We start from the raw sequence: 106463 nt of genomic DNA, 5'->3' as shown, positions 1-106463 counted from the left end.
GAAATACAAAACGCCCGATGCGGTGCATCGAGCGTTTTAACCTGAAATAACTGTCAACCTATTTCAGGACTTGACACCGGTCGATGTCGCGCGTTACTCGCTACTCGGCTTGACGACGCTTGCCGACATCGCCAGCGCGCTCCCGCCTTCATCATGACCGTGCCCGTGGTCATGATCGTGATCATGACCATTGAGCCACACGACCAATGCCAACCCGACACCGATCAGCAAGATCTGGGGCAGGGCGTCGCGCGGCGATGTGCGCCGTTGCATCTGCGGCATGAGATCCGATACGGCAATGTAGATGAAGCTGCTCGCCGCAAGCGCCAGCAGATACGGGATCAGGCTTTGCAGACGATCCAGCATGAAGTAACCAAGCACGCCGCCCAGCAAGGCCGTCAGACTCGACGCCAGCGTCAGCACAAGCGCCTTGCGGCGCTTGAACCCCGCGTTCAGCAACACCATGAAGTCGCCCAGCTTGTGCGCGACTTCGTGGACCGTGATCGAGACCGTGGCCGCAACACCCAGACGCGGATCGGTCAGGAAAGCGGCGGCAATCACCACGCCGTCGGCGAAATTGTGGATCGCGCTGCCCACCAGAATCATCCAGCCGCCCTTGCCCGCTTCGTGCGCGTCGTGGCCATGCTCGTGATGATGTCCGTCGCCTTCGTGATGGTGGCTATGGCGCAGCAACGCCAGCTTTTCCAGCAGGAAGAACCCCAGCAGTCCGCCAAGCAACCAGCGCGTGATGACGTGCGCGTCGACGTGCGACTCCAGACTTTCCGGCAGCAAATGCAGCAACGCCGTGCCGAGCAGCACGCCTGCCGAGAAACTCACCATCTTGTCGATGAGCTTCGAGAGCAGACCCAGCGACAGCGACGCCGCCCCGAATAGACTCAGCACGCCGGAAGCCAGCGTGGCGATAACGATGAAAAGAAAGATGGCGTCGATGGTGATTCTCCCGCGGGCAAGGCGGCGATTTAACCAGCTTTTACCGTTACAGGCAAACCATTGGCACATCGAGGCGTGCGGGGCCTAAGCAGGCGTATCGGGATGCAAGCTGTCGACAATCGCGCCGTCGCCCCCCTCGACCTCAAGGGCCACACGCCGTCGGCACACCGACGGCGCTCCCCTCACCTCACCGCCATCAAGCAACGCCGTGCTTTCGGAACCAGTCCTGCTCCAGCTTCCAACCCTCTTTCGCGTCGGCCTCGACATAGCTCGCCCGATAATCCGCGAAGAACGCGTGACCCGAGTTCGGGAACACCTTCAGCTCAGAGCCCTTCGACGCAGCGTCGCCCTTGGCCAGCGCTTCGCGCGCCCGTTCGACGCTCGCGACCGGAATCCCTGTGTCCTTGCCGCCGTACAACCCCAGCAACGGACCATGCAGCCTGCCCGCGATATCGATCGGGTTCTGCGGGAAGTTCTCGCTCTTGTCGCCGACGATGCGTCCGTACCAGGCCACCGCCGCCTTCACGTTCGGGTTGTGCGCGTCATAGAGCCACGCGACACGTCCGCCCCAGCAGAAGCCGGTAATGCCGAGCCGCTTTTCGTCGCCGCCATTGGACACCGCCCACTTCAAGGTCGCGTCGATGTCGCTCATGACTTGCTTGTCCGGCGTCTTCGCTACGATTTGCGATTGAATCTCGGCAATCGTGCCCAACGATTGCGGGTCGCCCGCACGCGCGAACAACTCCGGCGCGACCGCCAGATAGCCGAGCTTCGCGAAGCGACGGCAGATATCGGCGATGTGCTGATGCACGCCGAAAATCTCCGAGACAACGATGATCGTCGGCAGATGCGTCTTACCCGCGGGCTTTGCGTAGTACACCGGCATCTGGATACCCGGCACTTCGAGCATGCGCTCGCCTGCGTCCAGTCCTTGCGTGTCGGTGGTGATCGTTTCGGCCGCCACCGGCAGCACCGCCAGTGCGAACGCCGAACCGACGGCGGTCTTCAAAAAATCGCGCCGGTTACGCGGCGCAACTTCGGGTACGAGACTATCCAGATCCGCTTGCGACATGTCGCACTCCAGGAGAAAGCGTCAAAAAGAAAATGGTCGGGAAGACTGCCGACCCGAGGCCGGACGTTCGGATATTACTAGAGAGGGAATTCGCTTGCACTCAGCACGCAGCATGAAAAAAGCCGCGCAAGCAAAGTGCCTGCGCGGCCGGGACGTCAGCGAAATGCTGTCAGAACGTCAGTGCAGCTTCACGCGTGGCACGGTCGAGCGACGCAGCCGATTGGCCACGGTATCGAGCATCATGCGCCAGACGCCATGCAGCGCGGCCACGTGCATCCGATAAAGCGACGTGTACATCACGCGGGCGAACAGCCCTTCGATGAACATGCTGCCGCCGATCAGTCCACCCATCAGGTTACCTACCGCGCTGAACTTGCCCAGCGAGACCAATGAGCCGAAATCGCGGTACGTGAACGTCGGCAAGCTCTGTCCCTTGAGACGTGCCTCAACGGCCTTCACGAGGAAACTCGCCTGCTGGTGCGCCGCTTGCGCACGCGGCGGCACGAAGCCGTGCTCCGGCCACTCGCAGCTGGCACAGTCGCCGAACGCGAAGATGTCCGGATCGGTCTTGCTTTGCAGCGTCGGCAGAACTTCGATCTGGTTCAGACGATTGACGTCCAGCCCCAGCGTGCCAAGCACAGGCGGTGCGGTAATACCCGCCGACCAGACCGTGATGTCCGCAGGCAGAATCTTGCCGCTGGTCAGGGCCACTTCGTTGGCACGCACCTCCGCCACCGAATCGCCACAAAGAATGTCAACGTCCAGCTTGGCGAGCAGCCCGGCTACCGCGCCCGACACACGTTCCGGCAGTGCCTTCAGAATGCGCGGACTCGATTCGATGATGGTGATGCGCACGTCCTTGCGCGGGTCGAGCTTCAGACCGTAGGAGCGCAACACTTCTGCGGTATTGCGCAACTCGGCCGACAGCTCCACGCCCGTCGCGCCCGCACCCACGATCACGAGATTGACCTTGGGACGCTGCGCGCCCGGTGGGGACAGCAACGCGCCACCGCTCTGGGTCTCGGTTGCAGCAGCCGGTACCGACGCCTCGGCAGCGCTCTGTGCGCGCACACACGCTGCCATCAACCGACGGCGGAAACGCTCGGCCTGTTCGACCGTATCGAGGGCAATGGTGTGTTCCCTGGCACCCGGAACACCGAAGAAATTAGTCGTGCTGCCGATGGCGAGCACAAGCGTGTCGTAGGGCAGCGTGCGCTCGGGCAGCAGATCGCCTTCGCCTTCGTCGTCCGCCGCCGGAACGGCCGCCAGACGGATGGTCTTGGCCGCACGATCCAGCCCGATCATCTCGCCCGTCGCGAACTCGAAGTGGTGCCAGTTCGCCTGCGCCACGTAAGAGAGCTGATGCGTTGCCGTGTCCATGACACCGGCCGCGACCTCATGCAGCAACGGTTTCCAGATGTGCGACAGGGAACGGTCGACCAGCGTTATTTGAACGTCCTTGCCACGCCCGTACTTGTCGCCCAACCGGGTGACGAGTTCGAGACCGCCGGCGCCTCCGCCGACCACAACGATACGATGCACACTCACAATAACTCCCCGTGCTTGGAAAACCGTCCGGCCGGTCAGCATTTGCCAGACCGGCGATAGCGATTACCATACCGCAGAGTGCGGACTTAGGGTATACCCGTCACCCTATTTCCGCTATTGCGTGACCTTGATCGTCATGACGGTCGAAGCGTGCTGCAACGCCGACCGCCCCACACACTTCGGGCATTCGCCCGGCACTATCAGTGCGCTTGTTCCCAGTTTTCGCCAACGCCGACTTCGGCCACCAACGGCACACGCAGCTTAGCTACGCCGCACATCAGTTCCGGCAGACGCTTGCGAACCTCCGCCAATTCATGGTCCGGCACTTCGAGCACGAGTTCGTCGTGCACCTGCATGATCTGACGCGTCTCTAAGCCGCTATCGTCCAGCCAGCGCTGCACGGCAATCATCGACAGCTTGATGAGGTCTGCCGCGGTGCCTTGCATCGGCGCATTGATAGCCGCGCGTTCGGCCGCCTGACGACGCGGGCCGTTGCCGCCGTTGATGTCCGGCAGCCAAAGGCGGCGGCCGAACACGGTCTCGACGTAACCTTTCGCCTTAGCGCTCTTGCGCGTCTCGTCCATGTAGCGCGCCACGCCCGGATAACGCATGAAGTAACGATCGATGTATTGCTTGGCCGCGTCGCGCTCGATGCCGAGGTTCGCGGCCAGCCCGAACGCGCTCATGCCGTAGATCAGACCGAAGTTGATGACCTTGGCATAGCGACGTTGCTCGGACGACACCTCCAGCGGCGTGACCGCGAAGATTTCCGCAGCGGTCGCCCGGTGAATATCCTCGCCGTTCGCAAACGCACGCAGCAGGCTTTCGTCGCCCGAGATATGCGCCATGATGCGCAATTCGATCTGCGAGTAGTCGGCCGAGACCAGTTGGCTGCCCGGAGGCGCGATGAAGGCTTCACGAATGCGACGCCCCTCGGCCGTGCGCACAGGAATGTTCTGCAAGTTCGGATCGTTCGACGCGAGACGGCCGGTGATCGCCACGGCCTGTGCGTAGTTCGTATGTACACGTCCCGTCGACGGATTGACCATCTTCGGCAGCTTGTCCGTGTACGTCGACTTGAGCTTGGCCAGCCCGCGATACTCCAGCAGCACCTTCGGCAGCGGGTAGTCCTCGGCGAGCTTCTGCAGCACTTCTTCATCGGTCGACGGCGCACCGCTGGCCGTCTTCTTGACGACCGGCAGTTGCAGTTGCGTGAAGAAGATGTCGCCGATCTGCTTGGGGGAATTCAGATTGAATTGCTGTCCGGCCAGCGCGTACGCCTCGGTTTCGAGCGTGACCAGCTTGCGTCCGATCTCGTCGCTTTGCGCCGCCAGACGCGCCGTGTCGACCAGCACGCCATTGCGCTCCATGCGTTGAAGCACGCGCGCCGTGGGCATTTCGATATCTCGATAGACGAATTCGAGCGTGGCTTCGCGGGCGACGTCGGGGTACAGCGCACGGTGCAGACGCAGCGTAATGTCGGCGTCCTCCGCTGCGTACTCCGTCGCACGTTCGACGCTCACGTCGTCGAAACCGATCTGCTTGGCGCCCTTGCCGCACACGTCTTCGTATTTGACCGTCGTCACGCCCAGATGGCGCGACGCGAGGCTGTCCATGTCGTGACTGCGATGCGATTCGAGCACGTACGATTCGAGCAGCGTGTCGTGCGCAATACCCCCCAAAATCACGCCGTAGTTTTCGAGCACATGCGCGTCGTACTTGAGGTTCTGTCCGACCTTCTTGTGATCGGGACTTTCGAGCCAGTGCTTCAGACGGGCCAGTACTTCGTCGCGCGGCAATTGCTCGACTTCCCCCGGCGCGCGATGCGCTACCGGGATGTAAGCCGCGCGGCCCGGTTCGCATGAGAACGACAGACCGACGAGTTGCGCCTGCATCGCATCGAGCGAGGTCGTCTCGGTATCGAACGCCGTCAACTCGGCCGCTTCGATGATCTTCAGCCACGCATCGAACTGCTCCCATGTGAGCACCGCTTCATACTGACGCTCGAGGGTGTCGGCCACCGGTGCCGGGGCTTCTTCACCGGCTTGCGATGCCACTGTGGCTTCCGCTTCGCGCAGCAATGTCTTGAAGCCGTGGCGCGAGAAGAAATCGCGCAGCACTTCGGCGTCTTCGGGCTGCGTTTGCAGACTCGCTTCGATGGAGGTGACCTGCGGCGCGAGATCGCAATCGAGCGCCACCGTCACGAGCTTGCGCCCCATCGGCAGCCAGTCGAGCGCACGTCGCAGATTCTCGCCGACGGCACCCTTCACCTCGGCAGCGTTGGCGACGAGGTTGTCGAGATCGCCGTATTGCGTGAGCCATTTGACGGCCGTCTTCGGTCCGCACTTCTCCACACCCGGCACGTTATCGACCGTGTCGCCCACCAGCGTCAGGTAATCGACGATGCGCGCAGGCGGCACGCCGAATTTTGCTTCAACGGCAGCCGCGTCGAGCGTTTCGTTCGTCATCGTGTTGACGAGAGTAACGCGGTCGTTCACGAGCTGCGCCAGATCCTTGTCGCCGGTCGAGACGACCACCCGCATACCCAGCTCGGCCGCCCGCTTTGCGAGCGTGCCGATGACGTCGTCGGCTTCCACGCCGTCGATCATCAACAGCGGCCAGCCCATCGCGCGCACAGCTTCGTGAATCGGTTCGATCTGCGCGCGCAGATCTTCGGGCATCGACGGGCGATTCGCCTTGTACTCGGGGTACCAATCATCGCGGAAGGTCTTGCCCTTTGCATCGAAAACGCAAGCGCTGTACTCTGCATGAACGTCTTTACGCATGCGGCGCAGCATATTGACGATGCCGTGCAGCGCGCCCGTAGGTTCGCCGCTTGGGCCGCGCAGATCCGGCAGGGCGTGATAGGCTCGATAGAGATAACTCGAACCATCGACCAATAAGAGCGTCTTACCTTCCAGACTTTGCTGTTCCGACATATGACCAAGAGAAGAAAAGAGATACCGAGTCTGCGCATGCTGGCAGACCATGAGCGCGCCACCGCCAAGAAGGCGCGCGCGTCGTGGCAGATGTTCACGATTATGGCAGAGTTCATCGAGGCGACCGAGTACCTGTCGGAGATCCGGCCGGCCGTCAGCATCTACGGCAGCGCCCGCATCAAGCCGAAATCGCCGTTCTACAAACTGACGATGACGATTGCCCGCAAATTCTCGGACAACGGCTTCGCTGTCATCTCCGGCGGCGGCCCCGGCATCATGGAAGCGGCCAACAAGGGCGCGCACGGTGGCGCGTCGCCGACCGTCGGTCTGAACATCGAACTCCCGCACGAACAGAAAGGCAATCAGTGGCAAGACATCTCGCTGCGCTTTCGCCACTTCTTTACCCGTAAGGTCACCTTCGTCAAGAATTCGGACGCCTTCGTGATCATGCCCGGCGGCTTCGGCACGCTCGACGAATTGTCCGAAGTGCTCACGCTGATCCAGACGCAGAAGTCGCGTCACGTGCCGGTGATTCTCGTAGGTTCGGAGTTCTGGAAAGGTCTGCTGGACTGGGTGCGCTCGTCGATGCTGCCGATGGGCCTCATCAGCGAAAAAGATCTCGATCTCGTGCAAGTGATCGACGACCCCGACGAGATCCTCAAAGCGGTCTTCGCGTTCTACGACGGGCACATCGAACCCGAGACGGAAACCAGCGAAAAGATGTTCTACCTGTAAGGGCCAAGCGCAACGTCATCCGCAATGCAAAACGGCGCCGCGAGATCATCGCGAGCGCCGTTTTTTTGTGGCGGACGCACGTCCGCCGGAGCGACGAATCAGCAGCCGCTTTCGCGCGGGGTCGTCTCGACTTCCAGGCCGAAGAACGGGCGCAGACGCGTGCCGAACACGTTGCCGAAGAACGCCGCCACCAGCCACAGCCAGCCGTGCAGGCTGCCGGAGATGATGCCGCTGAAGTACGCGCCGATGTTGCAGCCATACGCCAGGCGTGCGCCGTAGCCAAGCAGCAGACCGCCCACGATAGCCGCGATCAGGGAGCGCACGGGCACCTTCCATACTGGCGCGAACTTGCCCGCTAGCGAGGCGGCCACCAATGCGCCGAGGATGATGCCCAGATCCATGACGGTCGTCACGTCCTGCGAGACCGGCGCGTTAAGTACGTTGACCTGCTTGGCCCAGTACGGCCACGAGGCGACGTCGATACCCACGGCCATGAACGCTTTCGCGCCCCACAGTGCAAAGGCCGACGTCACGCCCCACGGGCGGCCCGCCAGGGCGAGGGTTGCATAATTGAGCAGCACGAGCGCGAGTGCGCCCCACACCAGCGGCCACGGACCGCGCAGCAGCGCGGGCTTGCCCTTGGCGCTGCGCGTCATCGGCACACCGACGATACGGCCATGACGGCGCTTCTCCGCCCAGAGCGTGAACGCACCGATGAGTGCAAACAGCGCGAGGTTCGCGATCAGCGCGGGCCACAGGCCCCACGTCTTCACGAGCGAGACGGGCTTGATGTGCGGCAGCGATTCCCACCACGGCAGATGCGCCGTCGCCACGACCGAGCCGACAATGAACGCCGCGAGCGTCACCAGCATGCGCGTATTGCCACCGCCCGCCGTGTACAGCGTGCCCGACGCGCAACCGCCGCCGAGCTGCATGCCGATACCAAAGATGAACGCACCGACCGCCACCGACACGCCGACCGGCGATACGAGACCGACGACCTTGTTGCCGAAGAGCGTGCCATCGGCCAGTGCCGGGAAAAACAACAAGACACCGACCGCGAGCATTACCATCTGCGCGCGCAACCCGGCACCACGACGATCCGAAATGAACACGCGCCAGGCCGACGTAAAGCCGAACGCCGCGTGGTACAGCGCGACGCCAAGCAACGCGCCGACACCCGCGAGCGCAGCCTGTTTCGGTCCGACCGTCGCTTGAAGATACGCAATGCCGACGACGATAAGCACCAGCGCAATCGTCAGCGGGCGAGCATTGTAGGAAGAAGGGGCGGGCAACGCCGTTTTGACGGCGGCCGAAGCGGAAGACGACATGACTTTCTGACTCCAGAATGCAGATGGGTGGCACCTGGCCACCCATTGAGACAATTTTCAAGAATGCCAGAACACGACATCGATGCGAACAACCGTTTTGTGATTTCTTTATAACCAAAAGAAATAATGCGCCAAATTGCGAATCATCCTAAATCTCACATTTTGGACAGAAGCTTTGTCATGAAACGTTCACTGGTGAGGGTAAAAAGCGCTGCGGGCAAGCAACCACGGTGCATTCGACGAGATTCCACAATGCGAAGTGGGGTACGTTTGATAGAATGGACATATTGGAACCCGCTGCGCCGGCCCGGCTTGCCTCTTACGTCGCAGATGCGTTCCCGCCCTCGGAGAATAATGATGAAAACGCGCTTTTCCCGTGCCCTGCCCCTGCTGATCGGTGCTGGCCTGCTGTTTGCCGGTCATGCCTACGCTCAGGAAGGCAAGGAAACCGCCGCACAAGCCGCCAAACGCGAAGCCGACGCCCGCGCCGCTGCCACCAGCGTCCAGAACGTCGACGTCAACCAAGAACGCAAGCCGAGCTACTACGTTAACGACCAGGGCACGACCGTGACCGAGTACCGCGATCGCGGCAAGCCCACGGAGATCGACGTCCACTCCCGTTTCGGCACCAATTACCAGTTGACCACGCCGCCCGACAACGCGCCGCGCGCACGTGACAACACGTCGCAAAACGACCGTCTGCCGTCCGTCGGCCTGAAGTTCTGACGTCTCTGGTAATCTGACCCTTTCACGCGTCAACGCCCGACATCGTCGGGTCAGGGCGCGCCAGATTCCTGTTTGTCTCAAACCAGCGGCCCGCTGCACGCGCACGGGCCGTTTGTCTGAGTCTCATCCACTCAACGCACGCATGGCCGTTTTTACTTCCGTCTCGCCCGAGCAGCTCAATCAGTGGCTGCAACGCTACGATTTGGGGAATGTTCTCGACTTCCGTGGCATTAGCTCGGGCATCGAGAACACCAACTACTTCCTGACGACCGAGCGCGGCGCGTTCGTGCTGACGCTGTTCGAGAAGCTCACGGCCACGCAGTTGCCGTTCTACCTGCAATTGATGGGCCATCTGGCGCATCACAGCGTGCCGGTGCCCGATCCGATTCCGGATCGCACGGGTGAGATTCTTGGCGAGCTGAACGGCAAGCCGGCCACCATCGTCACCAAGTTGTCGGGCCGCTCCGAACTGAGCCCGACCGCCGAGCACTGCGCCCATGTCGGCGCGATGCTCGCCCGCATGCATCTGGCCGGACGCGACTTCACGCTGGAACAGGCCAACCTGCGCAGCTTGCCGTGGTGGCGTGAAGCGGCCCCGGCCGTGCTGCCGTTCCTGAGCGATGCCGAGCGCACGCTGCTGGAAAGCGAGATGGTGCATCAGGAGGCGTTTTTCCGCTCAGGCGACTATCGCGCGATGCAGGCCGGGCCGTGCCACTGCGATCTGTTCCGCGATAACGTACTCTTCGACAAGGCTGAAGACGGCTCGCCCCGCCTCGGCGGCTTCTTCGACTTTTACTTTGCCGGCTGCGACAAGTGGTTGTTCGATCTGGCCGTGACGGTCAACGACTGGTGCTGCGACCTCGCCACCGGCGAGCTGGACGACGCCCGTGTGCATGCAATGCTGCGCGCGTACGAGACGGTACGCCCGCTGACCGACATCGAGGCGTCGCACTGGCGCGACATGCTGCGAGCGGGCGCGCTGCGATTCTGGCTCTCGCGCCTGTATGATTTTCACTTGCCGCGGGCGGCCGAAATGCTCAAGCCGCACGATCCGGTGCATTTCGAACGAATCCTGCGCAAACGCATCGAAGCCGTTTCCATTCCCTGGCTGTAACCCGACGCCCACTCGGAGTCTCTCGAACCCTATGCAATTGCTTGAAGTCCCGCCGAAGAGTGGTTATTTGTGGCTGCGCCAAGGCATCTGGCTGTTCCGCAAGAACCCGCTCGCCATCATGAGCCTGCTGTTTGCCTATATGTTCGGCACGTTGGTGATCTCCTTCGTGCCGATCATCGGCGGGCCCGTTTTGCTCGTCCTGGTGCCGGGCCTGTCGGTGGGCTTCATGGCCGCCTGCCGCGACATCATCAAGAACAAGCAGGTGCTGCCTCAGGTGCTGCTCGACGGTTTTCGCGGACACGGCAAGGACATCGCCCGCCGTCTGCTGGTACTAGGCGGGTATTACATGGCCGCAACCATCGCCGCCTACCTGATTTCGTCGCTGTTCAATGGCGGCGAACTGATCAACAACCTGCTGTTCGACGGCAACGTCAATCGCGACGAGATCATGAACGGCACTGCCGGATTGGTCGCCGCCATTGCCTTCGCCATCGCGTACATTCCGGTGGCGATGTTGTTCTGGTTCGCGCCGGTCCTCGTGGCGTGGCACGACATCACGCCCGTCAAGGCCATCTTCTTCAGTTGGACGGCCTGTACGCGCAACTTCCGCGCGTTCGTCGTCTACGCGCTGTGTGTGATGCTGCTCGCAGCGGCAGCATCGATGATTCTCACGATGATCATGGCGGTGCTGGGCGTCTTCCAATACGCCATTCTTCTGGTCTCGCCGCTGTCGCTGCTGTTCGCCGCCATCATCTACTGCTCGTTCTACGCCAGCTATCGCGGGTGCTTCGGCGTGCAGGAGATCGGGGCGCTCGATCCGAACGTTTCGCCGCCGGAGGCTTGAGTTCCTCATCGACCGACGTCGAGAAAAGCAAAGGGCACCCGAAGGTGCCCTTTTTTATTGGCGCGCCAACGATCACTCGATCGGCTGAAGCTTCGCCACGGCCAGCGCCAGCCATTTCTCGCCATGACGGCCGAACTTCACATGTGCGCGTGCTTCGTCGCCCGTGCCTTCCAGACCGATGATCTTGCCCTCGCCGAACTTGGTGTGGAACACGCCCTGCCCCAGTTTGAAGCCCGTCTCCGAAGCGCGCGAGCGGTCGGCCAATGCCTGCTCCGACTTCGTCGCCGCCCATTCGTCCTTCGGCGCGCTGACTTGCGGGCGTGAGAACCAGTCGCGCCCCCAGGCCGGCTCGCTCTGAGCGAGACGCGCCCCCGGCTGCGCACGCGGCGTGAGGAACTTCAGCACTTCTTCGGGGATTTCGTCGAAGAAGCGCGAGCGCACGTTGTAGCGCGTCTGGCCATGCAGCATACGGCTTTGCGTGAACGACAGGTACAGACGCTCCTTCGCTCGCGTGATCGCCACATACATCAGACGACGCTCTTCTTCGAGTCCATCGAGTTCGAGCGCACTGTTTTCATGCGGGAACAGCCCCTCTTCGAGGCCGGTGACGAACACCGCCGTGAACTCCAGCCCCTTGGCGGCGTGCACCGTCATCAGTTGCACCGCGTCCTGCCCGGCTTCGGCCTGGTTGTCGCCCGCTTCGAGCGACGCATGCGAGAGGAAGCCTGCCAGCGGAGTCATCTCCACCGGCGCATCGGCATCGACCACGCCATCGGCAGACGCCAGCACGTCAGGTGCACCCGGCAATGCGGGGCGCATCGCGATCAGACGCGCCGGTGCGTCCAGCCCGTAGCCCTCCTCGGCGATGAAGGCCGTGGCGGCATGCACCAGTTCCTGCAAGTTCTCGATGCGATCCTGCCCTTCCTTTTCGGTCTGGTAATGCGTAATCAGGCCGCTCGCGTCGACGACGTGCGTCACCACCTCCGGCAACGTGAGCCGCTCGGTGGCGTGGCGCATCTGTTCGATCATGCGCACGAACGCCAGCAGATTGGTCCCGGCCTTGCCCGTCATATAGGGCACAGCCGCGTACATCGAGCAGTTGTAGAGACGCGCCGCGTCGGCCAGTTGCTCCAGCGAGCGTGCGCCAATACCGCGCGTGGGGAAATTGACGACGCGGGCGAAGGCCGTGTCGTCGTTCGGATTTTCGATCAGACGGAGATACGCCAGCGCGTGCTTGACTTCCTGACGCTCGAAAAAGCGCAGGCCGCCATACACGCGGTAGGCAATGCCCGCACCGACCAGCGCATGTTCCATCACCCGCGACTGGGCGTTGCTGCGGTACAGAATGGCCACATCCTGTCGCGACAGGCCCTGCGCGACCAGCGCCTTGATTTCCTCGACGAGCCAGCTGGCCTCTTGCAGGTCGGTCGCCGCCTCATAGACGCGAATCGGCTCGCCGTGGCCCGCGTCGGTGCGCAGATTCTTGCCCAGACGCCGTGCATTGTTGGAAATCAGCGCGTTCGCGGCGTCGAGAATATTGCCGTGCGAGCGATAGTTCTGCTCCAGCTTGATCAGGTGACGAACGCGGAATTCACGCTCGAAGTCAGCCATATTGCCGACGTTGGCACCACGAAACGCGTAGATGCTCTGGTCATCATCACCCACGGCGAACACTGCAGCCTGGGTGCCTGCAAGCATCTTCAGCCACGCGTACTGAAGCTTGTTGGTGTCCTGGAACTCGTCGACGAGGATATGGCGGAAGCGCGACTGGTAATGCACGCGCAACGGCTCGTTGTGCTTGAGCAGCTCGAAGCAGCGCAGCAGCAGTTCGGCGAAATCGACCACGCCCTCGCGCTGGCATTGCTCCTGGTAGCTCGCGTACAGTTCGACGAACTTCTGGTTGAACGCGTCGTTGGCCTCGACCTCGTGCGGTCGCAAGCCCTGCTCTTTCGCGTTATTGATGAAATATTGGAGGTTTTTCGGCGGAAATTTCTCATCGTCGACATTCGCCGCCTTCATCATCCGCTTAATGGCGGAGAGCTGATCGGACTGGTCGAGGATCTGGAAGCTCTGCGGCAGCCCGGCGTCGCGAAAATGCGCGCGCAGCATGCGGTTGCACAGCCCGTGGAAGGTACCGATCCACATGGCGCGCGTGCTGATCGGCAGCATCGCGCCAAGCCGGGCCTGCATTTCCTTGGCGGCCTTGTTGGTAAAAGTCACCGCCAGAATGCCCGCCGGGCCGACGTGCCCCTGCTGGATCAGCCAGGCGATACGGGTCGTGAGCACGCGCGTCTTGCCGGAACCCGCGCCCGCGAGAATGAGGGCTGGCTCGTCGGGAAGCGTGACGGCGGCCAGTTGTTCGGGGTTCAGATTGGCGAGCAGATCGGGCATGTCGGGGAGGAATTTCGAGTGAAGCCCGATTATAAATCCTGCTACGGCGCGGAAACGCCACCGAATCTTTTATAATTCAAGGTTTCACGCATTACACGGTCCATCAATCCATGAGCGACAGCGACAATACGCTTGCCAAGAGCTTCGAGCCGCAGGACGTCGAAGCCCACTGGGGCCCCGAATGGGAACGCCGCGGCTATGCCCGCCCGACCCTTGACGACGCCCGCGAAGATTTCAGCATCCAGTTGCCGCCGCCGAACGTCACCGGCACGCTGCACATGGGGCACGCGTTCAACCAGACGATCATGGATGGTCTGACGCGCTACCACCGCATGAAGGGCGCGAACACCTTGTGGGTGCCGGGCACCGACCACGCGGGTATTGCCACGCAGATCGTCGTCGAACGTCAGCTCGACGCTCAGAAGGTCTCGCGCCATGACCTCGGCCGCGAGAAGTTCACGGAACGCGTCTGGGAGTGGAAGGAGCAGTCGGGCAGCACGATCACGCGCCAGGTGCGCCGTCTCGGGGCTTCCATCGATTGGAGCCGCGAGTACTTCACGATGGACGAGAAAATGTCCAGCGCTGTGCGCGATGTGTTCGTCGCGCTCTACGAGCAGGGGCTGATCTATCGCGGCAAGCGTCTCGTGAACTGGGAATCGACGCTGCTTACAGCCGTGTCCGATCTGGAAGTGGTCAGCGAGGAAGAAGAAGGCTCGCTGTGGCACATCCGCTACCCGCTCGCCGACGGCTCCGGCACGCTCACGGTCGCGACCACGCGTCCGGAAACGATGCTGGGCGACACCGCGCTGATGGTGCATCCGGAAGACGAGCGCTACAAGCATCTGATCGGCAAGTCGGCCAAGCTGCCGCTCACGGACCGTGAAATTCCGATCATCGCCGACGACTACGTCGACCTCGAATTCGGCACGGGCGTGGTGAAAGTCACCCCCGCACACGATTTCAACGACTACGCCGTCGGTCAGCGTCATAACCTGCCGCAGATCAACATCCTCACGCTCGACGCGAAGATCAACGAAAACGCCCCGGAAAAGTACCGGGGTCTGGATCGTTTCGACGCGCGCAAGCAGATCGTGGCCGACCTCGACGCGCTCGGCCTGCTCGAATCGGTCAAGCCGCACAAGCTGATGGTGCCGCGCAGCGACCGCACGGGCACGGTCATCGAGCCGATGCTCACGGACCAGTGGTTCGTCGCGATGAGCAAGCCGGCACCCGAAGGCACGTTCCACCCCGGCAAGTCGATCACTGAAACCGCGCTCGACGTCGTGCGCAGCGGTGAGATCAAGTTCGTGCCGGAGAACTGGACGACGACGTACAACCAGTGGCTCGAGAACATTCAGGACTGGTGTATTTCCCGTCAGCTCTGGTGGGGCCATCAGATTCCGGCCTGGTACGACGATGCCGGTAACGTGTTCGTCGCCCGCACTGAAGCCGAAGCCATCGAGAAGGCGCGTGCCGCCGGCTCCACCGGCGCGCTCAAGCGCGATGAAGACGTGCTCGACACGTGGTTCTCGTCGGCGCTGGTGCCGTTCTCGTCGTTGGGCTGGCCGCAGGAAACACCGGAACTGAAGCACTTCCTGCCGTCGTCGGTGCTCGTGACCGGCTTCGACATCATCTTCTTCTGGGTAGCGCGCATGGTCATGATGACCACGCACTTCACCGGTAAGGTGCCGTTCAAGACCGTGTACGTGCACGGCCTTGTGCGCGACGCCGAAGGTCAGAAGATGTCCAAGTCGAAGGGCAACACGCTCGATCCGATCGACATCGTCGACGGCGTGTCGCTCGACGCCCTGCTCGCCAAGCGCACCACGGGGCTGATGAACCCGAAGCAAGCCGCGACCATCGAGAAGAAGACCCGCAAGGAATTCCCGGAAGGCATCGCGCCGTTCGGCACCGACGCGCTGCGCTTCACGTTCGCATCCATGGCCACGCTTGGCCGCAACATCAACTTCGATCTGGCACGCTGCGAAGGCTATCGCAACTTCTGCAACAAGCTGTGGAACGCCACGCGCTTCGTGCTGATGAACTGCGAAGGTCAGGACTGCGGTCTCGCGCCGTGCGTGGGCGATTGCGGCCCGGACGGTCAGCTCGACTTCTCGCGCGCCGACCGCTGGATCGTCTCATTGCTCCAGCGCGTGGAAGCCGATGTCGCGAAGGGCTTTGCCGATTACCGCTTCGACAACATCGCCAGCGCAATCTACAAGTTCGTGTGGGACGAGTACTGCGACTGGTACGTCGAACTGGCCAAGTGGCAGATTCAGAACGGCACCCCGGCGCAACAGCGCGCCACGCGCCGCACGCTGCTGCGCGTGCTTGAAACGGTGCTGCGTCTGGCTCACCCGATCATTCCGTTCATCACCGAAGCCCTGTGGCAGAAAGTGGCCCCGCTTGCCGGTCGCTATCCGAGCGACAAGGCGCCAGGCGAAGCCAGTATCATGGTGCAGCCGTATCCTGTCGCCGGTGCGAGCAAGATCGACGAAAGCGACGAAGCCTGGATGCAGCAATTGAAGGCCGCTGTGGACGCCTGCCGTAACCTGCGCGGCGAGATGAACCTGTCGCCGGCGCAGCGCGTGCCGCTGCTGGTTGCGGGCGATGTGCCGTTCCTGACGTCGATTGCCCCGTATCTGCAAACGCTGGCGAAGCTTTCGGAAGTGCAGGTGCTGGCCGATGAAGCCACGCTCGACGCGCAGGCCGCCGGCGCGCCGCTCGCCGTGGTGGGTGCAAACAAGTTGGCGTTGAAGGTCGAAATCGACGTTGCGGCCGAGCGCGAGCGCCTCGGCAAGGAAGTGAAGCGTCTCGAAGGCGAGATCGCGAAATGCCACGGCAAGCTCTCCAACGAGAGTTTCGTGGCGCGCGCCCCTGCCAACGTCGTGGAACTTGAGAAGCAACGACTGGTCGACTTTGAAGCGGTACTCGGGAAATTGCAGGCACAGCTCGCCCGCCTGCCCGCCTGAGACGCGCAATATCCATCAGGGAGAAACTAATGAAAGCCATTGTGACCAAAGCCGTATTCCCCGTTGCGGGCCTCGGCACGCGGTTTCTGCCGGCGACCAAGGCGAGCCCCAAGGAAATGCTGCCGATCGTGGACAAGCCGCTGATTCAGTACGCCGTGGAAGAGGCGGCAGCGGCTGGCATCACCGAGATGATCTTCGTGACGGGTCGTAACAAGCGCGCCATCGAAGACCACTTCGATACGGCATTCGAACTGGAAGCCGAACTCGAAGCGAAGAACAAGCAGGCGCTGCTCGACGTCGTGCATTCGATCAAGCCGCCGCATATCGATTGCTTCTATGTGCGTCAGCCGAAGGCGCTGGGTCTGGGCCACGCCGTGCTGTGCGCCGAGAAGCTGGTGGGCGACGAGCCGTTCGCCGTCATCCTCGCCGACGACTTGCTCGACGGCCAGCCGCCGGTGCTCAAGCAGATGGTCGATCTGTACAACCAGTATCACAACTCGATCATCGGCGTAGAAGAGATCCCTATCGAGCAAAGCCGCTCGTACGGTATTGTCAAGGGCACGGACTGGGGCGAGAAGGCGATCGTCAAATTGACGGACATCGTCGAGAAGCCGGCGCCGGAAAATGCACCGTCGAATCTGGGTGTGGTCGGCCGTTACGTGCTGCGTCCGCGCATTTTCGACTGCATCCGCGAGATCGATCCGGGTTCGGGCGGTGAAATCCAGCTGACGGACGCCATCCAGAAACTCATGCAGGACGAAGTCGTGCTCGCGTATCGCTACGACGGCAAGCGCTTCGATTGCGGCAGCAAGCTCGGCTATCTGAAGGCGACGGTGGAATTCGCGCTGCGTCACCCGGAACTGAAGGATGCTTTCCGCAAATATCTGCAGGAAGACGTCCAACGTGATTTGACCTGAACGTCAGTCACCGGCACCCATAAAAAAACCGACGGCATGTCCGTCGGTTTTTTTGTGTCTGCTGTACCGCCAAGGCATTGGCATCGATGGAAATCGACGCTGACAACACCCTCCGGAAATCAGCGACGGCGCATCCAGAAGTGGAACGTCTTGCCGTCTTCGCGCGTATCGAGCAGTTCGTTGCCGGTTTGCTTGGCGAAGGCGCTGAAATCGCGCCCCGAGCCCGGATCGGTGGCGATGATATGCAGCACTTCGCCGCTTTGCATTTCCGCCAGCGCCTTCTTGGCACGCAGGATCGGCAGCGGGCAGTTCAGGCCGCTCGCGTCGACTTCTTTCTGGAATTCCATGCTCATGTCCCTCTCTTCGGTCTTGTTCGAATCTGTTGCGGGGTTTGCCCCGCAAATCGCGATTCTACCGTAGTCGTCGCCAAACGCTCCCGGCGACGCCCATTTCAGAGCGTCGGCCCATCAGCGCATCCGCACGTCATGCAGCAATCGACATCCGCGCCGATTCGACGTACTCGACCGGCAGATTGCGGCGTCGCAGCCATTCGGCGACTGCGTGCCCGGTCCCTGCGCGCCACGGACGCACCTGATGTGGCGCGACGAGCCGGAACTCGGCCAGTTCCTCTGAGAGCTGAATATCACCGTCACAGACCGCGTGATACGCGATGATCAACTCGTTCTTGCGCATGAATTCGTAGACACCGAGCAGCGAAATCGCGTCGGTTTCCAGATTAGTCTCTTCCTTGATTTCGCGGCGAATACCGTCTTCCGGGGTCTCGTCGCGCTCAAGAAAACCGGTGATGAGCGCGAACATGCCTTCGGTCCATGCCGCGTTACGTGCCAGCAGAATCTGGCCCCGGTATTCCACGAGCCCGGCCACGACCGGCAGCGGGTTGTCCCAGTGGACGAAACCACAGGCCGCGTCCGGACAGGCGCGGCGAATACGCCCGGCGACCTCTCGAGAATCGAGCGCAGAGGCACAGCGGGGACAAAAAATAAGTTCGTTCATGATCGTTCTTCAGCGGATCCGGACATATTAAATGAACTTATGACGCGCTGCATATTCGGCAAATTCCGAGACTCGCCCGGACCAAGCCCAGACGGGCCGGGGCGTATAATCGTCGAACGTCTTTCAATTTTCGATCACGGCCCCGTGACTGACACTCCACCGAACGTTCCGCCCGCGTCCGACACCCCACCTTCGTCGTCTGCTTCGTCCTCGCCTCCTGCCTCGTCGCCCACGTCGCGATCCGCCCGGCTGACCCAACGCGGCATGCGCCGCTCACGGCGCCTGTGGCACAACTACGGCGTATTCTGGCTCGGCGCAGTCCTCGTCGGTCTGGTGTCGGTGGCCTATGCCAAGCTGGTGGACTTCGGCTTCGAGCTATTTCAGCGCATGCTGACGCACGGCTTCTGGCTACCGTTGATCGTCACACCGCTGGGTGCCGCACTGGCGATATGGCTGACGCAGAAGTTCTTCCGGGGTTCCGAGGGCAGCGGCATTCCGCAAGTGATAGCAACGCTTCAGGACTCGCGTCTGTCGAAATCGCTGCTCACGCTGCGCATCATGTTCGGCAAGATCGCGATCTCGTTTCTCGGCATTCTGTGCGGTTTCACGATCGGTCGCGAGGGCCCGACGGTGCAGATCGGCGCATCGCTGATGTACGCCATGCGACGCGGGTATCGCCGCAGCAGCGTGCACATTGAGCGCCAACTGACGCTGGCCGGGGCGGCGGCGGGTCTGGCGGCAGCGTTCAACACGCCGCTCGCGGGCGTCGTGTTCGCCATCGAAGAGCTGAGCCGTAGCTTCGTCGCACGCAGCAGCGGCACACTCATTACCGCCATCATCTTCTCCGGCGTCGTGGCGCTCGGCCTGCAAGGCAACTATCTCTATTTCGGCCAGATCAAGGCGATCAGCGAATTCAACTGGGCGCTTATTCCTGTGCTCATTGTCGCCAGTGTGCTGACGGGCGTAGCCGGGGGGCTGTTCGGCTGGTTGATGCTCAACGTGCCGCGATGGATACCCGCGCAACTGGTCAATTTGCGCCGCGCACGCCCGGTCCACTTCGCCTTCCTGTGCGGTCTGGCGATTGCAGTGATCGGCATTGTCTCGGGCGGCACCACGTTCGGCAGCGGTTACGCCGAAGCGCGGGGTTTGCTGGAATCGCACGCGGCGCTCTCGCCGTTTTACGCCGTGCTGAAATTTGCCGCCTTGTGCGTGTCGTATCTGTCAGGCATTCCCGGCGGGATCTTCGCACCGTCGCTGGCGATTGGTGCCGGGCTGGGGAATGTGATGGCGCACGTGACGTCCGTGATACCGTTGCCCGCCATGGCTGCGCTGTGTATGGTCGGCTATCTGGCCGCGGTGACCCAATCGCCGATTACGTCGTTTGTGATCGTCATGGAGATGATCGACGGCCATCAGATGGTGATTCCGCTCATGGCCGTCGCACTCCTGTCGACGCAGGTCTCAAAGACCATCGCGCCATCGTTCTATCACACGCTGGCACACCGCTTCCTGACGCCCACCGTGCCTGCGCCGCGTCAGGCCTGATTACGCCTTGGCGCTCAGCGCGCGGATATCTGCGGCCAGACGTTCTACCGTCTCCACACGGGTATCCCACGCGCACATGAAGCGGCAGCCACCTGCACCGATGAACGTGTAGAAACGCCAGCCCTTTGCCCGTAGCGCTTCGATGACATGCGGCGGCAGTTCTGCGAACACGCCGTTGGCCTGCGTCTCGAACATGATCGATACGCCGGGAATGTCGCGGATGCGGCTCGCGAGCAACTGCGCCATCTCGTTCGCATGCCGTGCATGGCGCAGCCACGTGTCGTTCTCCAGCATGCCGAGCCACGGCGCGGAGATGAAACGCATCTTCGAGGCCAACTGCCCCGCCTGCTTCACGCGATAAGCAAAATCCTCTGCAAGAGAACGATTGAAGAACACGACGGCCTCGCCCACCGGCAGACCGTTCTTCGTGCCGCCGAAACACAGCACGTCCACCCCCGCACGCCAGGTCACATCACCCGGATGGCAGCCCAGCTTCGCCACCGCGTTGGCGAAGCGTGCGCCGTCCATGTGCACGCGCAGGTTCCGGCGCTTGGCGACCGCCGAGATCGCTTTGACCTCATCGACCGAGTAGACGGTACCCACCTCCGTCGCCTGCGTGAGCGTGACGACCTTGGGCTTCGGGAAGTGGATGTCCGAGCGCCGATTGATGACCGCCTCGACGGCGTCCGGCGTGAGCTTGCCGTTGTTCTCACGACCGCGCGCGGTGAGCAGCTTCGCGCCGTTGGAGAAGAACTCCGGGCCACCGCATTCGTCCGTCTCGACGTGCGCCAGTTCGTGACAAATGACGGAGTGATAGGACTGCGACAGCGACGCCAGCGCAAGCGAGTTGGCCGCCGTGCCGTTGAATACGAAGAAGACTTCGCAGTCCGTGTCGAAAAGTTGCCGGATGCCGTCGCACACGCGCTGCGTCCACGTATCGTCGCCGTAAGACACTTCATGACCGCTGGCATTCGCCTCGACCAGATAACGCATGGCCTCGGGGCAAATCCCGGCGTAGTTGTCGGACGCAAAGTGCTGCGGCGTTTGCGCAGTGTCGGTGGACGTGATCTCTGTATTCGAAACAGACGGCGGAACGGACGGGGCTTGCGACATGACGACCTCTTCAAAACGGCGGGAACGCCACACGACGCCCCCGCTTCAGACTGCCCGGTGACGGTCACCGGCTTACGTGATTTGCGACTTCAGATACTCGCGCTCACTCGGGGCGGGGATCCGACCAGAGCGTGCCTGCCGTGGACCAGTTCTCGGGCTTGATGTCGGTGATGATGATATCGACGGACCCCGGCGTGCAACCGATCGTCTCCACTGCGGCTTGCGTCACGGCTTTGACGAACGCGCGCTTTTGCTCGACGGTACGACCCTCGAACATCTCGACGTGAAACGTTGGCATTGCGATCTATCTCCTGATGTCGTTATTGGAACCGGCGGCGTGGCGCTACCGGACGTCTCCGATGCCCTGCCCGACCGCCACAGACAAAAAGTCCTTGCGTCCTCCATCGAGCGGTCAATCGCGAAACGAGGTGTCTATTCTATCGAGTTTGCGCAGCAGCGCAGGCCATTCCAGCACGCCCTCGATTGCGCCGCCATCTTCGAGCTGAATCGCCGTCTTGTCTTGCACCGCCGGGCTGGGAAAATTCGGCGCAGCACCGCCGGCCAGTGCCTGCAACTGGATCTCGCAGGCTTTGATGAGGGTCACCATCAGCACGAAGGCTTCCGCGACCGTACGACCGACGGTCAGCGTGCCGTGATTGCGTAGCAGCATTGCGGGATGCGCGCCGAGCGACGTCACCAGCCGCTCGCCTTCCGACGGCGAAAACGCCAGTCCTTCGTAATCGTGATACCCGATGCGCTCGTGAAAGCGCAGTGCGTGCTGCGAAATCGGCAGCAAGCCGTGCGGCTGAATCGACACCGCGATACCCGCCGTGTTGTGCAGATGCATGACGCAAACGGCATCCGCGCGCGCCGCGTGCACTGCACCGTGCAGCGCAAACCCGGTCACGTTGACGGGATGCTCGCTCTCGCCCACGATCTCGCCGTCCATCGTGATCTTCACGAGATTCGACGCCGTCACTTCGTCGAATGCCAGCCCGAACGGATTGATGAGGAAGTGCCCCGGCTCGCCCGGCACCATCGCGGAGATATGCGTGTAGATGAGATCGTCCCAACGGTTCAGCGCCACGAGACGATAGCAGGCGGCAAGATCGATGCGCACCTGACGCTCTTCGTCGCTCATGACAGTGGCGGCCTTTCGGCCCGCCTTCAAGGTAAAAGACATACGCTTCTCTGAGGAAAGTCCGAAGCATCGGACGAGGGCCTACAGGGGGTGTCGCATCAGGGCGCGCGTTCGAGCGAACGACGCCAGTCCCACACGAAGCCGATGGCGCCGAGCGCCAGCACCCCGCTGGCACACAGCAGTGCCGTCGTGAACCCACCGGTCGCCGCGACGAGCGGAGCGGCCACCAACGGCCCGACGATCTGCCCGATGCCATAGGATGCCGTCACCAGCCCGATCAGACCATTGGCATTGTCCCCACGCAAACGTCGGCACTCGCGCACCGCGTAGACCGTAATCGCCGTGAACGGCAGCCCCACCAGCACACTCCCCAGCGCGAAGCCCACGACGTTCGGCAGCACGATGCCGATGCCCACACCCAGCCCTTGCATGACGTAGCACACCGCAAGCAGCAGACGGTTATCCCACGAAAGCGGTGCGCGTGCTCCGATGATAGCCCCCGGAATCACCATCAGACCGAGCAGCGGGAAGAACAGGTCGGGCCACGGGGAGCCGGGCAACGCCTGACGTGCAATCACCGGCAGGAACGTCGCCGTGATGATGTAGCCGAAGCCAGCGAAGCTGTACAGGATCGTGACCGGGATCACGCTCTCGCCGCTGCCATGATTGATGGAAGGCGCGGTTGTGGCGGTTGTGGCGGTCGTGGATCTGGCAGCGTCGGCCGACTTTGTCGCACCGACGGCCACTGGCACATCAGCCACAAACGTCCGCCAGATGACGGCAAGCAACGCCAGCGCGAGCACGCCGCACAGCAACCAGCCGCCGCGCGCCGGCCAGCCGAGCGTATCGTTCAGGCTCGCGAGCAAGCCCGTCACCACAATGCCCGCGCCGGGTCCCGCAAAGATTACACCGCCCAGACTCGGCATGCGCAGTTCGGCCAGTTTGCGAAAGCCCCACCCTGCCGAGAACACCATCGCCCACGCGCTCATCACGCCTGCAAGTGTGCGCACAACAGCCCACACCGCGAACGATTCCATCAGCCCCATCGCCAACGTCAGCGCGACCGTGGCGGCAAGCGCGAAGCGAATGATCAGCGTCGGCGTGAAGTGCAGCCACATACACGACAACGCCCCGATGAAGTACCCCGCGTAGTTCAGCGACGCGAGCCAGCTGCCGTGCTGAATGTCGGTGAGATGCTCATGCAGCATGAGCGGCAGCATCGGCGTGAAAGCAAAACGGCCGATCCCCATCGCAATCGACAAGGCGAGCATGCACGACAGCGCAATGCGCCATGCCGCACGCTCCGGCGACGGCTGACGCAGCTTCGTAACGTTGTCGGAGTCGGCGAGAGTGGCTGGCATGGCGATGGCTGGCCCGCAGGCGAAATAAATTGGTGGAATCGTGGCAGAACCGCGCGCGCCGTTTCGCGTGGCGTCTCGTGGGTTCTGCGTGTCTCGTTTGACTCGATGATCTGCGTTTCCGATGTCTTGCGCACCCGATGTTGCTCGTTCTTATGCGGACAACGTGCGGAATACTTTACATGCAAACCATTACCGAAGGGGTGGGTTCCCCTGCGCGCGACAGGGCAATGTTGCGTGCGATCCGGTCAGAAATGCAAAACGCGCACCGAAGTGCGCGTTTTGCTCGGGTCAGGCTTGATGCGTGCCTGACCGAGGTCGGAGACGAATCCCCGCCATCAAAGTATTACAGCTTGCCGGCCACCCATGCCTGCACGCCAGCGAGCGCCTGCGGCAGTTGCGACGGGTCGGTACCACCGGCCTGCGCCATGTCCGGACGACCGCCGCCCTTGCCGCCGACCTGCTGTGCGACGAAGTTGACGAGTTCGCCCGCCTTGACCTTCGCCGTAGCGTCCGCCGTCACACCAGCGATCAGCGTGACCTTGCCGCCTTCGACGGCGGCCAGCACGATGGCCGCGCTCTTCAGCTTGTCCTTGAGCTTGTCCATCGTCTCGCGCAGCGTCTTGGCGTCGGCGCCTTCGAGTTGCGCGGCCAGCACCTTCAGACCATTCACGTCGACGGCCTTCTCGACCAGTTCATCGCCCTGGCTGGATGCGAGCTTCGACTTGAGCGCCGCCAGTTCCTTCTCCAGCGACTTGACCTGCTCCTGCACCTGCGCGATACGCGGGCTCAGCTCTGCGGGTTGCGTCTTGAGCGCGGCAGCCGCTTCGTTGATCTGGTCGTCGAGCTTCTGGACGAAACGCACCGAGTTATCGCCGGTGATCGCTTCCACGCGACGGATACCGGCGGCCACGCCACCTTCCATCACGATCTTGAACAGGCCGATATCGCCCGTGCGCGAAACGTGCGTACCGCCGCACAACTCGCGCGACGTCCCGATGTCGAACACGCGCACTTCGTCGCCGTACTTCTCGCCGAACAGCGCCATTGCGCCGCCCTTGACCGCGTCGTCGAACGACATCAGGGCAGCTTGCGTCGGCGCGTTCGCCAGCACTTCGGCGTTCACGATGTCCTCCACACGACGAATTTCGTCGGCCGTCATCGCAGCGTTATGTGCGAAGTCGAAACGGGTCTTGTCGGCGTCGACAAGCGAGCCCTTCTGCTGCACATGGCCGCCCAGCACTTCACGCAAGGCCTTGTGCATCAGGTGAGTCGCCGAGTGGTTGCGCACGGTGCGCGCGCGACGCACGGCATCGACCTGCGCCGTCACCGCTTCGCCGACCTTCAGTTCACCCGATTCCAGCGAACCGTAGTGACCGAACACGTCGGCCTGAATCTTCTGCGTGTCCGACACGCCGAAACGCGCAGCCCCGGCGACGATCAGACCCTGATCGCCCACCTGACCGCCCGACTCGGCGTAGAACGGCGTGGTGTCGAGCACCACGATGCCTTGCTGACCGGCGGTCATCTTGCCCACGCTGGTGCCGTCAACATACAGGGCCGTGACCTTCGCGCCTTCGAGTGCGAGCTTGTCGTAGCCTTCGAAGCGCGTCTTGTCGCCCGTGTATTCGAGCGCCGTCGCCATCTTGAACTTACCTGCGGCGCGCGCCTGCTCGCGTTGACGCGCCATCGCGGCGTCGAAGCCCGCTTCGTCCACCGTGATGCTGCGTTCGCGGCAAACGTCCGCCGTCAGATCGAGCGGGAAGCCGTAGGTGTCGTGCAGTTTGAATGCCAGTTCGCCGTCGAGCGTGGTCACACCCTTCTTGGCCAAATCGGCCAGCGCACCTTCGAGAATTTCCATGCCGTTCTCGATGGTCTCGCCGAAACGCTCTTCTTCCTGCTTGAGCACGTCGGTCACGCGTTGCTGCGCCTGTGCGAGTTCCGGATAGGCGACGCCCATTTCCGCGACCAGATCCGGTACGAGCTTGTAGAAGAACGGCTTCTTGCAGCCGAGCTTGTAACCGTGACGAATGGCGCGGCGGATGATACGACGCAGCACGTAGCCGCGGCCTTCGTTGCCCGGAATCACGCCGTCAACGATCAGGAACGAGCACGCGCGGATGTGATCGGCAATCACCTTGAGCGAGTTCGCGCTCAGATCGCTCACGCCCGTCTCACGGCCCGCGGCCTTGATCAGGTGCTGGAACAGGTCGATCTCGTAATTGCTGTGAACGTGTTGCAGCACGGCCGCGATACGTTCCAGCCCCATGCCAGTGTCAACGCACGGCTTGGGCAGCGGCGTCATATTGCCCTGCTCGCCGCGGTTGAACTGCATGAACACGAGGTTCCAGATTTCGATGTAGCGGTCGCCGTCTTCTTCCGGCGATCCCGGCGGGCCGCCCCACACGTCTTCACCGTGGTCGAAGAAGATTTCCGAGCACGGGCCGCACGGACCGGTATCGGCCATCTGCCAGAAGTTGTCCGAGGCGTAACGCGCGCCCTTGTTGTCGCCGATGCGGATGATGCGCTCGGCCGGCACGCCCACTTCCTTCGCCCAGATGTCGTAGGCCTCGTCGTCTTCCTTGTAGACGGTGACCCAGAGCTTTTCCTTCGGGAGCTTGTAGACAGTCGTCAGCAATTCCCACGCGTACTGAATCGCTTCGCGCTTGAAGTAATCGCCGAACGAGAAGTTGCCCAGCATTTCGAAGAACGTATGGTGACGGGCGGTGTAGCCCACGTTCTCGAGGTCGTTGTGCTTACCGCCGGCGCGCACGCTGCGCTGGGCCGTGGTCGCGCGCGTGTACGGGCGCGATTCGAGTCCGAGGAAGACGTCCTTGAACTGCACCATGCCGGAGTTCGTGAACAGCAGCGTGGGGTCATTGGACGGCACGAGGCTCGACGAGCGCACGATGGTGTGCCCCTTCGACTCGAAGAAGTTTAGGAATTTTTCCCGAATGTCTGCGACTTTCATAGGCTGCGTGGGAGCGTGGGGACCGGGCAGGCTAAGCCTGGCGGGGTATTTTGCAAACTTTTGATTATACGGGAAATCGACCTCTCCACAGCGTCCCGCCGCTAACCGCAGTGCGAAACGGCGCTGGTCAGCCACCGCGCACGCACCGTAGACTCTCACTCACAAGTTCCGCATTGCAAAACAACGTTCCGCAACACGTTCGGGCCAACGATAGTCAACGAATTGACGTCGCTCAAACCGGGCATCGGACGAACGAAGACAAATCGAAGCACAAGGAGATAGCGAACGATGGGCGCGCTGAGTCATATCCGGGTATTGGACCTTTCGCGTGTGCTGGCCGGTCCGTGGGCCACGCAGAATCTGGCCGATCTGGGAGCAGACGTGATCAAGGTGGAGCGTCCCGGTGTGGGCGACGACACCCGCAGTTGGGGCCCGCCCTACCAGCGCGACGCCGATGGCCACGACACGACTGAAGCCGCCTATTACCTGGCGGCCAACCGCAACAAGCGCTCGCTCACGCTCGACATCTCCCGTCCGGAAGGACAGGCCATCGTGAAGGCGCTGGCTGCGCAGAGCGACGTCGTCGTCGAGAACTACAAGGTCGGGCAACTGGCGAAGTACGGTCTCGATTACGCCTCACTCAAAGCGGTCAGGCCGGATCTTGTCTACTGCTCGGTCACGGGCTTCGGGCAGGATGGCCCGTACGCCTCGCGTGCGGGTTACGACTTCATCGTGCAGGGCATCGGGGGCTTCATGAGCATCACCGGCGAGCGCGACGCGCTGCCCGGCGGTGGCCCGCAAAAGGCCGGTGTAGCGATTGCCGATCTGATGACGGGCATGTACGCGAGTCTGGCGATTATGGCTGCCCTCACCCACCGCGACCGCACCGGCGTGGGTCAGTACATCGACATGGCGCTGCTCGACACACAGGTCGCCATGCTCGCGAACATGAACACCAACTATCTGGCCAGCGACAAAGCGCCGGTGCGCTGGGGTAACGCGCATCCGAACATCGTGCCGTATCAGACTTTCCAGACGAGCGATGACGGCTGGATCATCGTCGCTGTCGGCAACGACGGACAATTCCGCAAGTTCGTGGAAGCCGGTGGCGAGTCAGCGCTGGCCGACGATGAGCGCTTCGCCACCAACCCGTCGCGGGTCCGTCACCGCGAGACGCTGGTGCCGCTGCTCGCGCAAATGGTGCGCAAGTTCGGCAAGGACGTCTGGATCGACAAGCTCGAAGCGTCCGGTGTGCCGTGTGGTCCGATCAATACGCTGCCCGAAGTCTTCGCGCACCCGCAGGTCAAGGCGCGCGGCATGGAAGTCGCGTTGCCGCATGCCTCGGGGGGTGTGTCGCGACTGGTCGCGAGTCCCATGAAGATGAGCGAAACACCGCCGCTCGCGCGCACCGCCCCGCCAACGCTCGGCCAGCATAGCGACGAGATCCTGCGCGAGCGGCTCGGCTTTGACGACGTGAAGATCGCCAGCCTGCGTACCGATGGCGTGGTGTGAGGCCGTTTTCAGCACCCACGACAAGGACCAATCCCAAACTTCAGTCAATTTAGCCGCCGTTACCTGCGTTGTGACTACCCTATACAGTGCCTGCCCCCGCACGCCATGATGGTCTCCGAGCGCGCGCTTCCAACGACGAAGTCTGCCTCGTGACGTCGGCATCGCGGGGAAGGCGAGAGTCATTGGCGAGTCATGGGAGAGCAAGATGTTCAGACGCATGTTGGCAGAAGGATTGGGAACGTTCTGGCTGGTTTTCGGCGGATGTGGCAGTGCCGTGCTGGCCGCGGCATTTCCCGAGTTGGGGATTGGTTTCACAGGTGTCGCGCTCGCGTTCGGCCTGAGCGTGCTGACGATGGCCTACGCCGTGGGGCACATCTCGGGCGGGCACTTCAATCCCGCCGTCACGATCGGGCAGTTCGCGGGCGGCTTGTTTCCCCGCAAGGACGTTGCGCCCTATGTTGTTGCGCAGGTTATCGGAGGCATCCTGGGGGCAGCGGTGCTGTATCTCGTTGCCAGCGGCCTGACGGGATTCTCTGCGCAAGCATCAGGCTTCGCATCGAATGGCTACGGCGCGCATTCACCTGGCGGTTACTCGCTATTCGCTGGTCTGGTGATCGAGTTCGTCCTCACGGCGATCTTCGTCGTCATCATCAACACCATCGTTTCTCGCCCCGCCTTGAGTACCGTCGCGCCGATCGCTATAGGGCTGACGCTGACGTTGATCCATCTGATCTCGATCCCGGTGACGAACACTTCGGTGAATCCGGCGCGAAGCACCGCCGTTGCGCTGTTCCAGGGCGGATGGGCCATCGAACAATTGTGGATGTTCTGGCTGGTGCCGATAGCGGGTGGCATCGCGGGCGGGCTGATCGCGCGTGTGTTGCGTTCGACGACATCGTCTGAGGCCACGCCGAGTGATGCGCCATCGGAACAGTGTGCCTGATGCAAAAGGGGCCTGTCGCGAATCTCATCGCGACAGGCCCCGTGTTCCGGCGCTACCCACGTTCCACGCCGAGACCCTGACGGACGTCACACGGTCATCGTAGACGTCCCTATTCTTTCCCTCGCACCACGAATCACTCGTACTGCTTGCCCTCGGCCAGCAGTTCAGGCGTACCGATCACCGCGTTCAGACCGTCGAAATCGAGCATCTGTTCGCGCCATGCCGCCGTCGTACCGTGCGCGTGCAGGTTGGCGTAATAGCCCTGCAACGTATGCGCCACCGCGCGCGCCGTACCACCGGGGAAGATGACGATGCGAAAGCCGATATCCGCGAGTGCCTGCGCGCTTTGCACGGGCGTCTTGCCGCCTTCGACCATGTTCGCCAGCAATGGCACGCGATGGGCAAAGCGCTCGCATGCGGCTGTCATCTGCTCGGTCGTACGCAGTGCTTCGATGAAGAGCGCGTCGGCCCCGGCTTCGAGATATAGCTCCGCGCGGTCCAGTGCGGCGTCGAGTCCTTCGACGGCAATCGCATCGGTGCGCGCGAGGATCAGCGTCTCGGCGTCGTGCCGTGCATCGACGGCCGCCCGCACCTTGCCCGCCATTTCCTGAGCAGGCACCACGCCCTTGCCATCGAGATGGCCGCAACGTTTCGGAAACGTCTGATCCTCCAGTTGGATCATGGCCGCACCCGCACGCTCGAAGCCACGCACGGTGCGTTTGACGTTGAGCGCGTTACCGAAGCCGGTATCGGCATCGACGATCACTGGCACCGACACGCGCTCGGCGATCCGCGCGACCGCGTCTTCGACTTCCGGGAACGTGGTCAGACCGATGTCGGAGCGGCCAAGCCGCGTATAGGCAATCGATGCCCCCGAGAGATACAAGGCGTCGAAACCGGACTGTGCGGCGATGAGGGCCGACAATGCGTCGTAGACGCCGGGCGCCAGCAGCACGCCTTGCGAGAGGCGCTGCCGGAGCGAACGTTGGACAGACGACAAAGCCGTCATGAGGAAATCTCCTGAGTGTTCGTGATGGCGGCGAGTGAGCCAATCACCGTATTCGCCGCGATGTAGCCACCCGCGACAGCCGAGAGCAGCCCGTTGCCGGACAGATAGCCCCATACAGCATTGCCCGACACGCCACGCGCGGCACCGCCAGCGGCGAGCATGTTGGGCATCGGCGATCCATCGGGACGCAGCACTCGGCAGGCGGCGTCGATATCGAGTCCGCCCTGCGTGTGGAACAGCGCGCCCGTGACCCGGATTGCGTAGTACGGCGCGACGAGCGAGCGCGTGAACCGGCGGCCATCGGTGGCGTTGACGCCCGGCGCGACGCCGTCCAGCGTTTCGCGCAGTGCCGCCACGTCGCAGCCGATGACACCGGCAAGCGCGTCGATGTCGGCACAGGTCTTGAGCGCACCGGCGGCTTCGGCTTCCTGAAAGTCGGGAAACGTACGCGCCAGCGCGAGCGTCTGCGCGTCGAACACATTCCAGGCAATGCCATCCGTTTGTGCGAGCACGTGCACAGCCGCTTCCGAGTAGCCGTGCGTTTCGTCATGAAAACGTTGACCTTCCCGGTTGATCTGCACCCCGCCATCCATGATGACGGCCCACGAGATCAGCATGCCGTGCGGACTCGCCCACGAGCCGTGTCCCTGATAGCCGCCCAGATCGGCCGTTGCCACGCCCAGCGCCCTGCCCCAGAGCAAGGCGCTGCCGTCGTTGCCTTCATGCCCGCCGTACACGGCGTGTGCCATCTCGGGCAGCAGTTCGGTGCGCAACCCGGCATTGCCGCCGAAGCCGTTGCAGGCGAGCAGCAGCATGTCGCACCCAAGGTACTCCATCGCGCCGTCCGGGCGCACGCAGCCGACCGCCTGCACCTTGCCCGACGCATCCACCCACAGCTCGCGCACCAGCGTCTTCGTCATGACGTGGGCGTCCGTCGCCTGCACGGCGCGCTCAAGCGCAGCCATTAACGCCGTACCGGTCCGCTCCGGCAGGCTGTGCATGCGCCGCACGCTGTGTCCGGGGTAAAGGAAGCCATCGAGAATGTCGAACGTCAGCCCGTGGCGCGCAAGCGCATCCATCGCCGGACCGGACGCCTCCGAATACGCCCGCACCAGATGCGCCGCCGCTGTGCTCTGCGTCTTCGCCATGATGTCGGCGGCGAACTGCTTCGCGCTGTCGTCGATGCCAACCGCGCGCTGCACCGCGCTGCCCGCCGCCGGAATGAACCCCGACGACAAGGCGGTCGAGCCGCTGGGAATGGCGTCACGTTCAAGCAGGACACAGTCGATGCCAGCGTCTTGCAGCACCAGCGCGGCGGTCAGGCCGCACGCGCCCGCCCCCACGATCACCACGCGGATCTGCGGCAGATCGTCCACCGGCGGCAGGCCCTGACGAACGACCGGTGTCGTAGGACCGCTCATGACGCGATGCGGCCCGCAAAGGCCTCGCAGGTCACGATCTCGCCAACGGTGCGAAGGTCCGCCAGCGCGGCGTCGTGCGCCGCGACCGTGGGTGCCGCACATCCGTCGGAGAGCACCAGCACACGGTAGTCGCGCATGTGCGCATCGCGCGCCGTACTCGCCACGCCACCGTTGGTCACGATGCCGCACACTGCCACCGCCTCGATACCTGCACGTCGCAGCACCCAGTCCAGTTGCGTGTTGAAGAAGGCGGAGTAAGCCACCTTCCAGACCGACACGTCGACGTGCTTCGCCAGCGACGCCACTGTGGCATGACCATCCGTTCCCGCGACGAAATCGCCACGGCGCAGGAACGGCCGCAATTGCTTCAGATGCGGTGAAATCATCGGCTCGCCGCTCGCGTCCGGCCACAACGTGAACTGGCTTGCCGCGACAAAACCGCCAGCGGCTTTGAGCGATTGCGCGATGGGCGCGACGCGCGCGGGCAATGCCTGCGCTTCGGGGGTTGCGGCACCACCCCGGTCGTACGCACCGCCGGGCGTGATGAAGTCGTTTTGCAGATCGACGATGACGAGTGCCGTGCGCGCCGGGTCGAGCAAAGAGGTTTGACTCATGTCATGACTCCTGTCGAGGGCATCAGGCGTCGCGCGTGATGAGCAGGTTGCCCAGCGCATCGACGCGCCCGGAGAATCCCGGTTCGAGCCAGATCGTCGTGTCTGACTGTTCGAGGATTGCCGGACCGGCGACGCTCGCATCCACCGGCAGATCGAGACGCGCATACCGCACGGCATCCCACCACTGTCCGGCGTGATACACGCGCTGGCTGCCGAGCGGCTCGGGCATCGCGTTCGCCTGCGGTGCGAGCACCGCCAGATCGAACTTCGGACGCACACCGATGCGCGCGTAACGCAGGTTCATGATGCGCACCGGAATGCCGTCGAGCGCGCGGCCGAAGGCGTCGCGATAGGCGGTCTCGAAGGCTGCGGCAATGCCGTCCCGATCCAGTCGTTCGCGCGCCACCGGCACACGCACTGTGTGGCTCTGCCCCACATAGAGCATGTCGAGTTCGATGATTTCACGCACCGATTCGAAGCGCACACCGGCCGAATCCAGACGCGCCTGGCACGCTTGCGCCAGCCCATCCACACGCTCGGCGAGATCGTCCGTATCGAGCGCGGCGAGCGGCTGATTGAGTGTCTGCACGCTGTCGTGACGCATGTCCGCGATCACGCACCCGAGCGCAGACGTCACACCCGGATAACGCGGCACGATGCCGGTGGTCGTACCGACTTCGCGCATCATCGCGCAGACGTGAAGCGCGCCCCCGCCACCGAACGGCATGTAAGCGAACTGACGCGGATCGTGCCCGCGTTCGATGGACACCAGACGAATTGCGCCCGCCATCTTGGCGTTGGCCACCGTCAGAATCGCTTCTGCCGCGGCATAAGCATCGAGGCCCAGCGGCTTGGCCACGTGCGCATCAATGGCGTGCAAGGCGAGGTTGCCGTCGAGCTTGGCGAGCAATCCGCCACCCAGCGGACGATCCGCCGCAATCCGGCCGAGCAGCACGTTGGCATCGGTCACGGTCGGGCGTGTATTGCCGCGCCCGTAGCACGCCGGTCCCGGCACGCTGCCTGCCGACTCCGGACCGACCTGCAACAGCCCGCCCGCGTCGACTGAGGCAATCGAGCCGCCGCCCGCGCCGATGGTCTCGATCTGGATCATCGGCGAGCGCACCACCATCCCGAATTCGATCGACGTCTGCGCCGCGAGCGAGGCCTCACCGTTCGCGACCAGCGAGACGTCGAACGACGTGCCGCCCATGTCCCCCGTCACCACGTTAGCGAAGCCCGCCGAACGCGCAATGGCCGCACACGCGATCACACCTGCTGCCGGACCGGAGAGCGCCGTACGCACAGGCACGTCGCACGCGGTCTGGCGCGACATGATGCCGCCGTTGCTTTGCACGACGAGCAACTCTCCGCCAAAGCCACGCGCCTTCAGGTCGCTCTCGAGGCGCGTCAGATAGCTGCCCACCACGGGTTGCAGCGAAGCGTTCAGCGTGGCCGTCGAGCAGCGCTCGAACTCGCGAATTTCCGGCAGCACTTCGGTGGCCGCCGTCACGTTGCTGTTCGGCCAGAGCGCCCGCACCGCCGCGACCGCGCGTTGTTCATTGACGGGATTGGCGTAGGCGTTGACGAAGAAGACACACACGGCGTCGCAGCCCGCTTCGAGCAAGGCGCGTGCCGCTGCTTCGACCTGCGCGATGTCGACATCGGTGTGCACAGTGCCATCTGCCAGCACGCGCTCGTCGACTTCAAGGCGCAGATTGCGCGGCACGATCGGTGTGAAGTTGCCACGCAGCCCCCAAGTGGCGGGACGGTCGCGGCGGCGCATTTCCAGCACGTCGCGAAAGCCCGTTGTGGTGATGATCCCGGTGCGCGCCACCTTGCGCTCGAGCAGCGCGTTCGTGCCGACGGTCGTGCCGTGAACGATGGTCGCGATGGCCGCAGCCCCGCGCCCTTGTGTGTCGACACGCTCGATCCCGTTCATAAAGCCGCGCGCTTCTTCGCCGCGTGTGGAGGGCACCTTGACGATGCGCGCCACACCGGCGGCTTCGTCGAGGACGAACAAGTCGGTGAAAGTGCCGCCAACGTCGACCCCGACAATCGTTGCTGCTTCGCTCATGCTTGTTGCTCCTTCTCGGTCACGCCGCGCTCACCGCTCACGGTGGCTTGTGTCGTCACGTAGCCCATCTCACGGTCGTGCGCACGGGCCGCTTCGTCGCGCTGCGCCGGCACCCCATATCCCCCACCGCCCGGCGTCTCCAGTCGTACCCGCTCACCCTTCTTCAGCTTGATGCCGAGCATCTTCGAGGCCATTGGCGGCGTGTGCCATTGCCCTTCATTCTGGTAACGAAAGACGTTCGGCACCGATGCCGCACCGCCCGCAATCCCTTGCGGCGCAGAACGGCCGCGCTCGCCGAACACGAACGCTTCCGCGCTGTCTTCGAGTAACTCGATTTCGTAGATGGCACCCAGACCGCCGCGATGCGCGCCGTCGCCCGCCGAATCGGGGCGCAGCGCCCACTGCGTAAAGCGCACCGGATAGGCTGCTTCGAGAATCTCGACCGGCGGAATCGTCGCCGTCGAGATCGGCGCGTTACCGTGCGAAAGCCCATCGCCGTCGATATGCCCGCCGTGACCACCGCCGAAGAAGCTGAACATCACCCAGCGCTGGCCACGTCGCGCTTCGTCGGTGCGATACCCGGCAATCGACAACGCGTTGATCGTGCCGTACGCCTGCCCCATCGCGCGCTCGGGCGCAGCCTTCGCCATCGCGCAGAAGATCACGTCGATCATGCGCAGAATGGTCTCGGTGTAACCGCCGACCGGACGCGGACGTTGCGCCGAAATCAACAGCCCCTCGGGCAGTTCGAAGCGCACCGCGTCGAGCACACCGGCGTTGGCCGGGACATCCGGGAACAGGTGCTTGAGCGCGACATAGCAAGCCGCGATGGCCGTGGCGCGCGAAATATTGACCGGTCCCATGCACGCGGGGGACGTGCCGGTGAAATCGAGCGTGAGCAGGTCGCCTTCGACGCGCATGCGCAGCGCAATCGTGAGTGGCTCGTCGCGCACACCGTCGTTATCCAGCGTGTCCTGATAGATGTACTCGCCATGGGGCAGCGCCGCCACGTGGGTGCGCATCAGCTTGACGGCACGCTCGCGCAACTGGCCGAGCGCGTCCTGCACTGTGCCGTCGCCGTACTCGTCGAGCAGGTCCGACAGACGGCGTGCGCCGAGTTCGAGCGCGGCCAGTTGACCGTTCAGATCGCCCCACAAGCTGTCGGGCAGACGCGTGTTGGCCTTGAGGATCGCGAGCACGTCGAGATCGAGTTCGCCGCGTCGCACGATGCGCACCGGCGGGATCTGCACGGCCTCCTGCCAGCATTCGGTCGCGGCCGGGTTGTAGTTGCCAGGCACCGCTCCGCCCACGTCGTGCCAGTGCGCGGCCGAGGCAAGGAAACAGTACAGCTTGCCGTTACGGAACACCGGACGCACGAGCTTGAAATCGTTGGCGTGCGTGCCGCCTTCGTATGGGTCGTTGAACAGCCACACGTCGCCCTCGACCATGCCGCCGCGCTCGGAAGCTGCGCGGGCGGCCGCCTGCACCGCGAACGCCATCGCGCCGACAAACACGGGCAGGCCCGACTTGCCTTGCACAAGGGTCGCGCCCGTGGTGGCGTCGTAGATGCCGTGGCAGGCGTCGTGCGCCTCGGCAATGATCGGGTTGAAGGCGCTACGGTAGAGCGTCGCGTCCATTTCGTCGGCGATCTGCTCCAGCCGGCCTTTCAGGACCGCCAGCGTGACGGGATCTAGCATGAAGAAACTCCGTGAGATGTCGATGGGGATGCCGTACTGCGCTGCTTGAGCAAATTGAGCAGGCCACCGGCGTCGACCATGTCGAGGAGGAACCCCGGTACGGTCTCGCAGGTCAGCCGACTGCCATCGGCCAGTTCGACGTAACCGTCGCGCGGCGCGAGCGTGAGGGCTTCGCCCTCGGCAATGCGCTGTGCATCGGCACAGGTCAGCAGCAGCAGCCCCACGTTGAAGGCATTGCGAAAATAGAGGCCGTTGAACGACGGCGCGATCACCGCGCGCACGCCGAGATGCACGAGCGCGGCAGCCGCCTGTTCGCGCGACGACCCGATGCCGAAGTTGGGGCCGGCGACGAGGACGTCGCCCGGGCGGACATCGGCCGCGAACTCGGGACGCACGCGATGCAGGCAATGGCGGGCGATTTCGTCGATGCCGAACTTCATGTAGGCACCGGGTGCGAGCGCGTCGGTGTCGATGTCGGCACCGACGCGCCACGCTCGGCCGGAAGAAGACGTTGGCATTGTCATGTCAGAAGTGATGAAGTCGAGGAATCGTCGATGAGTCGGTCGGGCGCTCAGGCGAGCAGTCCGCGCGGGTCGGCGATACGCCCGGTAAGTGCGGCCGCAGCCACGGCGTATGGCGAACCGAGGTAGACCTGCGCCGTCTCTGCCCCCATGCGTCCGCGGAAATTGCGTGCGGTGCTCGACAGCACCGTGGCCCCTTCGGGGATCGAGCCGCCGTAGCCCGCACATGCGCCGCAGGTGTTGGCGAGGACTTGCGCACCAGCCTCGACCAGCGCGTCCATCACGCCCTCACGCGCGGCCTGCGCCTGATCACGCGCCGAGGCCGGGGCCACGACGAAGCGCATACCGTCGGCGACGCGGCGTCCCTTGAGCACACGCGCCGCTGCGCGCAGGTCTTCGAGCTTCGCACCGGTGCATGCGCCGAGATAGGCGACGTCCACCCTCACATCGGCAAATTCGTCGATGGCGCGCGTGTTGGCCGGGCTGTGCGGTGCGGCGACCTGCGGGGCGAGCATGCTCGCGTCGAAGGTGTGCACTTCGGCATGTGCACCGGCATCGCTCTGCCAGCGGTCGATGTCGATGGGGTCGGTCACGCCCACCGCGCGCAGATAGTCGACGGTCGTGGTGTCCGGTGCGATCAGGCCGACTTGCGAGCCGAGTTCGGCGCTCATGTTCGAGAGCGTCATGCGCTCCTGCATCGACAGGGCGCGCACGGCTTCGCCGCAGAATTCGATGGCCTGATAACGTCCGCCGTTCATGCCGAAGCGACCGATCATGTGCAGCATCATGTCCTTGGCGGTCACACCGTCGGCAAGCTTGCCGTCCCAGCGCATCTGAATCGTGTCGGGCACCTTCACCCAGATTTCACCGGACACCGCCACGCCCAGCATTTCCGTGCTGCCGATGCCGAACATGTACGCGCCAAACGCACCGCCCGTGGGCGAATGCGAATCGCCGCCGACGCAGAACATGCCCGGGCGCAGATGACCGTGTTCGGGTACAACCACGTGACAGATGCCGACGGAGTCGTAGACATTGGGCAGTTGTTGCGCACTCGCCCAGTCGCGGGCGATGCGCACGATACGGCGCGATTCGTCGTCGGTTTCCGGCACGTAGTGATCGATCACGAGCACGACTTTGGACTTGTCCCACAGTTGCGCGCCGAGCGATTCGAGCATCGGCTGCAAGCGGCGGGGACCGCTGGAATCGTGAAACATGGCGAGGTCGACGCCGCAGGTGACGATCTCGCCCACGGCGACTTCGTCACGGCCACACGCCGATGCCAGCAGCTTTTGCGTCAGAGTTTGAGGCACAGTCATTCCCTTACATTCCGAGGTAGGCCCGGCGCAAATCGCTGCTGGCGAGCAATTCTGCGCAGGTGCCGCGATGGCGGATCGCACCGTTTTCGAGGACATAGCCGCGCTGACCGGTCTCCAGCGACTGCCCGACGTTCTGCTCCACCAGCAGGATCGACAGGCCTTCGCGTTGCAGACGCGAGATCAGCGAAAACAGCTCTTCCACCATGAGCGGCGAGAGACCGAGCGACGGCTCATCGAGGATCAACAGACGGGGTTCGGCCATCAGACCGCGTCCGATCGCGAGCATCTGCTGCTCGCCACCGGACATCGTCCCCGCCGCCTGATCGATGCGCTCGCGAAGTCGCGGAAACAGATCGAGCATGCGCTCAAGCCTTTGCTCGCGCGACGCACGCCCACGGGCGAACGCGCCCAGTGCCAGGTTTTCCCGCACGCTAAGGTTCGGGAAAATGCGACGCCCTTCCGGCACTTGAATCAGCCCGGCTTTGACGACATCGCGGTAATGGCGGCCGGTGAGATCGTGACCGTCGAAGCGCACGCGTCCCGACCACACTGGATTGATGCCGGAGAGCGTGTTGTTCAGCGTGGACTTGCCCGCGCCGTTGCTGCCGAGGAGCACCACGATCTCCCCCGCGCCGACCGTCAGATCGACGCCACGCAGCACTTCCACGCGGCCATAGCCGGTATGCAAGCCCTCGACTTCGAGAAGATGGCTCATTGCACGCCTCCCATCGTCATCGGCGCGCCCGACTGTGCGGCGAGCCGCGCGGCGGTGCCGTGCCCCAGATAGGCTTCGATCACAGCCGGGTCGGACGTCACTTCGCGCGGCGTGCCTGCCGCGATCAACTTACCCTGCGCCAGCACCCACACGTGTTCGGCCAGACTCATGACGGCGCGCATCACGTGCTCGATCATCAGCACCGTTACACCGCTGTCCGCGATCTCGCGTACGACCGGAATGACTTCGTCGATCTCGCTCGGATTCAGGCCCGCGAGCACTTCGTCGAGCAATAGCAGACGAGGTCGGGTCGCGAGCGCACGGGCCAGTTCGAGACGCTTGCGCCCGCACACGGTCAGGTCGGCCGCAGGCTTGTCGAGCTGCGCTTGCAGATTGGTGCGTAGCGCGACTTCCTCCGCCTCGCGCAACGCGGCACGACGGTCGCGCTGGTGCAGATGCGCGCCGACGGCGATGTTCTCGCGCACCGTCTGCGCGCCGAACGGCTGCACGATCTGGAACGTGCGCGTCAGCCCCTGACGCGCCGTTTCGTACGGTGCCTGACCAGTGATGTCGCGTCCCTGAAATTCGACGCGACCGGCTGTGGGCGTGAGAAAGCCGGAGAGCAGACCGAAGAGCGTGGTCTTGCCTGCGCCGTTCGGGCCCACGAGCGCCGTGAGCGTACCGGCCTTTACGTCGAGATGGACGTCCTGCACGGCCTTGAGACCGCCAAACGTGATGGACAGGCCATCGGCCCTCAACAAAACTTCAGACACGGGCCTTCTCCTCGCGCGACGTCGTCGGCTGCGCACCATGCGCGGTACGGGTCTTCCAGTCCATGCCCAGCATGCGGCGCACCGACGCCCCTGCGCCCGTGATGCCACGCGGCAGGAACATGACAATCAGAATCAGCACGGCACCATAGATCACCATCGACAGGCCGGGCAGCTCGCCGAACAGATTGCGGGTGAGCTCGCCCAGCGTGTAAAGCACGGCTGCACCGAACACCGGGCCCCACAGCGTGCCCATGCCGCCCACGATGACGCCGACGAGCGCCTCGACCGAAATCGTCGAACCGAAGGCGATGCCAGCATCGATGTACTGAAACATCTGCACGTAGCACATACCCGCCGCACTCATGAACGCGCCCGAGAGCGCAATCGCAACGAGCTTCACACGCAGCGGATTCACGCCGACGGCGCGCGCCGCGTTCTCGTTGTCGCGCACCGCCTGCAACCACGCACCAAAGCGCGAATAACGCAGCCAGGCGGTGACCAGCAATGCCGCCATCACGAACACGAGCAGCAGCGCTGCGTAGCCGCGCGGCGAGGCGAACTGAAGATTGCCCAGACTCTGGCGAAGCGGCACCATCAGACCGACGCCCGCGCCGGTGAACGGCAGCGATACCGCCAGAATGCGGAACACCTCGGCGAACGCCAGTGTCACGAGCGCGAAGTACGAACCCTTCAGTCCGTAGCGGAACGTCACAGCACCGAGCAACACGGCGACCACAGTGCCCGCAGCAATCGCGAACGGCACGGCGAGCCACGGGTTCCAGCCCCATTGCAATTGCGCGATCGCCTGCGCGTAGGCACCCACGCCGAAGAACAGCGCGTGGCCGAACGACAACTGCCCGCCGAACCCGCCGAGAATGTTCCACGACTGCGAAAGCAGCACGGTGTAGAGCGTCATCATCAGGAACGAGAGCCACACACCGGACTGGAGCGTGAACAGCAACGCGGTCATCACAACACCGAACAACACGATCATCCGAAGATCTTTCATTTTTTTCTCCCGCCGTCTTCCGTCAGGCGCGCGCGCCGAAGAGCCCTTGCGGGCGCAGCAGCACGACGACGATAAAGATGGCGAAGATGCCCATCTGGCCGAGCGAATCGCCCAGCCACAGGCCACCCAGCGATTCGACCACGCCGATGAGCAGACCGCCCAAGAGCGCGCCGACGAAACTTCCCATGCCCCCGAGCACGACGATCGTGAACGCCACCAGTACGAAACCGCCGCCGACCTGCGGATTGACGTAATACGTTGGCAACAGGAAGCACGCGGCAGCGCCTACACAGGCCATGCCGATGCCGAACGAGAGCGCGTACACGCGCTCCACATCGATGCCCATGAGCTTCGCGCCGTGCTTCTCCTTCGCGACCGCGCGAATCGCGCGTCCCAGATCTGTCGAGCGCATGATCCAAAAGAGCACGGCGGCAGCAGCCAGCGCCCCGCCGAACGCGATCAGCTTGGGCAGCGCGAGCATGACGGGACCGATGTCGACGGTGGCCAGCGTGTACGGCGTATCGATCGTGTGCGTGTCCGACTTGAACACGACCAGTGCGAGGTTCTCGAGCACAATGGCCAGTCCCAGCGTGACGAGCAGAATGTTCTCGTCCTTGCCGTGACTCGCGCGTTCGATCACCACGCGTTGCAGTGCGTAGCCGAGCGCAAACATGCCCAGCGTGACGAACGGCAGCGCGACGTACGGGTCGATGCCGAGCTTCTCGCGAAGCAGCCAGACGGCGTAGAGCGCCACCATCAACGCCGCGCCGTGCGCGAAGTTGATGATGTGCAGCACGCCGTAGACCAGCGTCAGGCCGAGCGCGATCAGCGCGTAGACCGCGCCCGTCGTGAGCCCGTTGAGCACGGCTGAGAGCAGAATGACCGGATCTAGCATTGCGTCAGGCCTTGAGCGGGAAGACCGGTGCGACCTGGCGATAGCTATCCGGCAGAATCACCTTGATGTCGCCGCCCGAGACCTGCGTGAGCAGCGGCTGCGCGCCCGTGTTCTGACCGTTTACGAACTTAGTCGGTCCGTACGGCATGATGTGATCCTTGAACGTACTCGACGCGAGCGCTGCGGTGATGGCTGCGCGGTCGACCGATTTGGCGCGCTCGATGGCGTCGGCCAGCAGCATCATGGCCGTGTAAGTCATGAACACTTCATAGCTGAAGTAAGCGCCCTTCGCTTCCACGCGCTTCTTGAGCGACGCCACGCGCGGGTCTTTCGGGTTGAACCAGTGATTGCAGTCGATGATGCCGTCGGCGATATCCGGGAACTCTTTCAGGAATTTGTAGCTCGACGCCGCGCCGCCCAGCACCGAGTAGATCGCTTTCGGGCGCACCTTCTGCTGCTTCATCGCGCGCAGCAGCAGCGCGTATTCGTTGTAGTAATTCGCCGGAATCACGATATCCGGATTGACCGAGCGCATGCGCAGCACGATGTTGTTGAAGTCGCGCGTGGGGTTCGCGTGCTTGATGACTTCCTTAATTTCGAAGCCTCGTGCGGGCAATTCCTTTTGCAGTAGTGCCGCCGTGCCAGTGCCGAAAAGCGACTCCTCGTGCACGATCATGACGGTCTTCGCAGGCTTGCCTGCGGCGTTGTTCAGTGCGGCGAGGTCATCGACGGCGCGCAGCGAGCACATGCGGTAGCCGGGACCGAAGCGGAACGTATTGCTCAGGCCGCGCTCGACGATCTGGTCGGCCACACCGACGTCCACCACATGCGGCAGGCCATACTTCGCAGCGGTTTGCGTCGTTGCCAGACAGATGGCCGAGGCGTAGGCACCGAGGATCGCCGACACGCCGGCTTCGTTCATCTTTTCAACTTCGGCCGAACCGGCTTCGGGGCGCGATTGTGCGTCGCCGAGCATGGCTTCGATGGGTGCGCCGCCGAGCGACTTAATGCCGCCTGCTGCGTTGATGTCGTCGATGGCGAGCAGCGCGCCCAGACGGCATTGCTGTCCCGAATAGGCCAGCGCACCGGTGACGGGGTGAAGCACGCCGATCTTGACCGGCTTGCCTGCAGCACGCGCGAGCCACGGGGTGCTGGTGGAGGCAGCGGCGAGCGCGGCCATGGCGGTGGACTGGCGCAGGAACGTGCGACGCGAACTCATGAAAGATTCTCCGGACGTGTTCAGTGGAATTGGGCGGACAGTTCTTCGCTGACCCAGACCTTGGCGTCGATGTCGCCGACGCGAGAGAGTTGAAGCTGGTACTGGTAGCGATCTGGGCGATATAGGCCTTGCAGCAGTTGCACCGGACGGTCGGCAACGTCGCGCACGAGACGCGTGACCGCGAGCAGTGCGGAGCCGACGGCAATGTCGAGATGGCGCGCCACGACGGCATCTGCCAGGCGCGCGGAAATGGTTTGCGTCGCCCCACCCAGCTCGACGCCCGCCTCTTCGAGCAGCATCAGCAGCGGTTTGCGTTCGAGTTCTTCGCGACGGATTTGCGCGATGTCCTGCGGCACGTGCGTGGTGATGTACGACAGTGGCCCGGCTTGCGTGCTGCGCACACGAATGCTCTTGTAGACGGGGGCACCGGGCGCGAGCGTCAATGCATCGGCGACCGCGTCGCTCGCGCCGACGACCGACGATTCGAGCACAGCGACACTCGTGCGCAGGCCCATGTTGACAATGTTTTCGAGCAAGCCTGTGAGGTGTGCCTTTTCCCGGGAAATGCCGGGGGTTTTGCCACCACCGGTGCGCTGACCGGCATGCAGCGGCCACGTGCCGAGCCCCGGGCGACGCACGACGAGGCCGTCGGCCACGAGCATTTCCATCGCTTTGCGGATCGTGATGCGCGCGACGCTGAACTGATCGGCCAGCAGATGCTCGCCGGGCACACCGTCCTGATCGAAGCGCCCCTCCTGCAACTGTTCGCGCAGCACGAGGTAGATCTGGTGGTATTTCGGAAGCGGAAGTGGGGTATCCATGCGGCGATTCTGGAAGTGTCATAATGTCCGGTCAATAGAACAAAGGCACAGACAAAATGTCCTATCGGGAAAACACCTAAGCGATTCGGGATATTTGTTTGATCGCCTGCAAATGCAGGTACAGCAAGGGTTTCAAGGTTGCGGCGCAGCATTTTGGGGATGCTGCGCCGCAACTTTTTTAACCGCTTAGAAACGGTGACGCAGACCGATGTAGTAGCTCATCTGGTTATCGAAGCCGTTGAGCTTCACCCCGTTGCCGCCGGTCCAGTTGGTGGTCGTGGTGCCGAACAGACCACCCCAGCCGCCGTCGACGCGCTCGTAGGCGGTGGCGAAGTAGACGTCGGTGCGTTTCGAGAGGAAGTAGTCGATGACGCCGTAGAGTGTCTGGCGCTTGCCACTGAAATTGACCGCCGTGGTGTTGTTGTACATATAGGCGGCGATGAATTGCCACGACGGGCTGAGCAGATAGGTCGCCCCGAGAGTGAAGAACTGATCGCGTCGTGCGGCGGAGAACACTGAACCGATGGCGGCAACGGTCGTTGGCGTGGCGGCCGTACTCATGTTGGTGATCGACGCATAGTCGACACCGCCGTTGGTCACGTCGAAGCCCGGATCACGCTGGCTTTGCAGGTAGTCCGCATGAAACTTCCATTGGCCGTAGCTGACTTTTCCGCCGAGCGACCACGTCTTGGCGGTGCGGCTTTGCGAGTCGTGCGTCTGCTGCAACTGGCCGGTGAAGACGTTGCCGTTTTGCTCCCACGACACGCCGCCCGATGCGGACGAGCGCGCCGAGCCTTGCCCCGCGATGCCGCCGAACGCGTATTGCAGGTTCACGCCGAACGGGCCGAATTTCTTCGTCCAGGTGAGTGCGTTGTTGTAGCGCTGACCGGTCAGGAAGACGAGCCACGAGTTCGTGGGCGGCGCGCCGATGAAGATCGGATCGACCATCGAAATGGCGACGACGGCCCCGGTGTATTGACGCCCGAACGCGAGTTCACCCCATCCGCCTTGCAATGCGACGAACGCCTGACGTCCGAAGAGTTGTCCTTGCTGATCGAAGGTGCCGGCTTGCGAGTTGAAGCCGTTCTCGAGCACGAAGCGGGCTTTCATCCCGCTGCCGAGGTCTTCGATGCCTTGCAGACCAAAGCGGCTTGCGGAGAGGAAGCCTTCTCCGGCCTGATTGACGGAGTAGATGCGACCGCCGGTGGGGCTGGCGTGGTTTTGCGAGACGACGGCCGATTCGATGAGGCCGTAGAGCGTGACGCTCGACTGAGCGAGCGCGGGTGTGGCGACGCTTGCGAGGAGTAGAGCGACACTGGCGGCACCGGTGAAGGGCAGCAGTTTTGACGTTTTGCGCGTGGAGTGCGTCATGAGGTTGGGCGTCTTTCTGGTTGTTGAGGAAAACAGCACCCCACGACGCCGTGCGTCGACCGTGGCGGCGAATCCGGTGTTGCTTTGGACTCGCTCGCGTCACGTATCGAATCGCGAGGGCGCACGACGCCGCGGCGCGCTCACGAGTGGCGCGTCGTCCGGCATGGGGCGAATGGGGTGAGCGCGGTTGCGTTGGGTGCGACTTGTCACAGAGGGTGAACGTGACAAATGCGGTGAACGCACAGACGCGCAGAGAGGCGGCGAGTTACTCGCGCAACACGCGATGCGTCGCTCGCATACGGGCGGACGTCAGCATAGGCAGGAGGGAACGAGTCATCATGGCGACGACTCTAGGAGGGCCAATTTGTAGCGTCAATGGAACAAATGCCGATCCCGGTTGTTCTATCGGGAAATTCCTGAGGTGCGAACGGTAGAGGGTTTTGGTGGATGGAAATGCGCGGTTAGGGCCATTCGCTCGAAACGATTTTGCTATACTCTTGCCCTCGCGTCGTACCCGCATGAACGATGCCATTGTGTCCCGCTGGATAACATCCAGTCTCTCCCTGTAGTTCAATGGATAGAACGAGTGCCTCCTAAGCGCTAGATACAGGTTCGATTCCTGTCGGGGGGACCAATTTTGCGTCCCGCGTTTCATAAGATTTAGCAAAAAGCCCCGTCCGGCGTTTGTCGGACGGGGCTTTTTGCTTTCACAAAGATTGCGACGCCAGGCGTCAGTACGGAGCGCTCGACTTCTTTTCCAACGCCGGCCACTGGACGAATGCAAACACCCAAATCATCACGAAATTGAGAAGCGGTACAAAAGCGATCAGCACCCACCAGGGCGAGAACCCGGCGCGGCGAATAATACGCGCATAGGGATACAGGAAAAATATCGAGAACAGCAACACAATCAACCAATGCCAGATGCTTAGGTGACCCATATCTCTCCTCGTCTATTAGCGTCGTGGAACTACGGTTAATGCTGCACATTGTCTCGCACAACATTTACCGTGCGGAGCCATTTTTTCACCCATTTCGCTCGCAACATCCGACGCCAATTCAGCTATCGAATTGTCATGATTCCATACGAAATCATGCCCCGATGCGCCCACCACTCACCCGCAACGCATCATCTAGTGGTTTTCCCTTAATCCTTACCTAAGACCTACGAAAGCAGTGCCTTAATCCATTCGTAATCCCCACTATTTTTGATAGGGGATACGCACTTTACGCCCGTGCTAGCATGCGGCGCGGAATGTTCTTACGGAGCATTTCAGCATAGGAGTCCTACCGTAAATCGATTTCACTCCTGCTTTTTTGGACTCCTGGCGTTAGGCGGCGTCACCGACTGGGCCAAATCCGTTGCAAAAGCGGGTGCGGCAGCGCCGCCAACTTCCAGAACAACATTCTAAAGAACTAGGAAAATGGCACACCATCTCGTAAAAATCACCGGCCTGCTGCTTGCAGCCGGCATCATGGCGGGTTGCTCGACCATGAACCAGGGGAGCAGCAGCGCCAAAACGGCCGCCACCGGATCCGCCGGCGGCGCGAACTCCGAAAACGCTAACCAAACGCTTGAAAAGTGCGATCGCCCGCTGGGCACCATGGCGGTCATCGAAGACACCTCCGCCCCCTGGTACGGCGTGCTGACCGGCCAGTACAAGCTCGGCTCGACCGTGCCGGTGCTCAAGCTGCTCGTCCAGCAGTCGAACTGCTTCGTGATCGTCGATCGCGGCCGCGGCATGAACACGATCATGGGCGAACGCGCCCTGCAAGAGTCCGGCGAACTGCGCAACAAGTCGAACTTCGGCAAGGGCAAGATGGTCTCCGCCGACTACGCGTTGAGCCCGTCGATCACCTTCACGAACAATAACGCCGGCGGTGCCGGTGCCAGCATCGCCGGCCTTTTGCCCGGTGGCATCGGTGCAGCCATCGGCGCGCTTGCCGGCAGCATGAACTCGAAAGAAGCCAGCACCATGCTGACCGTCATCGACAATCGCTCCAGCGTTCAGATCGCCGCCGCTGAAGGCAGCGCCACCGCTATGGACTTCGGCGCCCTCGGCCGTATCGTCGGCAGCTCGGCCGGCGGCTCGCTCGGCGGCTACTCGAACACCGCCGAAGGCAAGGTCATCGTGGCAGCGTTCACCGATTCGTATAACAACGTCGTGCGCGCCGTGAAGAACTACAAGCAACAAACCGTCGCCGGCGGCCTCGGCACGGGCGGTCAACTCACCGTCCAGGACGACGACGCACCCGCACCGGCCAAGAAGGCCGTGCGCAAGAAGAAGTAATCTTCCTTGCGCGGTTGGCCGTCCCTCAGACCTGTCTCTATGGCAGGTTTGAGGGATGGTTTTATGTCCACCCGGCCCCACCCGCTTCAAACCTCAAATATTTTGCCGTCCAGCAAACGGATTGGCCCCGCCGGCAAAGGCAACCGCCTAGCCGCCAATCTCCGCTCCACTATCATTCCGCACGTGCCCTCCCCCCAAAGTGCCTAAGTTGCTGCCTCCGTTTTTGCCTGAGCCATCGCTTGCGCGTCACCCAAGCCATTTGCCGAGCCTTTACTTGAGCAATACCTAAGCATTCATTAGCACGACCCTGGTGTTTCGTAGGTGTTGCGTCGCCGCGCTCGCCGCCCGACCACGCAATCCCGCTATTCCTTGTCCTCTCTCGATGCCAGGATTCGTATGACGAAGCCTTCGCAGCGCGCCGTCCCGCTTACGACACCGAACGCCGACGGCGCCGCCGACGCCATTGCTCACGCCTGGGCCCAGGTCGGGGCAGCGCTCAGCACGCATCCGGACTGCCCGCTGCCCAACTGGACCGGGGGAGGCGATACGCTCCATCAACATCTTTTGGTCATCGCCAACGAGCACGACAGCGATCTGATCAGTCAACTCAAGCATCTGGAAGTCGCGTCGGCACGCTTCGGCAAGGTCGGCTTTGTCGGCCCGGCGACCACGCGGCGTCTGGTCGAATGGTCGATGGGAGAGCGCGTCGTCGTGCTTTCGCGTGTGCCCCGCGACGTCTCGGACTGGGATCTGCGCTGCTCACTCTCCTCGCTCGCGCGCACGCTCGGCCCACAAGCCGCACATGCGCACGCCGGACGTCCGTTCCTGCGCGTCGCCGCCGTCCCCGCACGGCATTGGCGCGACCGGCTGGCTGCTGCAGCACAACACGGTTTTTGCGTGGGGTTTGCCGGGCTGGATGCGCTCGGCAGCGTGGGACTGACGGAAACGTCACTGGGCGCCCCGCGCCTGACGTCGCTGGCACCGCTGGTACGCGTGCCGGGGGTTTCCTGGGTGCCGCTGGGTCGGGAGGGAGACGGAGTATCCGATGCATTGCCGCCGGAATCGGTCGACTGGATCGACTGGCGAACGGACTGCGACGATATGGCCGATGAAGCATCGCTCATCGACAATCTCGATCTGGTGATCGCACTGGATGCCGGACACGCCCATCTGGCAGAAGGCCTCGGGGTGCCGGTTTGGTATCTGGGTGCGCCGCGAACGGCACTTTCAGCGTCAGCGCGTCATGACGATCGTTACGACACGCACTTCAGCCCGGAGCGCCTGAGTCATCGCACCGACATGGACGATTTCCGCCCGCCGCCCGTCTCGAAAGACTGGCCCGGCACGGTGGACACCGCTGCGAAAGCGCTTCTCGCGATGGCCACGGAGTTTCAGGGCTGGACCCGCTAATTCGTCAACGGGGCGACGGGGCCGTCTGTACGCGCCACGTCGCCTGGCCGTCAACAAGCGTCATGGGACGCACCGGTCATTAAGCCGCCCAGCGGTCGCCGATCTGCGCCGTCTTGACCCACTCCATGAACGCTGCGGCTTCCGGCGTATCTGCCGGCGCCGACCAGTCAGCGTAATCCGCTTCGACGAACGGACGATACGGGCCGTGCTTCACCTCGAAGATCACCGCCCCCGGATCAAGCGACAGCACCGTGTGGTGTGTCTTGACCGGGCTTTCGATCACGCTCGTGTCCTCGCCGAGCACCTTGCGGTCGATCACGACGCCGGCCGCGTCGAACGTCAACACGACAAAGCGACCGCGCAGCGCCGTCAGCAACTCCCACGTATGGTGATGCAGATGCGGACGAATGTACGTCGACGGCTCCATCGCAATCGCCAGACGCTGGATCGAATCGTCGAGCGACTCATGCAGGTTCTGATTCATGCGCGCACGGGGCGATTGCGTGGCTTGTTCGGTCAGCGCGTCGAGCGCGGCAAAGGTCAACGTTTTCATCAGCTTTTGTGGGGAATGAGGGATGTTCGCGGCACGAGGCGGCCATTTGCGATGCACAGGAGTGTAGCAAACCGGCTCGCTTCGCCCGCCCATAAAAAAACCCGCCATGTGGCGGGTTTTTCGACTTCGCACTGCATTGCACCTGAACGGCGCAACAGCGTGCTTAGTACATCTTCTTCTTCAGGGTCTGGCTGCGCAGACGCTTACGCAGACGGGCCACAGCAGCGGCCTTCTTGCGCTTGCGTTCAGCCGTCGGCTTTTCGTAAGCAGCGCGTGCCTTGACTTCCTTGATCAGGCCCGTGCCGTCGATAGCGCGGCGGAAACGACGCAGTGCAACTTCAACGGGTTCACCGTCTTTGATAACGATCTTGGTCATGCAATATCTCGAATAATGTATCGGCCCCGAAGAGCCGTAAATTTGATTTACCGCGCAAAGACACCATTCCCCGCCCTGCCGGAGACTCCTCCTGCCAGGCGCGACGAACGGACTTGCTACGGACTGCACTACACCACATCCGGCGGGACCGCGACTCACCTCCTCTGCGATCTCCCGATTGGCAATCGATACTTTGTATCGCGCCTTCCAGACTGGCTGAACGGTTGATTGATGGCGAAGCGGCATGCCCATCGTTCGTCAGTGAGCGCCACTTCCCGCAATGCCCATAATTTGGACAAGGTCGTGATTATACACAGAATGGACGCCAAATGCACACGTTTTGACGTCCCGCCATGTACGGCGGGCTCCGCCAGCACGCTGGAGGAGCCCGCCACCGGCAGCAGACGGCATCCGACGCCCGCCCCCACCAGTCAGGTTTGCTCTGCCGTACAGCGCAGAACGCCGCCCGAATCGGAGCAAAACCTGCTTAGAACTTGTGACGCACGCCTGCGATCACGGCGATCTGCGACTGCGCGCCGGTGCCCGTCGGGCCACCCACGTTGTCGATCGCGGCGACAACAGCGTCACCCGTAGCGCGTTGGTACACGCCGTTCAGGTACGTCTCGGTGCGCTTGCTGAACGAGTAGGTCGTGCCGGCGTTGACCTGGAACCAGCGCGGCTTCGTGCCCTTGCTGATGCCCGACAGAGCCGTCGCGCCACTCACGCTGCCATCGCTATACACGAAGGCCAGCCCCGCCAGCAGACGCGGCGTGAACTGGTACTTGCCGTTCAGTTCGAAGGTGTTCACGCGAATCGATGACTGATTGACGTAGTTCACCTTGGCGTAGCTGTACACGAAGCCGACCGTTGCTGCCTGGATCGCGTACGAAACACCCGCAGCAGCGATGTCGTGCTTGTCGACGGCGCTCGTGTAGAAGATGTCCGTGGCGCTCGAATAATCGTTCGAGACCGCACCGTTGGCGTTGGTCGTGCCCGGGCTGGACAGATGCATGTAGCCGACGGCTGCTGTCAGCGGACCATTAGCGTAGCCAGCGCCGATGCTAAACGCATTGTTGTTCGAGAAGCCCGTGCCGCCGCCGGTATTCGGCTGGTTGCTGAAGCCGTACAAAGCGCCGAACGAGAAGCCACTGTAGTTCGCGCTCGTGTACTTGATCGAGTTGCTGACGCGGAACGAGTTGTACAGGTTGTCGATGTCGCCGATGTGCGCGCCATATTGCGTGGCCCACTGCTTGGCCGACGTGATCGGGCTCACGAAGTCGACCACGGAGTCGTACTGACGACCGATCGAGACCGTGCCTGCCTGTGCGCTTTGCAGACCCACATACGCCTGACGACCGAACATGCGGCTGTTTTGCAGCATCGTGCCGTTCATCAGGTTAAAGCCGTTCTCCAGCACGAACACGGCCTTCAGACCGCTGCCCAGATCTTCCGTGCCCTTCAGGCCCCAACGGTTACCCTGACCAATGCCGCTCACGGCCTGGAAGTTGTGTGCACCCTTGGCGTTCAGACCGGTGGCGACGTTGTTGACGTAAGCAACGCCCGCGTCGATCACACCATACAGCGTGACGTTCGTGCTGCTCTGGGCCATTGCCGGAGCGGCAACGGCGAAACTGGCAGCAGCCAGGGCCGTGAGTTGGAAGCGCTTCATCTTTATCCTCTTTGATAGTGGTCTTATATTTTTTTGCCCGCCGATGCGGGTGTCCACTGTCAATGTCGGCTGCCTCGATCTGTGCGACGAGGATGCTGCAACCGCATATGCAATGGAGTACTTACCAAATGACACGCGGTGCTTTCCATATGAAGGAAAAGCACCGCGGGTCGTTTGTAAGCGGGTGCATTCTGACACGCTAGCGACATAATTCGCACGCAAGTGGTGCAATTGCAACACATGAAATATCGGACATATGCGACGTGTGCAGCAAAGATTTCGGACCCCGTGATAAGTCACATCATGGTCCGGCGATGTCGAGGTCGCGCGGCAAGGCGCCTCGACTATTTCAACGCCGCCCGCACAGAACCGCGATTCAACGATGCAATGAAAAACGGCGCATCGCCCGTAGGCATGCGCCGTTTTCGGTATCGCTTTCGCCGCGCGTGCGGCGCGAATTTAACGAGCGGGGGCTTTGGATGCCGCCTTCGCCACACGCTTACGCGCCGCTGCCGCAACCCCGCCGACCACCGGCTTCGCGACACCGTTCGCCACCGTTGCGGCACCATTCACAGGCTTCGCTGCGACGGCCGATTTTGCGGGCGCTTTGGCTTTCGAGGTGTCTGCCTTCGCTGTCTTAGCCGGTTTGGCCGACTTTGGTCCGCTCTTCTCTGCCACCTTCTCTGCCTTGGCGGCCTTCACCGGCTTAGCCGGTTTTGCAGGCTTCGCGGCAGCCTTCGGTGCCGCCTTTGCAGCGGCAGCTAGCTCAAGATCGATGGTGTGTTTAAGGCCAGCGATGACGGGGGCGGCCAGATCGTCGGCAAAGTGATCGAACCAGCGCTTGGCCTGCAACAGTTTCTTTCCGCCAAGACGCCGCTTGTGATCTTCGTCGCTGGCGAGCACCTTCGCCGAGAGCCGCGCGCGACCCTTCGAGAGGCGTTCGAGAACGGTGATGATGGTGAACCCGCGATGCGACGTCTTCTGCTCTGCAGACATACTGGCCTCCTGATGTTCCCGCCGCGCGGCGAGCCCGGATTGGATCGAAGCCACGATCTGAATCACGTGGATGCGCTTGATCCTACCACGCCGCAATCTCCGTGCCAGCAGGCATGCGGCTTCGAGGCCCTTTAGTGTGTGGTCGGCGCAACCTCGGGCGGTTCCGGTGCCTGCGCGAAATACTGGACGCTAGCCGGTATTGCGAAGCGAATGTCCTCCTCCAGGAACGCGCGCATCAGCGCCAGATTGATGCCCTGCTGCAAATCCATATAGAGGTTGTAGTCTGGACTGAGCACAAAATAGACGACCTCGAAGTCGAGCGAACTCGCGCCGAATTGCTTGAAGTGAGCGCGGTCGAAGCGCGTCTCGCCGGAGGCTTCCACGGCCTGCCTGACCATTGTCGGCACTCTGGCGAGCTTGTCGGGCACTGTGTGGTACGTCACGCTGAACGTGAAGACGATGCGCCGCTCGGACATGCGTTTGTAGTTGTGCAGCGTGTTCTTGAGCAACTCGGTGTTGCCGCACACGATTTCCTCACCGCTAAGGCTTCGGATGCGCGTGGTCTTGAGGCCGATCCGCTCGATGGTCCCCGCCACATCGCCAAACACGATGAAGTCACCGACTTCGAAGGGCTTATCCAGCCCGATGGCGAGCGACGCAAACAGATCGCTCAGCACGTTCTGCACCGCGAGCGCGACGGCCACACCGCCGATCCCGAGACTGGCTACGAAGGCCGTGATGTTCACACCGAAGTTCGCGAGCATGGCCAGCAGCAACACGGCCCACGCGAGCACGCGCAGCGTCCATGCCGTCATGGTGACGATGACGGGGTTGTCAGGCACCGTCGCGCGATGCTGCATGCGTCGCGTGGACCAGACACCCACCGCGCGATTGACCCAGAGCGCGAGTTGCAGACAGAACAACACCGTCCAGCCGTGGAGGATAGCGGTATCCCATTTGTCGCCGAGGTCCAGCATCTTCAGGCCGATGAGCAGTGCCGCGAAGAGCAGCACGAAATGCCGCGTTGCGCCCAGCACCTCGGCAAACATCCCGGCCGCCTGCGATTGCAGACGCCTCGACAATGCCCCGAAGCGTCCGAGCGCGAGACGCAGCACGCCCGTCAGAATCCCATAGCTCAGCACCATGGCAACCGCAGCGAACGCCCAGTCGGCAGGCGCTATCCCTTCGAAAGCTCTCAGTGATGTCAGCGTGGTCATCGGCAAATGCGTCCCCCTTCGTCAGGCAAAAGACTGATGAAGGAGCAAACCGCGTGCCGGGCGGACGGTCAGGCGTCCGGTTGACCGGTTCATCCGTTGCCGAAAGCGAAAAAGTCCGCGGAAATCAGGCCGCTAGCATTGGCGTGCAACGGGTCGGACGCATCGCTCGATAGGCCTCGCCCGCAACGCGCTATCGCGCCGGTATGCCCAATCTTTCAAACGACGGAAGAAATGACCATGACTCGAGGCTGACCGCGCTCAACCGCGCGCAACATCGCCCCATCGGCACTGCCCAGCGTGCCGGTGACCTCGACGTCCGACGATGCAACTTTGCGGGCGACCATGCCCTCATCGCCCGGCAAGCCAAAACTCGGCACGACGTCACAGCCGTCGAGCATGTTTTCGACGCCTGCGTCAGACGAAAACAACGTGATCTCGAGGCAAGGACGGAGGCGCGCAAATTGCGTCAGCACCGTCGACACGCTCCGCGCCGTTGGGCGGCATGACGGTTGCGCCGGTCTTCAGCAGATCGCCATACCTTCGGGAACTTCTGGTTTGCATTTGACAGATCCTCTATGGAACAATATGCAACTCAGTTGCATTTAAGATCATGTCGATATTGCGCCGTCCCGTCACGACCGACGAATGTCGCGGTGTCTTTCCCGGAGGAAGTTGAAATGCGTTTTGGTAGGGTTGCCGCATGGCGGCTGATGGCAGGGCTGGTGGTTCTCGTCGGACTCACCGCACCCATTTCGTCGTACGCGGCGCAGGAGAAGTTAAACGTCGTGGCCTCGTTCTCGGTACTCGCCGACATCGTACAAAACGTGGGCGGCGATCGCATCGACGTCACCTCGCTGATTCCACGTAATCGTGACGCCCATCACTTCGAACCCACGCCGGCGGACGTCGCCGAAGTGCGTAAGGCGGACGTCGTGTTTGTGCACGGTGTCGCGGGCTTCGAGGGATATTTGCCTCGCCTGATTGCGGCGTCCGGCTACACCGGGCCGGTCGTGACAGTTTCGGAGGGGGTGAAGTTGCGAACCCGTGTTCGCAAAGGCGTGGCGGGCGACGATCCGCACACATGGAACAATCCAATGAATGCGGTCATCTATGTGGGCCACATCAAGGACGCCCTGGAAGCGAGAGATCCGGCCGGCCGCGCCGAGTACGAAGCCAATGCGGCACGCTACATCACTGCGCTCAAGGCCATCGACGCCGACGCGCGCCAGCGCTTGGGCAAGATTCCCGATGCACAACGCGTGGTGATCTCGTCGCACGCGGCGTTTGGCTATCTCGGCGACGCGTATGGCATCACGTTCCTCTCGCCGATGAGCATCTCAACGGCCGACGAACCGTCTGCCAAGCACATCGCCGCGCTGATCGATCAGATTCGCAAGGAGCGTGTATCGGCCTATTTCGTCGAGAACTCGAACAATCCACGCCTTGTTGAACTAGTCGCTAAGGCAACCAACGTGAAGCCCGGCGGTGAACTATATGCAGAAGCGCTGTCGGCCCCGGGCGGCCCGGCATCGACTTATCTCGGCATGCTTCGTCACAACGTCGACACGCTCGCCACGGCGCTGGAGAATGCGCCTGCGCAGGCAAGCGCGAAGTAGCGGCAATGGGCAATGGCGCGCCGCGCATCTTAACGCTGCGCGACTGCACTCATTTCGGAAGGTTGTCGAGATAGTATTGCGCCGCGCGCGTGACGTGGCGCTCGGCAAGCAACGCCGCGAAAGCGGCGTCGCCCGTTTGCACTGCGCGCAATATCGCGGCGTGCTCTTCCCACGTAACGCGAACTTCCTCGTCATCTGTTTTGACGAAAACAATGCGTGTCCGATCACGTAGCGAGCGCATCAGATCGGCCAGCATTGCGTTAGCGCCGGCGGCATACAGAAGATCGTGAAAGCGCGCGTTCAACTCCAGCAGCCCGGAGGTTTCGCCCGCCGCGACCTTCGCATTGCCTTCCTGCAGTACGGCCTCGATTCGCCGGACAAGCTCCGGCGAACGGCGCTCTGCCGCCAGCCGGGCGTTGAGGCCTTCGAGCGTGGCGCGAATCTGCACGAGCTCACGTGTAGATGCCGGATCGATCGAGGCGACCACCGCCCCGTGCCTCGGGCGCACCTCGACCAGCCCCTCGACGGCCAGCGCCCGCAAGGCCTCTCGCACCGGGACACGAGAAACATCGAGCTCCTCGGCGATCCGTCCTTCGACGAGCCGGTCGCCAGGCTTGTATTCGCCCTTGGTGATCGACTCGCGCAGACGATCGAATACCAGATCAGACAATTGCTGATGCATGATCGGCGCGCGCCCATTTGCCGCCTTGGCTCCCCGCACCATAATTCCAGTCTCCCCTAACCGCCAATTGCGCAATTCTAGCAGCGCACGGCATTTCGTAGACTGTACACAATATGAATTTGGGTGACGCATCTATCGGCGCGGGTCCGGTATCGAAGCCATGAACGCCAGCATTTCCCGCCCGAGCCAGTCCTCGCCCGAATTGAAGTGCGCCACGATGGACGTGTGGTTGTGCCCGCGTGCCTGCACGAAGCGCGGCGGCGCCCCCCGATGACGCAGCAAACGCAGGAAGAACTCTGCGCCGTAGTCGTCGAGAAACCGATTCTCGTACTCGGCGACCGCGATCATGGTCGGCACGACGCTTCGGGTGGCGTGCGTGAGCGGTGAGCGCTCGGTATGCGTCGATTCATCGGGACCGAAATACGTCCGCACTGGCCCGGCGTTCGGATTTCGGGGATCGGTATCGGCGAAGAGTCTCGCGCTGACAAGCACCAGTCCCGCGACGATCCTGCGCATATCGTCACCCCGCGCGTGAGCGGGATCGAACAGGCTGCTTGCCGCATGGGTGCCCCCGGCGGAATGCCCGATCAGGAAGATCCGCCGCGGATCGATGCCCCACTCCCGGGCGTGTTCGTGCACCCACATAACGGCATCGGCGACGTCGTCTGTTCCCCCAGGCCACGGCGCAACGTCGGCCAATCGATACTCCACGTTGACGGCCACGATGCCCTGCCTCGCGAACCAGTGGCAAACGTTGTCGTAAATCTCGCCGTTCACGCTCTTGCTACCGCGTACGAACGCCCCGCCATGGACGAAAATCACGGCATCGTGAAGGGCGTCGGACGAATCGTCCGAGTTGGACACCGGGCTGAACACATCCAGTACCTGACGCGCATTCGCGCCGTAAGGCAAATCGCGCGTCACATGCGGGCTCTTCGGTGCGGCCGCAACGACCGGCGTGTAGCAGTCGATCACGATCTTGCGGTTGCCGACGATATCGTCGTTCCACCGCGGGCCGATTTCCCGCATCTGTTGGCGCTGTGCCTCCGACAATGCGCCGAACGGTTCCATAGCGACGTTGGCCACATTCACCATGACACGCTCACATCGCCGTTGACGAACGTCTGGCAGGCCATTCGGTAGCCTTGCGCGATCGCTTCGTCCGTCAGATGACGGCGCTCTTTGGCCTTGACCGCGTCGGTATGCTCAATGCCCGCTTCGACCTTGCATCGACAGGTGCCGCACAATCCGCCGCCACACTTGAACGGTATACCGCCCTTCTCCCGCAGCGAAACCCGCAACAGATTGCTGTTCGGCGCGGCCTCAACGGTCTTGCCGCCATTCGTCAAGAAGGTGATCTGAACCGTCGTCGCGGCGCACACGGTGTCGTCGCGACGGGTCAGCCGCGCTGCGGCCGGATCGCCGCCGATCAACGACTGTAGTGACGCAAGCGCGTCGGGGACGCTCTCGAACTGCTCGAAGAATTTTGTCGGCACGAGGTTGGCGTCACCGCCCGCCTCGTCGACGATGCGCACGCGCGTCGGCGTGTCGAGTCTGGCGACCACGAAGGCCGCGATATGGCGTTTTCCGTAAAAATAGTCGTGCGTTTCCAGCGCGGTGATGCCGGGTGTCGGCTCGCTGCGGTATTGGCCCGGGCGACTCGTCAATACAATGAACATGCGAACTCCTTGTCGCGATGGCTCAACGTCTACGGCTACTTCGCGCAGACTTCCGGAGCGTTGACGGCGACCTCGGCCCCTTGCTCCAGTTCAATATCGTGCTCGATCCACAACTGGCACACGAGCCTGTAGCCCTCGGACAGCCGCTCGCCCAGTTGCTTCTTCTCTTTCCAGTTAGGGGCGGGCAGATGCTCGCCGCCCGCCAGCACCCGGCAGGCACACCGGGCACACTTGCCCATCCCGCATTCGTAGCGCAGATGCGGATACGGAAACTGCTTGATCCCCGCGCGCACCACGAGATTGGCGTTCGGCTTCACCTCTTCCTGAAAGGTCTGGCCGTTCTTGTGAAATACGACGACTGGCATGCAGCCCCCTGTCAGATCTGGTGTTTCACGCGGCCGCGTTGACCGGCGGCGCGTGGTGAAAGGTGAAGCTGTCCGCGTACAGGTACCGCACGCTAGCCCCGTTCGCGACGAACGATCGGGTCGCGTCGGCAATCATCACCGGCGAACCACACAGATAGATGGCGTGCTCCGACAGATCGGGTTGATCGGAAAGCACCGCGTCCTGCACGTAGCCCCGCACGCCCTGCCAGCCTGCGTCCGCACGCGAGAGCACCGGCACATAACGAAAGTCCTCGTACGTCGCAGCGAGCGCTTCGAGTTCTTCGTGCAAATACAGGGCGTCGGCCGTGCGCACGCCCCAATACAACGTGACGGGTGGCGTATCGCCGTCGGTCAGCATTTCGGACAGCATGCTGCGAAGCGGCGCGATGCCCGTGCCGGTCGCGACCATCACGATCGGTCGATAGTCGTCCGCGTGATAGCCAAAGGCACCGAGCGGCGCTTCGACGTCCAACGTCTCGCCAGCGCGCAGCGTGCCAAGTCGCCGATGCGTGAAATGGCCACCGTCGATACGTCGAATGTGGAACTCTGCCAGCGCGGGATCGTCCGCCAACGTCGCTGGCGACGCCATCGAGAAGCTGCGCGCTCCCAAGTCCCCCAGCAGTACGTTCAGGTATTGCCCCGGACGAAACGCGAAGGGCTGCCCATCGTCGAACGTCAGGACGAGACGCGTGACGTCGCCGCTCAGGGGTTCGACGCGCAGCACCTTCGCCTGACGGCGCTGTGCCGCCGGTGCGTCCAGCAATCGCTCGGTACTCACGACCAGATCGGAACAGGCGCGCGCCTGACAGAGCAACGCGAAGCCCGCATCGGCCTCCTCCTGCGACAACGCGAGGGGCATCTCTTCGTATTGCACGCGTCCTTCGCGCAACGTCACGCGGCATGTCCCGCAGCCGCCGAACTCACATTCCGACGGCAGCACGACGCCCGCCCGGCGCGCCGCCGACAGCACGGTCTCGTCGGGCGACGCATCGAAGCTGCGCTGCGCTTCGATCCAGGTGATTCGATGGGCCACGATTTTCCTCGCCGTCAGAGTTTGATGTCGGCCTGCACCAGCACTTCGCGACCGCTGGCGCCCAGCAACGATTGCAGCGCGCTCAGGCCCGCCAGACCCGCCTGCGTGTCCTGCTCGCCGTTCCCCCCGGACAAGCCGATACCGCCCACGACCTGAGCGTCGACTACGATGGGGAAGCCACCGACGAACGCGGCAAACCGGCCTTCGAAGCTCCACTGAATGCCGAATGCCTCGTTGCCCGGCAGCGCGGGACCGTTCGGTGGCGTGGTGAACAGATGGGTCGAGCGCTTGTGCCCGGCGGCGGTGAACGCCTTGTTCCACGCAATCTGCGGGCCCGTGATACGGCCGCCGTCCATGCGTTCGAGCGCGAGCGGAAAGCCGCCTTCGTCGACCACGCAAATCGATTCGAGCACGCCGATTTCATGCGAGCGTGCGACGGCCGCAGCGATCATGTGACGCGCTTCGGCCAGTTCAAGTTTGAAGAAGGGTTTCATGTCGAAGTGGAAATCCTGTGTTGATCGGACGTTTCGGGCCAGGCTCAGACGCCGCGATAGATCGTCTTGACCTGCAAATAGAAGTCGAGGCCGTCGCGCCCCGATTCGCGGAACGTCGCGGTGCTGGAGCGCTTGAGGCCACCGAACGGGGCGTTTATCAGATTGCCGGTCGTCGTGCGATTGATCTTGACGGTGCCGACTTCGATGTCGTCGACGAAGCGATGCATGAGGCGCGCGTCCTGCGTGACCAGCGAAGCGGCCAGCCCGTAGTCGCTGTCGTTGGCCACCGCAATGGCGTCCTCGTAATCGTCGACATCGATGACGGCGATCACCGGTCCGAAAATCTCTTCCCGGGCAATGCGTGCGTCGCGAGGCACATCGGTGAAGATCGCCGGTGTCACGAAGTAGCCGTGCGCAAAGGCACCGTCCACGAGCTGGGTGCCGCCGCAGACCAGCTTGGCTTCGTTACGGCCGATTTCAACGTACTCGAGTACCGTCCGAAGTTGCCCCTCGGTGGCGAGCGGCCCGATATCGTTGCCCGGTTCAAGCCCCGGGCCGATTTTGAGCGCCGCTGTGCGCGCCACCAGCTTTTCGACGAACGCCGCACGAATCTCACGGGCCACCAGCACACGGCTCGTCCCTGTGCATGCCTGCCCCGTCAGCGAGAATCCACCCTTCACCGTGAGATCGACGGCGCGGTCAATGTCGCGGGTCTCCAGCACGATCAGCGCGTTCTTGCCGCCGAGTTCCATTTGTGTGCGCGTCGACATCGATGCCGCGCGGTGAATCTGTTCACCTGCCGATGTCGAGCCCGTGAAGGAAATCGCTCGGATTTCCTTTGCTCCGACCAGCACCGGTCCGACAGCGCTGGCGCTGCCCGTGACGAAATTCAGCACGCCGCGCGGGATGCCCGCTTCGACGAACGCCTCGACCAGCCGCAGGCCGCTCAATGGCGCATCGGTGGCGGGCTTGAATACGACCGTGTTTCCGCAGATCAAGGCGGGCGCAATCTTGCGCGCCGGAATCGAGACGGGGAAATTCCACGGGGAAATGACGGTCACGACGCCGAGCGGTTCGCGAACGGTATACACCGCCATATCGGCGTCATCGTTAGGGAAGGTCTCGCCGCCGAACGACTGGGCTTCAATGGCGTAGTAACGCAAGGTCTGGGACGCGCGCAGAAACTCGTCCTTGGCGAGCGATTTCTGCTTGCCCTCCTCGCGGGCAAGCTCATCGCCGAATCGCTCTGCATGACGCTCCAGATACGCGGCAGCGCTCAGCAAGACTTTGGCGCGCGCGCCGGGCGCGGCACGCTTCCACGCGCCGAATGCCGAGGCGGCTGCCTGAACCGCCGCTATCGCGTCGGCTTCGCCGGACGCCTGAAAAACGCCGACGACATCGCGCGTGTCGGCGGGGTTACGATTCTCGAAGGTGTGTCCGGTCCGGCTCGCGCACCATTCACCGTCGATGTAGTTGAAGAACGTGGGCACAGTTGTCATCACTGCAACAGTCCTGCAAAGAAGCCGAGGGGCCGCGCTCCCCTGCGTGTCATGCGTGGCACAGGAACGCGGCGCTACGTCAGTCAGGCCGCCAGCCCAAGTTCAGGCAGCGGCAACTCCTTTTCCACGTAGTCGTAGTAAAGCGCCGTGGTATACAACAGGCGCATTTGCGCACCGATCTCGCAGATCTTCAGGCAGCGCGCCTGAAGCTCCGGCGTGTTCGCGTTCTCCAGCACGATCTGGTAGCCGCGCTCGCCGTGGATCTCGTCGGACACGATGTGCAGATCGAAGAACTCGACTTCCTCGTCGGTGAACTTGTAGGTATCGCGCAGCGTAGGCGTTTGCTTGCGGTAGATCGACGGGACCTGCGACTCAAGCCCCACCACCAGCCCGGCCACGGCGACCACCGGGTCTTCGCGCATGGCCACGGCATAGCACCAGCTTTGCAGTCCGCGCGTCGTGGGCGACATGTTGTCCGGATCGACGACCCGTTCACGCGTCGTGCCGCAGGCCTCGGCGAAGCGGATCAGCAGATCGGTGTGACGATCACCGCCAATCTCTTCCTCGTACATGTTCGCGAGCAGAAAGTCCTTCGCTTCGGTCATGTGATCCGGCGTACGCGCATACAGGTAGCCGAGATAGTCGGCAAACGGCCCGACGTAGTGATAGTGGTTCTCGGCCCAGCGAGCGAGATGCGCGCGAGAGAGCTTGCCGCTCGCCCACGCCACGCTAAACGGCGCCTTGTTCGCGCTCTTGCCCTTGATTGCCTCTTCGAGTGCCGCGCGGAAGGTTTCGCGGTCCATCAGCTCTGCCATGTCCAACTCCTTTGATTGCCAGGTGAACGATCCCTAAGCGCTGGATCGGATGATTTTTGTATACGGTATACTGTTTTGCAAAAAATGCCAATACGACGAAACGAGCGAATCAGTAGTCTTTCCGGGAAAGGTCAGTCGGCCGAACGGACAGCGGCGGCGGCGGTAGCCTGCGGCGCGGCATGTGCGCCGATATGCGCAGCCGGTACTGCCGATGCGTTGTCATTGCCGACGGGTTCGATGGCGTCGAGCGCGATGCCGTTGGTCTCGGGCAGCATGATCGCCGCGATGACGACAAGTCCGTAACCGACCGCCGCCACGACAGGGATCGCAAGCGTCAGCGTGGTGTGACCGCTGGCAAGCCAGCCCGCCATGAACGGAAACACGGAGCCGATCACACGCCCGGCGTTATAGGCCACGCCATAGCCCGTCGCCCGAATCTCATGCGGATACGTCTCGGAGATGGTGGCGGCGACCCCGGCAAACGTCCCCTGCATGAGCACGCCCATCAGGAAGCCCAGCACCATCATGACCGGCATGGGCGCGGGGATCAGCATGTACGCGATGCTCATCGCGAAGGCCCCGATCGCGAACAGGATGTAGGTCGGCCGTCTGCCCAGCTTGTCAGTGCACCATGCGCCCACGGCATAACCCACGATGGACCCGGTAATGGTGATGGCCAGCCATAATCCGGTGCCTGTGACCGAGAGGCCACGCTCGGTCTTGAGCCACGTGGGCATCCACGTTGCGATGGCGTAGTACGAGCCGAGCATGCCTCCAGAGAGCAGACTGCACCAGAGCGTGCGGGCTGCGAGCCTGCCCTTGAACACGCCGCGAATCGTCGTCAAAGGGCTCGTCTGACTGCGCTCGGCCAGCGTGCGCGTGAAGGCTTCCGGCTCTTCGAGATTGCGGCGCAGCCAGAACACCAGCAAAGCAGGTGCCACGCCGATGAACAAGCACACGCGCCACGCCCATTCCGGCGGCAGCCAGTTGAAAATCGCGCTGTAAGCCAGCGCCGCCAGCGCCCAGCCAAACGAATAGCTGCTGGCCGTGAATCCCGAGAACTTGCCGCGATGCGCCGGATTACGGATCGTCTCCATGACCAGCACCATGCACAACGAGGACTCACCGCCGAAACCCAGCCCCTGGATGATGCGCAGCACGGCCAGTTGCGTAGGCGAGTTGGCCAGCCCGCAAGCGAAGCATGCCAGTGCGAAGAGCGCGATCGTCCATCGCAAAATCTTGACCCGGCCGTAGCGGTCCGCCAGCAGGCCCGCCCCGATCGCGCCGACGAGCGAGGCGATCAGCGTGTAAGTGACGATGCTGCCCGCCGTTGCCTTGCTCATACTCCAGGTGGTGAGCAACACCGGAATAAGGAAGGAATAGATCATGAAGTCGTAGACGTCGACCGTATGGCCGATGAACGTGCCTGCAAAGGCGCGCCTCTCGTTTCTCGATAGTGAGCTGAGCCAGGACATGGTGGTGTCCTCCTTGAGTTGTCTTGGTTCTGTGGGATCGTCGGTGATGAAAAGGGTGTTGCCTCAGGCGGGTGGAACAAACGCGTAGCCGGCTGCCTCAAGCAGTTCGGCGACGCGGATGGCGCGCAAGTCGTGGTACAGCGGTGCCACGATTTGTACGCCGACAGGCAGGCCCTGCGCGGTGCGCCCGGCCGGTGCGACCGTCGAGGGCAAACCGCACAAGCCTGAATGGCCTGCCCAGAAAAGCTGCGTGGTGAGCGGCTGCGCGCGACCGTTCACGTCGAGGGTGCGTTGCCACGGTGCACCCGCTTCGTCCAAGGGAAATGCTGGCGTCGCGGCGACCGGACAGAGCAGAACATCCACCTGCTCGAACAACGCACGCCACGCGGCGGCATACCCTTCACGCAGCGGTTGCAAGCGCAGCCAGTCGCGGTGACTCATCACTGCGCCGGTGTGCTGGAGCGAGGCGTAGCGCGTATCGTCGTGGGCGACGTCGCGTGCCGCAGTCTGTGCGGATGTGTAAGCCTCATCGGAGAGATACCCGCACGTCGCCGCACGAAGCAGCAGTGTGTACACCCGCAAGAGTTCAGCCGCGTCGAGTGCCGGACGCGCGTCCCAAACGACCTGAGCGCCTTGCCGCTCAAGCGCCCTGCCCAAATCGACGAGGCATTGCTCGACGCAGGCATCGACTTCCGCCACGGGATGATTCGGGAGAATGCCGAAGCGAACCTGACGCAAATCGTCAACGTCACTTGGCGGCAGTTCAATGCGCACCGCACAGCACGCATCGACCGACGGGCCTGCGAGTGCGCCAAGCACATGACGCAAGTCGGCCGCACTGCGGGCGAGCGGCCCTGCGACATTGATGTCGGGAAAGGTCACGCCACCGGGCAACCCGTGACCGTCGAGCGGGATCAGACCATGCGTGCTTTTGTGCGAGAAGATGCCGCAATAGTGCGCGGGATTGCGGATCGACGAACCGATATCGGAGCCCACGTCGAAGAAGGCCATGCCTGAACAGACGGCAGCAGCACTGCCACCCGATGAGCCTCCCGGCGTCCGCGACAGATCGTGCGGATTGCGCGTCGTGCCGTACACGGCGTTGTAGCTCTGCCAGTCACGTAGCCACAGCGGCACATTGGTCTTGCCGAGCAAGATGGCACCGGCATCGAGCAGACGCTGTACGACGGTGGCATGTCGCGTTGCCGTGTTCTCCGCGAATGCGGGATCACCCACGGTCGTGGGCCAGCCGAGCACATCGAAAGATTCTTTGATGGTGAACGGCACCCCGTGCAGCGGCCCTCGCACAAATCCTTCCCGTCGCTGCGCGTCACGCTCCCGGGCCGTCAGATACGCTTGCTCGAAATCGCTGACGACGACGGCGTTGAGCCGGGGGTTGGCGTCACGCCAGACGCTCTCGCAGGCTTGCACGAGTTCGACCGAGGTCACGTCGCCACGATGGAGTGCCGCTTGTACGGCGCCCACTGAGGCGTGGTGCCAAGGGAAGCCTGCGGTGGTTGGCGCTTTTGCCGGTTCAGCCGGCGTCGTTGACCGGGTGCTATCGAAAGCGTCAATCGTGAAGTTTGTCATGATGGGGTACGCATTTCAGTATTCTGTATACCATCTGCCGACAAATTACGACTGTCAAGAGACTGGTATATCAGGGTTTGTGCGGAGGGGACTGTCGAGCGGCGGCACCTGAACTGCTCGTTTGCTCATCGAAACGGCTCAGGAGAACGGTGAGTCTTGTGATGGCGCGCCCCGCCGAGCGGCGGGTGCTTGAGGGCTGACAGGGGATTTCACCCGGTCGCTACATGGCCGGGCGATCCGCAGAAGTGGCTAACTGCGTTGAAGGCTTTGAAGGCTTTGAAGGCTTTGAAGGCTTTGAAGGCTTTGAAGGCTTTGAAGGCTTTGAAGGCTTTGAAGGGGGCGATGCGCGCAAGTTCGCACGCATCGTCAAAGGTTAGTGCCAACCGCGGTGCCAGCCGTAACGCGGATGCCACCATCCCCAGCCATAGTGCGCGTGATAGCGCCACGAATAGCCGGGGCCCGGCACCACGCCGACCGGTGCAACGTACACGACACCGGCCGGGGCAACCTCTGCCGGTTCAACCGGTGCGACTACGCAGCCGGACAATGAGGCCGCCAGCAGCAGCGGCACGACCAGGACGTAACAGGATCTGGTTTTCATGATGGTTTATCCCAACGTTTTCGTCAGAATTCCGGGCAGCGCTTACTGCCAGCCGGGATGCCGTGCTCGGTAGTATTCGAGCGCCGCGACACGTTCACGCTCTGCTTGCCGGGCCAGTTCCTCCGCACGCGCCATGTGGCCACCGAACTCGCCACCGTGTTCCATCTGGATGACGTGCATTTCTTCGATGGACCGCTGAAGATCGTGCGTGGCGGCCATCGCCTTGTCGTGAAGCTCATCGGCGAACGCGGCATTCGCCACCAACGCTGCGCACAGTGCCATGAGAATAGTTGTGGGTTTCATGAGTCGCTCTTCCGTGTTGAGTTGAAATGAGGGGGCGCCTGCTCCAATAAACGCCCGCTCTGCGACTCATGTTGACGCAACGTCTGCCCGAATTTGTAAGCCTGTATTACGCCGCGTTACGCCCCCCGAAAATGTAGTGACCACCCCATCGCACCGTGCCGAATGGACGGGCCTCACGCCTCGCTCATCACGCCTTGAGCAGAGCCGACGCATTGCCCGTCAGGATGGCATGTCGACGCGACTCATCGAGTCCGGACAAGTCGTCGTGCGGCCCCAGCAACCCCATCGGGAATGGCCAGTCGGAGCCGAACACGACCTTGTCCGAACCGAAGACGGACTCACTCAGCGCCAACGCACCGTCATCGTGCGTAATGCAGTCGACGTAGAAGCGGGAGAAAATGCCACGCGGAGAAGGAAGCGTCACATCGACGCCCGGTCTGGACGTTCTATAGCCGCGCTCGTATCGACCGGCAAGCATGGCGGTAGCGCCACCGCCATGCGCGAGACAAAAGCGAATTTTCGGATACCGGACCGCCACGCCCCCGAAAGCAAGATGCGACGCCGCGATGGTCGTCTCTACCGGGTTACCCATCAAATTCTCGAGATAGAACTTGCTCAAGCGGGGGTCGCAGCACTGCCCCGGGTGAAGGAATAGAAAGGCGGATTGCGCATTCAACGCCGCCCAGAGTGGCTCGTAAGCGGCGTCGGAGAGCGTTCCCTCGTAGCCCCCTGCCGCTGCAGCGTAGCGAAACGTCTCTTTGTTTTCCAGCGCCAGCCGAGCGGCGAGCTCAGGATGTTCGAGCGGCAGATGCAGCAACGCAGACAGACGCGACGGGAAACGCTCGCAAACCCGTCGCAACCCATCATTGACATATGCGCACCACACCGACGACGCCGCTTGGTCCAGCGATTGTCGATACATCGGTGGCGGTATCGATACCCATGCTTGCGCGACGCCCTGTTGATCCATCCACTCGATCAGCGCGGCTGGCGAGAACAATGCACTCAGCCCGATCGTGTGACCGTCGAGCGTGAGCCGTCGTGCCGCGCCGTCCCATTGGACATTCGCTATCGTAGACAGTCGGGCCTCATCGATCGGGGCCAGATGCGCGTGAACATCCAGCGCAATGCGTGTGGTTTCCATGTCGACTCCGAACTCACTGCGCCTACCCATCAACTGGGTTCGAGATTGGCATTCATTTCCTTGCCCCAAAACTCCGGTGACCAACGCGGCCCCCATGTGTAGGGCAAATCGTTCCAGTCGCGGCAAAGCCACCGGTCGGTGATCTTGTCCATGTCCGCGTAGAACTCCACCCAGCTCCCCCACGGATCGCGCACATAGTGAAAGAGATTGGAAGCGATCGCGTGCCGCCCGGGACCAAAGCCATCACCGTAGCCCGCTTCGCGCATTCGCCACGCCCCGTAGCCGATGTCGTCAAAGCTTGGGACCTGAAAGCTCGCATGTTGGAAGCCCCGGTGGGAGCTATTGATCAGCCCGAAACAATGATGATCGATGACGCCCTGCCCCGCCGCCATGAACGCGACCTTGCCAGCGGCGCGGTCTGTCGTTCGCAAGCCCAGTACGTCCGAGTAGAACCGCTCGGCACGCGCCCATTCGGGCGTAAAGATGAGCAGATGCCCGATCCGCAAAGGCGGCCTGTCCTTCTCAAGGGTTTGCCACAGATTGATGTCGACGCGATTGGCAGCACCGCCGAAATTGAAGGCTGGGACCTCCACGCACGGCAAAGCATCGGCATCTTCTGGATTCAGATGAATCCATGTGCCCCACGGATCCTCGAACCAAAGCCCCTCTCGCTGCCATCCGTCCGGGGCGCAGGGATAGACCTTGATCCCTGCGACCTCGATGCGCTGAGTCATGCCCGCGACCGATGTCGGCGCAATGCGAAAGGAGAGGTGATGCAGTCGCTTCTTCTCGCCTTGCATCAACACGATTTCGTTGCTGGATCGCCCCGGTGAGTTACACAGAAGCGCCCGGCCATCGTCTGAGCGGCGCACATCCAATCCGAACGTTGTGTAAAAGCGTTGGGCGACGTCCAGATCGGGCACGGTCATGCCGAAGCCGTTCAGACCCTCTACAGCAGACGTTGTCATAAAGAACCTCGCTAAGGGATGGCGGTATCAGGCACCGATCCGGATGCCGGATTTGCCGTGCAGATCAACGGACGTCATCCGATTTCTGAGTTCTCCGAGGCCGCTCCCACGCACGATCACCTCATCGCCCTCGTGGAGAAATACTTGCGGCTCGCGCGCGTTGCCTACGCCACTGGGCGTTCCCGTGAGCAACACGTCACCGGCACGAAGCGTCATGCCAAACGACAACTCCGCAATCAGTTCGGGAATCGAGAACGCCATGAGTCGCGTGCTGGCCGATTGAAGCACCGTGCCATTGACGACGCACTCAAGCTGGACGTTCGCGGGATCGATTTCGTCTGCTGGCGTGAGCCACGGCCCCAACGGCATGGTTCCGTCGATACTCTTTCCCTTCAGCCATTGCCCGCCGTGACGCCGCTGGAGATCGCGCTGGGAGATGTCGTTGGCCAGGCAATAGCCCCACACGTGCTCCATCGCGTCCTCCACCGGAATGCTCCGTCCGGTCTTGCCGATGATGACTACCATTTCGGCTTCATAGTCCCATTTGGCGGACAGCGACGCGTCGTACGCAATGTCGTCGACCGGGCCGATTACCGTATCCGGCCCCTTGGTGAAAAACGTGGGGGCGGTGGGCGGGGGAACATCTTGCCCTTCCCGCTTTCCCTTACCCTCCTCGAAGTGGTCCCAGTAGTTCCAACCGGTGCAAAGCACGTCGCGATAAAAGCGCTGAATCGGCGCGAGCAGACGCGCTTCGCCAACCGCCACCCGAGGGGCATCGGGTGACGTCGCGTAGTGTCGAGCCCGCGCCAGGGCGTCCTTTCCGCCGCCGATCAACGCCACCATATCGCCCATCGATGCGGGCAGAACAACCCAATCGTCATCTTGTCTGACGGCGATGCGCTTCTCGCCGTTGTATTGCAGTGTTGCGAAAGCCATGATGCTCCTCAGTGAGTAGTCACGATCTATCGATGCGATGTCTCAGACGTCAGGCCTGCGGCAAGACCGCAATGGCATTGATCTCGATGAGATAGTCGGGCGAGACCATCTTCGTCACCTCGACCATCGTGGAAGCGGGCAGCGGCGGATGGAAATACTCGCGTCGCACCTTATGAATGGCCTCGAAGTGCTCCATGTTGCGCACGTAGACATCGACGCGACAAACATCCGCAAGCGTGCCGCCGGCGGCCGTGACAGCACTCTTGATGTTCTCGCAGACCTGACGGGTCTGTGCTTCGATATCACCGACGCCCGCGATCGTGCCGTCGGGACGTCGAGCGGTCATCCCGGAAATGAACACGAGCTTTCCCTTCGCCTCGATGGTGGTCGCTTGCGAAAAGTGTCCGTTGGGCGTGCGCAGTGCGTCGGTGCTGATTTGCTCTTTCGCCATGATGAAAGTCCTGTCGTTAGCCTGATGAGGCGGTAAGTTGCTTCAGAGATCTGCCCATGCCGCAGGCGCTTGCACACCCGCGACGCTCGCCATCCCGGCAAGTTGTCGTGCGACGTCGGCGGCGACCGGGCATGTCTGCCCGTTTGCCTGAGCGACTTGCCAATTGATCTCTCCCGGGCTGTAGAGCCGCTCCGTACCAGCTGCGGGGGTCGACGTGCGGACCTTGACGGCCAATTCGGATGCGCGCTGTTCGAGCGGCCGTTGCAAACCGAATTGCGAGGCATCGATTGCCAGAAATGCCTGCGCGCTGTTGTACGGCGTAGTGCTGGCACCGTAGAGCGGTTGCACTTCGTCGGCCACACCGCCGTCCGACAGGCCGCCACATAGCAGATCGACCATGAAAGCCAGACCGAAGCCTTTCGGTCCCGCTGCTGGCAGTAGCATCCCGGCAATGGCCTTTGCTGCGTCCCGAGTAGGCATGCCGTGCGCGTCGACGGCCCAGCCCTCGGGAATCTCCTGCCCCGCCGCCTGCGCGAGGCGGATCTTGCCCATCGCGCTTGCGCTCATGGCCATATCGAGTTCTACGGGAATCTCATCAGCGTGCGGCATCGCGATCGCCAGCGGGTTGTTGCCTATCACTCGTTGCGCTCCGCCGGGGGCGGGCATCAACGGGCGGGTGTTCGCCATCGCGATGCCGACGCACCCCGCATCCGCCATTTTTCTTGCCCAGAATCCGGCTTCTCCGAAATGGAACGCGTTTCGTACGGTGACCATCGCCAGCCCGTAGCGTCGTGCTCTTTCGATGGCGAGCGTGACGGCCTGCTTAGCGCTCACCTGGCCGAGCGCGTTTGCGGCATCGAGTACGACGACGGCCTTGGCGTCATGCGCGACCTGCGCGAATTCCGCTTTACTGACGGAACCGGCGCGAATCCGCTCGATGTACATGGGCAGGAGCATGACCCCGTGTGACGCCTTCCCCCCCAGATCCGCGGCAATCAGCGGGACGGCAACCGATGTCGCCACATCCACCGAGACCCCTTCGGCGACGAGAAGACCCACGACCAGTTCACGCAGCACTTCGGTCGATACACGGATCGACGAGTTGTCAGTGAGCATCGCGTTCATCCGTGTACCAATCGGGCTTCTGCGGATAGTGCGGACCGTCGTAGATCTCGACGACGATGGTCTCCTCATGCGCAATCGTCGGGCCGTGAACATTGCCCTTCGGGTTGCAATAGAAGCTTCCCGGCAACAGCGTGACGCCGGTGGACGTGTATTCGTACTTGCCGCTCAGGCAGTACATGAACTGATTGGATGCATGGGAATGCGGGGCAGGAATGCCTGCGCCCTTCGAGAACTTGATCAGTGCAATCGATGCACCGGTTTCGTCATCGCGCCAGAACATTTTTTCCGCCACACCAGCGAGAGATTTGTCTCGCCAGGGCATCTTTTCGCTGTGAAGCAGGATCTCGGCCATCGAAGGCATCGGCGTGCCCGCCGTCTTCGTCTGTGTGTCTTTACCGCTCATGAAATTGACTCCCGTTATGTGTCGACATTCACAAAAGCACATGCACTCAGACCGCGCCTGCCATCTCTGCCGTATGCGGCAACCACGGACGAAGCGCGAACTCGATGGCGGCAATCGCCAGATAAAGCAGCAGACCGAGCAACGCCAACGAAATCAGCGCGGCAAACGCGAGCGGTGTATTCAGTTGCGAATTGGCGACCAGCAGCAGGTTGCCGAGCCCTTCGGTACTGCCCACGAACTCGCCGATCACCGCGCCGATCACCGCGAGCGTCACTGCAATTTTTGCTCCGGAGATCACGTGCGGAAGCGCGGCTGGCATCTGAATCTTGAGAAAGATCTGCATGCGTGTCGCTCTGAGCGATGTGGCCAGTTCGATGAGATTGACCGGTGTGGTTCGCAACCCTGTGGCGGTATCCACGACAATTGGAAAGAACGCGACCAGCCACACCAGTGCGAGCTTCGATTCGATGCCCGTTCCCAGCCAGACCAGCACGATAGGGGCGAGCGCCACCTTAGGCACCGACTGCATTGCGATAAGGAGCGGATAGAACATCCGGTTCAATATCGGCGAATTCGCAATAGCAAAGGCGATGGGGACGCCAACGATGAAGGCCAGGGCAAAGCCATAAACGCATTCCAGGAGCGTGACCCACCCTTGCGACAAGAGCGCCGCCCGGTCGTCGACGAATGACTGCGCGATCTGGACGGGCGTCGGAAGCACTGCGATGGGCACGTGGAACATCACCACATATATCTGCCAGATGACCAGCAGCAGCACGATGCCGAACGCGGGATATCCGATCACGCGAAGGTTCAGTGTCTTCATTTCACGACTCCGAGTGCAGTGCTAGCCTGATGTTCGTAAGCCGTAAATTTCGGCGTGAACCGAAGTGCCTGCGTTCTGGGATAGGGGAAGTCGATGGCGATGCGTTCTGCGATTTTTGCCGGACGCTTGCTGAATACGAGGACTTCGTCGGACAGATAGACCGCTTCGGAAATGCTGTGCGTGACGAACATGACGGCAGCCCGCGTGTGTTCGCGAACAGAAAGCAGGAGGTCGTGCATCTCCATACGCGTGAAATCGTCCAGCGCACCGAACGGCTCATCCATCAATAGCAGCCGTGGCGCATGGATCAACGCGCGACACAACGCCACTCGTTGCTGCATGCCTCCGGAAAGCTCGTGCGGGCGAGCGCTGGTGAAGGCGTCCAACCCCACCAGCGTGAGCAACTCATGCGCTCGGGTCTTGGCAGCTTTGTCGGCTTTCCCAAGGATCTCCATCGGGAACATCACGTTAGCCAGCACATTGCGCCAGGGCATCAGATTGGCGCTCTGAAACACGAAGCCGAAGTCTCGCTGTGGGCCGCTGATCGCTTTTCCGCGGATCTTGACCGCCCCCGTCGTGGGCTTGGTTAAACCAGCCACGATCCGCAGCAATGTCGTTTTTCCGCAGCCGCTGGGGCCAAGCAATGACACCAGTTGTCCGGCGTCGAACGCGCAGTCCACCGCTTCGAGCGCGACGGTCTGGCCGTTCTTGCCACGCGGCGGATAGATCTTGCTGACACCTTCGATGGAGGCAAAAACTGCCTCAGTTGGCGTCACGCCGCCCATGCCGGTCGTGTCGAGCCGCGCGTTCATGCGGTCCCCTTGGGCAGGAAGTCGGTCGTGAACAGCGAGGCGGCAGAAAGCGGCGCGCCGGGGATGCCGATGTTCTGCGCGATGAAATCGACGCTACGCTGCATTCGGCTCCCATCGATCCATCCCATGCCGAATCGGCGGGTATCGGCACTCTGTGCGAGCGCGCTCAGAAGCTTGATCTCGCCGACAACGACTTCGCGATTGATGCCTGGCACGTAGTTCGCCATGATCTCGCTCGCCGCTTGCGGATCCGCAATCGTGTCACGCCAGCCTTGCATGGCCGCCTTGACGAAGGCACGTACGGTGTCGGGCCGGGACTTGATCATCTCCTCTTTGACCAGCAATCCGTTCGCGTAGAGTTCGAGCCCGTGATCGGCGAGCAGCAACGTGCTCAGTTGCCCACCGGGGAGCACCTTTTCCAACCCGACTTGCGTAAAGATGAAGTTCTCGATGGAGGGCACTTTCTTGCTGAGCAGCATGCCCACGCGCGCTGCGCCATCGACATTGACGAACTTAACGGAGCCCGGATCCAGCCGGTGCTGCTTCATAAAGCCCTGAATGACCTTGGGCGAAAAACTTCCCGCGCCGCTGGCGATTTCCAGCCCGTTGAGTTGCTCGGGCTTTGTCACGTTCGCCCCTTGTGCGAGCGAGAAGACCGCGTAGGGAGCGCTCTGATAATTCATAGCGACGAACTTCGCGCTGCTGGCACCGCGTGCTCTCGCCAGCGCAAGCGACACCACATCCGAAAACGCGAACTGCGCAATGCCGGATTCAAGTGCCTGGATGGCTTGCGCAGTGCCCTGCCCCGGCACGATCTTGACGTTCAATCCGGCCTGTTTGAAGTAGCCCTTTCCTAACGCGACATACCACGGCGTGTGGCGTCCCAGCGCAGTGAAATCGAGCGACAACGTCAGCTCGCCCTGCCCCCGGTCTTGCGCTCCGGCCATCTGCCACCCGCCGGTGGCCCACCCTGCGGCGACAGCACCGAGACTTCTTACGACCTGCCGACGCTTGCTGTTCGTTGCCATTTCCGACCCCTAAATAGAAATCCATGGATGACGCGGTCAAGCCAACTTCCCGCCGAGCCCTCATCGCGCGAAGTTGTATTTGTTCATAAGGCGTAATATAGTTTGTGACATACTGTGTGATATGTTACAGATTCGCAAGTGAAAAAATATTCCGACCGGAGCCTGTTGATGGATGCGCTGAAGTGGCAGCAGTGGCATCGTTTTTTCACCGAGTTGGTGATGCGTCGCTGTATGGCGGCGGCCGTCTACGGGGCGTTATCGGGTCGGGCGCGCGTTAGCGCTCGGGTAGAATGCGATGCCCATCGCGGCCATCCCCAAGGCTCGTGGTGGTTGACGCGGGGGGCGACACTTTACGCGCGCCTTCTTGCCCCGGCTCGGCGCGCGGGCATGGACATCCAGCGCTCGCACTTTCTGTCTTGCGTTGCGCCGACGGCGATGTTCAGCGATGAGTCACCAACACCCGAATCACACGATGCGCGCCCATGTGGCATGAAGCCGCGTGAGGATGCTGAAGTTGCATAAGATGCAGAAGTTGCGGAAGGAGATACCGTCAGAAATGCCCAAGCCGAGTCTTATCGATCTCGAAACACCCAACGCAGCCCCCAGCCCGTCGCCGCTTCGACGGATTGCCAAGGGCGCGTCACTCGCAGAGCAGGCGTACGTCGAGATCAAGCGGCGCATTCTTTCGCTGGAGTTCGGTCCCGGCCAGTTTTTTAACGAACTGATGATTTGCGAGCTGATCGGCTTCAGCCGCTCCCCCGTGCATCACGCAATCCAGCGATTGAAGCTTGAAGGACTGATCGACATCATTCCGCGCAAGGGGCTTCAGATACGCCGCGAGTCGATGGACGAGATACTGGACTTGCTCGAAGCGAGATGGGCGGTGGAGGCCAATGTTGCGGCATTGGCAGCGCAGCGGCGCACAGAGGCGCAGTTGAGCCGGATGCGGGAGCTAATCGAAGCATCGCGCGAATTGAGTCGTACGGACGACCGCGACCGATTCATGCAAATCGATCACGATTTCCACGGGATTATTGCTGAGGCGGCCGGGAACAGCGCGTTGACGGAAATCATGCGTTCGTTGCACGAGCGATCTGCGCGGCTTTGGAAACTTCGCTTGCTCGCCCCGGGCGATCTCGCGCATACACAGGACGAGCACTCGGCAGTGCTCGATGCGATTGCGGCTGGCGACGCTCAGGCGGCCGCCAGCGCGATGGGGGCCCACCTGGCGTCGCTTCGTCGTCGGCGCGTCGCCCCTACGTCGTTTAGTGAACCGATCCCGTTGCCCCCTATTGCGGAGTGACTCGGCACCCGATACGCCGCGCCGGATTCGGGAAACGACGCTGAGGGATGGAATCGCGAAGACGCGATGAGCCACCAAAAGAAAGAGAGGTTAGTCGAAGCTAACCTCTTTTTCTTTCTGTCCTTCTGGTGGGAAAGGTTTATTCGCTGACAGCGCCACCTGGGACATTTTCGAGTGTCCGCTGCGCAATCATAACCAGCGGATCAATCTCACCAGCGCCCAACCGACGAACAACCCCAGCAAAAACGCCCCCATAAGAATAGCGAGCCACGGCGCCTCGGCCGTGTTGAGTGTCCATTTGTTGTCTCGCCACCTAAATCCGTATCGAATCATTACCGCTAAGATCGCCGCCACAAAGAGACCAATCAAAACATACATGTAGTAGATCGGCACTGACGGTTGTTCTGTCGCATGCTGCGATCCGACTTGCGCGATTAATCCCACCAGCATCATAAAGGCCGCAGCGTAGTAGCACGACGTCGAATACTCGACCGTTTGCGTCCGTGATGAGTTGGTCTTGTCAAAGATTCCATGGCCTGCCATGAATGCGGCCATTACGGGCATCAAATACGCCCACAACGACAGTTCAGCAGCAAACGCCCGCTCAGGCGCTGTGTTACGGATTACGCAGAAAATGACGACTTGAGGCGCAACTCCGCAGAAGAGCACGAAAAACCCCAATGCCCGACCGACGGGAACGCGCGTCAGATTCTCCAAATGAGCCCAGAACGCTTGCCCTGCGCCGATCTGCGCAGCTTTCACGTCGTCCAAGATGTATTCCCCGTTATCAATTCGTAGTCCGGAATTCTACGTTGTCCGCACGAAATCGGCGTAAGGGCATCCGGTGCCGCAACGAGGCGGATGGCGACGGATGGAGCGTGCACGAGGGTGGGACTTGGGGAGACGGCAACACCGTCACGGACATCCGTGCGAAGGCACCGACGGACGCGGAGAGAGCCGGATACACGATGGAGCAGCTTAGGGCTGCGGCGACTCACTCCGACGATTAGACAAACGAAAAACGCCCCGATGGGGCGCTCCGTAACTGCTTGTACTGCAAGGGGTTTTTGGTCGGAGCGATAGGATTCGAACCTACGACCCTCTGATCCCAAATCAGATGCGCTACCAGGCTGCGCTACGCTCCGACGAAAGAGGACGAATTCTAGAGGCTTTCTTGCGCCGCGTCAAATCGTCGCGCAAGTTTCCGGCGTCTTCTGAGCATTTTCCCGATATCGGCTGCACAATCATTACGCAATCATCGCGCCGATGACAGTCACGCGGCCGCCACGAAACCCCGCCATAGTGGGAGGTTCACCATGTCAGAACCCGTGTCGATGAACCTGATTCTCTGGCGTCACGCCGACGCCGAAAACCTGCCCGCCTCCCTCGCACTCAGCGCACAAGCCGATCTAGCCCGCGAACTCACCGACCGGGGCCGCAAACAGGCCGAGAAGGCCGCACAGTGGCTCCGCCCCCGCCTGCCCGACGACGCCCTTATCCTCACAAGCCCGGCCGTACGCGCCGTCCAGACCGCTCAGGCACTCTCGCCCACCCCGCGCATCGTGCGCGACCTTGCGCCCGGCGCAAACGCCGTCACGCTGCTCGGTGCCATCGACTGGCCCGCCACCGCGCAGACCATCGTGCTCGTCGGCCATCAACCCGCCCTCGGCCAACTCGCAGCACTCCTGCTGAGCGGCCAGGAAGCCTACTGGACGATCAAGAAAGGCGGCATCTGGTGGCTCGCCTCCCGTCGTCGTGAAGACGAGAGCCAGGTCGTCGTGCGCGCTGTGGTCAATCCCGATCTCATCTGACATTTTTCATCGGGCAGGAAGATCGCCCCCGCTTGTCCCTCAATGCCCGGAAATGCCCGTGAATCGGACGATGTAAGGCGTCGGATAGGGGGTCTGACTCATGACAACGGACGTTTTGTCATAGAATTGTCGCCTACCGTTCACGGAATCGACATTGATGCTTTTTAAAGTACGTCGCAACGCGACCGTCACAAAAAGGGCTTTTATGCGCGACCTGCCGAACCCCACTATGCCGCTCTCTTCGCTGACCCCTACGTCGCGGAGGCGTCTTCCTCGCCCTGAAACGCCTGTCAAACCGAATCTGGCTGTGGCGTGGGCACGCGACGAAAGCGAGCTTCGTGAAGCGCAGCACCTGAGATATCAGGTCTTCGCCGAAGAAATGGGCGCGTCGGTCAAGGGGCCCGCAGGCCTCGACGTCGACGAATACGACCAATATTGCGACCACCTGATCGTGCGCGATCAGGATTCGCTCAAGGTCGTCGGCACCTATCGCGTATTGCCCCCCTCACAAGCGAAACGCCTCGGCCGTCTGTACTCCGAAGGAGAGTTCGATCTCTCGCGTCTGGATCACCTGCGCCCGAAGATGCTCGAAACCGGCCGCTCGTGCGTGCACACGGACTACCGCAACGGCGCAGTCATCATGGCCCTGTGGAGCGGTCTGGCCGAGTACATGCTGCGCAACGGTCTCGAGACGATGCTCGGCTGCGCCAGCGTGCCGATGGCCGACGGCGGTCACTATGCCGCCAGCCTCTATCGCAAGCTGCAAGATACCTCGATGGCCCCGGCCGAGTACCACGCCGTACCCCGTATCGCCCTGCCGGTAGACGAGCTGCAATCTACCCTCGAGGTCGAGCCGCCGGCCCTCGTCAAAGGCTACCTGCGCCTTGGCGCCCGCATCTGCGGTGCACCGGCCTGGGATCCTGACTTCAACACCGCAGACTTTCTCACGCTGTTCCGCCTGTCCGACATGAACCCGCGTTACGCGCGTCACTTCCTCGGACCGGAACTCGTCAGCAAACTCCAGCAAGCCTGACAAGCACCGCCCCCCCAAGTATTCTGTCCCCGCTCAATCCCCTGAGGGACAACAAAAAGCCCGGCAAAAGCCGGGCTTTTTTGTTGGCTGTCCTACACGCCCTGAGCCGGGCGCGCCGCAGGCGTCAGGCGTAGACCACCTTGTAACGCATCCCGATCTTCTCCCACTCCTGCGCTTCGCGTTGCAGGCTGTAATCGGTCAGCGGATTAGCCTCGATCCATGCGCGCGGCACGGAAACCTGAAAACCGTCGTCGAGGCGTTCGACATCGATGCTCTCCGGCAGCGCGTCGGTACGGCGGCGACAGAACAGCACCGCGAGACGCAGACAGAACAGCAACTGCCAGTCAACCTGCTGCGCCTGCGAGGCCAGCTTGCCCAGCTTGCCGACGTGCCCCAGCAGCAACTCGGCCAGCCGCGCCTGATCCGGGCGCGAGAAGCCCGGCATGTCCGCGTTGCTGCCGATGTAGGCCGAATGCTTGTGATAAGCGCTGTGCGAGATCGACAGGCCCATCTCGTGCAGCGATGATGCCCAGTTGAGCAGCGCTTCGCCTTCCTCACGGCCTTCGTCCTGCGCGTCATCGGATGCGTCGCCATCGACGACATCGAAATCGACCGGCAACTGACGGTACAGCGACACGGCCAGACGCCCCACCCGCTCCGCCTGTGCACGGTCCACGCCGTAACGGCGAACGAACTGCTCGACGGTCACGGCGCGCATGTCCTGATGCTGCGTGCGACCCAGCAAGTCGTACATCACGCCCAGACGCAGCGCGGCGTCCGTCGTCTCCATATGGTCGACTTCGAGTTCGTTGAAGACGGACAGCATGATGGACAGGCCGCCCGGGAGCACCGGGATACGATCCTGCTTGAGGCCCGCCAGCTTGAGACGGTTGGCGTTCTCAGCCTTGATCAGTGCTCGTTTCAGCCGTTCGAGACCGCCGCGCGTAAGGCCATGCACACCGCCGTCGTTGAAGCCATTGGCTTCGAGCAATTCGGCCAGCGCCCGCGCCGTGCCCGACGAGCCGATGGCCTGCGACCAGCCAGCTTCGCGGAAAGCCGACGAAATGATCTGGATTTCGCGACGAGCGGCCAGCTCGGCCTGCTTCATCGCATACTCGTCGACGTTGCCGCTAGGGAAGAACTGACGGCTGTGGCTCACACAACCGATATAGAGACTCTCCATGATCAGCGGTTCGTAATCCTGGCCGATGATGAATTCGGTCGAACCACCGCCAATATCCACCACGAGGCGATTGCCCGGACACGTCGGCACCGAGTGCGCCGCGCCCGCGTAGATCAGACGCGCTTCTTCGCGTCCGGCGATCACTTCGATGGGGAACCCGAGCGCGCGCTGCGCTTCGCCCAGAAAGTCCTGCGCGTTCTTGGCCACGCGCAAAGTGTTGGTCGCAACCGCACGCACCTGATCGGGATGAAAACCGCGCAGCCGCTCGCCGAAGCGCTTGAGCACGTCCCAGCCGCGTTGCTGCGACGGATGATCGAGATACTTCTCAGCGTTCAGGCCAGCGGCGAGTCGCACCGGCTCGCGCAGCGCATCGACCTGATAGATCTGGGTGCCGGCGGAAGTCTCCTCCACTCGGCCGATGATCAGGCGAAAACTGTTCGAGCCGAGATCGACGGCTGCTAACAAGGGCGATGGGGTACTCATGTGGGGGTGCGCCTGAGCGAAGAATGCCGTAATGTCCGATGCTTAACTTTAAAAGCATGACGGCCACTCGACAAATAAATGACGAATAAGTTACAAATCGAATATGACACGTCGTTGACAAATGTGAATGTCATATAACTGTAACAATACGGATGAAGAATTCACGCCAATCCCATGTCTTTCGCACGTTCAATATGAATTACCCGCTGCTCAACCGAGAGCTGGGCATTCTCGCGTTCAACGAACGCGTGCTTGCCCAGGCGGCCGATCCGGCCACGCCACTGCTCGAGCGCCTGCGCTTTGTCTGTATCGTGAGTAGCAATCTGGATGAATTCTTCGAAATCCGCGTCGCCGGGCTGAAGGAGCAGATGCGCGAGAATCCGGGCATGCTCACGCCGGACGGCATGACGTTTCAGCAAGTTTACACGCAAGTCTGCGCCCGGGCACAGGCGCTCGTCGAAAAGCAGTACGCCATGTTCGACAGCATTCTGCCGAAACTCGAAGCCGAAGGCATCGCGTTCCACCCCTCCGGTCAGTGGAACGACGCGCAGGTCGAATGGGCCCGCGACTACTTTATGCGCGAACTCGTGCCGGTGCTTACGCCCATCGGGCTGGACCCGGCCCACCCGTTCCCCCGCGTGCTGAACAAGAGTTTGAACTTCGCCGTCGAACTCGAAGGTAAGGATGCCTTCGGCCGCGACGCCGAACTCGCCATCGTCCAGGCCCCGCGCGCCTTGCCGCGCCTCGTGCCGATGCCGCCCGCACTTGCCCCGCTGCCCAATAGCTTCGTGCTGCTCAGCTCACTGATGCTGCGCTTCGCCAGCGCGCTGTTCCCGGGCCTCACCGCCAAAGGCTGCCATCAGTTTCGGGTTACACGTAACAGCGACCTGTTCGTCGACGAAGACGAGATTACCAACCTTCGCACCGCGCTTCAGGGCGAACTCCCGGCCCGCCACCTCGGCGACGCCGTGCGCCTCGAAGTCGACGCCGGCGCCCCTGCCCGCCTCGTGCGACGTCTCCAGACCGAATGCGGGCTGGCCGATTCGGACTGCTACCGCGTGAAGGGCCCCGTCAATCTCGTGCGGCTGATGCCGCTGCCCGAGATGGTCGACCGCCCGGATCTGAAGTTCGTGCCGTTCGTGCCTGCACTGCCCAAGCGCATGAGCGCCTCGCCTGCCATGTTCGATCTCATCGATCAGGGCGATCTGCTGCTCCACCATCCGTACGACAGCTTCCAGCCCGTGCTCGAACTGCTGCTTCAAGCCGCACGCGATCCCGACGTGGTGGCGATCAAGCAGACGATCTATCGCACCGGCAACGAGTCGTCGCTAATGGACGCCCTCATGGAAGCAGCCCGCAACGGCAAGGAAGTGACGGTCGTCGTGGAACTGCTGGCGCGCTTTGACGAAGAGACGAACATCAATTGGGCCGCACGGCTCGAAGCGGTGGGCGCGCACGTCGTCTACGGTGTGGTCGGCCACAAGTGCCACGCGAAGATGCTGCTTGTGGTGCGTCGCACGCGTCAGGGCAAGAAGACCTTCCTCAAGCGCTACGTCCACCTCGGGACCGGCAACTATCACCCGCGTACCGCGCGTCTGTACACGGACTTCGGTCTGATGACGGCCGACGAAGCGCTGTGCGCCGACGTGCACGTCGTGTTCCAGCAACTGACCGGCATCGGTCGTCAGACGCATCTGAATGGCCTCTGGCAATCGCCGTTCACCATGCACACGCATCTGCTCGAAGCGATCCGTCGCGAAACGGAAGCGGCCGCTGCGGGCAAGAAGGCACGCATCATCGCCAAGATGAACGCGTTGCTGGAGCCGACGATCATCGCCGAGCTGTACAAGGCGTCTCGTGCAGGCGTGAAGATCGACCTGATCGTGCGAGGCGTGTGTTCGCTGCGCGCTGGCGTGAAGGGATTGTCCGAAAACATCACCGTGCGCTCGATTGTCGGACGCTTCCTCGAACACCATCGCATCTATTACTTCTATGCGAACGGCGACGAGCACGTCATGCTGTCCAGCGCCGACTGGATGGAACGCAACTTCTTCCGTCGCGTGGAAGTGGCGTTCCCGGTGCGCGACAAGCGCCTGAAGGCGCGCGTGATTCGCGAGGGGCTGATGGTGCATCTGCGCGACAACGTGCTGTCATGGCTGATGCGCCCGGACGGCAGCTATCTGCGCCGCCGTGCGGGCAAGACGCCTTATAACAGTCAGATGGTGCTCATGCAGGAGATCGCACAGCACGTGCAGACGGGTAACTAAACCGGCGAGTTTTGCGCTCACCATTGAAAAAGGGGCTTGATAAAGCCCCTTTTTCATTTCAGCGACAGATCACAGATCAACCACTCACCGACACATCCGACGGCGTATCGACCGGTGCGCGATGCACCACACGCGTCGGCGGGAAATGGATGGCGAACGTGCTGCCGTGCCCTTCCTCGCTCGTCACGCGCAAATCGGCCTGATGGCGTGTGAGCACGTGCTTGACGATGGCCAGCCCGAGGCCGGTGCCACCGGTATCGCGCGACCGGCTGCGGTCGATGCGATAGAAACGTTCGGTCAGACGCGGAATGTGCTCGGCCGGAATGCCCAGTCCGGAGTCGATCACCGCGAAGCGAGCGCCCCCGTCGTCCGTCGCCCCCCACTCGATACGGATCTTGCCGCCCTGCGGCGTGTAACGCACGGCATTACTCACGAGGTTGCTGAACGCGCTATGCAACTCGCCTTCCGCACCGCGCAGATCGAGCCCCTCGGCCCCCGTCACTTCGATCACGTGCTGACCTTGCGACAGGCCTTCGGCGTCGCCGCGCAACGAACGCATCTGCATACCCATGTCGATGCGGTCGTCCGAAGGCGGCTTGCCGCTGCCTTCGAGCTTCGCCAGCGTCAGCAGATCGTTCACGATGTTCTGCATGCGGCCGGCCTGCTGACGCATGATTTCCACGTAGCGCTGAATCTCGTCCGGGGACAGCGGCAGCTCGCCCACCGTCTCGAGAAAACCGGAGAGCACCGTGAGCGGCGTCTTGAGTTCGTGCGAGACGTTGGCCACGAAGTCGCGGCGCATTGCGTCGGTGCGCTCAAGATCGGTCACGTCGAGCGAGATGATCAGCTTGCGGTTGTCGCCGTACGGAAACACCTGCATCGACAACACGTTGTTGCGCTTCTCGCCCATGTGATGCATGAGCAGCGCTTCGTCGTAGCGTTCGGACGACAGGTAATGCACAAAGGCCGGGGTGCGCAGGAGATGTGTGATCTGTTGACGCAGATCGCGCTTAGCATCGATGCCGAAATGCATCTCGGCAATCGCGTTGCACCACTCGATCTGATTGTGCTCGTCGAGCATGATCACGCCGTTGGGCGATGCCTGGATCGCCTGAATGAAGCGTGCGTGCTGTTGTTCCACCTGCTTGACCTGGTTATGCCAGCGCTTGGCCAGCTTGTGCAGCCGGTAATAGATTTCGCCCCACAGCCCGAGAGCGCTCGGCACTTCCCCGTAGACCGGGGCGTCGAGCAAACGCCAGAGGCGCTGGGCGTGATAGACGTTGAAGAAAAGCTGAATCACCAACAGGGCGATTGCGGTGACGTAACCCGCGCTTGCGCCGAAAATCCAGCCGACGGCCACCGAAATGGCCGCTTGCAGGATCAGGAACGCCAGCGCACGGGCCCAGATGATATTCATAGACGATGCACAGGAATTTTGTCGCCCTCACCCTGAGGAGCGGCATGGGCACGGCAGCTTTCGACGGGTTCGACCGGGAAGCCCGGTCGAACCCCGTCGCGTCAGACCGACTTCGTAAGTCGGTAGCCGCTGCCGCGTACGGTCTCGATCATAGCATCGTGGCCCGCCGGCTTGAGGGCAGCGCGAAGGCGCTTGATATGCACGTCCACCGTACGCTCTTCCACGAACACGTGATCGCCCCACACCTGATCGAGCAACTGCGAGCGGCTGTGCACGCGCTCCGGATGCGTCATGAAGAAGTGCAGCAGACGGAATTCCGTCGGGCCGAGGTCCAGCTTGATGTCGCCGCTCGACTGGTGGCTCGTCACGCGATGCGTGGCCGGGTCCAGCTTCAGGCCGTTCACGCTCACCACATCTTCGGTCAGCTGCGGCGCACGACGGCGCAGCACGGCCTTGATACGGGCCATCAGCTCCTTGGGCGAGAACGGCTTGGTGACATAGTCGTCCGCACCGATCTCGAGCCCCATCACCTTGTCCTGCTCTTCGCTGCGCGCGGTGAGCATGATGATCGGCACGTGCTTGGTGCGCTCATTCGCACGCAGCTCACGCGCGAATGTCACGCCCGACTTGCCAGGCAGCATCCAGTCGAGCAGAACGAGATCCGGCAGGACGTCGCTGATCAACGTGAGCGCCTGCTCTGCGTTGTACGCCCGAATCGGATAGTGACCCGCGTGTTGCAAGTTAACGGAGATCAGCTCGGAAATCGCCGGCTCGTCTTCCACGATCAGAATGCTGCTAGGCATCGGTTCCTCTCAAACCTTCAGTAATGTCGGGCGCTTCTACTCGCCTTATTTGCCTTATTCGCCTTGCACTTTGCGCTGCAAGTCTTCGCGCGAAATGTGCCGGACGTCGGTGCCCTTGACAATGTAAATGATGAATTCGGCGATGTTCTTCGCGTGATCACCGATACGCTCGATGGCCTTGGCAATGAACAGGAAGTCCAGACCGGCGGAGATGGTCCGCGGATCCTCCATCATGTACGTCACCAATTTTCGCACGAAGCCACGAAATTCATTGTCGATGGCTTTATCGTCGCGCACGATCTCGGCGGCTGCCACGATGTCCAGACGGGCAAACGCGTCGAGCGTACGGCGCAGCAGCTGAGCAGCCATCTCGCCCGAGAGCTTGATCTCGGCGAAATTCACGCTTTGCGCCGCGCCGTCTTCCAGCAGGTGACGGGTACGCTTGGCGATCTTCTCCGCCTCGTCGCCTGCGCGCTCGAGGTTGGTGATCGTCTTCGAAATCGACAGCAGCAGACGCAGGTCGCGCGCGGTCGGCTGACGACGGGCGATGATCTTGCTGCACTCTTCGTCGATCTCGACTTCCAGAGTGTTCAGACGATGCTCGTTCGAGATCACTTCGTCGACCAGCGTGCGGTCGAACGTGTTCAGGCCCTGCATCGCCGTGACGATCTGGGACTCGACCAGGCCGCCCATTTCGAGGACGCGCGAGCAAACCTGATTCAGGTCGGTGTCGAACTGGCTGGAAAGGTGTTTATCGTTCATGTCGCGGGTTTCCTCGTGGCATCAACCGAAACGGCCGGTGATGTAGTCTTCGGTCTCTTTGCGGTCCGGCTTGATGAAGATCTTTTCGGTCTCGCCGAATTCGATCAGCTCACCCAGGTACATATACGCCGTGAAGTCCGAGCAACGTGCAGCCTGCTGCATGTTGTGGGTCACGATCACAACCGTATAGTCGTCCTTGAGTTCGGCGATCAACTCTTCGATGCGGCCCGTGGAAATCGGGTCGAGTGCCGAGCACGGTTCGTCGAGCAGCAGCACTTCCGGACGGATCGCGATGCCGCGCGCGATACACAGACGCTGTTGCTGACCGCCCGACAGGCCGTAGCCCGACTGTTGCAGCTTGTCCTTCACTTCGCTCCACAGCGCGGCCTTCGTCAGCGCCCACTCCACGCGATCGTCCATTTCCGAGCGCGAGAGCTTTTCGAACAGACGCACACCGAACGCGATGTTGTCGTAGATCGACATCGGGAACGGCGTCGGCTTCTGGAACACCATGCCGACCTTGGCGCGCAATAGCGCGATGTCTTGCTTGGCGGTCAGCAGGTTCTCGCCGTCCATGTTGATCTCACCCTCGGCGCGTTGCTCCGGGTACAGGGCGTACATCTTGTTGAACGTGCGCAGCAGGGTCGACTTGCCGCAACCCGACGGGCCGATGAAGGCCGTCACCTTGCGGTCGGGAATGCGCAGGTTGATGTTCTTGAGCGCGTGGTACTTGTCGTAGAAGAAGTTCAGGTTCTTGACTTCGATCTTCGAGGGCAGCTTGATTTCTTGGGTCGGGTTCGTCATGGTCTGTCTCAACCGTCAGGTATGCGTTGGTCGTCGCGTTATGGTCGCGTGGTGTCGTTCGAAGTTGCCGATTACTTCTTGGCGAACAACGTACGCGCCAGAATGTTCAGGAACAGCACCCCGAGGGTGATGATGAATACGCCCGCCCAGGCAAGCGATTGCCACTCGGCAAACGGGCTCATGGCAAATTTGAAGATGGTGACCGGCAGGTTCGCCATCGGCTGGTTCAGGTTCAGCGACCAGAACTGGTTCGAGAGCGCCGTGAACAGCAGCGGTGCCGTCTCGCCGGCGATACGCGCCACGGCCAGCAACACGCCCGTCACGATACCGGCGATGGACGCCTTCAGCGTGATCTTCACAATGATTCGCCACTTCGGCGTGCCCAGTGCGAAGGCCGCTTCACGCAGGTTATTCGGCACCAGCTTGAGCATGTTCTCGGTGGTGCGGATCACGATCGGAATCTGCAACAGCGCGAGCGAGATAATGCCGGCCCAGGCCGAGAAGTGGCCCATCTGCGCGACAACCAATGCGTAGACGAACAGACCGATCACGATCGACGGGGCCGACAGCAGAATGTCGTTGATGAAGCGCGTGATGCTCGCGAGCCACGACTTCTGACCGTATTCCGCCAGATAAACACCGGCCAGAATACCCAGCGGCGTGCCAACCAGCGTAGCAACCCCCACCATCACCAGACTGCCGGCGATGGCGTTGGCAAGACCGCCACCGGCCGTGTTCGGCGGCGGCGTCATTTCGGTGAACAGCGACAGCGACAGGCCGCCGATGCCGAGCGAAAGCGTGGTGTAGAGGATCCACAGCAGCCAGATCAGACCGAAGGCCATGGCCGCGAGCGACATGGCGATCGCGAACATGTTCTTGCGGCGGCGATAGGCTTGCAGACGCACGCGAGTAAAGGCGTCGGTGGGCTTCACGGCTGGCGTTTCCAATTCGAGCGCTTGTTGGGTCATCATTATTTACCTTCGCCTTTCTCGAGGCGCAGCAGCATCAGCTTGGACAGCGCCAGCACCACAAAGGTGATGAAGAACAGGATCAGACCGAGTTCCATCAGCGCGGACGTATGCAGACCCGGGCCGGCTTCGGCGAACTCGTTGGCGAGCGCCGAAGTAATGCTGTTACCCGGCGAGAACAGCGAAATGTTGTCGAGCAGGTTCGTGTTGCCGATCACGAACGTGACCGCCATCGTCTCGCCGAGCGCACGGCCAAGACCCAGCATCACGCCACCGATCACACCGGTCTTCGTGAAGGGCAGCACCACGCGCCACATCACTTCCCAGGTCGTGCAACCGATGCCGTAAGCCGATTCCTTGAGCAGCACGGGCGTGACTTCGAACACGTCGCGCATGACCGAGGCGATGTACGGAATGATCATGATCGCGAGGATCACGCCGGCGGGCAGAATACCGATACCGAGCGGCGGGCCCTGGAACAGCGCGCCAATGATCGGCACACCGCCGAGCAGCGCGCCCAGCGGCTTCTGGAAGTACTGGCTGAAGATCGGGGCGAAGACCAGCAGGCCCCACATCCCGTAGACGATACTCGGGATCGCAGCCAGCAGCTCGATGGCGGTGCCCAGCGGGCGACGCAGCCACACGGGGGAGAGTTCAGTCAAAAACAGGGCAATGCCGAAGCTGACCGGCACCGCAATAATCAGGGCGATGACCGACGTGATGATCGTGCCGTAGATGGGCACGAGCGCACCGAATTGTTCTGCGGGAGGATCCCATTCCTTCGTCCACAGAAAGGCGAAGCCAAACTTCTCGATCGACGGCAGTGCGCTGACGATCAGCGACACGATGATGCCACCGAGCAGGAGCAGCGTGACGAGGGCGGCGGCGCGGGTGAGCAGCGCGAAGAGAAAGTCGCCCAGGGAAGACGGAGCGCGCTGCGCGCCCGATGATGCGAGGGGGCTGGTGGCTTCTGCCATGATGTCGTCTCAGCGTGAGCGCGCCGCCAGCCGTTGCCAGATATCGATTCGGGCTTCGGAACAGGCGGCGCGGATATTGCCGGTTTCGAGGTGCCGGGCAACGCTACGTTGCATCGCCCGGTGCCTCATGCAAAGCGTTTTAGACGCCAGCCTTGGAGGCCGACTCGGCAACCTTCGCCTTCCAGCCAGCACGGATTTGCTTCAGGACGTCTTCCGGCAGCGAGATGTAGTCGAGTTCCTGAGCCGTCTGGGCGCCGTTCTTGAACGACCAGTCGAAGAACTTCAGCACGTCGGCGCTTTGTGCTTCCTTGCCAGCGTCAGCCTTCTGGTGAACCAGCACGAACGTAGCAGCCACGATCGGCCACGAATCCGCACCCTTTTCGTTCGTCAGGATCTGGTAGAACGTCTTCGACCATTCGGCCTTGCCAGCGGCAGCGGCGAACGTCTTGGCGGTCGGCTCGACCGTCTTGCCGTCGGCATTCGTCAGCGCCGTGTACGTCAGCTTGTTCTGCTTGGCGTAGGCCGATTCCACGTAGCCGATCGCGCCCGGCAGACGTTGCACGAAGGCAGCGACGCCGTCGTTACCCTTGCCGCCCGTACCCGTCGGCCAGTTGACCGTGGTGCCTTCGCCGACCTTGCTCTTCCACTCGGCGTTGACCTTCGACAGGTAGTTCGTGAACACGAAGCTGGTGCCCGAACCGTCGGCGCGGCGAACCACGGCGATGTCGGTATCCGGCAGCTTGGCCTTCGGGTTCAGCTTGGCGATGGCCGGATCGTTCCACTTCTTGATCTTGCCCAGGTAGATGTCGCCCAGCACTTCGCCCGACAGGACGAGTTCGCCCGGCTTCACGCCCGGAACGTTGATCACCGGCACGATGCCGCCGACAACCGTCGGGAACTGGAACAGGCCTTGCTTGGCGAGTTCTTCATCGGTCAGAGGGGCGTCCGAACCGGCGAAATCGACGGTCTTGGCCTGAATCTGCTTGATGCCGCCCGACGAACCGATGCCTTGGTAGTTGACCTTGTTCTGGGTCGACTTCTGATAGGCGTCAGCCCACTTGGTGTAGATCGGTGCGGCGAACGTGCTGCCTGCGCCCGTAATCTCGCCCGCAATCGCGCCAGCGGCGAACAGAACGCCAGCCAGGCCGGCAATCGCAGTCTTCATCAGCTTCATGGATCTCTCCGAGTTGGTGTGGTACAGCGTGTGGATGGCTCGAAGAATAGATTCCGAATGTGACAGTAATATGTCATTTTCGAAAGCTCACAATACCAATGTCACGGAGTCGCCTCGGAATCGTCATATTGCATGCGGATTCCGGTATTCGTGATATTTTTGCGAGGATCGTGGATTGGCGCGGGTTTCGGAGGATTCCCAATGAAGATCAGGGCGACGGAAGCGCTCATTTTCGGCCTGTGTCGGTGCCGTGACAATGACAGATCAGTGTCGGAAACAATCTGACGAATCTCAGGCAGTTGTCACAAATGTGAACGTCGACCGCCCAGATTGCCATGATGGGAAGCAGGGCCTGCTGCGAGAATCCGAGGAGGTGCGCAGTGCGTTCGCGCGGGGAACTTCAGGAAGGCTGGCGACGCCGCAGAGGGCGTCGCCGGAGGGCAAATGCAGAAATTACGCGGCTGCTTTGACGACGTTCGCCAATTGCTGGGCGAAGCCGGTCGCCTGCGACTCGTCGCGCGCTTCGACCATCACGCGCAGCACCGGCTCGGTGCCTGAGGCGCGGATAAGCACACGTCCCGCATCACCCAGCTTTGCCTCGATGGCCTCGCGCTCGGCGCTCAGGCTACCATCGGCCTGCCAGTCGTAACCAGCCGGCGTACGCACGTTGATCATGTGCTGCGGGAACAGACGCACGCCTTCGAGCAACTTGGCCAGCGGCTTGTTGTCCGCGCGGCGAATCGCGGCCAACACCTGAAGCGCCGAAACGATGCCGTCGCCCGTGGTGTGCTTGTCGAGGCACAGAATGTGTCCTGAACCCTCTGCGCCGATCTGCCAGCCGTGCTTGTACAACTGCTCCAGCACGTAGCGATCACCCACCTTCGCGCGCACGAACGGCACACCAAGTCCCTTGAGTGCCACTTCGACCGCCATATTGGTCATCAGCGTGCCGACCGCACCGGCCACGCCGCCGTTGTCCAGTCTGTCCTTGACGAGCAGATACAACAGTTCGTCACCGTTGAAGAGACGCCCTGCACTGTCGACGATCTGAAGACGGTCCGCGTCACCGTCGAGCGCGACACCGAGATCGGCGTGGTTGGCCCGCACGGCGCGCATGAGCGCATCCGGGGCGGTCGCACCGCAGTCTTCGTTGATGTTGAAGCCGTTCGGCTGATTGCCGATGGCAATGACCTCCGCGCCCAGTTCGTGGAACACATGCGGGGCGATGTGATACGCCGCCCCATTGGCGCAGTCGACCACGATCTTCATGCAGCGCAGGTCGAAGTCGTTCGGGAACGTGCTCTTGCAGAACTCGATGTAGCGGCCCGCGGCGTCATCCAGACGGCGTGCCTTGCCGAGCTGCTCGGAGCGCACGCAGTTCATCGGGTTATCGAGTTCGGCCTCGATGGCGAGTTCGGTCTGATCCGGCAGCTTGTTGCCATCTGCGGAGAAGAACTTGATGCCGTTGTCGTGATACGGATTGTGCGATGCGCTGATCACCACGCCGGCAGCCAGACGCAGCGCACGCGTGAGATAAGCGACGGCCGGTGTGGGCATCGGCCCGGCCAGCATGGTGTCGACGCCTGCGGCGGCAAAGCCCGCTTCGAGCGCAGCTTCCAGCATGTAGCCCGAGACACGGGTGTCCTTGCCGATCAATACCGTCGGGCGGCCGGAGGATTGATTGCCGGCGAGGACGCGTCCGGCGGCATAGCCTAGGCGGAGCACAAATTCCGGCGTAATCGGGCTCTCACCCACCGTGCCGCGAATCCCATCGGTCCCAAAATAGCGTCGTTTCATCGTTGCATCGTTCCCAGTAGACGCGTCGCGCCGGTTGACTGTTCAGGCGTGCGCGTCATTCGTTATTTGTATCAGCCTTCTTGCTGCTTATGCGGTTTGCACCGACTTGCGCCGGTTTGCACACTCACTCGGCATCGCGCACGGCTTGCCAGACCTTGAGCGCATCGACCGTCTCGGCGACGTCGTGTACGCGCACGATCGCAGCGCCCCGTTGCGCTGCGCAGATCGCCGCCGCAACGCTCGCCACGCGGCGTTCCTGCGGTGTCTGACGACCCGTAATTTCACCCAGCATCCGCTTGCGCGACATGCCGACGAGCAAAGGCAATCCGTCGCGCGACAGCACGCGCAAATGTTTGAGCAAGGCGAGATTATGGGCGAGATTCTTGCCAAAACCGAATCCCGGATCCAAGTAGAGACGCGTCGGCGCAACACCGGCGGCGAGCATGGCATCGACACGACCGTCGAGGAAGGCCGCGACCTCGGTCACTACGTCCGTATAGATCGGGGCGTCCTGCATGGTCTTCGGGTCGTGCAGCATGTGCATGATGCACAGGGCCGCCTCGCTGTCGCGCACGGCTTCGACCGCGCCCGGCTGCTGGAAGCCCCAGATATCGTTGATCATGTCCGCCCCGGCGGCCAGGACCGCGCGCATCACGCCGGGCTTGTAGGTGTCGATGGACAGCGGCACGCCACAATCGCGCAACGCTTCGACGATAGGCACGACGCGTTCAAGCTCCGCGTCTTCCGGCAACGCTTCAGCGCCTGGACGGGTGGATTCGCCACCGATGTCGAGAATGTCGACGCCGTCGGCGATCAGTTGCTCCGCGTGGCGCAGTGCGGCATCGCGCGCGACGAACTTGCCGCCGTCGGAGAACGAGTCGGGCGTCACGTTCAGGATGCCCATGACGTGAACGCGGCGCGCGTCGAGCCGGAAGCGCGGGCCCAACGCCAGCGTGTCCGGCTTGACAGGCGCGTCGGACGCGCCCGCCGGAAGGACGATGTCGTCCATGACACCTTGGGTGTCAGGAACGTCCGCGTGCGCTGCCTGCGCGGACGAAGAAAGGGATTGCGACTGCTCGGTGGACATTCGGAAGCTCGTAGCTCAATAAAACCCATATCGCGGCCCGTACTACTGAGGTGCGGGTCGGGCCGGTGCGCCCGGTGTACCGGACGCGCCATATGGCCGTAATGTTACCGGATTCAACTGTCACATCGACGACGGAAACACTCGGTAACAACGAAATCCACGGGCGTGAAACGCCCGATAAATGCTGCCTAGGGCGTTGCTCGTCGCCCGACGGTTGCGGTTTTCGCCTCATAGATGCAAAAAGGCCGGCGAAGTGCCGGCCTTTCTGGGAGACAGTCCTTCGACTGTCGGGGCGTCCGTCAGACGGTCGCCGGGGTGTTGCTGGGCTTGAGCGGTGGGTTGCCACCCGAAGCACCGCCATTCGACTGACCACCCTTCGGCGGACGCGGCGGACGGTCTTCCATGATGTCGCCAATCTGCTCGCCGTCGATCGTTTCCCATTCCATCAGGGCTTCGGTCATCGCCTCGACCTTCGAGCGGTTGTCCTCCAGCAGCTTCTTCGCCAGCGCGTATTGCTCGTCCAGAATGCGGCGAACTTCCATGTCGACCTTCTGTTGCGTCGCTTCAGACACCGACTTGGCGGACATCCGGCCGAACATCGAATCCTGCTCGGTATCGACATAGACCATCGGGCCCAGGGCGTCCGACATACCGTAACGGGTCACCATGTCGCGCGCCAGTTTAGTCGCACGCTCGAAGTCGTTCGAAGCACCCGTCGACATCTTGTTGATGAACACTTCTTCAGCTGCACGGCCGCCGAACAGAATGGCGATCTGCGTGAGCATAGTGTCGCGGTATTCCGAATACTTGTCGTGCTCCGGCAACTGCATCGTCAGACCCAGCGCCCAGCCACGCGGAATGATCGTGACCTTGTGCACCGGATCGGCGCCCGGCAGCAGCATGGCGACCACAGCGTGACCCGACTCGTGGTATGCCGTGGCACGGCGCTCCTCGTCGCGCATCACCGCCGACTTGCGCTCCGGACCCATGAATATCTTGTCCTTCGCGTCTTCGAAGTCCAGCATCTCGACGATGCGTTTGTTACGGCGCGCGGCGAACAGTGCGGCTTCGTTCACGAGGTTGGCCAGATCGGCACCCGACATACCCGGCGTACCGCGGGCGATCACCGATGCGTCGACGTCGTTCGCGATCGGCACCTTGCGCAGGTGCACCTTCAGAATCTGCTCGCGGCCACGGATATCCGGCAGGCCGACGTAGACCTGACGGTCGAAACGGCCCGGACGCAGCAGCGCCTTGTCCAGCACGTCCGAACGGTTCGTCGCAGCAATCACGATCACGCCCGAATTCGCTTCGAAACCGTCCATCTCGACCAGCATCTGGTTCAGCGTCTGTTCGCGTTCGTCGTTACCGCCGCCCATGCCGGCGCCGCGATGGCGACCAACCGCGTCGATTTCGTCGATAAACACGATACAGGGCGACTGCTTCTTCGCATTTTCGAACATGTCACGGACACGGGCAGCGCCCACGCCGACGAACATTTCCACGAAGTCCGAGCCCGAGATGCTGAAGAACGGCACCTTGGCTTCACCGGCGATGGCGCGAGCCAGCAGCGTCTTACCGGTTCCCGGCGGGCCGACCAGCAGCACGCCGCGCGGAATACGGCCGCCCAGTTTCTGGAACTTTTGGGGATCTTTCAGGAAGTCGACCAGTTCGCCGACTTCGTACTTGGCTTCGTCGCAGCCTGCGACGTCGGCAAAGGTGACCGGATTGGCATTCTCGTCGATGAGGCGCGCGCGGGATTTGCCGAAGGAAAAGGCACCGCCCTTACCCCCGCCCTGCATCTGTCGCATCATGTAGAACCAGAAGCCGATGATCAGCAACGTGGGTCCGAGGTAGTACAGCGCGGACATGAGCACGTTCGGTTCGTCGTCGGCCTTACCCGAGACCTGAACGCCGTACTTCATGAGATCGCCGACCATCCAGATGTCGCCGGGCGACACGATGGTGTACTTCTGGCCGTCGCTAGGCGTCACCTGAAGGCTGCGGCCTTGCACCACCACGTTCTTGATCTTGCCATTCTTGGCATCGTCCATGAACTGGGAGTACGTCACGCCCTCCTGGACGTGCGGCTTGTCGAACTGTTTAAAAACAGTAAACAAGACCAGCGCGATGACTAACCACACCGCCGCTTTGGAAAACATATTATTGTTCAAAGCGTTGCTCCTTCATGAAATCGCTTCGCGCCAGGAATTCATTCTAATCCACTCGCAGGCGCACCGCTATAGTGATTCTCTACCGCCACCATAGCGCCAGTGCGCTGTTTTGACGGGCATCAAGCCGGATTTTTCAAACCCCGACCCAGAATGAACGTTTCGGAAGATTTGTCTCGCGACGCCTTTGGCTTGCGCGGCGCCACGGTTTTGAACTGGTGTTTGAATTTTTCGACAATCTGGCTATAGCCGCTGCCGTGAAAACATTTGACCAGTAACGCCCCTTCCGGTTTCAGGTGTCGCTGTGCAAAATCCAGCGCCAGATCGCACAAGTGCTCGATCCGCGCTGCATCGGCCGACGCCACACCCGACAAGTTGGGGGCCATATCGGAAACTACAAGGTCGACTTTGCGTCCGGCGACGATTTCTTCGAGCTGCTCAAGCACGCTGTCCTCGCGGAAGTCGCCCTGCAGGAAGTGGACGTCGGCGATCGGCTCCATCGGCAGGATGTCGAGCGCGATGATCGTCCCATCGATGCCGCCCTCGACGCGCTTGCCACCCGCCAGCTTGTTACGGGCGTACTGACTCCAGCTGCCCGGCGTCGAGCCGAGGTCGACGATGACCTGGCCCGGCTTGATCAGCCGGTCCTGCTCGTCGATTTCCTTGAGTTTGTAGGCGGCACGGGCACGGTAGCCCTCGCGCTGCGCCATTTTGACGTAGGGATCGTTGATGTGATCGTGCAACCAAGCGTGGTTGAAACGGTTTTTTGCCATATTTCTTCAAAAACACTGCGAATTTGCAGGATAATACGCCCTTGCGCGCCCAAAATCTTTTAGCCCGCCAGTAGCCGTCATCGGCCGCTAACGGTGTTCAGGCCACGATTCGCGGGCGCATCCCTACTCGTTTGTCTCGTCTGTCTTCTGTCTTTTATGCCCGCTTTGACCCTGACCCCGGCGCAACGCGCCGACATGCGCTCTGCCGCTCACGCGCTGAATCCCGTCGTTCTGATCGGCGCCGATGGCTTGACGCCTGCGGTGCTCAAGGAAATCGACGGCGCACTGAAAGCCCACGAACTGATCAAGGTACGTGTGTTTGGTGACGAACGCGACACCCGCGTGGCCATTTACGAATCCATCTGCGACCAGTTGGGTGCAGCGCCGGTGCAACACATCGGCAAGCTGCTCGTTCTGTACCGCCCGACGCCGGACGAAACGCCCATGCCGGTTCGCGGCAAGTCCGGTGGCACCGGCGCCACGGTCAAGGGTCGCGCACCGCGCACCGTGACCGTCGTCAAGTCCAGCACCAATGCGGGGCGTCGCCCGACCGTCAAGAAAGTGACGGTTGCTGGCAACGAACGCATGACTGCCGGTGGTATCGTCAAACGCGCCAAGAAGCGCCAGACCAGCGTCAAGCGCCAGCGCAACGACTAAGTCCCCGATGGCGGCGGACACTGCAACTTCCGCCAGCCCTCAAAAGAACGCGCCCTGACATCGTCGGGCGCGTTTTTTATGCATGAAACCATTGTGCAGGACTGAAGACGTTTTCCGTCTCACCCCGCCTGCGGCAATTAGCCGCGCACCGGCTGCCGCCAGATCAGCGCGATCGCCAGCAAGCTTTGCAACAGATAAAGGCCGCTCGAAATGCCGTGAAGCATGCCAAAGCGCGAGGCATAGGCCGATTGGCTAATTTCAACGCCCGACGCTTCTGCCTGCGCGCGCAGATCGGCCATCAACGGCTGCAGGCCGAACGAGCTGATCAGCACACACACCATCATCGCCACTGCGAACCAGCGAAGGCCACGATAGCTGCGCGCTGCCTGTGCATCGGCCGTGCGCGCAATCAGCGCGGTGGCCAACCAGACCAGCAACACGCCACACACCAGACTGAGCCAGGCTTGCGTGTGAAACAGTCGACCGGCAACCGTTCCGGCCACCATGCGCGATTCCAGCACGGCGAACAGCGTCGGCGCGACGATATAGCCGATCGCCCACTGGCTGCCGCACCAGACGGTGGCGATCAGGCGGAACAGTCGTTCCAGCCGCGGCGCACCGCTGGCAAACGTCACATCAGACGTAGCGGACATCGATGATCTCGTACTCGCGCACGCCGCTCGGGGCCTGCACTTCGGCCACATCGCCTGCGTACTTACCGATCAATGCACGGGCAATCGGGGAGCTCACCGAAATCTTGCCGTGCTCCAGGTCAGCTTCGTCGTCGCCGACGATCTGATACAGCACCGTGCCGCCGCTCTCGAGGTCTTCAAGTTCGACGGTAGCGGCGAAGACCACGCGACCTTCGGCGTCCAGCACCGACGGATCGATGATCTGTGCTGCCGAGAGCTTCGATTCGAGATCGGCGATACGCCCTTCGATGAAGCCCTGCTTTTCTTTGGCAGCGTCGTATTCAGCGTTTTCCGACAGATCGCCCTGCGCACGGGCTTCAGCAATCGCCGTGATCACGTGCGGACGTTCGACGGTCTTCAGGCGGTGCAGCTCTTCCTTGAGCAGTTCAGCGCCCCGCTTGGTCAGAGGAATGGTACTCATGCGCGTTGTTCCGAAAGACAAAAAAATTGCCGCAGCGAAGCCGCATTCGCACTTTTTGCGAACGCCGCTCGACCGCGGCTGTGACACCTATGTTGCATTAGTGTAGCAGAGTTGCCGACGCTGCCAACCGGAGGACCGGTCGCGCGGCGTGTGGCCACACTGCGAGCACATCTAAACCATTTGGCGCGTCCGGCGGAGATCAGTTCCCCAACGAACGCGCCATTGTTTTGCGGCTTCGCCCGACGCTGCCGACTCAGATCGTTAAGTCGACCGCCCCGGGCACACCCGCATCACCTGTCAGGCACTCAGGCCGGCAGTTGCGCGTGCAGGCCCTGGAGGTCATAGACCTCAAGGTTTTGCAGATACTTCAGGCCTTCCACCGCCGCGCGGGCACCCGAGATCGTCGTGTAATACGTGACCTTGTGCGCTTGCGCCGACATACGGATCGAGCGCGAATCGGCAATCGCCGTGCGGGTTTCGTCCACCGTGGTGAACACCAGCGCGATCTCGCCGTTCTTGATCATGTCGACAATGTGCGGACGACCGTCCTTCACCTTGTTGACCACGCGCACCGGAATCCCGGCCGCTTCGATGGCCGCCGCCGTGCCACGCGTGGCGACGATCGGATAGCCCAGCGAGTGCAGCATACGCGCCACTTCGACCGCGCGCGGCTTGTCGGCGTCCTTCACCGTCAGCAGCACCGTGCCCGAAGCCGGCAGACGCGAGCCAGCCGCCAGTTGCGACTTGAAGAGCGCTTCGCCGAACGTGCGACCCACGCCCATCACTTCACCCGTCGAGCGCATTTCCGGTCCCAGCACCGGGTCGACGCCCGGGAACTTCACGAACGGGAACACCGCTTCCTTGACGCTGTAATACGGCGGCACGATTTCGCTCGTGATGCCTTGCGACGTGAGCGACTGACCGGCCATTGCACGTGCGGCGATCTTGGCCAGTTGACGGCCCGTGGCCTTCGAGACGTACGGCACCGTACGCGAAGCGCGCGGGTTCACTTCCAGCACGTAAATCGTATCGACGCCGTTGCCCTGCTGAATCGCGAACTGCACGTTCATCAGGCCGACCACGTTCAGCGCCTTGGCCATTTCAGCCGTCTGACGCTTGAGTTCGGCAATCGTCTCGGCCGACAGCGAGTACGGGGGCAGCGAGCAAGCCGAGTCGCCCGAGTGGACGCCCGCCTGTTCGATGTGCTCCATCACTCCGCCGATGTAGACGTCCTTGCCATCCGAGATGCAATCGACGTCGCACTCGATGGCGTCGTCCAGGAAGCGGTCGAGCAGCACCGGGCTGTCGTGGCTCACCTTGACGGCTTCGCGCATGTAACGTTCGAGGTCACGCGGCTCGTGGACGATCTCCATCGCACGACCACCCAGCACATACGACGGGCGTACCACCAGCGGGTACCCGATCTCGGCAGCCAGCTTGAGCGCTTCGTCTTCCGCGCGGGCCGTACGGTTCGGCGGCTGACGCAGGCCGAGCTTGTGCAGCAGCTTCTGGAAACGCTCGCGGTCTTCGGCGGCGTCGATCATGTCCGGGCTCGTTCCGATGATGGGCACGCCGTTCGCTTCGAGATCCAGCGCAAGCTTGAGCGGGGTTTGACCGCCATACTGCACGATCACGCCGACCGGCTTTTCGAGGTCGACGATTTCCAGCACGTCTTCCAGCGTCACCGGCTCGAAGTACAGACGATCCGACGTGTCATAGTCCGTCGACACCGTTTCCGGGTTGCAGTTGACCATGATGGTCTCGTAGCCGTCTTCGCGCATGGCGAGCGCGGCGTGCACGCAGCAGTAGTCGAACTCGATACCCTGACCGATACGGTTCGGGCCGCCGCCGAGCACCATGATCTTCTTCTTGTCGGTCGGCTGTGCTTCGCACTCTTCCTCATAGGTCGAGTACATATAAGCGGTGTTGGTCGAGAATTCGGCAGCGCAAGTGTCCACGCGCTTGTAGACCGGGCGCACCTTCTGCGCGATACGGGCTTTGCGCACGGCGGTCTGATCGGTGCCCAGCAGCTTGGCCAGACGGCGATCCGAGAAGCCGCTTTGCTTCAGGAAACGCAGTTCTTCGGTCGTCAGGCTTGCCAGCGTACGGCCCGACAGCGCCTTTTCCTTCTTGACGATGGCTTCGAGTTGGGCGAGGAACCACGGGTCGATAGCGGTCTCGGCGTACACCTCTTCGAGGCTCATGCCCAGACGGAACGCATCGCCCACGTACCAGATACGGTCCGGGCCCGGCTCGCCGATTTCGGCCACGATCTCGTCGCGGTCGGTCGACTTTTCGTCCAGACCGTCCACACCGACTTCCAGACCGCGCATGGCCTTCTGGAACGACTCCTGGAACGTGCGGCCCATGGCCATCACTTCACCGACCGACTTCATCTGCGTGGTCAGGCGGGCGTCGGCTTCGCGGAACTTCTCGAAGGCGAAACGCGGCACCTTGATGACGACGTAGTCGATGGTCGGCTCAAACGAAGCCGGTGTCGCGCCGCCGGTGATTTCGTTGCGCAGCTCGTCGAGCGTGTAGCCGACGGCCAGCTTCGCGGCGACCTTGGCGATCGGGAAGCCGGTGGCCTTCGAGGCCAGCGCCGACGAACGCGACACGCGCGGGTTCATTTCGATGACGACCATGCGGCCGTCCTTCGGGTTGATCGAGAACTGGACGTTCGAGCCGCCCGTCTCCACACCGATCTCGCGCAGCACGGCGAGCGATGCGTTACGCAGCAACTGGTATTCCTTGTCGGTCAGCGTCTGTGCGGGTGCCACCGTGATCGAGTCACCGGTGTGCACGCCCATCGGGTCGAGGTTTTCGATCGAGCAGACGATGATGCAGTTGTCGGCGCGGTCGCGCACGACTTCCATCTCGAATTCCTTCCAGCCGAGCAGCGACTCTTCGATGAGCAGTTCGCGCGTGGGCGAGAGGTCGAGACCGCGCTTGCAGATCTCTTCGAACTCTTCGCGGTTGTACGCGATACCGCCGCCCGAGCCGCCGAGCGTGAACGACGGACGGATCACCATCGGATAGCCGCTGCCGCCGATCTCGGCCATGATCTGCGCCTGCACGGCGAGGGCTTCTTCCATCGAGTGGGCGATGCCCGACTTGGCCGAACCGAGACCGATCTTGGTCATCGCATCCTTGAACTTCTGACGGTCCTCGGCCTTGTCGATGGCTTCCGGCGATGCGCCGATCAGTTCCACCTTGTACTTGTCGAGCACGCCGTGACGATGCAGGTCGAGCGCGCAGTTCAGCGCGGTCTGGCCGCCCATCGTCGGTAGAATGGCATCCGGGCGTTCCTTGGCGATGATGCGTTCGACGACTTCCCAGGTGATCGGTTCGATGTAGGTGACATCGGCCGTGTCCGGGTCGGTCATGATCGTGGCAGGGTTGCTGTTGATCAGGATGACCTTGTAGCCTTCCTCACGCAGTGCCTTGCAGGCCTGTGCGCCGGAATAATCGAACTCGCATGCCTGACCGATGATGATCGGGCCGGCGCCGATGATGAGGATGCTCTTGATGTCTGTGCGCTTTGGCATAACGTTCTCAACAAAAATTTAACTCAGCGTCGCGGTCGCGAGCTTCACACCGAAGCCGACGAACAACGCGCCCACGCCGCCGGTTGCCCCGGCGCTCAACCGGCGACGTTGCCGGAAGTGCTCGGCCAGGCGGTAACCGGCCAGGATCAGCGTGCTCAGATACAGGAAACTGCAGGTCTGTACGATGACGCCCAGCACCGCAAACGACACGGCCGGGTAGGCGTAGCCCGGATCGACAAACTGGATGAAAAACGACACGCAGAACAGGATCGCTTTCGGGTTCAGCAGGCTGATGAACAGCGCACGCTTGAACGGGTGATCGGCGTCGACCTGCTTCGGTGCGACAACTGCCTGGGTCGATTTGGCCCGTGCCGCCCGCGCGTTGGCGATTGCCCCGCGCAGCATGTTCAGGCCCATCCAGCAGAGATACGCCGCGCCGAGGTACTTCACCACGAAGAACAGTGCCGGTTGCGTGTGCAGCAGCGACGCTACACCGGCGGCTGCCAGCGTCATGAGTACCGTGTCGCCCAGAAACACGCCGCAAGCGGCCGCATACCCCTGGCGAACCCCACGCTGTGCGGCCACGGCCAACACGTAGAGCGAGTTCGGCCCAGGCAGCAGAATGACGACCACGACCCCGGCCAGATACGTCCAGAGGTTGAGGATGCCGATCGAGTTTCCGAGCATGGTGCGAGTTTCCCTATCTCTTGCTTATGTCGCTTACGCGGGCTGCCTGGCGTCGGCCATCGACTGCACGAAGCGGTCGAACAGGTAGCCGATGTCGTGCGGGCCCGGCGACGCTTCCGGGTGACCCTGGAAGCAGAATGCAGGGCGGTCTGTCAGCTCGAAGCCTTGCAGCGTGCCGTCGAACAGCGACACGTGCGTGACGCGCGCGTTGGCCGGCAGGCTGTTCGCGTCCACTGCGAAACCGTGGTTTTGCGACGTGATGACGACACGGCCCGTATCGAGATCCTTCACCGGGTGGTTGGCACCGTGGTGACCGGTCTTCATCTTGAGCGTTTTTGCGCCGACGGCCAGCCCCATGATCTGGTGGCCAAGGCAGATGCCGAAGGTCGGGAAGCGGCGTTCCAGGAACGTCTTTGTCGCCGCGATGGCGTAGTCGCACGGTTCCGGGTCGCCGGGGCCGTTCGAGAGGAACACGCCATCCGGGTTCAGGGCGAACACGTCGTCGGCCGAGCTTTGGGCCGGCAGCACCGTGACCTTGCAGCCGCGCTGGGCGAGCATGCGCAGGATGTTGCGCTTCACGCCGTAGTCGAGGGCGACCACGTGGAACTTCGGATTCTTCTGCTCGCCGTAGCCTTCCTCGAGCGTCCATTCCGTTTCCGTCCACGAGTACTGCTCAGTGGTGGAGACGACTTTGGCGAGGTCCATACCGGCGAGACCGGGGAACGATTGTGCGAGGGCGATGGCCTTGGCTTCGTCGGCTTCTTCGCCAGCGAGGATGCAGCCGTTCTGAGCGCCCTTGTCGCGCAGGATACGGGTCAGGCGTCGCGTGTCGATACCGGCGATGGCGACCACGCCTTCGTCCTTCAGGTACTGCGACAGCGTCTTGTTGGCGCGGAAATTCGAGTCGAGGATCGGCAGATCCTTGATGATCAGGCCGGCGGCATGGACTTTCGTGGCTTCGACGTCTTCACCGTTGACGCCCGTGTTGCCGATGTGCGGATACGTCAGCGTGACGATCTGGCGCGCATAGCTGGGGTCGGTGAGGATTTCCTGATAGCCGGTAATGGCCGTATTGAAGACCACTTCACCGATGGTGTGACCGGCAGCGCCGATGGCGTACCCACGAAAGACCGTGCCGTCAGCGAGCGCGAGAATGGCGGGTGAGAATGACGGCAGCACGGGAAACTCCTGGAGGGTTCACCCCTGCTGCCAGCCTCACCGTCCGCTAGCGATGACATCAGCGCGGGCACCGGAATTGCGCGGAATATGCGCACAGCGGATGCTCGGGCGGCGGACGAGATGTCGGGCGGGTAGGCGCTAGGGTGAGGGTTAAATGACTAAAACCTTCAAAGTATAGCGCAAATCCGGATCTTCTCAAAGCTGAACGTGTGATGCACCAGTACGCTCTGCGGACTCCCGAGAGGTGACCCCGTCGGCAGACGGATACGCAGAGGGGATAGGGAAGTGAATACCGGCCCGCTGGGCCGCCAGCACGATATGGCGCTCCATCGAAGCGCCTGCGGTTGCGCCGTCGCGGCGTCGCAGTGCGTCGAGGATCTCCAGATGTTCATGATAGGTGGAGAGAACCAGTTCTCGCTGATAAAACGGCAGACGCTGGCTTTCCATGACGATTTCCGTGCTGCCGCGCAGGATATCGGCGATGGCGGCGTTCCCCGCGAGGCCGACGATGCGAAGATGGAACGCGAAATCCAGTTGTGCGGCGGTATCGACGTCGCCCTCGATCAGCGCGCCTTTCATCGACTCGACGTTATCGGTGAGCCAGTCGATCTCGGTCGCGCTGGCCGCGAGTGCGGCGAGCCGGGCCGAAAACCCTTCCAGGGCGTAGCGAAGTTGATAAGTGTCGGCGAGCGAAATCTGGTCGGCGAAGCGCCATGCGACGCCGATACGGGCAGAGGCGTCGCTCACATAGACGCCCTTGCCGGGGCGGATGGCGACCATACCGAGCGCTTCGAGCGTGGAAAGCGCTTCGCGCAGCGAAGCGCGGCTGATGGCCAGTTCCTCGGCAAGTTGACGTTGCGAGGGCAGCATCGCACCGGCGGGATAGATCTGACGTTCGATGCGCTCGCGGATCGTGGCGACGGCGGCGTCGGTTACGGCATGCGCCGAATGCTTCATGGGGCCTCACAAGGCGTGTGGGTAAGCGTATGGCGCATTGTACGACGCCAAATTTCTCCTCACGCGAACATACCCCCACCGGCCGGGAAACCCCGACCACACGGGCTTGCGGTTTGCGCCTTCCCTGCACTCGCCCCCACCCCACCATGCGATCACGCCGCCCTCACCTGATGCGCGTGATGCTCCGGGTGATCGCCGAGCAGACGCCGCACCACGCCGTTCGTCCAGCCGAAGCCATCCTGAAGCGGGTACTCGCCGCCGCCACCGCCGCTGGCGCTCATAGCGTCGCTCGTGTGCAAAGAGTACTTTTCGACGAGCTTGCTCTCGCGTGCGTAGAGCGAGCCGACGGTGGAAAGCCAGCGATGGGCAATGTCCCCCGCGAGCCGGTTTTCCCTGTACTTGCGCAGGCCGTGAATGGCCATCCACTGGAGCGGTGCCCAGCCGTTGGGCGGATCCCATTGCTGAAGGCTCGACGTCTGCGTCGTTCGCAACCCTCCCGCCGCCAGCAGACGCTCGGCCATCGCGAGCGCCGAGCGGTGCGCCTGCTCGCGCGTGGCGAGGCCGACGAACAGGGGGGCGGCGAGCGCTGCCGACAATTGCGGCCGTTGCTCCCCGAGTTGCCAGTCGTAGTCGACAAACGCGCCTTCGGCGTCCGACCACAAATGTCGCGTCATCGCGTCCTGACGCGCCTGTGCCCGCTTCGCGAAGGCCAGCGCTGCGTCGACATCCCCTACCGCTTCACTGAGACGAGCGATATGCCGCTCAGTGGCGAAGAGAAAGCTGTTCAGGTCGATGGGCAGAATCGATGTCGTGCGAATTGACGAAAGGTCGTTCGCGTCGCCTAGCCAGCGGGAGCTGAAGTCCCAGCCCGAGGCCGCACCGGCGCGCAGGTCGCGGTACACCTCACCGGCGGGACGTTGCGGCGCATCGCGTGCGGTCGTCACGTCTTCCAGGTAACCCTCTTCACGCGGCGTGTCGCGTTCGTCCCAGTAGCGGTTGAGGAGCGAGCCGTCGGGCAGACGAGCGAGATGCCGGTAGGCCTCGCCTGGCCGCAACGACGCTTCGCCGTCCATCCAGTAGTCGTATTCGCGGCGCAGATGCGGCAGATACCGGATGGCGCGCGCCACGCCATGCGATTCGAACAGCTCCACCATCAGACCGTACATGGGCGGCTGCGAGCGGCTCAGGTAATAGGTACGGTTACCGTTGGGAATGTGCCCGTACGTATCGATGAGAAATGAAAAATTGTCGGCCATGCTCACGAGCAGATCTTGGCGTCCGCTGATGGCGAGGCCGAGCATTGTGAAATAGGAGTCCCAATAATAGAGCTCGTGAAACCGTCCACCGGGCACGACGTACGCGCGCGGCAACGGGAGCAGCGAGCTGCAGGCGGGATGCGCTTGCGGCACGCGCGTGAGCACATCCCAGAGACCGTCGATATGTTCGACGATCCCTTGCCCCGGATCGGACACATATTCGCTGGGCGGCGTGCGCTCCAGCGTGAAATAGGTCCCCACAAAGCGTGACAGATCGAAGCCGGGTTTGTCGGCGTCTTCGCGATAGCGGCGGAGAATTTCTTCGGGTGCGAGCGAGGGCGCGCAGTCCACGAACGTCTTACTGTCGGCAAAGATGCGTTGCGTTTGTACGGCGACGAAAAGCTCCTGATAGCGATCGTCCGGCGTGAGGATATCCGACGGTGCGCAGTGGGCGACATCCGGCGTCATGCCCCCCATCGCAAGCGTGCGTTGTGCAGTGTCTGTCATCGTTATTGCTCCGCGTAGTTCCAGAGCAAGCCGCCGTCGACGAACAGCGTCGTACCCGTCACATAGCTGGCTTCGGGCGAAGCGAGGAAGAGCACGGCGTTCGCCACTTCGCTGGGATTCGCGAGGCGGCCGAGCGGAATGTTCGCGACCAGCGCTTCGAGCTGGGCCTTGTTCGCGAGCAATTGCTGATTGATGGGTGTGCCGACGGCACCGGGCGCGACATTATTCACCGTGATGCCGAGCGGCGCGAGTTCGATGGCGAGATTACGCATCATCATCTTCATACCGCCCTTGCTCGCGCAATAGCTCGTGAAGTGAGGAAACGGCAACTCCTCGTGCACCGAGCTGACGTTCACGATGCGTCCGCCGCGTTGCGTATCGCGCAGGTGCTTCACAAAGGCTTGCGTGAGAAAGAACGCCCCTTTGAGATTGACGTTCATGACGAGGTCGTAATCGGCTTCCGTCACGTCGAGGAATGGGGCGCGGCGCTCGACGCCGGCGTTGTTGACCAGCACATCGAGGCGGCCCATTTTGGCGACGGCCTGCGCGATGACAGCGCGATCGTCCTCCACGCGCCCGACGTCTCCCGCGATCACGCAGCCATCGCTACCGGCGGCGCGAACCGAGTCGAGCGTCTGCTCGGCCATCGCGTTGTCCTGCCGGTCTTCCACCACGATGCGCGCCCCTTCCTGGGCGAGACGAATCGCGATGGCGCGTCCGATCCCCTGAGCACTACCGGTGACGAGTACCACCGTGTCCTTCATTCGCATGTCGCCTCCCTGATGAGCAAGAAGTGAGACCTGCGCGCACTGCCCGGCGTCCTCGCGACGGATGCCGGGACTGTGCACCAGATGCCAGTGCGACCGCAGGCCGGAAAGCGAAGTTCACACAAATTTCGCTCGATTCATCTAGCAAAACCAACGACTTACGCGCAATTTCGAACGATTTCCCCTACCCGCACCGGCCAACGCCGCCGCATGCCTCCGCCCTAGGGAATCCCCTCAAACGACAAATCTTGACCTCACTATATTGGCTTTCTAATATTCTCCATAACACCACTGGTCAGACCGGTATGACTTGTCGAATTACACTGACGAAATCTGGTGTTGGCGGCGGATGAAGACGTCGCGCATTACCTGAAGTGAGACGTACAGCGGTAGAGAATCAGCCCCCGAGAGCAGTCCGTTCAAGCCCGTTGAAATCGAGATTGCGAAATCCTAGAGAGTGATTTGCGCAGGCAGAGGAGACAAACCATGCCCAAGCTGTTTCGTTCGTTGTTTGGCCGAGTCGTTATTGCGTTGATAGCGGGTGTGGCGTTAGGCATCTGGTTTCCGCAGTTGGGAGAGTCGTTGCGTCCGTTGGGCGATGGCTTTCTGAAGCTGATCAAGATGGTGATTGGCCCGATCGTCTTCTGCGTTGTCGTGAGCGGCATGGCGAGCGCGGGCGACTTGCGTAAAGTGGGTCGGGTGGGCGTCAAGGCCATCTTGTACTTCGAAATCATCACCACCTTCGCGCTGGTCATTGGTGCGGTGCTGGCGTGGGTGACGCGTCCTGGGGCGGGCATGAACATCGACATCCGCAGTCTGGACGCCGGTTCAATGGCGGCCTACACGGAGCATGCCAAGAGCCTGAAAGACACGGCGGGCTTCTTGCTGAAGATCATCCCCGACACCATTACCGACGCCTTTGCCAAGGGCGACATCCTGCAGATCCTCGTCTTCTCCGTCATGTTTGGCTGTGCGTTGGCGGCGTTAGGCGAGCGGGGCCGTCCGGTAGCGCGATTCATCGAAGATCTGAGCCATGTTTTCTTCCGAGTGATGGCGTTCATCATCCGGCTCGCGCCGCTGGGCGTGCTGGGCGCGGTGGCATTCACCACCGGCAAGTACGGTGCGTCGTCGCTCAAGCAACTGGGTTTGCTCGTGCTGGTGTTCTATGCGAGCTGCTTCGTGTTCGTGACGGTGGTACTGGGCGGGGTGTTGCGTCTGGCGGGCTTCAACATCTTCAAGTTCATCAAGTACTTCCGTGAAGAGTTGTCGATCGTGCTGGGCACGGCGTCGTCGGATGCGGTGTTGCCAGCGATCATGCGCAAGCTCGAATGGATGGGCATCAAGAAATCGACGGTGGGTCTGGTCGTACCGACGGGATACTCGTTCAACCTCGACGGCTTCTCCATCTACCTGACGCTGGCGGTCATCTTCATTGCGCAGGCAACGAATACACCGTTGTCGATGCACGACCTGATTCTGGTGGTGTTGGTATCGCTGCTGACGTCCAAGGGCGCACACGGAATTCCGGGCTCGGCGATTGTGATTCTGGCGGCGACGTTGGCGGCCATTCCGGCCATCCCGGTGATTGGCCTTGTGCTGATTCTGCCGGTCGACTGGTTCGTGGGCATTGCCCGAGCCATTACCAACTTGTTGGGCAACTGCGTGGCGACGCTCGTTGTGGCCGCATGGGAGAAAGACGTCGACTTCGCGAGAGCGCACAAAGTGCTCGATGGCGATTTGCCGTACGAGCCGATTGCGGTGTCTGAAGACGGTATCGAGGGCGCACCGGCAAACACTGTGCTGACACGCTGACACACTGAGTGAAGCATGCAAGGGTCGCAGCGGATGCAGCGGCCCTCAGAACAACCGAGCAATTTCTGCCGACGCGAGCACGATGACGTCGGCATCATCATCTGGAGTAGATAGCAACATGGCCCTCGTCCCGCAAGACCCGAACGCACCGGACTTCGTGCGCCGTTATGTAAATCTGGCCGACCCTCGTCTGG

Annotated in this window: 96 protein-coding genes and 2 tRNA genes; 20 read left to right on the top strand and 78 right to left on the bottom strand. The window is 62.3% G+C overall.

What is annotated here, in order from left to right; translation table 11 throughout:
• Nucleotides 1–93: 93 nt before the first annotated feature.
• The 4 genes from PAN31117_RS25925 to polA form a co-directional block, all read right to left on the bottom strand.
• Complete coding sequence (locus PAN31117_RS25925) at nt 94–1020, bottom strand: ZIP family metal transporter (RefSeq protein WP_370855791.1); 927 nt, start codon at nt 1018–1020, stop codon at nt 94–96.
• A 127-nt stretch (nt 1021–1147) separates the two neighbouring features.
• Nucleotides 1148–2023 (bottom strand): dienelactone hydrolase family protein, encoded by an 876-nt coding sequence (locus PAN31117_RS25920; protein WP_150740722.1) that lies wholly within the window; start codon nt 2021–2023, stop codon nt 1148–1150.
• Nucleotides 2024–2200: 177 nt separating this feature from the next.
• Nucleotides 2201–3565 (bottom strand): NAD(P)/FAD-dependent oxidoreductase, encoded by a 1365-nt coding sequence (locus PAN31117_RS25915; RefSeq protein ID WP_174991133.1) that lies wholly within the window; start codon nt 3563–3565, stop codon nt 2201–2203.
• Nucleotides 3566–3771: 206 nt separating this feature from the next.
• Entirely contained in the window at nt 3772–6510 is a 2739-nt protein-coding gene (gene polA, locus PAN31117_RS25910) for a DNA polymerase I (protein ID WP_150740720.1), read from the bottom strand.
• On the opposite strand from polA, the gene PAN31117_RS25905 reads away from it, so the two are divergent.
• A complete protein-coding gene (locus tag PAN31117_RS25905) occupies nt 6511–7245 on the top strand; it encodes an LOG family protein (RefSeq protein ID WP_046292526.1) in 735 nt (244 codons plus the stop codon). It abuts the gene before it with no gap.
• A 98-nt stretch (nt 7246–7343) separates the two neighbouring features.
• Here PAN31117_RS25905 and PAN31117_RS25900 read toward each other — a convergent pair whose 3' ends face one another.
• Nucleotides 7344–8576 (bottom strand): YeeE/YedE family protein, encoded by a 1233-nt coding sequence (locus PAN31117_RS25900; protein ID WP_150740719.1) that lies wholly within the window; start codon nt 8574–8576, stop codon nt 7344–7346.
• 354 nt (nt 8577–8930) lie between these two features.
• Between PAN31117_RS25900 and PAN31117_RS25895 the strand changes: the two genes are divergently transcribed.
• The 3 genes from PAN31117_RS25895 (at nt 8931) to PAN31117_RS25885 (ending at nt 11260) form a co-directional block, all read left to right on the top strand.
• Nucleotides 8931–9302, top strand: coding sequence for a hypothetical protein (locus PAN31117_RS25895; protein ID WP_150740718.1), 372 nt, complete (start codon nt 8931–8933; stop codon nt 9300–9302).
• A 142-nt stretch (nt 9303–9444) separates the two neighbouring features.
• Nucleotides 9445–10416: a homoserine kinase gene (locus PAN31117_RS25890; RefSeq protein ID WP_150740717.1), complete on the top strand. Its 972-nt coding sequence runs from the start codon at nt 9445–9447 to the stop codon at nt 10414–10416.
• 31 nt (nt 10417–10447) lie between these two features.
• A complete protein-coding gene (locus tag PAN31117_RS25885) occupies nt 10448–11260 on the top strand; it encodes a BPSS1780 family membrane protein (protein ID WP_150740716.1) in 813 nt (270 codons plus the stop codon).
• A 72-nt stretch (nt 11261–11332) separates the two neighbouring features.
• On the opposite strand, the gene PAN31117_RS25880 is transcribed toward PAN31117_RS25885, so the two are convergent.
• Complete coding sequence (locus PAN31117_RS25880; RefSeq protein WP_150740715.1) at nt 11333–13651, bottom strand: UvrD-helicase domain-containing protein; 2319 nt, start codon at nt 13649–13651, stop codon at nt 11333–11335.
• Nucleotides 13652–13761: 110 nt separating this feature from the next.
• Between PAN31117_RS25880 and PAN31117_RS25875 the strand changes: the two genes are divergently transcribed.
• Nucleotides 13762–16623 (top strand): valine--tRNA ligase, encoded by a 2862-nt coding sequence (locus PAN31117_RS25875; protein ID WP_150740714.1) that lies wholly within the window; start codon nt 13762–13764, stop codon nt 16621–16623.
• A 29-nt stretch (nt 16624–16652) separates the two neighbouring features.
• Nucleotides 16653–17540 carry a UTP--glucose-1-phosphate uridylyltransferase GalU gene (gene galU / locus PAN31117_RS25870; protein WP_150740713.1) on the top strand — a complete coding sequence of 296 codons (888 nt, stop codon included), beginning with the start codon at nt 16653–16655 and terminating at the stop codon, nt 17538–17540.
• Nucleotides 17541–17659: 119 nt separating this feature from the next.
• Here the strand turns inward: galU and PAN31117_RS25865 are convergent, their stop codons facing one another.
• From PAN31117_RS25865 to PAN31117_RS27745, 3 genes are all read right to left on the bottom strand, one after another.
• Nucleotides 17660–17887, bottom strand: coding sequence for a sulfurtransferase TusA family protein (locus PAN31117_RS25865; RefSeq protein ID WP_039402727.1), 228 nt, complete (start codon nt 17885–17887; stop codon nt 17660–17662).
• A gap of 136 nt (nt 17888–18023) precedes the next feature.
• Nucleotides 18024–18554 (bottom strand): NUDIX domain-containing protein, encoded by a 531-nt coding sequence (locus PAN31117_RS25860; RefSeq protein WP_150740712.1) that lies wholly within the window; start codon nt 18552–18554, stop codon nt 18024–18026.
• A 134-nt stretch (nt 18555–18688) separates the two neighbouring features.
• Nucleotides 18689–18820, bottom strand: a complete 132-nt coding sequence (locus PAN31117_RS27745) for a hypothetical protein (RefSeq protein WP_281349260.1) — start codon at nt 18818–18820, stop codon at nt 18689–18691.
• Here PAN31117_RS27745 and PAN31117_RS25855 point away from each other — a divergent pair.
• Nucleotides 18819–20099, top strand: coding sequence for a chloride channel protein (locus PAN31117_RS25855; protein WP_150740711.1), 1281 nt, complete (start codon nt 18819–18821; stop codon nt 20097–20099). The genes PAN31117_RS27745 and PAN31117_RS25855 overlap by 2 nt on opposite strands.
• Here PAN31117_RS25855 and PAN31117_RS25850 read toward each other — a convergent pair whose 3' ends face one another.
• From PAN31117_RS25850 to alaS, 5 genes are all read right to left on the bottom strand, one after another.
• Nucleotides 20100–21092 (bottom strand): threonine aldolase family protein, encoded by a 993-nt coding sequence (locus PAN31117_RS25850; protein ID WP_246189261.1) that lies wholly within the window; start codon nt 21090–21092, stop codon nt 20100–20102. It lies immediately after the preceding gene.
• 223 nt (nt 21093–21315) lie between these two features.
• Nucleotides 21316–21510 (bottom strand): 4-oxalocrotonate tautomerase, encoded by a 195-nt coding sequence (locus PAN31117_RS25845; RefSeq protein ID WP_150578194.1) that lies wholly within the window; start codon nt 21508–21510, stop codon nt 21316–21318.
• Nucleotides 21511–21624: 114 nt separating this feature from the next.
• On the bottom strand, nt 21625–22395 hold the full coding sequence (locus tag PAN31117_RS25840; RefSeq protein WP_150740709.1) for a class II aldolase/adducin family protein: 771 nt from the start codon (nt 22393–22395) through the stop codon (nt 21625–21627).
• Nucleotides 22396–22451: 56 nt separating this feature from the next.
• The gene (locus PAN31117_RS25835) at nt 22452–23714 is read right to left on the bottom strand and encodes a YbfB/YjiJ family MFS transporter (RefSeq protein WP_150740708.1); all 1263 of its coding nucleotides are present in this window, start codon (nt 23712–23714) and stop codon (nt 22452–22454) included.
• A 343-nt stretch (nt 23715–24057) separates the two neighbouring features.
• Nucleotides 24058–26682 carry an alanine--tRNA ligase gene (alaS, locus tag PAN31117_RS25830; protein ID WP_150740707.1) on the bottom strand — a complete coding sequence of 875 codons (2625 nt, stop codon included), beginning with the start codon at nt 26680–26682 and terminating at the stop codon, nt 24058–24060.
• A 288-nt stretch (nt 26683–26970) separates the two neighbouring features.
• On the opposite strand from alaS, the gene PAN31117_RS25825 reads away from it, so the two are divergent.
• Nucleotides 26971–28194 (top strand): CaiB/BaiF CoA transferase family protein, encoded by a 1224-nt coding sequence (locus PAN31117_RS25825; protein ID WP_150740706.1) that lies wholly within the window; start codon nt 26971–26973, stop codon nt 28192–28194.
• A gap of 205 nt (nt 28195–28399) precedes the next feature.
• Nucleotides 28400–29137: an aquaporin Z gene (aqpZ, locus tag PAN31117_RS25820; RefSeq protein WP_150740705.1), complete on the top strand. Its 738-nt coding sequence runs from the start codon at nt 28400–28402 to the stop codon at nt 29135–29137.
• A 133-nt stretch (nt 29138–29270) separates the two neighbouring features.
• On the opposite strand, the gene PAN31117_RS25815 is transcribed toward aqpZ, so the two are convergent.
• From PAN31117_RS25815 to PAN31117_RS25750, 14 genes are all read right to left on the bottom strand, one after another.
• Entirely contained in the window at nt 29271–30146 is an 876-nt protein-coding gene (locus PAN31117_RS25815; protein WP_150740704.1) for an isocitrate lyase/PEP mutase family protein, read from the bottom strand.
• Nucleotides 30143–31567: an FAD-dependent oxidoreductase gene (locus tag PAN31117_RS25810; RefSeq protein ID WP_150740703.1), complete on the bottom strand. Its 1425-nt coding sequence runs from the start codon at nt 31565–31567 to the stop codon at nt 30143–30145. The genes PAN31117_RS25815 and PAN31117_RS25810 overlap by 4 nt, the downstream gene beginning before the upstream one ends.
• Entirely contained in the window at nt 31564–32181 is a 618-nt protein-coding gene (locus PAN31117_RS25805) for a cysteine hydrolase family protein (RefSeq protein ID WP_150740702.1), read from the bottom strand. Before PAN31117_RS25805 ends, PAN31117_RS25810 begins: the two co-directional genes overlap by 4 nt.
• A gap of 22 nt (nt 32182–32203) precedes the next feature.
• On the bottom strand, nt 32204–34255 hold the full coding sequence (locus PAN31117_RS25800; protein WP_150740701.1) for a hydantoinase/oxoprolinase family protein: 2052 nt from the start codon (nt 34253–34255) through the stop codon (nt 32204–32206).
• On the bottom strand, nt 34252–35952 hold the full coding sequence (locus tag PAN31117_RS25795) for a hydantoinase B/oxoprolinase family protein (RefSeq protein ID WP_150740700.1): 1701 nt from the start codon (nt 35950–35952) through the stop codon (nt 34252–34254). The genes PAN31117_RS25800 and PAN31117_RS25795 overlap by 4 nt, the downstream gene beginning before the upstream one ends.
• Nucleotides 35946–36470 (bottom strand): LeuD/DmdB family oxidoreductase small subunit, encoded by a 525-nt coding sequence (locus tag PAN31117_RS25790; protein ID WP_370855790.1) that lies wholly within the window; start codon nt 36468–36470, stop codon nt 35946–35948. Before PAN31117_RS25790 ends, PAN31117_RS25795 begins: the two co-directional genes overlap by 7 nt.
• A 53-nt stretch (nt 36471–36523) precedes the next feature.
• Nucleotides 36524–37792, bottom strand: a complete 1269-nt coding sequence (locus tag PAN31117_RS25785; RefSeq protein WP_174991131.1) for a 3-isopropylmalate dehydratase large subunit — start codon at nt 37790–37792, stop codon at nt 36524–36526.
• A 4-nt stretch (nt 37793–37796) separates the two neighbouring features.
• Nucleotides 37797–38507, bottom strand: coding sequence for an ABC transporter ATP-binding protein (locus PAN31117_RS25780; RefSeq protein WP_150740698.1), 711 nt, complete (start codon nt 38505–38507; stop codon nt 37797–37799).
• Nucleotides 38504–39280, bottom strand: coding sequence for an ABC transporter ATP-binding protein (locus PAN31117_RS25775; protein ID WP_150740697.1), 777 nt, complete (start codon nt 39278–39280; stop codon nt 38504–38506). The genes PAN31117_RS25780 and PAN31117_RS25775 overlap by 4 nt, the downstream gene beginning before the upstream one ends.
• Nucleotides 39273–40289, bottom strand: a complete 1017-nt coding sequence (locus tag PAN31117_RS25770; protein ID WP_150740696.1) for a branched-chain amino acid ABC transporter permease — start codon at nt 40287–40289, stop codon at nt 39273–39275. Before PAN31117_RS25770 ends, PAN31117_RS25775 begins: the two co-directional genes overlap by 8 nt.
• A gap of 22 nt (nt 40290–40311) precedes the next feature.
• Entirely contained in the window at nt 40312–41184 is an 873-nt protein-coding gene (locus PAN31117_RS25765; RefSeq protein ID WP_150740695.1) for a branched-chain amino acid ABC transporter permease, read from the bottom strand.
• Nucleotides 41185–41188: 4 nt separating this feature from the next.
• Nucleotides 41189–42403: an ABC transporter substrate-binding protein gene (locus tag PAN31117_RS25760; RefSeq protein WP_150740694.1), complete on the bottom strand. Its 1215-nt coding sequence runs from the start codon at nt 42401–42403 to the stop codon at nt 41189–41191.
• 20 nt (nt 42404–42423) lie between these two features.
• A complete protein-coding gene (locus tag PAN31117_RS25755; protein ID WP_150740693.1) occupies nt 42424–43224 on the bottom strand; it encodes a GntR family transcriptional regulator in 801 nt (266 codons plus the stop codon).
• Nucleotides 43225–43410: 186 nt separating this feature from the next.
• A complete protein-coding gene (locus tag PAN31117_RS25750; protein WP_150740692.1) occupies nt 43411–44595 on the bottom strand; it encodes a porin in 1185 nt (394 codons plus the stop codon).
• A 559-nt stretch (nt 44596–45154) separates the two neighbouring features.
• Between PAN31117_RS25750 and PAN31117_RS25745 the strand changes: the two genes are divergently transcribed.
• Nucleotides 45155–45229, top strand: a tRNA-Arg gene (locus PAN31117_RS25745).
• A gap of 97 nt (nt 45230–45326) precedes the next feature.
• Here PAN31117_RS25745 and PAN31117_RS25740 read toward each other — a convergent pair.
• Nucleotides 45327–45536, bottom strand: a complete 210-nt coding sequence (locus PAN31117_RS25740; RefSeq protein WP_150740691.1) for a DUF805 domain-containing protein — start codon at nt 45534–45536, stop codon at nt 45327–45329.
• 483 nt (nt 45537–46019) lie between these two features.
• Between PAN31117_RS25740 and PAN31117_RS25735 the strand changes: the two genes are divergently transcribed.
• Entirely contained in the window at nt 46020–46886 is an 867-nt protein-coding gene (locus PAN31117_RS25735; protein ID WP_150740690.1) for a CsgG/HfaB family protein, read from the top strand.
• A gap of 396 nt (nt 46887–47282) precedes the next feature.
• Nucleotides 47283–48296 carry a hypothetical protein gene (locus tag PAN31117_RS25730; RefSeq protein WP_150740689.1) on the top strand — a complete coding sequence of 338 codons (1014 nt, stop codon included), beginning with the start codon at nt 47283–47285 and terminating at the stop codon, nt 48294–48296.
• 79 nt (nt 48297–48375) lie between these two features.
• Here the strand turns inward: PAN31117_RS25730 and PAN31117_RS25725 are convergent, their stop codons facing one another.
• The 6 genes from PAN31117_RS25725 to PAN31117_RS25700 all read right to left on the bottom strand — a co-directional run bounded on the left by PAN31117_RS25725 (nt 48376) and on the right by PAN31117_RS25700 (nt 53589).
• Entirely contained in the window at nt 48376–48849 is a 474-nt protein-coding gene (locus PAN31117_RS25725; RefSeq protein WP_150740688.1) for a WbuC family cupin fold metalloprotein, read from the bottom strand.
• Nucleotides 48850–49012: 163 nt separating this feature from the next.
• A complete protein-coding gene (rpsU, locus tag PAN31117_RS25720) occupies nt 49013–49225 on the bottom strand; it encodes a 30S ribosomal protein S21 (RefSeq protein WP_010806331.1) in 213 nt (70 codons plus the stop codon).
• 487 nt (nt 49226–49712) lie between these two features.
• Nucleotides 49713–50894 carry a porin gene (locus PAN31117_RS25715; RefSeq protein ID WP_150740687.1) on the bottom strand — a complete coding sequence of 394 codons (1182 nt, stop codon included), beginning with the start codon at nt 50892–50894 and terminating at the stop codon, nt 49713–49715.
• 459 nt (nt 50895–51353) lie between these two features.
• Complete coding sequence (locus PAN31117_RS25710) at nt 51354–51890, bottom strand: hypothetical protein (protein ID WP_150740686.1); 537 nt, start codon at nt 51888–51890, stop codon at nt 51354–51356.
• Between the two features lie 131 nt (nt 51891–52021).
• Complete coding sequence (locus PAN31117_RS25705; protein WP_150740685.1) at nt 52022–53107, bottom strand: mechanosensitive ion channel family protein; 1086 nt, start codon at nt 53105–53107, stop codon at nt 52022–52024.
• 215 nt (nt 53108–53322) lie between these two features.
• Complete coding sequence (locus PAN31117_RS25700; protein ID WP_174991130.1) at nt 53323–53589, bottom strand: type 2 periplasmic-binding domain-containing protein; 267 nt, start codon at nt 53587–53589, stop codon at nt 53323–53325.
• Between the two features lie 195 nt (nt 53590–53784).
• On the opposite strand from PAN31117_RS25700, the gene PAN31117_RS25695 reads away from it, so the two are divergent.
• A complete protein-coding gene (locus PAN31117_RS25695; protein WP_217429734.1) occupies nt 53785–54723 on the top strand; it encodes a metal ABC transporter solute-binding protein, Zn/Mn family in 939 nt (312 codons plus the stop codon).
• 49 nt (nt 54724–54772) lie between these two features.
• On the opposite strand, the gene PAN31117_RS25690 is transcribed toward PAN31117_RS25695, so the two are convergent.
• The 10 genes from PAN31117_RS25690 to PAN31117_RS25645 all read right to left on the bottom strand — a co-directional run bounded on the left by PAN31117_RS25690 (nt 54773) and on the right by PAN31117_RS25645 (nt 64271).
• The gene (locus PAN31117_RS25690; protein ID WP_150740684.1) at nt 54773–55447 is read right to left on the bottom strand and encodes a GntR family transcriptional regulator; all 675 of its coding nucleotides are present in this window, start codon (nt 55445–55447) and stop codon (nt 54773–54775) included.
• Nucleotides 55448–55537: 90 nt separating this feature from the next.
• Nucleotides 55538–56500, bottom strand: a complete 963-nt coding sequence (locus tag PAN31117_RS25685) for an alpha/beta hydrolase (RefSeq protein WP_174991129.1) — start codon at nt 56498–56500, stop codon at nt 55538–55540.
• Complete coding sequence (locus tag PAN31117_RS25680; RefSeq protein ID WP_150740727.1) at nt 56494–56787, bottom strand: 2Fe-2S iron-sulfur cluster-binding protein; 294 nt, start codon at nt 56785–56787, stop codon at nt 56494–56496. The genes PAN31117_RS25685 and PAN31117_RS25680 overlap by 7 nt, the downstream gene beginning before the upstream one ends.
• A gap of 332 nt (nt 56788–57119) precedes the next feature.
• On the bottom strand, nt 57120–57449 hold the full coding sequence (locus PAN31117_RS25675; protein WP_150740683.1) for a 2Fe-2S iron-sulfur cluster-binding protein: 330 nt from the start codon (nt 57447–57449) through the stop codon (nt 57120–57122).
• A 25-nt stretch (nt 57450–57474) separates the two neighbouring features.
• Entirely contained in the window at nt 57475–58503 is a 1029-nt protein-coding gene (locus PAN31117_RS25670) for a 2Fe-2S iron-sulfur cluster-binding protein (protein WP_150740682.1), read from the bottom strand.
• Nucleotides 58504–58517: 14 nt separating this feature from the next.
• The gene (locus PAN31117_RS25665) at nt 58518–58997 is read right to left on the bottom strand and encodes a GlcG/HbpS family heme-binding protein (RefSeq protein WP_150740681.1); all 480 of its coding nucleotides are present in this window, start codon (nt 58995–58997) and stop codon (nt 58518–58520) included.
• Between the two features lie 44 nt (nt 58998–59041).
• A complete protein-coding gene (locus PAN31117_RS25660; protein WP_150740680.1) occupies nt 59042–60496 on the bottom strand; it encodes an aldehyde dehydrogenase family protein in 1455 nt (484 codons plus the stop codon).
• An 83-nt stretch (nt 60497–60579) separates the two neighbouring features.
• Nucleotides 60580–61311 (bottom strand): iron-containing redox enzyme family protein, encoded by a 732-nt coding sequence (locus PAN31117_RS25655; protein ID WP_039397245.1) that lies wholly within the window; start codon nt 61309–61311, stop codon nt 60580–60582.
• 131 nt (nt 61312–61442) lie between these two features.
• On the bottom strand, nt 61443–62786 hold the full coding sequence (locus PAN31117_RS25650) for an MFS transporter (RefSeq protein WP_150740679.1): 1344 nt from the start codon (nt 62784–62786) through the stop codon (nt 61443–61445).
• A gap of 63 nt (nt 62787–62849) precedes the next feature.
• Nucleotides 62850–64271, bottom strand: coding sequence for an amidase (locus tag PAN31117_RS25645; RefSeq protein ID WP_246189259.1), 1422 nt, complete (start codon nt 64269–64271; stop codon nt 62850–62852).
• A gap of 329 nt (nt 64272–64600) precedes the next feature.
• On the opposite strand from PAN31117_RS25645, the gene PAN31117_RS27300 reads away from it, so the two are divergent.
• The gene (locus PAN31117_RS27300) at nt 64601–64753 is read left to right on the top strand and encodes a hypothetical protein (protein WP_174991128.1); all 153 of its coding nucleotides are present in this window, start codon (nt 64601–64603) and stop codon (nt 64751–64753) included.
• Here PAN31117_RS27300 and PAN31117_RS25635 read toward each other — a convergent pair.
• The 11 genes from PAN31117_RS25635 to PAN31117_RS25585 form a co-directional block, all read right to left on the bottom strand.
• Nucleotides 64750–64977 (bottom strand): hypothetical protein, encoded by a 228-nt coding sequence (locus PAN31117_RS25635; protein WP_150740677.1) that lies wholly within the window; start codon nt 64975–64977, stop codon nt 64750–64752. The genes PAN31117_RS27300 and PAN31117_RS25635 overlap by 4 nt on opposite strands.
• Nucleotides 64978–65019: 42 nt before the next feature.
• The gene (locus PAN31117_RS25630) at nt 65020–65280 is read right to left on the bottom strand and encodes a hypothetical protein (protein ID WP_150740676.1); all 261 of its coding nucleotides are present in this window, start codon (nt 65278–65280) and stop codon (nt 65020–65022) included.
• A 187-nt stretch (nt 65281–65467) separates the two neighbouring features.
• Nucleotides 65468–66424 (bottom strand): amidohydrolase family protein, encoded by a 957-nt coding sequence (locus tag PAN31117_RS25625; RefSeq protein WP_174991127.1) that lies wholly within the window; start codon nt 66422–66424, stop codon nt 65468–65470.
• Between the two features lie 29 nt (nt 66425–66453).
• The gene (locus tag PAN31117_RS25620; RefSeq protein ID WP_174991126.1) at nt 66454–67353 is read right to left on the bottom strand and encodes a VOC family protein; all 900 of its coding nucleotides are present in this window, start codon (nt 67351–67353) and stop codon (nt 66454–66456) included.
• Between the two features lie 66 nt (nt 67354–67419).
• The gene (locus PAN31117_RS25615) at nt 67420–68328 is read right to left on the bottom strand and encodes a fumarylacetoacetate hydrolase family protein (RefSeq protein WP_150740673.1); all 909 of its coding nucleotides are present in this window, start codon (nt 68326–68328) and stop codon (nt 67420–67422) included.
• A 49-nt stretch (nt 68329–68377) separates the two neighbouring features.
• Nucleotides 68378–68779 carry a RidA family protein gene (locus PAN31117_RS25610; RefSeq protein WP_150663397.1) on the bottom strand — a complete coding sequence of 134 codons (402 nt, stop codon included), beginning with the start codon at nt 68777–68779 and terminating at the stop codon, nt 68378–68380.
• A gap of 42 nt (nt 68780–68821) precedes the next feature.
• On the bottom strand, nt 68822–69895 hold the full coding sequence (locus PAN31117_RS25605) for an Ldh family oxidoreductase (RefSeq protein WP_150740672.1): 1074 nt from the start codon (nt 69893–69895) through the stop codon (nt 68822–68824).
• Nucleotides 69885–70307, bottom strand: coding sequence for a cupin domain-containing protein (locus tag PAN31117_RS25600; RefSeq protein ID WP_217429732.1), 423 nt, complete (start codon nt 70305–70307; stop codon nt 69885–69887). The genes PAN31117_RS25605 and PAN31117_RS25600 overlap by 11 nt, the downstream gene beginning before the upstream one ends.
• A gap of 46 nt (nt 70308–70353) precedes the next feature.
• The gene (locus PAN31117_RS25595) at nt 70354–71133 is read right to left on the bottom strand and encodes an ABC transporter permease (RefSeq protein WP_150740671.1); all 780 of its coding nucleotides are present in this window, start codon (nt 71131–71133) and stop codon (nt 70354–70356) included.
• Complete coding sequence (locus PAN31117_RS25590) at nt 71130–71945, bottom strand: ABC transporter ATP-binding protein (RefSeq protein ID WP_246189258.1); 816 nt, start codon at nt 71943–71945, stop codon at nt 71130–71132. Before PAN31117_RS25590 ends, PAN31117_RS25595 begins: the two co-directional genes overlap by 4 nt.
• A complete protein-coding gene (locus tag PAN31117_RS25585; protein ID WP_150740670.1) occupies nt 71942–72973 on the bottom strand; it encodes an ABC transporter substrate-binding protein in 1032 nt (343 codons plus the stop codon). The genes PAN31117_RS25590 and PAN31117_RS25585 overlap by 4 nt, the downstream gene beginning before the upstream one ends.
• A 556-nt stretch (nt 72974–73529) precedes the next feature.
• Here PAN31117_RS25585 and PAN31117_RS25580 point away from each other — a divergent pair.
• Nucleotides 73530–74276, top strand: a complete 747-nt coding sequence (locus tag PAN31117_RS25580) for a GntR family transcriptional regulator (protein WP_174991125.1) — start codon at nt 73530–73532, stop codon at nt 74274–74276.
• A 189-nt stretch (nt 74277–74465) separates the two neighbouring features.
• Here PAN31117_RS25580 and PAN31117_RS25575 read toward each other — a convergent pair whose 3' ends face one another.
• Nucleotides 74466–75047, bottom strand: coding sequence for a hypothetical protein (locus PAN31117_RS25575; RefSeq protein WP_150740668.1), 582 nt, complete (start codon nt 75045–75047; stop codon nt 74466–74468).
• A 297-nt stretch (nt 75048–75344) separates the two neighbouring features.
• Nucleotides 75345–75421 (bottom strand) — tRNA-Pro (locus PAN31117_RS25570).
• Between the two features lie 189 nt (nt 75422–75610).
• On the opposite strand from PAN31117_RS25570, the gene PAN31117_RS25565 reads away from it, so the two are divergent.
• Entirely contained in the window at nt 75611–76087 is a 477-nt protein-coding gene (locus PAN31117_RS25565) for a SixA phosphatase family protein (protein ID WP_150740724.1), read from the top strand.
• A 205-nt stretch (nt 76088–76292) separates the two neighbouring features.
• Nucleotides 76293–77120, top strand: coding sequence for a GNAT family N-acetyltransferase (locus PAN31117_RS25560; RefSeq protein WP_150740667.1), 828 nt, complete (start codon nt 76293–76295; stop codon nt 77118–77120).
• Between the two features lie 124 nt (nt 77121–77244).
• Here PAN31117_RS25560 and ppx read toward each other — a convergent pair whose 3' ends face one another.
• Nucleotides 77245–78786, bottom strand: coding sequence for an exopolyphosphatase (ppx, locus tag PAN31117_RS25555; protein WP_150740666.1), 1542 nt, complete (start codon nt 78784–78786; stop codon nt 77245–77247).
• A gap of 152 nt (nt 78787–78938) precedes the next feature.
• Between ppx and ppk1 the strand changes: the two genes are divergently transcribed.
• Nucleotides 78939–81053 carry a polyphosphate kinase 1 gene (gene ppk1, locus PAN31117_RS25550; protein WP_150740665.1) on the top strand — a complete coding sequence of 705 codons (2115 nt, stop codon included), beginning with the start codon at nt 78939–78941 and terminating at the stop codon, nt 81051–81053.
• 76 nt (nt 81054–81129) lie between these two features.
• Here ppk1 and phoR read toward each other — a convergent pair whose 3' ends face one another.
• The 11 genes from phoR to PAN31117_RS25495 form a co-directional block, all read right to left on the bottom strand.
• A complete protein-coding gene (gene phoR / locus PAN31117_RS25545; protein WP_150740664.1) occupies nt 81130–82470 on the bottom strand; it encodes a phosphate regulon sensor histidine kinase PhoR in 1341 nt (446 codons plus the stop codon).
• 101 nt (nt 82471–82571) lie between these two features.
• On the bottom strand, nt 82572–83273 hold the full coding sequence (gene phoB / locus PAN31117_RS25540; protein ID WP_010805263.1) for a phosphate regulon transcriptional regulator PhoB: 702 nt from the start codon (nt 83271–83273) through the stop codon (nt 82572–82574).
• Between the two features lie 54 nt (nt 83274–83327).
• On the bottom strand, nt 83328–84035 hold the full coding sequence (phoU, locus tag PAN31117_RS25535) for a phosphate signaling complex protein PhoU (protein ID WP_039397160.1): 708 nt from the start codon (nt 84033–84035) through the stop codon (nt 83328–83330).
• A gap of 21 nt (nt 84036–84056) precedes the next feature.
• Nucleotides 84057–84839, bottom strand: a complete 783-nt coding sequence (gene pstB, locus PAN31117_RS25530; RefSeq protein ID WP_039397158.1) for a phosphate ABC transporter ATP-binding protein PstB — start codon at nt 84837–84839, stop codon at nt 84057–84059.
• A gap of 71 nt (nt 84840–84910) precedes the next feature.
• Nucleotides 84911–85807: a phosphate ABC transporter permease PstA gene (gene pstA / locus PAN31117_RS25525; RefSeq protein ID WP_039402682.1), complete on the bottom strand. Its 897-nt coding sequence runs from the start codon at nt 85805–85807 to the stop codon at nt 84911–84913.
• Nucleotides 85808–85809: 2 nt separating this feature from the next.
• Nucleotides 85810–86784 carry a phosphate ABC transporter permease PstC gene (gene pstC, locus PAN31117_RS25520; RefSeq protein ID WP_150740663.1) on the bottom strand — a complete coding sequence of 325 codons (975 nt, stop codon included), beginning with the start codon at nt 86782–86784 and terminating at the stop codon, nt 85810–85812.
• A gap of 139 nt (nt 86785–86923) precedes the next feature.
• The gene (gene pstS / locus PAN31117_RS25515; RefSeq protein ID WP_150740662.1) at nt 86924–87958 is read right to left on the bottom strand and encodes a phosphate ABC transporter substrate-binding protein PstS; all 1035 of its coding nucleotides are present in this window, start codon (nt 87956–87958) and stop codon (nt 86924–86926) included.
• Between the two features lie 453 nt (nt 87959–88411).
• On the bottom strand, nt 88412–89755 hold the full coding sequence (gene glmM, locus PAN31117_RS25510) for a phosphoglucosamine mutase (RefSeq protein WP_150740661.1): 1344 nt from the start codon (nt 89753–89755) through the stop codon (nt 88412–88414).
• Between the two features lie 124 nt (nt 89756–89879).
• The gene (folP, locus tag PAN31117_RS25505) at nt 89880–90764 is read right to left on the bottom strand and encodes a dihydropteroate synthase (RefSeq protein WP_370855792.1); all 885 of its coding nucleotides are present in this window, start codon (nt 90762–90764) and stop codon (nt 89880–89882) included.
• Nucleotides 90765–91141: 377 nt separating this feature from the next.
• A complete protein-coding gene (gene ftsH, locus PAN31117_RS25500) occupies nt 91142–93016 on the bottom strand; it encodes an ATP-dependent zinc metalloprotease FtsH (RefSeq protein ID WP_150740660.1) in 1875 nt (624 codons plus the stop codon).
• Nucleotides 93017–93135: 119 nt separating this feature from the next.
• Nucleotides 93136–93786, bottom strand: coding sequence for an RlmE family RNA methyltransferase (locus PAN31117_RS25495; protein WP_039397148.1), 651 nt, complete (start codon nt 93784–93786; stop codon nt 93136–93138).
• A 156-nt stretch (nt 93787–93942) separates the two neighbouring features.
• On the opposite strand from PAN31117_RS25495, the gene yhbY reads away from it, so the two are divergent.
• Nucleotides 93943–94443, top strand: coding sequence for a ribosome assembly RNA-binding protein YhbY (gene yhbY / locus PAN31117_RS25490; RefSeq protein ID WP_150740659.1), 501 nt, complete (start codon nt 93943–93945; stop codon nt 94441–94443).
• A gap of 137 nt (nt 94444–94580) precedes the next feature.
• On the opposite strand, the gene PAN31117_RS25485 is transcribed toward yhbY, so the two are convergent.
• From PAN31117_RS25485 to PAN31117_RS25450, 8 genes are all read right to left on the bottom strand, one after another.
• Nucleotides 94581–95096: a DUF4149 domain-containing protein gene (locus PAN31117_RS25485; protein ID WP_150740658.1), complete on the bottom strand. Its 516-nt coding sequence runs from the start codon at nt 95094–95096 to the stop codon at nt 94581–94583.
• Nucleotides 95080–95556: a transcription elongation factor GreA gene (greA, locus tag PAN31117_RS25480; protein WP_039397144.1), complete on the bottom strand. Its 477-nt coding sequence runs from the start codon at nt 95554–95556 to the stop codon at nt 95080–95082. Before greA ends, PAN31117_RS25485 begins: the two co-directional genes overlap by 17 nt.
• 305 nt (nt 95557–95861) lie before the next feature.
• Entirely contained in the window at nt 95862–99104 is a 3243-nt protein-coding gene (gene carB, locus PAN31117_RS25475; RefSeq protein ID WP_150740657.1) for a carbamoyl-phosphate synthase large subunit, read from the bottom strand.
• Between the two features lie 18 nt (nt 99105–99122).
• Nucleotides 99123–99791, bottom strand: a complete 669-nt coding sequence (leuE, locus tag PAN31117_RS25470; protein ID WP_150740656.1) for a leucine efflux protein LeuE — start codon at nt 99789–99791, stop codon at nt 99123–99125.
• Between the two features lie 33 nt (nt 99792–99824).
• Nucleotides 99825–100970 (bottom strand): glutamine-hydrolyzing carbamoyl-phosphate synthase small subunit, encoded by a 1146-nt coding sequence (gene carA / locus PAN31117_RS25465; protein ID WP_150740655.1) that lies wholly within the window; start codon nt 100968–100970, stop codon nt 99825–99827.
• Nucleotides 100971–101165: 195 nt separating this feature from the next.
• Nucleotides 101166–101927 carry a FadR/GntR family transcriptional regulator gene (locus PAN31117_RS25460; protein ID WP_150740654.1) on the bottom strand — a complete coding sequence of 254 codons (762 nt, stop codon included), beginning with the start codon at nt 101925–101927 and terminating at the stop codon, nt 101166–101168.
• Between the two features lie 152 nt (nt 101928–102079).
• The gene (gene treF, locus PAN31117_RS25455; RefSeq protein WP_217429730.1) at nt 102080–103690 is read right to left on the bottom strand and encodes an alpha,alpha-trehalase TreF; all 1611 of its coding nucleotides are present in this window, start codon (nt 103688–103690) and stop codon (nt 102080–102082) included.
• Nucleotides 103691–103692: 2 nt separating this feature from the next.
• Nucleotides 103693–104460 carry an SDR family NAD(P)-dependent oxidoreductase gene (locus PAN31117_RS25450; RefSeq protein WP_150740653.1) on the bottom strand — a complete coding sequence of 256 codons (768 nt, stop codon included), beginning with the start codon at nt 104458–104460 and terminating at the stop codon, nt 103693–103695.
• A 483-nt stretch (nt 104461–104943) separates the two neighbouring features.
• On the opposite strand from PAN31117_RS25450, the gene PAN31117_RS25445 reads away from it, so the two are divergent.
• Complete coding sequence (locus tag PAN31117_RS25445) at nt 104944–106269, top strand: C4-dicarboxylate transporter DctA (RefSeq protein ID WP_150740652.1); 1326 nt, start codon at nt 104944–104946, stop codon at nt 106267–106269.
• Nucleotides 106270–106463 lie beyond the last annotated feature (194 nt).

It is taken from the genome of Pandoraea anapnoica (genome assembly GCF_902459765.1).
In the GTDB taxonomy this organism is placed as follows: Bacteria; Pseudomonadota; Gammaproteobacteria; order Burkholderiales; family Burkholderiaceae; genus Pandoraea; species Pandoraea anapnoica.
This window is presented reverse-complemented; position numbering and strand designations above follow the sequence as displayed.

Excerpts from the sequence above, each read along its gene's own strand:
- PAN31117_RS25925 (WP_370855791.1), bottom strand. The coding sequence starts at position 1,020 with ATGTGCCAATGGTTTGCCTGTAACGGTAAAAGCTGGTTAAATCGCCGC.
- PAN31117_RS25920 (WP_150740722.1), bottom strand. The coding sequence starts at position 2,023 with ATGTCGCAAGCGGATCTGGATAGTCTCGTACCCGAAGTTGCGCCGCGT.
- polA (WP_150740720.1), bottom strand. The coding sequence starts at position 6,510 with ATGTCGGAACAGCAAAGTCTGGAAGGTAAGACGCTCTTATTGGTCGAT.
- PAN31117_RS25905 (WP_046292526.1), top strand. The coding sequence starts at position 6,511 with ATGACCAAGAGAAGAAAAGAGATACCGAGTCTGCGCATGCTGGCAGAC.
- PAN31117_RS25900 (WP_150740719.1), bottom strand. The coding sequence starts at position 8,576 with ATGTCGTCTTCCGCTTCGGCCGCCGTCAAAACGGCGTTGCCCGCCCCT.
- PAN31117_RS25895 (WP_150740718.1), top strand. The coding sequence starts at position 8,931 with ATGATGAAAACGCGCTTTTCCCGTGCCCTGCCCCTGCTGATCGGTGCT.
- PAN31117_RS25890 (WP_150740717.1), top strand. The coding sequence starts at position 9,445 with ATGGCCGTTTTTACTTCCGTCTCGCCCGAGCAGCTCAATCAGTGGCTG.
- PAN31117_RS25885 (WP_150740716.1), top strand. The coding sequence starts at position 10,448 with ATGCAATTGCTTGAAGTCCCGCCGAAGAGTGGTTATTTGTGGCTGCGC.
- PAN31117_RS25880 (WP_150740715.1), bottom strand. The coding sequence starts at position 13,651 with ATGCCCGATCTGCTCGCCAATCTGAACCCCGAACAACTGGCCGCCGTC.
- PAN31117_RS25875 (WP_150740714.1), top strand. The coding sequence starts at position 13,762 with ATGAGCGACAGCGACAATACGCTTGCCAAGAGCTTCGAGCCGCAGGAC.
- galU (WP_150740713.1), top strand. The coding sequence starts at position 16,653 with ATGAAAGCCATTGTGACCAAAGCCGTATTCCCCGTTGCGGGCCTCGGC.
- PAN31117_RS25865 (WP_039402727.1), bottom strand. The coding sequence starts at position 17,887 with ATGGAATTCCAGAAAGAAGTCGACGCGAGCGGCCTGAACTGCCCGCTG.
- PAN31117_RS25860 (WP_150740712.1), bottom strand. The coding sequence starts at position 18,554 with ATGAACGAACTTATTTTTTGTCCCCGCTGTGCCTCTGCGCTCGATTCT.
- PAN31117_RS25855 (WP_150740711.1), top strand. The coding sequence starts at position 18,819 with ATGCGCCGCTCACGGCGCCTGTGGCACAACTACGGCGTATTCTGGCTC.
- PAN31117_RS27745 (WP_281349260.1), bottom strand. The coding sequence starts at position 18,820 with ATGCCGCGTTGGGTCAGCCGGGCGGATCGCGACGTGGGCGACGAGGCA.
- PAN31117_RS25850 (WP_246189261.1), bottom strand. The coding sequence starts at position 21,092 with ATGCGTTATCTGGTCGAGGCGAATGCCAGCGGTCATGAAGTGTCTTAC.
- PAN31117_RS25845 (WP_150578194.1), bottom strand. The coding sequence starts at position 21,510 with ATGCCAACGTTTCACGTCGAGATGTTCGAGGGTCGTACCGTCGAGCAA.
- PAN31117_RS25840 (WP_150740709.1), bottom strand. The coding sequence starts at position 22,395 with ATGTCTTTTACCTTGAAGGCGGGCCGAAAGGCCGCCACTGTCATGAGC.
- PAN31117_RS25835 (WP_150740708.1), bottom strand. The coding sequence starts at position 23,714 with ATGCCAGCCACTCTCGCCGACTCCGACAACGTTACGAAGCTGCGTCAG.
- alaS (WP_150740707.1), bottom strand. The coding sequence starts at position 26,682 with ATGAAAGTCGCAGACATTCGGGAAAAATTCCTAAACTTCTTCGAGTCG.
- PAN31117_RS25825 (WP_150740706.1), top strand. The coding sequence starts at position 26,971 with ATGGGCGCGCTGAGTCATATCCGGGTATTGGACCTTTCGCGTGTGCTG.
- aqpZ (WP_150740705.1), top strand. The coding sequence starts at position 28,400 with ATGTTCAGACGCATGTTGGCAGAAGGATTGGGAACGTTCTGGCTGGTT.
- PAN31117_RS25815 (WP_150740704.1), bottom strand. The coding sequence starts at position 30,146 with ATGACGGCTTTGTCGTCTGTCCAACGTTCGCTCCGGCAGCGCCTCTCG.
- PAN31117_RS25810 (WP_150740703.1), bottom strand. The coding sequence starts at position 31,567 with ATGAGCGGTCCTACGACACCGGTCGTTCGTCAGGGCCTGCCGCCGGTG.
- PAN31117_RS25805 (WP_150740702.1), bottom strand. The coding sequence starts at position 32,181 with ATGAGTCAAACCTCTTTGCTCGACCCGGCGCGCACGGCACTCGTCATC.
- PAN31117_RS25800 (WP_150740701.1), bottom strand. The coding sequence starts at position 34,255 with ATGAGCGAAGCAGCAACGATTGTCGGGGTCGACGTTGGCGGCACTTTC.
- PAN31117_RS25795 (WP_150740700.1), bottom strand. The coding sequence starts at position 35,952 with ATGCTAGATCCCGTCACGCTGGCGGTCCTGAAAGGCCGGCTGGAGCAG.
- PAN31117_RS25790 (WP_370855790.1), bottom strand. The coding sequence starts at position 36,470 with ATGCCAACGTCTTCTTCCGGCCGAGCGTGGCGCGTCGGTGCCGACATC.
- PAN31117_RS25785 (WP_174991131.1), bottom strand. The coding sequence starts at position 37,792 with ATGACTGTGCCTCAAACTCTGACGCAAAAGCTGCTGGCATCGGCGTGT.
- PAN31117_RS25780 (WP_150740698.1), bottom strand. The coding sequence starts at position 38,507 with ATGAGCCATCTTCTCGAAGTCGAGGGCTTGCATACCGGCTATGGCCGC.
- PAN31117_RS25770 (WP_150740696.1), bottom strand. The coding sequence starts at position 40,289 with ATGAAAGATCTTCGGATGATCGTGTTGTTCGGTGTTGTGATGACCGCG.
- PAN31117_RS25765 (WP_150740695.1), bottom strand. The coding sequence starts at position 41,184 with ATGCTAGATCCGGTCATTCTGCTCTCAGCCGTGCTCAACGGGCTCACG.
- PAN31117_RS25760 (WP_150740694.1), bottom strand. The coding sequence starts at position 42,403 with ATGAGTTCGCGTCGCACGTTCCTGCGCCAGTCCACCGCCATGGCCGCG.
- PAN31117_RS25755 (WP_150740693.1), bottom strand. The coding sequence starts at position 43,224 with ATGGATACCCCACTTCCGCTTCCGAAATACCACCAGATCTACCTCGTG.
- PAN31117_RS25750 (WP_150740692.1), bottom strand. The coding sequence starts at position 44,595 with ATGACGCACTCCACGCGCAAAACGTCAAAACTGCTGCCCTTCACCGGT.
- PAN31117_RS25740 (WP_150740691.1), bottom strand. The coding sequence starts at position 45,536 with ATGGGTCACCTAAGCATCTGGCATTGGTTGATTGTGTTGCTGTTCTCG.
- PAN31117_RS25735 (WP_150740690.1), top strand. The coding sequence starts at position 46,020 with ATGGCACACCATCTCGTAAAAATCACCGGCCTGCTGCTTGCAGCCGGC.
- PAN31117_RS25730 (WP_150740689.1), top strand. The coding sequence starts at position 47,283 with ATGACGAAGCCTTCGCAGCGCGCCGTCCCGCTTACGACACCGAACGCC.
- PAN31117_RS25725 (WP_150740688.1), bottom strand. The coding sequence starts at position 48,849 with ATGAAAACGTTGACCTTTGCCGCGCTCGACGCGCTGACCGAACAAGCC.
- rpsU (WP_010806331.1), bottom strand. The coding sequence starts at position 49,225 with ATGACCAAGATCGTTATCAAAGACGGTGAACCCGTTGAAGTTGCACTG.
- PAN31117_RS25715 (WP_150740687.1), bottom strand. The coding sequence starts at position 50,894 with ATGAAGCGCTTCCAACTCACGGCCCTGGCTGCTGCCAGTTTCGCCGTT.
- PAN31117_RS25710 (WP_150740686.1), bottom strand. The coding sequence starts at position 51,890 with ATGTCTGCAGAGCAGAAGACGTCGCATCGCGGGTTCACCATCATCACC.
- PAN31117_RS25705 (WP_150740685.1), bottom strand. The coding sequence starts at position 53,107 with ATGACCACGCTGACATCACTGAGAGCTTTCGAAGGGATAGCGCCTGCC.
- PAN31117_RS25695 (WP_217429734.1), top strand. The coding sequence starts at position 53,785 with ATGCGTTTTGGTAGGGTTGCCGCATGGCGGCTGATGGCAGGGCTGGTG.
- PAN31117_RS25690 (WP_150740684.1), bottom strand. The coding sequence starts at position 55,447 with ATGGTGCGGGGAGCCAAGGCGGCAAATGGGCGCGCGCCGATCATGCAT.
- PAN31117_RS25685 (WP_174991129.1), bottom strand. The coding sequence starts at position 56,500 with ATGGTGAATGTGGCCAACGTCGCTATGGAACCGTTCGGCGCATTGTCG.
- PAN31117_RS25675 (WP_150740683.1), bottom strand. The coding sequence starts at position 57,449 with ATGCCAGTCGTCGTATTTCACAAGAACGGCCAGACCTTTCAGGAAGAG.
- PAN31117_RS25665 (WP_150740681.1), bottom strand. The coding sequence starts at position 58,997 with ATGAAACCCTTCTTCAAACTTGAACTGGCCGAAGCGCGTCACATGATC.
- PAN31117_RS25660 (WP_150740680.1), bottom strand. The coding sequence starts at position 60,496 with ATGACAACTGTGCCCACGTTCTTCAACTACATCGACGGTGAATGGTGC.
- PAN31117_RS25655 (WP_039397245.1), bottom strand. The coding sequence starts at position 61,311 with ATGGCAGAGCTGATGGACCGCGAAACCTTCCGCGCGGCACTCGAAGAG.
- PAN31117_RS25650 (WP_150740679.1), bottom strand. The coding sequence starts at position 62,786 with ATGTCCTGGCTCAGCTCACTATCGAGAAACGAGAGGCGCGCCTTTGCA.
- PAN31117_RS27300 (WP_174991128.1), top strand. The coding sequence starts at position 64,601 with ATGGCCGGGCGATCCGCAGAAGTGGCTAACTGCGTTGAAGGCTTTGAA.
- PAN31117_RS25635 (WP_150740677.1), bottom strand. The coding sequence starts at position 64,977 with ATGAAAACCAGATCCTGTTACGTCCTGGTCGTGCCGCTGCTGCTGGCG.
- PAN31117_RS25630 (WP_150740676.1), bottom strand. The coding sequence starts at position 65,280 with ATGAAACCCACAACTATTCTCATGGCACTGTGCGCAGCGTTGGTGGCG.
- PAN31117_RS25625 (WP_174991127.1), bottom strand. The coding sequence starts at position 66,424 with ATGGAAACCACACGCATTGCGCTGGATGTTCACGCGCATCTGGCCCCG.
- PAN31117_RS25620 (WP_174991126.1), bottom strand. The coding sequence starts at position 67,353 with ATGACCGTGCCCGATCTGGACGTCGCCCAACGCTTTTACACAACGTTC.
- PAN31117_RS25615 (WP_150740673.1), bottom strand. The coding sequence starts at position 68,328 with ATGGCTTTCGCAACACTGCAATACAACGGCGAGAAGCGCATCGCCGTC.
- PAN31117_RS25610 (WP_150663397.1), bottom strand. The coding sequence starts at position 68,779 with ATGGCGAAAGAGCAAATCAGCACCGACGCACTGCGCACGCCCAACGGA.
- PAN31117_RS25605 (WP_150740672.1), bottom strand. The coding sequence starts at position 69,895 with ATGCTCACTGACAACTCGTCGATCCGTGTATCGACCGAAGTGCTGCGT.
- PAN31117_RS25600 (WP_217429732.1), bottom strand. The coding sequence starts at position 70,307 with ATGAGCGGTAAAGACACACAGACGAAGACGGCGGGCACGCCGATGCCT.
- PAN31117_RS25595 (WP_150740671.1), bottom strand. The coding sequence starts at position 71,133 with ATGAAGACACTGAACCTTCGCGTGATCGGATATCCCGCGTTCGGCATC.
- PAN31117_RS25590 (WP_246189258.1), bottom strand. The coding sequence starts at position 71,945 with ATGAACGCGCGGCTCGACACGACCGGCATGGGCGGCGTGACGCCAACT.
- PAN31117_RS25585 (WP_150740670.1), bottom strand. The coding sequence starts at position 72,973 with ATGGCAACGAACAGCAAGCGTCGGCAGGTCGTAAGAAGTCTCGGTGCT.
- PAN31117_RS25580 (WP_174991125.1), top strand. The coding sequence starts at position 73,530 with ATGCCCAAGCCGAGTCTTATCGATCTCGAAACACCCAACGCAGCCCCC.
- PAN31117_RS25565 (WP_150740724.1), top strand. The coding sequence starts at position 75,611 with ATGAACCTGATTCTCTGGCGTCACGCCGACGCCGAAAACCTGCCCGCC.
- PAN31117_RS25560 (WP_150740667.1), top strand. The coding sequence starts at position 76,293 with ATGCGCGACCTGCCGAACCCCACTATGCCGCTCTCTTCGCTGACCCCT.
- ppx (WP_150740666.1), bottom strand. The coding sequence starts at position 78,786 with ATGAGTACCCCATCGCCCTTGTTAGCAGCCGTCGATCTCGGCTCGAAC.
- ppk1 (WP_150740665.1), top strand. The coding sequence starts at position 78,939 with ATGAAGAATTCACGCCAATCCCATGTCTTTCGCACGTTCAATATGAAT.
- phoR (WP_150740664.1), bottom strand. The coding sequence starts at position 82,470 with ATGAATATCATCTGGGCCCGTGCGCTGGCGTTCCTGATCCTGCAAGCG.
- phoB (WP_010805263.1), bottom strand. The coding sequence starts at position 83,273 with ATGCCTAGCAGCATTCTGATCGTGGAAGACGAGCCGGCGATTTCCGAG.
- phoU (WP_039397160.1), bottom strand. The coding sequence starts at position 84,035 with ATGAACGATAAACACCTTTCCAGCCAGTTCGACACCGACCTGAATCAG.
- pstB (WP_039397158.1), bottom strand. The coding sequence starts at position 84,839 with ATGACGAACCCGACCCAAGAAATCAAGCTGCCCTCGAAGATCGAAGTC.
- pstA (WP_039402682.1), bottom strand. The coding sequence starts at position 85,807 with ATGACCCAACAAGCGCTCGAATTGGAAACGCCAGCCGTGAAGCCCACC.
- pstC (WP_150740663.1), bottom strand. The coding sequence starts at position 86,784 with ATGGCAGAAGCCACCAGCCCCCTCGCATCATCGGGCGCGCAGCGCGCT.
- pstS (WP_150740662.1), bottom strand. The coding sequence starts at position 87,958 with ATGAAGCTGATGAAGACTGCGATTGCCGGCCTGGCTGGCGTTCTGTTC.
- glmM (WP_150740661.1), bottom strand. The coding sequence starts at position 89,755 with ATGAAACGACGCTATTTTGGGACCGATGGGATTCGCGGCACGGTGGGT.
- folP (WP_370855792.1), bottom strand. The coding sequence starts at position 90,764 with ATGGACGACATCGTCCTTCCGGCGGGCGCGTCCGACGCGCCTGTCAAG.
- PAN31117_RS25495 (WP_039397148.1), bottom strand. The coding sequence starts at position 93,786 with ATGGCAAAAAACCGTTTCAACCACGCTTGGTTGCACGATCACATCAAC.
- yhbY (WP_150740659.1), top strand. The coding sequence starts at position 93,943 with ATGCCCGCTTTGACCCTGACCCCGGCGCAACGCGCCGACATGCGCTCT.
- PAN31117_RS25485 (WP_150740658.1), bottom strand. The coding sequence starts at position 95,096 with ATGTCCGCTACGTCTGATGTGACGTTTGCCAGCGGTGCGCCGCGGCTG.
- greA (WP_039397144.1), bottom strand. The coding sequence starts at position 95,556 with ATGAGTACCATTCCTCTGACCAAGCGGGGCGCTGAACTGCTCAAGGAA.
- carB (WP_150740657.1), bottom strand. The coding sequence starts at position 99,104 with ATGCCAAAGCGCACAGACATCAAGAGCATCCTCATCATCGGCGCCGGC.
- leuE (WP_150740656.1), bottom strand. The coding sequence starts at position 99,791 with ATGCTCGGAAACTCGATCGGCATCCTCAACCTCTGGACGTATCTGGCC.
- PAN31117_RS25460 (WP_150740654.1), bottom strand. The coding sequence starts at position 101,927 with ATGAAGCATTCGGCGCATGCCGTAACCGACGCCGCCGTCGCCACGATC.
- treF (WP_217429730.1), bottom strand. The coding sequence starts at position 103,690 with ATGACAGACACTGCACAACGCACGCTTGCGATGGGGGGCATGACGCCG.
- PAN31117_RS25450 (WP_150740653.1), bottom strand. The coding sequence starts at position 104,460 with ATGCGAATGAAGGACACGGTGGTACTCGTCACCGGTAGTGCTCAGGGG.
- PAN31117_RS25445 (WP_150740652.1), top strand. The coding sequence starts at position 104,944 with ATGCCCAAGCTGTTTCGTTCGTTGTTTGGCCGAGTCGTTATTGCGTTG.